The following is a 91,913-nucleotide window of genomic DNA, read 5'->3' as shown; positions in this document are numbered from 1 at the left end:
GTGACGATGGTGACCGCGGCCGGCGGGGTCGAGCGGTACACCCCCGCCTCGCCCGGCGTCCCCGGCGGGCGGGGGGGGGGCGGCGCGCGCCGCTCGCCCGCCCCCCCCCCCGCGGCTGTGCTCAGTAGAGGGTCAGTTGCAGGACCTGGCGCCGGATGCGTACGCCAGGCCGAACCCGGCCGCCGACGAGTCCATGAAGACCACCTCGCGTCCCGTGCCCGCGGTCGCGAACATCTGAGCGCCCGGGCTGCACGACGCCGGACCGATGTACCGGCCCTGGAACGTGTACTGCTTGAGCTTCGGGTTGAGCGAGTTGTCCGGGTAGCCGCCGTTCTCCATCCAGGCGCTCACCGGCGCCTCCTCGGTCACGGTGAGGGTGGTGTCGGACAACGCGACGGTGTCGGCGCGGACCGCCTGCGGCGAGTTCTCCTCGAAGAGCAGGTGGCTGGTGCGCGTCGCGAAGTCGAAGAGCCGCACCGAGTTGTGGTACGCCCCCTTGCTCAACTCGCCGTCGACGATGTGGCCGTAGTCGCGGTCGGTCATCCAGGCGACGCCGGTGCCGGACAACACCGGATAGCTCATCCGCTCGGCGCCGACATCACCGCCGGCGTAGGCCGTCTTCCCGGTCGCGAGGTCGTGCACCTCGACGTCCAGCGACCAGTACACGCCGTTGGCGTCGGGCTGACGGAAGATCTCGTACCGGACGTAGGAGATCTTGCTGCCCTTGATGCTCGGCGCCGTCGCGTTGCCGAACCAGTCCGGATGGGTGAGGGTGTGCACGGCCGGCGAGCCGATCCGCAGGTAGCGCACCACGTCGAGGTATTGCAGCTCCGGATCGTATTGGCTCCACGTGACGAGGTCGCGGTCGAAACCGAGGCCGTCGATGCGGTACGGGGAGCTGTAGAGCTCCTTGACCGGGCCGCCACCGATCGGGGCCGACAGGATGCGGTTGGTCTCCCAGGTCGGCGAGTCGGGGTCGATCGCGAGTGACGACCACACGACCCGCTTGCCGTCGGTGCGCGCGAAGCGGTGGATGGCCCCGTCCGCCGGGGAGATCCGGTACGGCGTGCCCTTGCCGTTGAGGCGGCCCACCCAGATCGACGTCGGTTCGGCGCGGTTCGCGTCCGACCGCGGCACGGTGAACCATTCGCCGGCCACGCTGGCCTGCATGTCGGCGTACATGCCGGTGTTGAGCTTGTCGATCAGGATCTTGGTGCCCTTGCCGTACAGCTGAGACTTCCACTTCGCGGTGATGCCGCGCGAGTCGAACGCGGTCTGCACCACCTTGAGGTCCTTCCGGCCCAGGTGGAACGACTTGGCGGAGGCGAGCACGGCGTCACGCGCGTCGACGAAGTCGGACATGGGCGTCAGGTAATCGGTGAGAGCCCGGTAGACGATCTTGTCGGCCACCGTCTTGTCGAGCGCCTGACGGATGTCCCACAACGCGCCCGAGACGATCGTCGAGTTGAGGTGCACGCCGCCGTAGTCCATCGACGCGATGTCGATGAGGTGCTGGAAGTCCGCCGTCGTGGCGCCGTCGTTCAGGTCACGCAGGGCGCAGTCGGCGGGCGCCAGGGTCCGGCAGAGGTCGCCGCCGAGCAGCCCGGCCTGCGGGTCGGACATCGGGGTGCCCGACACGTCGACGTCGATGGCGTTGCCGAAGTAGTCGGCGAGCGCCTCGTTGAGCGCGCCCGGCTGTCCGGCGTAGACGAGGTTCGCGGTGTTCTCCACCACGCCGTGCGTCATCTCGTGGCCGACGACGTCCGGGTCCGCGGCCAGCGACAGGTACTCGTCGTCGCCGCTGCCGTACACCATGCGGGTGCCGTCCCAGTACGCGTTGACGAACGGGTAGCCGCCGTAGGTGATCCCGACGATCGAGTCGATCGCCATGCCCTTGTCGTCCAGGCTGTTGCGCCCGAGCTTCGTCTGATACCACTCGAACACCTGCGCGGCGTCCCAGGCGGCATCCACGGCGCCGGCGGCGGTCAGGTCGGCGCCGATCGTCGTGGACGGCGACGCGAACGGCGTCATGCCCTCCGGGAACCCGCCGTCCATCAGGTTGTAGTAGTCCCAGCCCCGGCCGTCCCAGGTCGTGACCGGCACCGTCGCGCCGCTGGGCTGACGGTGGGTGATGTCCATCATCAGGTACGTGCCGCCCGCGTCGAGCAGCGGCAGCGGCACGGTCGCGCCGTGCAGGGTGGTGCCCTGGCCGACGACCGACGCCGACCCGTCACCCGCCTGGCGCGGTTCCGTCGCGGGCTGCGGCGCGGCGGCCTTGCCGTCGGCGGCCAGCGCGGCGGCCTGCTGACCGGAGGCGAACGACTTGATCCGGCTGACGCTGAGCAGCGGCACCGCGTTCGTCGCGCCCACGTACACGTCGGTGAGCACGGGCTGACCAGACACGGTGTCCTTGCCCTTGACGAGCACGCGCCGCGCGAGGACCCCGGTGCCGGTCGGCATGACCACCAGCCCTTGGTCGGCGCCGGCCAGGTCGGTGGCGGTCGTGCCGGGACGCGGGGCGGAGGGCACGACCGCGGCGCCCGGGTGCAGGCTCCTGCGTACCTCCTCGACGGCCCGGGAGACAGCGACCGCGGCGGGGATCGGGGTGACCGTCGTGTCGACGTCCAGGTTGGTGAAGTAGGTGCCCGACGTTCCGGTCACCGTGCGCTTGGCGGCGGACTTCTCGGTACGCACCACGTACTGCGCACCGAACACGGGCAGGCCCTTGTAGCGCTGGTTCAGCCGTACCGTCTCCCGCTCTCCGTCGGTCTCGACGCTCGCGGTGGTGAGCGTGCCGGCCGGATCGCCGATCCGGTAACGGTCCTTGTGCCCGGCGAGGTGGGCTTTGGCGGCCTTGTCCGGCGCGACGGTCGCGTCGACCGGGTCGGCCACGTCGTCCACGAGCGCTGGGGTGTCCGTCTCCGGCGCCACGGTGACGGGGACGGACTCGTCCGGCGCCGGCGCCGGCGGCGGGGTCGCCGCGTTCGCCGGCTGGGCGGTGGTTCCGAGGAGTGCCGCCACTGTCAGGGCGGCGATTGCGGGTAGTGCCGTGGGTCTGCGCAACTGGTGCTCCTGCGAGGTTGTGAACAGGCTCCGGTTCGCCCACCTCACCGCGGGGCCGGAGGCCGCCACAAGGACGATCCTGTGCACTTGCGCAAGTGCGCAGACCGTCCACGACCGACGGACAGCTTCTTACGTGGCCGTAATCCCCGATTCACCCGAGCCGTCGGTGATCCGAGCAGGATGGGATCGAGGGGTGCAACTACGTATGAATGCGACGGACATACCGTGGTCGGCGACTGGTCTTGATCCGTCCGCCGGCCGGGTGCTGGAGCACCTGATGGCGGTGCGATCGGCGGACCGCGACGAGGTGGCGTCCGCGGCCGGTTTGTCGGCCGTGGAGGCGGAGCGTGCGCTGCGGCTCCTCACCGACTCGGCGCTGGCGTCCCGGATCGATGGCGCGACACCTCGATGGGCGGCCGCGCCGCCACGGCCGTCGGTCGGCGCCCTGCTGGCCCGGCAGCGGGCCGAACTGGCCCGGGTCGAGGAGCTCGTGGAACGCCTCTTCGAGACGCACGAGGCAGTGTCCGGGCCACGAGTCACCGGCATGGTGGAGGTGCTGGAGAACGAGGACGAGGTGCCCGCACGCTACCGCCAGCTGCTGACCGAAAGTTCGGCCGAGGTGTTGCATCTGGCGAAGCCGCCGTACGTGACGAGCGCGTCGTCCGAGCCGGTGGGCGTGGCGCCCGGTGTCCGGATGCGATCGGTGTACGAGACGGACGGCCTCACCGACGCGGTGTCCCTGATGACCGCCCTGCGCGGAACGGGGCAGGGCGGCCGGCTGCGGCTGACCTCGCAGATCCCGGTGAAGCTGGTGATCTTCGACCGGGCGGCCGCGCTGCTGCCGATCTGGGCGGACCGGCCGTCGTCAGGCTCGCTGGTGGTGCACTCGCCGGCCCTGGTCACAGCGCTGGTGGCGCTGTTCGAGAGCGTCTGGGACCGCGCCGAGCCGGTGCTGCTGACGAGACGCCACGACCTGCCGGACGCCGACGACGCCCTGCCTGCTTCGGGGCGCGACCTGCGGACACGGGAGATCCTGCGGATGATGGCGGCCGGCATGAAGGACCAGACGATCGCCCGGATCCTCGACATCAGCCGCCGCACCGTCCAGCAGCACATCAGCGACGCCGGAACCGTCCTCGGCGCCCGGACCCGTTTCCAGATCGCCGTGCTGGCGGCCAAACGAGGGTGGCTGAGCGACCAGCACGACGGCGCGGCGAGTGGCATCATCGGCGGATGATCGACGCGGAGACCCTGCGGGCGACGCTGCCGGGCGGGTGGCGGGTGCTGGCGACCACCTTCCCGATGTGGTTGTCCGGGCGGCGGATCAACCCCATCTTCTCGTACGGGTTGCTGCCCGGCCCGGATCTGCGGCTCAGTGACGAGGTCACCTATCAGACCCGGGCGGGCCGGCAGCGGCGGATCTCGGGTGTCGACCGATTCGACCCGGCGACCGGCTGGCTCACCTGGCGGGGCCGCGGCGCCCTGGGCCTGCTGACCAGCCGCTGGCGGGTGGAACACCTCAGCGACGACCGGGAACTGATCGTGCTCACCTTCGACCGGTCCCTGGTGACCCCGGCCGGCGTGGATGTGATCGGCCGGGGCCCGGATCCGCGTCCCGAGGCCCGCGACCGGCTGCCACCACTGTCCGCCGACGGACTTCAGTGGCTGCCATGGTCCACAATGCCCGGATGACGCCGCCCCCGCGAGTGCCCGGACTGCCCCTGCTCGGCAACGCCCTGCCGATGATGGGCGACGTCCAGCAGTTCTTCGTCGACACCTATCACCGGCTCGGTCCGGTCTACCGGGTCAAGGCGCTCAACCAGGCGTTCGTCATCATGGCCGGGGAACGCGCCAACCGCTTCCTGCTGGAGCGCGGCGAGGAGGTGTTCTCCAGCGAGGTCAGCTTCGGCGGGCTGAACCACGAGTTCGGCATGCGTGTGCACGTGCTGCGCGGGCGACCGCACCGGCATCTGCGCAAGGTTCTCGCCACCGGGCTGTCCCGGGACCTGCTGGCCGCTCGCTGGGACGAGGTGACGCGGGAGACCGAGCAGACCTTCGACAGCTGGCTGGGGCAGCGGGCGCTGCCGGTGGTCGACGCCTGCCAGCGGCTGGCCGCCGCGCAACTGTCCGTCGCGTTCACCGGCGCCAGTTCGGCGGCCCGGTTCGCGACGTTGCGGTCGGCGTTCGAGCTGGTTCTCGACGTCACCATCGCGGGGAAGTGGCCGGCGGCGGCTCTGCGCCTGCCCGCGTACCGGCGGGCGCGGGCCGAGATCCTCGCCTTCGCCCGGGACGCGCTCGCCGACCGGGCCGCCCACCCGACCGGTGGGCCGCGTGACCTGCTCGACCAGGCCCTCGACGCGGTGGACGAGAACGGCGAGGCGTATCCGCTCGACGTCCGGGCGGGGATGGCCTTGCAGGGCTACTTCGCGGGCGTCAACACCGTCGCCTACCTGTACAGCTTCATGGTGCGGGCGCTCCTCGACAATCCCGGTGTGCTCGACCGGGTCACCGCCGAGGCGGGCGCCGAGCCGATCACGTGGGAACGGTTGCGTGGCCTTCCGGCGTCACGCGGGCTGGTTTTGGAGACACTGCGCGTCTATCCGCCGGCGCCGGGCTCCGCCCGTACGGTGACGAAAGCCTTTGACTTTGAAGGATTTCACATCGCCGAGGGGGAGCGGGTGCTGGTGGCGACGTGCGTGCCCCACCACCTCGATGAGCATTTCCCCGATCCGCGCCGGTTCGACATCGACCGTGACTTCACGGCGGGCCGCGGGGGGTCGGTCTACGCGCCGTTCTCGGTCGGCGGCCACACGTGTCTGGGAGCGGGGATGACCGAGGTGCTGGCGGTCGCGACGGCGGCGATGCTGGTGCGGCGCCTGACCATCACGCCCACGCATCCGGGCCGCCCACTGCGCATCACGGCCACCCCCGGCCCCAACCCGGGCCGCCGGTTCGCGGTGTCGGTCGCGGCGGCCGGTTCCTCGCCTAGTTGATCTTGCGAGTTCGGCGACATTACGATGCGGCGTGAAGTTCTACACCACGGTGATCCTGGATCCGGTCAGTCCCGAACTGGTCGTTGCGGCGCTGACGGCGGCGCTCGCCCCGTTCGACTACAACGACTATGCCCGCGAGCCGTTCGACGTGGATGCGGCGTGGGACTGGTGGCAGCTGCCTCAGCAGAACCTGCTGCCGCTGCGACCCGGACACGCGGTCGAGGCGAACGTTCTGCGTGTCGGGGACGGGGTCGTGGCTGCCGCTCCCAAGCGGATGATCGATTTCGGGGCGATGCGTCAGTCGGCCCGGGATCATGCGGCAGGCACCTGGGATGCGTGGGCCGACGTCGTCCACGCCCATCCCGGCGCCTTGTCGCGTGCGCGTTTCGACGAGATGCACGACGATCCCGAATCGGCCCAACGCGCCTGGCTCCGGCAACCGGCCGTGCAGGAGTTCGCGCAGGCCGCGGCGACGCAGGAGCACCCCTACTTCACCTTTTCGCTCCTGACCGCGGACCCCGTGGTGGTCTTCGCCGGCGATCGCGACCATTTCCTGGCCCGCGCGGCCGCCGGAGCCATCGCGACGCACGCCTATCTGACATCGGACGGGCAGTGGTTCAGCGAGCACACCGATGACCGGGGATGGGACACGCACATCCTGGAAATGGACGCCTACCTCGACTCGGCGCCGGACGATGCCGTGATCGCCCGGGTCCGGTGCCACATCTGAGCTCGCCAAGCCCTCGGGGGGTTGCAGTCGATGCTCCTTTTGTTCCGGGTGGGCACATCAAGGAACATCGAACTGCCTATGCTCGAAGCACTCTGTACTCCAGGGCGGAGGAAAGCATGGCTGGTGGCCGCGACGACATGCCGTGGTGGGTGCAGCTCCTCATGATCATCGGGGTGCTGCTGGCCGTGCTGATCGTCGTGGCTCTGCTAACCGGCCAGGGCCTCGACACGCAGGCGCTGTCTCCCTGACCGGCGCCGCGCCGCCAGGTCCGCGGCCGCGCCCGGCCACCGCGGAAACTCGAAACCGAATCCGGCGTCGGTGAGCCGCGCCGGAACGACCCGGCGGCTCTTCAGCAGCAGCTCGGTGTCGGACCTGAGGACGAACGCGCCGACCTCGGCCATGTGCCGGGTGGCCGGCAGACCGAACGGCATCCACCAGGCCGAACGCAGGTCCCGCAGGAACTCCCGCTGCGGCAGCGGGTTCGGCGCGGCCAGGTTGACCGGGCCGGCGAGGTCGTCCCGCTCGATCAGGAAACGGACCGCGCGGACGAAGTCGAGGTCGTGGATCCACGACACGTACTGCCGCCCGCCCGCCACCGGCCCGCCGAGACCGAGACGCGTCAGCCAGCTCAGGACGTCGAAGACCCCGCCACGATCCGGGCTCATCACCATGGCCGCGCGCAGCGCGACCTTGCGGGTGTGCGGCGTCACTGCCTGCTGCTGTACGGCCTCCCAGTTCTCCGCGATCCGCACACTGAAGCCCCAGTAGCCGGGCACTCCCGGCTCGCTGCCGCCGATCACGCCCTGGTGCTCGTCGTTGGGCGCGTCGAACCGGTGCGCGTAGATCGTCGCGGTGCTCATCTGCAACCACACCCCGGGCGGCCTGGTCGCGGCGGCGATGGCGGCGCCGACGACCCGTGCCGAGTCGACGCGGGAGCTCATCATCGCGTCGAGGTTCTCCCGGGTGTACCGGCAGCTCACGCTGCGCCCGGCCAGGTTGATCACGACGTCGCTGCCGTCGATCTCGGCGGCCCAGTCGCCGAGGGTGACGCCGTCCCAGTAGACCTGCCGCGGGCCTTTCGGCGCGCGGGTCAGCACCACGACCTCGTGGCCGTCCGCGGTCAACGCCCGATCCAGGATCCTGCCGACCTGACCGGTTCCTCCTGGAATGACAACCTTCATGGTCCCTCCCCGTACGCTTTGAGCGGTCGCTCAAATCAGCGTACGGCATGTTGAGCGACTGCTCAAACGGATCAGCCGGCCATCGAGTGCAGCCGCCAGCCGTGCGAACCGGCGCGCTTCGCCTCGTACATCGCGGCGTCCGCCTGGCGCAGCAGCTCGGCCGTGCCGTGCTCGCCGGGCCGGCTCACCGCGATGCCGACGCTCGCCCGGACCCGCAGCATGTGCCCGGCCAGTGGCTCCGGCTCGGCGAGCCGGTCGATGATCCGCTCGGCCACGGTGATCGCGTCCCGGGGGTCGTTGATCTCGGTGAGCAGCACCGCGAACTCGTCGCCGCCGAGCCGGGCCACCAGGTCACTGCCGAGTACGCAGGCACGCAGCGTGCGGGCGGTGAACTCCAGCAGCTCGTCGCCGGCGGCGTGGCCCAGCTGGTCGTTGACCTGCTTGAAGCCGTCCAGGTCGAGGTAGAGCACCGCGCCCAGCGCCGAGTAGCTCTCCCCGGAACACCACGAGGTCAGGCCGGTACGCAGCGCTGCCAGGTTGGCCAGACCGGTCAGCGCGTCGTGCGTCGCCTCGTACGCCAGCTTCTCCTGGTAGGTCTTGCGGGCCGTGATGTCGCGATGGTTGAAGACCAGCCCGCGGACCGCCGGGTTGTCGAGCAGGTTGCGGGCGGAGATCTCGTGCCAGCGCCAGGACCCGTCGGCGTGCCGCAGCCGCGCCTCGGCGACCTGCTCCCGGCGGCCGGCGAGCAGCTCCTTGAACATCGTCTCGGTGATCTCGGCGTCGTCCGGGTGAACCAGTTCCGCCCGGCCGGCGATGTGCTGCTCGACGGTCACCCCCATCACCCGTTCGACGGCCGAGCTCACGAAGACCGGCGTGCCCTCGGCGTCGGTGATGACCGTGACGTCGTGCGAATCCTGGAGCACCGCCCGGAAGCGTTCCTCGTTGGTGCTGCGGTCCAGTTCGGCCTCGGCCCGCGCCTGCGCCTCCCGGCCGATCAGCACCATCGCCGTCAGCACCGCCGCCGCCCCGACCAGGCCGGCCAGCTGAGCCGACCGGTTGTCCAGGTACGACGGGGCCAGTCCGGCCCACACCGCCGCCTGCCCGGCCGCGATCGCGACCATCACCAGGGCGACCACGGAACGCCAGCGCCGGGCGAAGTCGTCGCAGACCAGCCAGCCGACGATCACGAAGTCGAACGTCATCACCGGCCCCCAGCCGGTCAGGTACAGCACCGCGGCGGTGAGGGCGAGTTGCAGCGCGATGGCCGGCAGGCCGGGGCGCGCGTTCGCCAGTGCGGTCACCACCACGGTTCCGATGATCAGGAACGCGTTGAAGTGCCAGATGTTCCCGGGCACGGCGAGCCCGAACGCGTGCAGCGCGGTCAGCGATGCGACGCCGAGCGATGCCTCGAGGAGGCGCAACCGGCGGAGCGACAGGGGCATACGGCCTTCTTCGGCGTCGTTTCCCTGCCCGTGAGCCGGGTTTCGGTTGCGTTACGGGAGTCACGCCCAGATGAACTGATGAGTAACTTAGGCCGTACTCCACCCTGATCGCGTCAACGGACTCCCGACCGTCGCGGAGGTGGCATGTCCACGTTGCTCACCGGCCTTGGGCTCGGCCGACTGCTCCATCGTGCCGCGCACGCCCCGAACCCCCGCCGCCGATGGCTGATCCGCGGCGCAGCCGGCGCCACCGTGCTGGTCGCCCTCGGCGCGGCGGCCTACGCCCTGCCGATCCCGTTCCTCGACCGGCTGGTCGCCGACCAGGTCGTCGAACGGGTCAGCGCCCAGGTCTCCTGCGCGCAGGTCACCGTCGGCGGCGACCGCCTGCTGGCCCAGGCCCTGTCCGGCACCCTCTCCGAGGTGCAGCTCACCGTGCCGGACGCCACCCTGTCCGGGGTGCAGCACGCGTCCTTCACCGCCACCCTGCACGACGTGAGCCAGCCGGCCGCCGACCAGACCCACGTCGGCGCGATGAACGCCGCGATCACGATCGGCTTCGCGAACATGCCGACCGTCGAGGGAACCACCGCGCCCACCTACCGGCGCGCCGACGACGGCGGCCTCACGGTCGAGACCGTCGTGCCGGCCGAGGCGTCGGAGAACGTCAAGGCGAAGCTGTTCCTCAAGATGCGCATCGCCGGCGACAGTGCCGAAGCGGTGCCACAGCAGCTGGAGATCTTCGGCAAGAAGGTCGCCGCGGCCAAGGCCTCATCGCTGACCGGTGGCGTCCGCAAGCAGGACCTGCCCGAACTGCCGGCCGGCGTGACCTACCGATCGATCAGCCCGCGCACCGACGGCCTGCACGTGGCCCTGGCCGGCGTCGCCACCCAGGCGCTGAACACACTGCCCACCCAGGTCGGCGACCAGACGGTCACCTACTCGGCCGCCGACGGGCTGCTCGGCATCTCCACCGCGATCAAGGTCGAGCCGATCATCGACGTGCCCCTCACCATCCGTGCCGAACCCCGGCTCGACGGCGACTCGCTCACCCTGGTCCCGCGCCTGGTGCACATCCTGGGCAAGGACCGGGAGACCGACGACTTCCTCTCCAAGATCGTGCTCTCCCAGATCGACGAGAAGGACCTCACCCGCAAACTGCCGGAACTGCCGTCCGGCGTGCGATACCAGAAGGTCGCGGTGGACCCGCAGGGCGTACACGTCACGGTCGGCGGGACCACCATCCAGTCGTTCTCCGTCCTGAAACAGCCGGAGGGCGGACAGCCGACCACGTTCGGCGCCGAGGGCGGCTTCCTGACCGCGTCGACCAAGGGTTCAAAACAGGACACCAAGATTCAGCTGTACGCCCAACCGAAGATCACCGGCAACACTCTGGACATCTCGCCGCGGGAGATCGAGATGTTCGGCACCCGGTTCCCGGCGGCCACCGTGCTGTCCCAGGTGAAGTCGGCGCCGACCACCTACCCGCTGCAGGAGCTCCCGGCCAACCTCGACTACCAGAGCGTCGAGGTGACCCCGACCGGCCTGCTGATCAAACTGGAGGGCAAGGACGTGACCCTCGCGAAGGGCGCCCTCGGCGGCGGCTCGTGCTAGCGAAGAGGCCGCGTTGATACTCTCAAGATCATGAGTTCTGTGGTCAATCACATCACCGTCGACTGTGTCGGTGACCCGTACGACCTGGCGCAGTTCTGGAGCGCGGTCACCGGAAACCCGCTGGCCGACGACGACTTCCCGGGCGATCCGGAGGCCTCGGTGATCCCACCCTCCGGCGCCCGGATGCTCTTCGTCCGGGTGCCCGACCACAAGACGATGAAGAACCGGGTGCACCTCGACCTGAAACCCACCGACCGCACCCGGGACGAGGAGGTCACCCGCCTACTCGCCCTCGGCGCCACCCTGGTCGCCGACCACCGCCGCCCCGACGGCACGGGCTGGGCCACCTTGGCCGACCCCGAGGGCAACGAGTTCTGCGTAGAACGCTCCGACGCCGAACGCACCCCAGCTCCCTGACTCGAAAGTAGACCTATTTCCTCCCGATCAGGGCCGCTTCGCGCAGCGGAGCGACCAACTCCCGAACCAACCCGCGAGCCGTAGCCCACGCCGGTCTCCCGCCCACATTGACCGGCCCGAGCGACGGCCGGCGTTCCACCGACGCCCGCCTACGCTGCGCCAAAAGGCGTACCCGGCTGGCCCCCACCGCTGTCTCACGCGTCCCAAGACGGCGGTGACCCTGCTGGCTGATTGGGGAACCCGTCTACCTGCGGAAACGTGGCGGGGGCCGTCGCCAGGCAGCCCAGCGATGCGGGAGCAACCCTAAAATGCCGCGCAGGTGGCCCGAGCGGTGCGTGAGGAACCCTGAAACGCCGAGGAAGCAGCCGTGCGGTGCCGCTGGCGGTCCGTTCAGGCCGGGAAGCAGCGATGTTGTGCCGCTGGCCGGTCAACGAGAGCTGGAGGCAGTCATGCCGTGCCGCTCGCGGGTTTCAGAAAAGACCGATCACGGGCCACGCCGCCAGGGCAGCGGAATTGGACCTCGATGATGACCCAGCGGTTGGCGCCGGCTGTCGGGTGGCAGGTCGACGGCAGTCGCCGCCACGTTCCGCTGGTAGACGGGTTCCTCAATTGGCCATCAGAGTCAGCGGTGGGAGCCAGCCGGGCCAAGATCGGTACGACGAAGCCGCCTGGGATCGGGCACACCCCTCCGGGCGGGTGGGCCGCAGACCGTGAGCCGTCGCTCACGGCGGTTTTGCGGGTGGTATTGCCGCGCTGAGCGACGGCTGGTGGCGGATCAGCCCGGCGGGCGCGTTTCGGTCTTGCGGAGTTCGGGCGTCGCGGGGGAGCCACGGGACGGTCGATCTGCGGTTGGGGCGGGGTGGCCGTACCGGAGCGGGGTCTGGAATTGAGCGGGAGCGGGCCGCCTGCCGTTCACCGGGGGTTCCCTCTTGATCGCTACGGTGAGCCGCCGGGCCCGACGGAGGGGAACTGTTGAGCGTGCGCAAGTGGCAGTGGCTGGGTGTCGCCGGCAGCACGCTGGTCGCCGTGGGCGGGCTCTACGTCGGAGTGGGGCCGTCCGGTGACGCGGTGCAGCTTCCGCCGGAGGCGGTGGCGGCGATCCTGTGGCCGATCGCGGTGTCCTACCTGGGTATGACCCTGCTGGTACTGGCCTGGTGGATGATCGGACGGCTCCGGGCCGAGCCCGCCGTCATGATCCGCACCGGGGTGATGTGGGCGGTTCCGTTCGCGCTGAGTGGGCCGATCTTCAGCCGGGACGTCTACAGCTACCTGGCGCAGGGCGCGATGACGATGGCCGGCCTCGACCCGTATCGGTGGGGACCGCAGGCGCTCGGCGGCGAACTGGCCGCCCACGTGCCGGCGATCTGGCAGGACACCCCGGCGCCGTACGGGCCGGTCTTCCTCCGCCTGGCCGGCGCTGTCACGACGGTCACCCAGCACGAACTGTGGCCCGGACTGATCGGCATGCGCCTGCTCGCGGTCGGCGGGGTCGCCGTGCTCGCGGTGACCGTTCCGCGGATCGCCCGGGAATGCGGCGTCGACCCGTCCACCGCGCTGTGGCTGGGCGTGCTGAACCCGCTGGTCCTGCTGCACCTGGTGGTGGACGCGCACAACGACGCCGTGATGGTCGCGCTGATGTGTGCCGGGCTGCTGCTGGCGCTGCGTCACCGTCCGGTGCTCGGCGTCGTGCTGATCACCCTGGCCGGGCTGGTCAAGGGCCCGGCCCTGCTCGGCTTGGCGTTTCTGGCCGTGCTCTGGGCGGGCCGGCTTCCGGGCCGGTTCCGGTTGCTTCGCGCCGGCGGCGCGACGATCTTCATTTCCGGCGGTACGGCGGTGGCCGTCACCACGATCGCAGGGACCGGCTTCGGCTGGGTGCCGGCGTTGCGTGCGCCGACGCGGGCCCGCACCTGGATGTCGCTGACCACCCAGCTCGGTGGGGTGTTCGGCGGGCAGGAGGCGCTGTGGCTGGCCGGGCTGCTGCTGGCCGGGGTGATCACGCTGGTCCTGCTGCACCGGGTCGGCACCGGATCGGACATGGTCGCCGCCTGCGGGGTGGCGCTGGTGGCGTTCGTGGTGCTCAGTCCGGTCGTGCACGTCTGGTATCTGCTGTGGGGGTTCGTGCTGCTGGCGGCGGCCGGGTCGGATCGGGTCCGGCGGGCGGTCGCGTATGCCTCGCCGGTCCTGGTGGTGCTGGCCCCACCGAACGATGCGCCGACCGGGGCCCCGATGATCCTCGGCGGGGTTCTCGGGGCGGCGGCCGGACTGCTGGTATACAACGTCGTGCGGACCGTTCGCCGGCGGACCGCTCTGGTACTGGACACGGCTTGACCGGAGAAGGAAGGGCGCACGTGTCGGGAGCGTCGATCTTCCACGAGCACCGGGCCCTCCTCGTCTCCGTCGCCTATCGGGTTCTCGGCCGCTGGAGCGACGCCGAGGACGTGGTCCAGGACGCGTGGCTGCGGTGGAGCGCCCTCGACGCCGGGCACGTGGAGAACCCGGAGGGCTACCTGGTCCGGGTGACCACCCGTCTGGCGATCGACCGGCTGCGCAGCGCCGCGTCACGGCGCGAGACCTACGTCGGCCCGTGGCTGCCCGAACCCGTGCTGACCTCAGCGGATGTCGCCGACGAGGTCGAGCGCTCGGAGTCGGTGTCGCTGGCTTTGTTGCTGATCCTCGAATCGCTGTCCGCCGTGGAGCGGGCGGTCTTCGTGCTGCACGAGGCGTTCGGCTACTCCCACACCGAGATCGCCACCATGGTCGAGCGCAGTCCGGAGTCGGTACGCCAGACCGCGGTGCGTGCCCGCGAGCACGTGAACCGCGGGCGGCGACGCTACGACACCGATCAGGCGACCCGGCGCAGGGTCACCGAGTCGTTCATGTCGGCGAGCGCCGGTGGCGACCTCGTCTCGCTGATGGAGGTGCTGGCCCCGGACGTCCGGCTGGTGTGCGACGGCGGTGGCCTGGCGCCGGCGCCGCGTCGGGCGATCGAGGGCAGCGACCTGGTGGCGCGGGCGCTGGTCACCTTCGGCGGTCGTATGCCGCCCGAGCCGCGCGTGGTGCTGACCGGCATCAACGGCGGTCCCGGCGTCGTCATCTACTCCGCAGACACGCCGGTGGCGGTGATCGTGCTGCATCTGGTCGACGGACGCGCGCAGGAGATCCATCTGATCAGCAACCCGGAGAAACTCACGGCCGTCGGCGGCCTGTGACGCCTGACACAGCACCTCACGGCTCGGGGTGGCTGTGTCGTCCGTGCGGCATGACCGACATCAAGCAGGTAGTTGTCATCGGCGCCGGATACGCCGGCATGCTCGCCGCCCTCGGCACGGCGAAGCGGACCCGGGAGCGAGTGCGGGTGACGCTCGTCAACCCGGGGGAGACGTTCACCGAGCGGCTGCGGATGCACCAGATCGCCACCGGCCAGCAGCTCGCCGAGCACCGCATCGCGGATCTGGTCGCCGGCACCGGCATCCGGTTCGTGCCGGGCCGGGTGACCGGCATCGACACCGCCGGGCACACCGTCGCGGTGTCGACCGCCGCCGACGGTCCGCAAGTCCTCCGCTACGACACGCTGGTCTACGCGATCGGCAGCACCACCGACACCGGGACCGTCCCCGGGGCGGCCGAACACGCCTTCACCCTCAACGCCCCGCGGAGCGCACAGGACATGGCTGAGCACCTCGCGCGCCCGGACACCCGCCACTTCCTGGTCTGCGGCGCGGGCCTGACCGGGATAGAGGCCGCGGCTGAGATCGCCGAGTCCCACCCGAACGTCCGGGTCACCCTGCTGAGCCGGGGCGAACCGGCCGCGATGATGGGGGCCGGCGCCCGCGCATATCTGATCGCGACCTTGAGCCGGCTCGGCGTGACCGTGCGGGCAGGCACCGGCGTGACCCGGGTCCTGGCGCACGGGGTCGAATTGGAGGGTGGCGAGTTCATCGCCGCGGACGGCTGCCTGTGGACCACGGGTGTCCACGTCGCCCCGCTCGCCGCCGAGGCCGGAATCACCACTGATGAGCGCGGGCGTATCCGGACCGATGCGATGTTGCGGTCGGTTTCGCACCCGGAGATCTACGCGATCGGTGACGCGGCCGCCATCACCCAGGCCTACGGCGTCCTGCACGGCACCTGCCAGAGCAGCATCCCGGCGGCGGCACACGCTGCCGAGAACATCAGCCGTCAGCTGCGGGGCGAGCAGCTCAGGCCGTTCCGTTTCGGCTACCTCCACCAGCCGGTCAGCCTCGGGCGCAAGGACGCGGTGATCCAGTTCACCAACGGTGACGACACTCCGCGCCGCTGGTATCTGACCGGCCGAGCCGCCGTGTTCTACAAGGAGACGGTCAGCAGCAGCCCGATCAAGACGTACGGGCTGTCCAAGCGCCTGGCGGTTTCGTCGCGGATTCTCGCCACCACCGGCGGCAGGCGTAACAGGCCGGCCGGCTGACGGCCGGCCCCTCACCCCGCCGGTGGCACGCGCGAGGGAATCACCTGATCGTGCCGGTGGAGCTGGTGCGGCAGTTGGTGAGTTCCAGCCGGTACCAGCTGTGCACCCCGGTGATGCGTTCTCCCCAGTCACCCATTGTTGTTCGGGTCCGGATGATCGCCCCGTTCATGATGTCCTTGACCCGCCAGTCGCACAGGTTGAACGCCGGGGTGGTGATGCCGACCCAGATCACCCCGTCCTCAGCGGGTACCGCAGCGGTTTCGCAGCCGCTCCACGGCACCACACAGGAGGCCATGGCCGCCTGCGCGGGCTGGGCGGTGACGGCGACGGTCCCGGCCGTGACCAGCAGGACAGCCGCCGCGCGCTGGAGTTTCCTCATCGCAACCTCACTTCGCTCGGTGTCGTGATGAGCCACGACCTGGAGGCAGGGTTGCGTGCCGATCTGTAATGGATCTGTAGGAAATCTGTAGAAGATCCCGCCGCGCCGGACGGGAATCAGACGACGTAGATCTTGCGCAGCGTCTTCCGTACGGTCCAGACCGTGCGGTCGCCCGCATTCAGCCGTACGGCCACGCCGGGTTTGAGGTTGATCTCCGAACCGTCGGTGAAGGCGACCGTGCCGTCGCCGGCCAGCACGATGAACACCTCGTCGACCTCGGTGTCGGTCACCGTGCCCGTGGTCAGCTGCCAGATGCCGACCTCGGCGCCGGGTCCCTCGCTCAGGACCCGCGAGGAGACCTCGGGGCGGCCGGCCACCACGTCCTCCGGCGCGAGCTCAGCCGGGCCGAGTTCGAGCTTCAGCGTGTCCTCGGTGAGGATCCGGCTGTCCGCGATGTTTCCCATCGGTGTTCTTCTCCCGTTGCCGCTGGTCGGTGGCCGTTGCCGGAGCCCACCCGACCGACTTTTCGGCAGCGTAGTACAGCGATCATCGGTGGCTGCTCCGCCTCGCCCGGATGACGCCGACGGTGCAGGAGGTCGCGTCCATCGAGCCGGACGTTCTGACCGGCAAAACCGGTTCCCAAACGGGGGTGAACGGGTAATACTGCCGCGCAACAGTCGTACTGATTCACGGGGAGCCCGTATGTCCGCTCACGCAGTGGTGTTTCGCGGTGAAGACCGACCTGCCCAGGACGCTCAGCCGAGGCCGGAGACCGACCGCAGCACCGAAGCCATGCAGCGGCTGCGCAACCCGTTCGACCTCGACCTCCGAAGCCCGGACGGCGCCCGCGCCTGACCACGTACGCGGGGCGTCCTGGATCTCGTCTGTCCGGGCCGGATCGGCTCCTGGCCGACGCGGCGGAGAGCTTGGCCCGTCACCGCCCGGGAGGCCCGATGGGCCCGCCGGGCGGTGGTGCTCCCCAGGTCAGGAGATCAGACTGATGTCGAAGCCGACGAAGGTGGTGCCGGTGGCGCGGTAGGTGGCGACGCTGCTGCTCTTCGGAGCGAACCGGACGAAGCCGTGCCCCTGACCGGAGGTGCCCAGCACCGCCGAGCCGTACGGCGTGACCGCCAGCGCGTCGGCCGGCACGCCGATCTGGGACAGCAGCGGCGTGGTCCGGGTCTGGTTGATCGGGTACTGGCCGCTGTCCCAGTCGGTGGTGTGCCACGTGCCGTCGTCGGCGCTGAGCCACTGCACCTTGAACGAGAACACGTACCCGCCGTTGTTGACCACCGAGATCTTCGAGACGGCCTGAATCGCGGCGTTGGCCGCGACCGCGGGCAGGATGCTGAACATCAGCATGGCCGCGGCGGCCAGGACGCCCATACGCTTGCTCAGTTTGTGGTGTTTCATGAGAACCCCCGTGCAGCTGTACGACGAATGGGTGGCAGCGTGGCTTTCTCCGGCGCCCGGAGTCGCGATTCATCGAGATCGGTAACGGGCGTCGCCGGTCGTTCACCGTGGCCGCATCGGCGCTCTGGCCAGGGCCTTCACGGTGATCTCCGGTGGCAGGAAGCCGAGCCGCGAGTCACGCTAACAAAGGTTCGATGACCCCGGCCGTGGAATGCCGGTCCGGGCATGCCGGCACCATCGATCGGACTGTTGTCGTGGTGTGGCATCGTCCCCGTCGTGCCCCCTGCTCCGGAGCGCCCCGCGCCGTCGATGAAGGGCGGGCGGCAACCCAACTGCAACCTCGTTGGGTCGTCCTGCCACCCCGGGTAGGAGACGATCGAGTTGTCCGGACACCTGGCGAACGGAGGTGGCGATGACGGCCGGCACCGCGGTCCGCGACCTCGTCACGCTCGTCACCGAGCTGGAGGGCACCCCCGACATCGAGGAGTTCGCCGCCATCCGGCAGCAGGCCGCCGAGCTGCGCGCGCTCGCCGTCGCGGCCGGTGACGAGGAGTCGGTCCACCGCTGCGACATGGTCATCGCGGACGCCCTGATGCGCGAGGGACACCTGGGACCGAGCGGGCACAGCGCCCGGCAGACCCTGGAATGGGCCGAGAAGCACGACCTGCCCTATCTCCAGGCGCGCGCCCACCGGATGCTGTCCAACTTCTACCGCCTGCTCGGCGACTTCTCCGAAGCCCTGGCCCACGGCGTGCAGGGCGTGTCGTTCCTGCCGGCCGACGCGTCGCCGCCGGTCCGCGCCCGGCATCTGCTTCAGCTCGGCTGCGCCCTGGACGACAACGGCTCGTTCGACGAGAGCGATGTGCGTTACCGCGAGGTCCTGCGGATCTCGGCCGAGGTGGGCGACGACGGACTCGCCCTTCGGGCACTCAACAACATGGCCTACAACGCGTACGAACGAGATGACGAGCCGGCTGCGCGCGCTCTGGCCGTACGCATGCGGGAACTTTCCGGTCGTGGCCGCGGCCTTGCCGCGAAGGAGATCGACACCATCGCCCGGGTCGAGATGATGGCCGGGCGTTTCGTCGCCCTTGAGGCGACGCTTTCCGGTGTGCTGGCCGGCACGGTTGTCGACGTCGACGGCGATGGTACGGCGGAGTGCCTGCTCACGCTGGCTGAGGCACGTCGGCTCAGCGGCCGCCCGGAGGCAGCCCAGACGGCGCTCGACCGGGCGGTGGAACTGTGCGACGCCCGCGATCTGGCCCGGGCGAGGGTGCAGGTGCGCCGCGAGCAGGCGGCCCTGTACGCCGCCACCGACCGTTACCGGGACGCCTACGAGGAGCTGCTGCGCTACCAGGAGAGCCTGGCCAGCCTGCAGAACACGCAGCGGGAGGCCCGCGCCCGCGCGATGCAGGCGCTCTTCGAGGCCGACGAGGCCCGGCGGGCCACCGAGGAGTTCCGCGAACTGGCCCACCGTGACGCCCTGACCGGGCTGTACAACCGCCGCCACGTCGACGAGCAGCTGGCCGAGCTGCTCAGCCGTGGGGGAGTGCTGTCGGTGGCGATCGTCGACCTGGACCACTTCAAACAGATCAACGACACGCTGTCGCACGCCACCGGCGACGCCGTGCTCCAGCAGGTCGGCTACCTGTTGCAGGACGTCGTGGCCGGCGCCGGGGTCGCGGCCCGGCTCGGTGGCGAGGAGTTCCTGCTGATCCTGCCCGGCTTCGACCTCGCGGAGGCCGCCCGCTTCAGCGACGGCGTCCGTTGCCTGATCCGGGACTTCGAGTGGGCCGCGGTCACCGGAACGCTGCCGGTGACCGCGAGCATCGGCGTGGCCACCGCCCCACCCGGCCTGACGGTGGCGGCCCCGCTGCTCGCGGCCGCCGACCGTCAGCTGTACGTCGCCAAGCACACCGGCCGGGACCGGGTGGCGGCCTAGGTCACCGGAACGCGAACACCGGCGGCAGGACCAGCACGACGATCCACATCCAACCGGCGTAGACCGGCAGGTACGTGGTCTGCCAGCGCTCGATCGTCGCGAAGGGCTGCCGGCGGCGGACGAAACGCAGCAGCAGCCAGGCGGTCCAGACGAGATTGACCAGCAGCACGATATTCGCGCCGAGCGCCGTCATGTTGTTCGGTGTGCTGCCGTACCGGTCGACGCGGCCGGTCATCGTGTACAGCACCAGCGCGTCCATCACCACGGCGCTGGCCACCAGCACCAGCTGCATGACGTCGAACTTGCCGGCCGGGGCCAGCGGATCACGGGCCGACATCGAGTACAGCAACAGCCCGAGCACCAGGACCAGCAGCATGTCGAACAGCACCAGGTTGCCCCGGTCGACGTCGATGCGGCGGCCGTTCCAGCCGATCGTGACCAGGAACGCCAGCAGCCCGACGGTGAACAACGGCGTGAACAGCCGGGTCAGCACCGGCGCGATGTTCTCGATGACACCCTGTTTGGCTTCGACGAGCCAGCCGGCCACCACGACGGCGGCGACCAGCCCGCAGGGCAGCAGCCACTCGTTGACGAAGTTGCCGAGGTCGATGCCGATGGCGTCGAACGCGCCGATCGCGAACGCCGTCAGCACTCCACCGCCGAGTCCGATCAGGGTGAGGTAGACGAACCACTCTCCGCTGAACCGGATGAAATCCATCCGTCGCCGGGCTGATCGGAAACCATCCGACACGTACGCGAGACCGACGACGAACCACAGTGCCACCGGGAGATGGCTCGCGATGACCCCCATCGACTGGGAATCGGTGTCGACGGGATACAGGTTCGCAGCGGCCGCACCGACCACGAACAGCGCGGCCACGACGGCGCACACCAGTCGTCCGGCACGCCGCCGCCACAGCAGGAAGCCGGCCAGCCACGGAAGCGCGAACAGCGAGTAGTTGAGACTGTAGAAGCCGTCCTCGTCGAAGCCGATGCTGTGCCTGAACAGCTCGGGCACCTTGATCGAGATCGCGGCTCCGAACGCGCAGACCAGCATGACGATCAGGTCGGTGCGGGAACGGCTCCTCGGCCCGGTGTCGCCGGTGAGGACCAGTTGTTTCCACAGCCGTTCGGAGTGCTCCCGGGCGAACTCCCGTGACAGCTCGTCGAGCCCGCCCATCCGTTTCACGGCGACCAGAAACGCCTCGTCGTCGTGCAGGCCCAGGGCGGTGAGCTGGTCGACCGAACCGCGCAGGTGATCCTCGAGTTCGTCGGCGTCACTGTCGCTCAGCTCGGGCCGCCGGCGCACGTAGCTGCGCCACTGCGCGAACTGTGCCTCCAACTCGTCCGGATCGTTCGTCACGGTCATGCGGTGCCTTCCCGGGGGATGATCAGCGGGTTGAAGTCGCCGACGCTGGGCCAGATCTGTTTGAGCGCCTCGACGACGGTCGCCCACTGGCGACGCTGTTCGGCGAGTTCGGCGCGGCCCTGCTCGGTGAGCCGGTAGTACTTGCGACGGCGTTCGCCGGCCGCGACCCGCCAGTCCGATTCGACGTGGCCGAGCCGTTCGAGGCGGTGCAGCAGGGGATAGAGGAAACCCTCGGTCCAGTCGAGCTCGCCACCGGACATCTCGTTGATGCGCTGCAGGATGGCGTAGCCATAGCTGTCCCCATCGGCCAGAATGCCGAGCACGATCGGCGTGGCCGACGCGGCGACCAGGTCTTTGGTTACCCGCATTGCCGTGCTCCTCCCTCCATACCTAGAAGTGAAATGCATAGTAGATCTAGGTATAGACGGAGGCAACAACCGGCCCTGCCGCCGGCCGTCGCTCAGCCCGGTAAACCCGCCGGTATTCCCGTGGCCAGCGACGGCTGGCGGGCTCAGCCGTCGCTGAGCCCGGTAAACCCGCCGGTATTCCAGTGGTCAGCGACGGCTGGCGGTCTTGGCCCGCCAGCCGTCGCACGAGACTGGGGACTGCTCAGCCGAGGGGTTCGATGCGGATGTTGCGGTAGCGGACGTTGGCGCCGGCGTCGCCGTGATCCTGCAGGCGGATCGGGCCCGAGGTGGCGCTCTCGGCCGCGCCGCCGCCGGTGGGGCCGTCGATGGCCACGTTGTTGTGGACGGTGACGCCGTTCCAGACGACGGTCACCCGGGCGTTCTCGGTCTTCACGCCGGAGCTGTTGAAACGGGCCGCCCGGAACGTGATGTCGTAGGTCTGCCAGGTCTCCGGCGCCCGCGCGGCGTTGCTGTCCGGCGCCTTCTTCAGATAGATGCCGCCGGCCTCGTCACTGGCGAGCGTGGTGTCGCCGTACGAGTCGAGGACCTGGAGCTCGTAGCGGTCCTGGAGATAGATGCCGCTGTTGCCGCGCTGCTGGCCGGTCACGTCCGGCGGCAGGGTGGGCTCCCACCATTCGACGTGCAGTTTGAAGTCGTTGTAGGTCTGCCTGGTCCGGATGTCACCGCCGAGCACCTCCATCGAACCGCCGGACAGAGGCCACGTCGCCGCGCTGCCGTCGGTCTTCTGCCACGAGTTCAGGTCGTCGCCGTCGAACAGCACGACCGTGCCGGATCCGGGGAGGGTCCATTGCTGGTTGGCGCCTCCGGCGTACTCCCAGATGTGGATCTGTGTGCCGTCGGCGGAGCTGCCGGTGGCAGCGTCCAGGACCTTGCCGGACTGCGGATTGAGGATGGAGCCGTTGGTCTGCGGCTGCCAGATCTGGGCCGCGGAGTTGTTGCAGGTCCACAGTTGCACCTTGGTGCCGTTGGTGGTGCCACTGTTGTCGACGTCCAGGCATTTGCCGAGGGCGCGGAAGGTCGAGCCGACCCGGCTCCAGCTCTGGGCGCTGCTGTTGTTGCAGGTCCAGAGCTGGATTTTGGTGCCGTCGGCGGTTCCGGCGTTGTTCACGTCCAGGCACTTGCCGGCGATGCCGGTGATCGGCCCGGTGCCGCCGCTGATGGTGATGGCGTCCAGATTGACGTGGCCGTCGTCGCCGGTGTCGTAGCGGTACGCGATGGTGTTCGCGCCGGCGTTGAGCGGGATGTTCTCGGACTTGCTGGCCCAGTTGGTCCAGGCGCCGGTGTCGGTGAGGCTGGTCTGCCCGACCTTGGCGCCGTTGGCGTAGACGCTGATCTTCTTGGTGCCGGTGAACGGGTTGGGGCCGTTGGCGTAGCGCAGGGCCACGTCGTAGGTGCCGGCCGCGGCGACGTCGACGGTGAACGTGGTGGTCGCGCCCACACTGCCGTAACCGGCGACGAAACCGGATCCGGTGTATCCGGCGTGCTCGGTGGCCACGCCGGCGCTGCCGGACAGTCCGGCGTGCTCCGCCTGATAGGTGTTGACTGTCGGAGCCGGGCCGCTGGTCAGGGAGTTGAGGGTGTACCAGGCTTCGGTGCTCCAGAGCGATTCACCGGTGTCGGCGGTGAACGGGCGCGGCGATCGTACGTACACCACATGCCCGGCTTTGAGGCCGTTGATGTTGAGCGTGACCTTCTTGCGGTCGGTGGAGAGGGCGGCTGAGGTGACGGTCAGCGTCTGCTCATCGATCTTGGGGCCGCCGTAGGAGCCGGTCGGCTGGTAGCGCCACTGCTTGACGGTGTACCGGGCGGCCAGCGCGTTGGCGGTCTCGGTGGAGAGCGGTTTGGTGTATTCGAGCTCGAAGCCGCCGTTCTTCGCGCGCATGGCCAGGATGTCGAACGTGCTCTTGCCGTTGGGGCTGAGCTTCTGCAGGCCGTACGTCAGCTTGCCGGTCTGTCCCCAGTTGCCGCCGGCGCCGAGCCCGCCCGCATAGATCGCGCCGTCGGGTCCGATGTTGAGTTCGGAGACGCCTGCTTCCAGGCCCTGGGTCAGCCGGAACAGGGCGCCCTGGTACTCGCCGTTGATCTTCTCCAGGTACGCGCGCTGGATGCCGCCGTAGGTGACGTCGCCGATCAGCAGCTGTCCGGCGAAGACGCCCTCGTTGACCAGCACCGGTGTGCTGGGGGAGTTGGCGATCTCGTTCTGCGGCATCCACAGCACCGGCGCGGTGACCGGTTTGGCGTCGAACGGGCCGGGCGGCGTCATGTAGTGGTTGAAGAAACGGTCCTGTTTGATGTGCAGCAGTTTCGAGGAGGGCAGCCAGCCGCCCTGGTTGTCGGTGACGAACAGGCCGTTCTCCGGTCCCCAGCCGATGCCGTGCGGGGTGCGCAGGCCGCCGGCGACGTAGGAGACCGCGCCGGTGTCCTTGTTGACCTTGATGGTGGTGCCGCGGTTGGCGGCGGGCTGCGGACTCGTGGTGTTGCCGCCGTAGTTGATCGACACCGACAGGTTGAGATAGAAGTTCGGCGCCTGGTAGAGCAGGCCGAACGCGAATTCGTGGAAGTTCCCGCCGTACGGCCAGGTCGCGACGGTCTGGTACTGGTCGGTGACGCCGTCGCCGGTGGTGTCGACGAGCCGGGTGAGCTTCGTCTTCTCCGACACGTAGATCACGCCGTCGACGATCTTGAGGCCCATCGGCTCCTTGAGTCCGCCGGCCACCTTCTTCGTCGTCACGTTGCCGGGGCTGGTGTTGCCCGTCGCGTTGCCGAGAATGTAGACCTCACCCGCCGACGAGGTGCCCGAGTCGTCCGAGCCGCCCCAGGTCAGCACGGCGAGGCGCCCGTCCGGGAACCAGTCCATGCCGGTGACCTTGGGCTGGAAGGTGCCGGGCCGCAGGCTGGTCAGGTCGTAGCTCGGGTGCACCCCGGTCAGCGGCAGACCGTCGCCGGGGGAGTCGCCGGCGCTCTCGCACTCCTTGCGTCCGGGGGCGGTCACCCGTACGACGCCGGAGTCGGTGCTCAGCGCCGAATTCGGCACCAGCGTGAAGGCGGACGCGCCGGGGGCCCGCCACTCCAGGGTGAGCTGCTGCCCGCCGCCACGTTCGAAGTAGTCGATGCGCAGCGGGTGGATGCCGGCGGCCAGGGTGATCGCGCCCTCCTTGGCGGTCGCGCCGTGCAGGCCGTCGTGGTTGATCACCAGGGTGTCGGCGACGCTCAGACGGGAGCCGTCGTCGCTGGTCAGCCGGAACGTGTAGGCGCCCGCGGCCGGGACGGTCACGTTGCCGAGCACCTGCGCGACGAAGTTGTCCTCGATGCCGAAGTCGCCGCCGGTCCAGTTGACGGTCGGCATCAGCTTGTCGATGTTCGGTGTCTGGGCGGGTTTCAGCGTGCAGATCTTGTCCAGCGCGGTCTGCACGTCGAAGACCCGCAGGGTCACGCCCGGTTCCTGCGGGGGCGGCGCGGCCTGGGCGGCCGAGGTGATGCCGGTGAGACCCAAGGTCAAGATCAAGGACATGGTTATTCGGTACGGCCAGAGCATCCGTTCTCCTCCGGGTGGCAGGTGGATCGGCGAACGCGAATGTGTGAAGGGCGTCACAGTAAAGCGTCTTTCGCGTTTTGGTCCAGATCTTCGAGGAGTGTGGACGGAACTTTCATCGAAGCGTGCGAAAGTAGGGAAGGTTGAAACGAATTCATGATTTTCGTACTTGACAACGCGTCGATTTGTATCGACTGTGGACTGCTCAAGATTCGGGGGAACCGTGTACCAGCTGGCTGCTGTCATCGCCGAGGCGGGGCTCCTGCGAGACCGCGTCGGCCACGGTCCGGTCGCCGTGCTCCGCTGCGGCCTGGCGATGATGCCGCTGAGTGAGAAGTTGTTCGAGGACCTGGCCGGTCCTTCGGATGACGGGCCGTCCGCCTTCGCCGAGCAGACGAACCCGGAGCTCAGCCGGGCGCTCGCCGGCTGGTCGGTCGCGGGCCCGGTCGCCTTCGTACAGGCCGACTTCTTCGGCGGCGACGGACACCAGGCCGCCACGGTATGGCGCGACGGTGTCCTGGCCTGGGGCCCGGTGTTCGACGACGAGTTCGACGGGCCGCGGGAGCAGTGGCCGATCAACGCCGCGCTGGCACAACTCGGGGTACGGCCGAGCGGGCGCACCTATTCGTGGAACCCGGACCAGCCCGTGGACCTGTTCGACGAGGTCGGGCTCGGCCTCGAACGCGACGTGCCCCGCTGGCTGGCCTACGCCCGCGCCGGGCGGACGCCGGCCTACTTCGAGGACGCCGCGCGCGAGCGGGAACTGGCCCGGATCCGTCCCGCCCTGGACGGCCAGGCGATCATGACATTGCTGGACATTCCACCCGGCCCTCCGGTCGGCGCGGCAACCCGCCGCTTGCGGCAGCTACATCTCGACCGGGGCCCGCTGTCCCGCGAACAGGCCGAAGCCGAACTACGCACATGGGCCCACGAGCAGAACATCCGCTGAAGCCGGTCAGACCTGAGACGTTTGCGTCTCAGAAGGGCGGCGGGTCGTCAGGCGTACCGGTCCACAGTTGTTCGGTCGGCCGCGGTTCGTGCCGCTGCAGGAGGGTCACCGCCTCGCTGATCCTTCCGAGTTCGATGAGATGTGCCGCCGTGGTGCTTCTCAGGTCATGCGATTCGAGAATCTCGAGGGCCTCTTCGTGGCGACCGTCGCCGGACAGAAGTTCGGCGATGGCTCTCGCCGCGTACCACGTGTCGCCTTCGGGATGCCCTTCTGCGAGCTTGATGGCCTCCGCGCGGCGCCCGCACGCGACCATCAGCGGCAGCCGCAAACAGAAGAACTCCCATTCCTCTGCGCCATGACGCTCCTTCCGCGCGTCGAGGTAGGCCAGGGCGTCCTCGGGGCGCCCCAGGGCCGTGTAGTGCTCACAAAGCGTGTGGACGATGCAGTCGTCCGAACTGTAGGTGTCGGCCAGCGATCGCAGAATCTCCAGTGCCTCGTCACCTCGACCGTGACGGGTCAGAAGCTCCGCGAGCCGCACCTCGCCGCTGCCGTTTCGGCTCGTCGACCGCTGATACACGGCGATCGCGCCGTCCACGTCACCGCGCTCCCCCAGCAGGTCCGCGAGACGCTCGGCGGCGTGCCCGTGATACTCGTCGGCCGCGTACTCCCGTAGTTCCTCTATCCGGTCGTGCCGGGCCAGCAGGTCGGCGAGCTGGTCGCGGTTGTTGACCGAGGTGCTGCTCCGTGTGCGCAGAACCGCGATCGCCTCGTCGATGCGGCCCTGACGTTCCCGGATCTCGGCCAGCCGACCGACCAGCAACGGATCCGGCGCAGCGCATCGGCACGACGGACTGTCACAGCGACGCTCGATCACCTCGAGGCGGGCGGTGAGCAGCGCGGCGACGTCTTCGTCACGGCCCAGACCCGCGGAGACGGCAATCAGGGCGCCGGCCAGAAACCAGTCCTGCACATGTGGCGCCAGCAGGGCGAACGCCTCCGCGCTGCGGCCGTTCCGGGCGAGCATGCGCGCGACGCGGTCCAGTGCCAGCCGATCGCCGCCCTCTGCATACGGGCGGGCCAGAGCGATCGCCTCGTCGACCCGGCCCCAGCCCTCCAGCAGCTCCGCCGTGGTTGCGGCGGCCTCCCACCAGCCGGTCGCGAGGTACGGGGCGAGCACCTCCAGCGCCTCGGCCCGCCGCTCCTGACCGGCGAGCAGCCACGCCCACTCCCGCGCGCAGAACCACTCCCCGCGGCCGGCCTGCAGCCGCACCTCCTCGACGTACCCGAGCTCGATGATCCGGGAGACCAGCTCTGGCGGGATACATCCGGTCCGTGTCCGGGCACGGAAGTCGAGATCCTCGGCGTTCACCGGAGAACCCTAGCCCGTTGCCGGTCCGGCCGGTGATCTGCCGCAGGACCTCCTGGGTAGGGGCGGGCGGCGCGAGTTCGGCCGCGGCCGCACCCGGAAGCTTTGGCGAGCAACGGTCAAGATCGGGCGCGGGCTAACCTCGGATCCGTGATCGGAGCCGAGGTCATCGCCCATCTCAACGCCCTTGTCGGCTTCTGCGCTCAGCGTGATGTCGGCGAACTGACCCGCGACGCCGTCGACGAGGCGGCCGGCGGTGGCCTGGACGTCGCCATCCTCTTCGGCGGCAGCATCCTGGCCGGCGGTGACCTGTTCGCGAAGGCCATCGCCGACCGCGTCGCCGACCGGTTCATGATCGTCGGCGGTCAGGGGCACTCCACCGACGTGCTGCGCGCCGCGATGCGTGACCGGATGGGCTGGGACGACGTCGCCGACCTGACCGAGGCGGCCCTCTTCGACCGCTATCTCACCGAGCGGTACGGCGTCCGCGCCGACCTGCTCGAACACGAGTCCACGAACTGCGGCGACAACGTCCGTAACGCGCTTGCCCTGCTCGCCGCCGAGCGCGTCGCCCACCGTCGAATTCTGCTGATCCAGGACGCCTCGATGCAGCGGCGCATGGACGCCGGGTTCCGGCTGCTCGCCCCGGATGCCCGGATCGTGAACTTCGCCGCCCACCGGACGCCCGTCGAACTGATCGACGGTGAACCGGGTTTCTCCGCGCCGCCGGCCGGCATGTGGCCGGTGGACCGATACGTCTCGCTGCTGATGGGCGAGATTCCCCGGCTCACCGACGACAATGACGGCTACGGGCCGGCCGGCCGCGGCTTCATCGCCTACGTCGCCGTGCCCGCCGGGGTCAAGCGAGCCTACGAGTCACTGCGAAGCGCCGGAGCCGGGGCGCCGCGCCCAGCCGACCAGCGGTGGGCTGGTGCCGCCGGGCGACCAGCGGTGGGCTGACGCCGCCCGGCCGATCAGCGATGGGCCGGTGACGCCGGACGGCCAAGGTTGCGCGCGGTCTGACGGTGGCTGGAGGCGGCCTTGAGGTGCCGGGCCGATCGTTTCGGGCATGAACGCGAGCCACATCGAAGCCGCCCACACCGACCCGTCGCTGGTCCGGGCGATCCTGGACGGCGTGCTCATGCTGGGGCGGACCGCGGTGATCACGGTGGCCGGCATCGGCACGCTGATCGGTGTCGCCATGGTCATCGCGCTGATGCTGACAGCGGCCGTGGACATCCCGGGATACGACGCCGCGGCCGACTACTGACGGCCGGGCGGCGCTGTCCAGCGTTGTCCATTCCGAACCGGATCGATCCCGTTTGCGACCAGGATTCGGGACAGCCGGATGGCCCCGAAGGGTCACCGCTTCCAACAACGACAAAGCAGATCCCCATTGGGTACGGGTGGAAGTCCCGTCCCCACGAAGCGCGTCGTGATCGCCCATCCGGATCCGCAGATCAGCCTCCAGATGTCGGTTGCCCAGATCGCCTGGGTCGCTCACGGAGGCGACACCGAGCCGAGGTCGGAATGTCGTATTCGCGGGTTATCTGTCACCAGTCAGTCTTGTAGATCTTGCACATTTCTCCACCCTGACAGCGATCTTGCAGGGTTCTTCACGTCTGGGGGTGATTTGTCGTGCAAGGTCTACTGAGCTGGGGGGACCTTGCAGCTTTCTTCCCGTTGGGGTGTGGAAAGGGCTGCAAGATCGGCGCGAGGCTGAAAGTTCGTGCAAGATCGCGAACGGCGAACGGCGAACGGCGAACGGCGAACGGCGGGCGATTGGGTGTTTCCTGGACGCGGGAGACACCTGACGTGGATCCGCGACGTCAACTGATGTCGAAGTCCAGTTCGGCTACCGGGTTGGTGAACTCGGTGACCCGCAGGGACACCTGCATCCGCCAGGTGCCGGGCGCCGGGATCGTCACCTGTGCGGTGTAGAAGCCCGGTGACACCTGGGTCAGCGGGACGGCGCCGAGGGAGGCACGGTCGGAGCTCAGGCGTACGACAGGTGGCGCGACGCCCTCGGCCGGCTCGCCGGTCGCGGAGATCATCCGCAGGGTGATGGTGTTGGCGCCCCGGGTCAGGGGAGCGAGGCCGGCCTGTACCTGGATGTCGCCCAGGGTGGTGATGCGCGGGCCGCGGTCGGCTTCGGTCGCCGCCGCTGTCGATGCGGGACTTGCCTCGGGGCTGGTGTCGACGAGTGATCCGGTGACGAGCAGGGCGGCCAGCAGCAGTGCTCCCTCGATCGTGACGGCGCGGACGACCGGCCGGGTACGTTCCGGGCGTCGGGGCGCCTGCTGGATCCGGGGGAGTAGTGACCATCTGTTCCATGCCGCGATGGCGACGGCGACGAGGGCGATGGTGATCTTGGCGAGGAGCAGGCGTCCGTAGTCGGTGTTCACCAGGGCGCTCCACGATCCGAGAATCCGCCAGCCGAGCAGCGTGCCGGTGGCGACCAGGGCGGTGAGCACGATGGCGGCCGCGGTGGAGAATCTGGCGAGCGTTTCGGCCGCGGCGGCCCGGCCGGCGAGTCCTGGCAGGGTCAGCGCCAGGCCGGCCAGCCCGCCGAGCCAGACGCTGCCGGCGAGCAGATGCAGCACGTCGGCCGCGATGGCGAGGGCTTCCGGGTTCGCTGATCGGGTGTGCCCCGTCAGCGCGGGCGCCGCGGCAGCGATCAACGCGGCCACCACCGCGGCGATGCGTCGCCGTCCGGGCGGCTCGACCGGCAACGGCCGGTCAGCCATCGTTGCGGCGGCAGCCTTTTGCGGTCCGAGCCGGGCGCCCAGCGCCAGCCGATCAGCGGGTTTTGTGGCGGCGGGCTGTCGCTGCCCGAGCGCCCGGTCAGCCACCGTTGTGGCGGCGGCGGGCTGTTGCCGTCCGTGCAGGGCGTCCGGCGTCGACTTGTCAGCCAGCCTTTTGGCGGCAGGCTGTTGCCGTCCGTGCAGGGCGTTCGGCGTCGACTTGTCAGCCAGCCGTCCGAGTAGGGCGACCGCTGCCGCCAACCCGCCGGCGACTGTTGCGGCGACGATGTAGTCCGTCGGTGGCAGTGAGGACCAGGTGGTGGCCCGGGTCAGTAGGGTCGGCCCGCCGCCGAGCAGGTAGACCGCCATGATCGGCAGCGCGGCGATCCAGGCGCCGGCGGCGACGGCCGCGCTGACCCGCACCGCGACGAGAAGGCGGCTGGAGCCGCCGGACAGGAAGAAGGTGGCGAACACGACGAGCCCGGCGGCGAGGAGCAGGCCGGCGTAGCCGAGCCAGCGGAGCAGGGTCAATGCCCAGGGAACGTCCGGAACGGTGGTCGGCTCAGCGGCCGGGAGGGTGACGGCCGGACCGGTCGGGGCGCCGATCGAGAAGGAGAGCGCGCCACTGATGGGATGCCCGTCGTCGGAGACGACCCGCCAGGTCAGCACGGTCGTCCCGGTGCCCAGCGACCCGGCCGGGTCGACCGTTAGTTCGGCGCCGGTCACCGTCGTGCGAGCCTCGACGAGGTCGCCTCGGGCGTCGAAGATCTGCACCCCATCGGGTACGCCGCGGACGGTCTCGTCGAAGGTCAGCAGGATCCGGGTCGGCGCGGTGGCCAGCACCGCGCCCTGAGCCGGATCGCTGCGGACCAGGTCGGCGTGCGCACTGACCGGTTGGGCCGTGCCGAGCAGCAGGGCCACGAGCAGCAGTACGGTGGCGCCCAGTCGCCTGATCATGCCCGGCGGTGCTGCTGGAAGAGCGACACCGCGGCGAGCGCCGACCCGACCAGACCGGCCAGCAGAGCGGCGAGCGTGACGCCGTTGCTGGACGCCGGTGGTGCGGGTGCCGGCTGAGCTTCGGTGGCCACGTGGTGGAGCGTGCCCGCGGAGACGGCGAATCCCGGGGCGGGCCGTTCCAGCTCGTGGATGGTCTGCCCGTCCTGGGGGACCTCGATCCAGGCCGATTCGCCTGTCTCGCAGGTCTGGATGGTGGGGAACAGCAGGTCGGTCCCGGCGGTCTCGGGCAGCTGGACCGAGAGTTCGAGGACGTCGCGGTAGCCGTCCGGGAGCGGGGTGTCGGTGCGGTAGGTGACGGCGGTGACCCGTTCGGTGATCTGGTTGCCGTGCGAGTCCGTCACCGGCGGGTCGACCTTCTCGGTCCTCTTCGAGACCTGCCACAGCGGGTTGCGGGTGGGGGTGACGGAGGTGATCTGGGCCGGGATCTGGATGGTGATCCCGGTGGTCGGCGAATCCCCGCAGCCGTGCGCGACGCTGAACTGGAGGACGGCGTGGGCGCCGGCCACGGTCGTGGAGGACGTGACGGTGACGTGGGCGCCGGCCGGGGAGGCGAGCCCGACGGCGGTGACGGCCAGCGTGGCCGCGCCGATCCGGGCGATACGCCGCGGCCAGCGGCTCTTCCTACCGGGTTCGTCGTCATCGCGCCGCATGCCGCACATTGGAGCAACCTGCTGAACTCATGTCAAGGATGTGAACTGAAGGCGCACTCATTGCGGCATGCGTAATGGAAAGGTAGCCTCGGTTCACATAAGTGAACTGAGATCCTCAATGTGAGCGATAGGAGTTGGCCTACATGCCGAACATCACCGTCGAACTACTCGCCGGCCGGACCCTCGAGCAGCGCAAGGCGTTCGCCCGGGCGGTGGCCGACCAGGCCGTCGAGATCCTCGGCGCCCGCCGGCAGGACGTCCGCATGGTGTTCACCGAGATCACCGCGGATGACGTGGCCAACGGCGGCGTGCTGGCCAGCGAGGACGAGAGCCGGGCAGGTGTGGTGGCGGCGCTCAAGAAGGGCTAGTGGGAGAAAGCGCGATGGGGGCAAGCCGCCGACCGGCGGCTTGCCCCCATCGATGTCAGCGGACCAGGCGGTTGTCGCGCATCGCGGACAGCCGGGCCTTCACGCTCAGCAGCGTCTCGATGATCAGGTCCTCGCGGCCCTGGCTGAGTCGGCTGATCGGGACCGCGACGCTGATCGCGTCGATCGACCGGTGGGAGAACGGCAGTGCGACCCCGAAGCACCGCACGCCCAGGCAGGACTCCTCGCTCTCCTCCGCATACCCGAACTGGGCGGCCTTGTCGATTATCGCCAGCAGGGCGTCCCGGTCGGTGATCGTCTGCGAGGTGAACGCCTTGATCTCGTGCGGGACCAGGCTGCCGCGGTCACTCTCGGGCAGCTCGGCGAGCATCGCCCGGCCCAGTGCGGTGCTGTACGCGGGCAGCCGCCGGCCGACCGCTGAATACATCCGCAGCGGGTGCTTGGACTCGCGTTTCGCGGTGTAGATGATCTCGGCGCCTTCGAGCCGGCCGAGGTGCACGGTCTCCTCGGTGGCGGCGGCGATCTCGTCCATCACGGCCCGTGCACGGGACAGCACCGGGTCGCCGTCGAGATAGGCGGAGCTCACTGTCAGGGTGTGCACGCCGAGGCGGTAGATGCTGCCGGTCTGGTCGGTGTCGAGCCATCCGCGGGCGCACATGGTGCGCAACAGCGCGTGCAGGCTGCTTTTTGGGATGCCGAGGCGTTTGGCCAGCTGAAGCTGGGTGCCGGGGCCGTTGGCGGCTATGTCGTCGAGGACGTCGAGGACCCTGGCGGCAGACTTGACCTGCGACGTGGCGGAAGTGCCGCTGCTTGCCTTCTCCGGGTCCACCGAGACCTCCTGATCGGTTGTGGCACGTTTCATTGAGGTGCACAACCTTACACCACGGTTCACATAGGTGGACAAAATTCAGCCCCTTGACCTGTGATCGGCGCCATAGGTATGGTCGATCTCAGTTCACATAGCTGAACACGGTTCACGAACGAGGAGCGAGTTTTGATCGAGGTCAGGTATTCGGCATCGCCTCACGGCGTGGAGACGGCGACGAACGCAGATCTCCGGAAGGACTTCCTCGCCCAGGACCTGTTCCGCACCGGCGAGGTCCGCGGGGTCTACACCCACGACGACCGTCTGGTCGTCGGCGGAGCGGTGCCCGGCTCCGGCCGGCTCGAACTGCCGGCCTGGGAGGTGCTCGGCGCGCCGACCCACCTGGCCCGCCGTGAGCTCGGCATCGTCAACGTCGGCCGGCCCGGCCACGTGCTCGTCGACAACGAGAAGTTCGAGCTCCGCCACCTCGACGGCTTGTTCGTCGGCCGCGGCAGCGAAGTCGTGTTCGAAGGGCCCGACGCCGCGTTCTACTTCGTCTCCGCTCCGGCGCACGCGACGTACCCGGCGGTGCTGCTCAGCCACACGGCGGTCGAGCCGGTCAAGCTCGGCTCGCCGGAGGGCGCCAACGAACGCAGCCTGTACCGCTACGCCTGGGGCCAGGAGCTGCAGACCGCCGTCCTCCAGTTCGGCGTCACCGTGATCGCCGACGGCTCGGTGTGGAACACCTGCCCGCCGCACCTGCACGACCGGCGCACCGAGGTCTACCTCTACGTCGACCTCGACGAGAAGGACCGGGTCTTCCACTTCATGGGCCGCCCCGGCGCCGCCCGCCACCTGGTGATCGGCAACCGCGAGGCGGTCATCTCACCGCCGTGGTCGATCCACTCCGGCGTCGGCACCGGCTCCTACGCCTTCATCTGGGCCATGGGCGGCGAGAACAACGAGTACACCGACCTGAGCCCGGTGGCCCTGGAGGACCTGTGACCCGCTCGCCGTTCGACCTGAGCGGCCGCCGCGCCGTGGTGACCGGCGCCGGCCGCGGCCTGGGCCGGGCCATCGCCGTCGGTCTCGCCGAGGCCGGCGCCGACCTGATCCTGCTCGGCCGGGCCGCGAGCCAGAAGTCGACCCGCGACCAGGTGGCCGCCCTCGGCCGGGACGTCGAGATCGTCGACCTCGACGTCGCCGACCATGACGCCATCGCGCGGGCCGCCGACCACGTCAATCGCAATCACCAGGTGGACATCCTGGTCAACAACGCCGGGATCATCGACCGCCAGGACTCGGTCGAGGTGACCCGCAAGTCGTGGGACCGCGTGGTCGACGTCAACCTGAACGGGCTGTTCTTCCTGTGCCAGGAGTTCGGCCGCCCGATGACCCGGCGCGGGCACGGCAAGATCGTCAGCGTCGCCAGCCTGCTCTCCTTCCAGGGCGGCATCCGCGTCGCGTCGTACGCCGCCAGCAAGCACGGCGTCGCCGGCGTCACCAAGGCGCTGGCCAACGAGTGGGGCCCGCTCGGGGTGCAGGTCAACGCCATCGCCCCCGGTTACATCGCCACCGACAACACGACCGCACTGCGCGAGGACCCGGACCGGGCCCGCGCCATCCTCGAGCGCATCCCGGCCGGCCGCTGGGGAGACGCCACGGACATCGCCGGTGCGGCCGTCTTCCTGAGTTCCGCCGCAGCCGACTACGTCAACGGCCACGTCCTGGTCGTCGACGGCGGCTGGATGGCCCGCTGACCTTCCTCTCCGTTCCTTCCGTTCCCTCCGTTCCCGAGAAGAGAAATCATGAGAATCACCCCTCGTCCCGCCGCGATAGTCAGCCTCAGCCTGCTTGCCGCCGTCCTCACCGGCTGCAGCGAGGAATCCGGTGGGGGAACCGCCGCCGCCGGTTCGGAGGCCTGCCAGCCGTCCGAGGTCCGCCTGGTCGGCCAGGTCCGCAACGAGTCCAACCCGTACGAGGCCTCCTGGCTGACCGGCGGCGACACGTTCGCCCAGTCGGTCGGGCTCAAGCAGGAACGCCTCACCTACGACGGCGACTCCACCAAGCAGCAGGAGCAGATCAGCCAGATCCTCGCCGGCAACACCAAGTGCCTGGTGATGAACGTGCTCCCGAACGGCGACTCGGACACTGCGCCGATCGTCAAGGGCGCCGACCAGGCCGGGGCCTTCCTGGTCACCCAGTGGAACAAGCCGGCCGACCTGAAACCGGCCGACCACAAGACCTGGCTGAGCCACATCACCTACAACGGCGTCGAGTCGGGTCAGCAGATCGGCGACGCGCTGTCCACGGCGATCGGCGGGTCCGGCGGCATCATCGCGCTGCAGGGCGTGCTGGACACCGCGGCCGCCAAGGACCGGTTCGCCGGCCTCGAAGCGTCGCTGGCCAAGAACACCGGCGTGAAGCTGCTCGACCAGCAGGCCGCCAACTTCTCCCGGGCCGAGGCGCTCACCGTCACCAAGACGCTGCTCACCAAGCACGGCGACAACGTCAAGGGCATCTGGGCGGCCAACGACGACATGGCGCTGGGCGCGCTGGAGGCTCTCCAGCAGGCGGGCAAGGCCGGCAAGGTCGCGGTCGTCGGCATCGACGCCGTCCCGGACGCGGTCAGCGCCGTCCAGAAGGGCGACATGACCGCCACCGTCTCCAGCGACGGCACCTGGCAGGGCGGCATCGGCCTGGCGATCGGCTACTGCGTCGCCACCGGCAAGCTGAAGGTCGCCGACATCGCCCCGGCCAACCGGGCGTTCTTCGCCGAGCAGTTCCTCATCACCAAGGACAACGCCGCCGAGTTCGCGACGCCCAAGGCCGACCCGGCCGACTTCGAGTGCGGCAACGTCTTCAACCGCGTGGCCGGCCCCCTGACATGACCGTCGCCACCGAGGTCGCCGTAGCGCCTCGCCGTACTCCTCGGCGAGGCGCGTCGCTCCGGGACGCCGGCCCACCGCTCGCGCTGATCGTCATCTTCCTGATCTTCGCGGCTCTGAGCCCGCAGTTCCGCAGCGCCGACAACGTCCGGAACATCGTCGACGCGGCAGCGGTGCTCGCCGTCGTCACCTGCGGCATCACGTTCGTGCTGATGATGGGGTCGATCGACCTGTCCGCGGCCGGGGTGATGGGCGCCTCGGCCCTGACCGTGTCACTGCTGGTCGCCAACAACCGCAACGACAACGACTTCGGGCTGCTGGGCATCCTGATCGCCGTCCTGCTGGGCTGCGCGTTCGGCTGCCTGAGCGGCCTGGCCCTGGTCCTGCTGAAGGTGCCGTCGTTCATGGCCACGCTCGGGGTGTCGGCGATCGGGCTCGGCGTCGCGACGCTGATGTTCGCCGGCGTCCAGCCCAACATCACCGACGCCATGCTGGAGAGCTGGGCGATCGAACGATTCCTGGGCTTCTCCTATCTCACCTGGATCGCGGTCGCGTGCATCCTGATCGGATGGCTGATCCAGCGTTACACCCGCCTCGGCCGGTACGCCTACGCGATCGGCGGCGCCGAGGAGGTCCTCACCCTCTCCGGGGTGCGCGTCAAGCCGTACAAGATCGGGGTCTTCGCTCTGGCCGGCGCCTTCTACGGGCTGGGCGGGGTGATGGTGACCAGCCAGCTCGGCGCCGGTCTCGTGCAGGCCGGTGACGGGTACGACTTCTCGGCGATCACCGCCGCCGTGGTCGGCGGAACCCTGCTCACCGGCGGCCGCGGCGGTGTCCTGCACTCCGCCGTCGGTGTCCTGCTGGTCATGGTGCTCACCAACGGTCTGGTGCAGGTCGGTGTCAGTCCCTACTGGCAGGGCGGTGTCGAGGGCCTGATCGTCGTGGCCGCGGTGGCTGCCGCGGTCATCCCGCTGCGACGAAGGAACCAGGTGGTCAAATGAGTGTCCCGGCACTGGAGGTCCGTGGCCTCGTCAAGCACTACCCGGGGGTCAAGGCGCTCGACGGCGTCGACCTGGTGGTCCGTCAGCACGAGGTCCTGGGTCTGGCTGGCGAGAACGGCGCGGGCAAGTCCACGCTGCTCAAGGCGCTGGTCGGGCTGGTCACGCCGGATGCGGGGGAGATCTACGTGCGTGGGGAGGCGGTCCGGCTGCGCAGTGTCGTGGACGCCGCCGATCACGGGATCGGGATGGTCTTCCAGGAGCAGTCGCTGGTGCCCAACCTGACCGCGGCCGAGAACATCGTGCTGGGCAGCGAGGGACCGGCGGTCCGGCGCGGCATCTACCGCTGGGACGCGATGCGCCGGCTGGCCCAGGAGCAACTCGACAAGATCGGCTCGCACATCGATCCGCTGGCCCGTACCGACTCGTTGTCCTTCGCCGACCGGCAGATGGTCGAGATCGCGAAGGTGCTGCGCATCGAGGAACGCAGCCAGCACCCGCCGGTGATCATCCTGGACGAGCCGACGTCGGTCCTGGAGTCCAAGGAGATCGAGACGCTGTTCGCGCAGATCCGCCGGCTGCGCGAGTTCGCGTCGGTCGTCTTCGTCTCGCACCGCCTCGACGAGGTGCTCGACGTCTGCGACCGGGTGGCCGTGCTGCGCGGTGGCCAGTCGGTCGGCGAGGTCGCCACCGCCGGCGCGGTCCCGGGCGAGCTGCACCGGATGATGATCGGCTCGACCGGCTCCGACGACCACTACCACGAGAACGCCGCGGTTGCGGTCGCCTCGGAGCAGCCCCGGCTGTCGATCCGTGGCCTGTCCGGCAGCACGTTCCGCGACATCGACCTGGACGTGGCGGCCGGCGAGATCGTGGCGATCGTCGGTGTGCACGGCTCCGGCCGTGAGGACGTCTGCCGTGCGCTGTTCGGCGCCGAACCGACGACCGCCGGCGAGATCCGGATGGACGGTAAGAAGGTCGACCTGTCCAGCACCCGGGCCGCCTGCGCCGCCGGCATCGGCTACGTCCCGGCCGAACGCAAGATCGAGGGCATGGTCGGCCCGATGTCGGTGGCCGACAACATGACCCTGAGCAAACAGCAGGCCCGCTGCACCGGGCCGTTCGTGGCGCCCCGCAAACAGGCCGGCCTGGTCGACGGATGGATCAAGAGACTCTCCATTCGTACGCCCACCCGCGACACCGCCATCGGGAGGTTGTCCGGCGGCAACCAGCAGAAGGTGGTGCTGGCCCGCTGGCTGGTCGGCGGCGACATCCGCCTGCTGCTGCTCGACCACCCCACCCGTGGCCTGGACATCGGCGCCCGCTCGGAGGTGTACCGGCTGATGCGGGAACTGGCCGGAACCGGAGTCGCCACCGTGCTGCTGGCCGACAGCCTGGAGGAGGCGATCGGCATGGCCGACCGGATCCTGGTGATGACCGACGGGCGGGTCGCGACCGAGGTGGCCTGCCCCAACGGCGGCAAACCGAGCCCTCTGGACCTGGTGAAGGTGATGGTGTGAGCACCCCCGTGGCCACCCGGCCGGCCACCGTCTCCCGGCGAGCCGGGCGGTTCACCGGCTTCATGCCCCTGATCGCCCTGGTCGCGTTGACGGCCGCACTGACCGCGGTCGACCCGGACTTCCTGACCCAGCGGAGCCTGACCGCCGCCCTGCGGACCGCGGCGCCACTGATCGTGCTCGCTGCGGGGGCGACTCTGGTCGTACTCTGCGGCGGGATTGATCTTTCGATTGCGGCCCTGGCCTCACTGTCGACGGTTCTGCTGGCCCTGTGGCTGCCGGATCTCGGCGGGCTGGCCACGCCGGCGGTCATCCTGATCGCGGCGGCGATCGGCGCGGCCCAGGGCACGGCACACGTCCTGCTGCGGATACCGTCGTTCATCGTCACCCTGGGCGGGATGAGCATCCTGTCGGCGATCGCCCTGGTCGTCTCCGGCGCCGGCACGGTACGGGTCGTCGACGACTCCACGGTCAGCTGGCTCGACCTCTACATCGGCGGTTTCCTGCCGACCTCGGCCGCGATGGCGATCGTGCTGGTTGCCCTGATCGCGGTGGTGCTCAAGGTGACCCCGTTGCAGAGCTGGGTGTCGGCCACCGGGTATTCGGAGTCGGCGGCCCGGCTCGCCGGCACCCCGGTCGACCTGGTCAAGATCGGCGCGTTCTGCCTGTCCGGCGCCTGCGCCGGTTTCGCCGCGGTCATGCTGGTCTCACGCCAGTTCAGCGGCGGCCCCACGATGGCCGACAACCTGCTGCTGCCGGCGGTCGCGGCGATCGTCGTCGGCGGCACCGCGATCACCGGAGGTCACGGCAGCGTGTGGCGCAGCCTCGCCGGGGCGCTCGTGGTGACGCTGTTGCGGGTGGGCCTGCCGATCGTCGGGGTGCCGTCCGCCTACGAACAGATCCTTTACGGCGCGATCATCGTCGTCGCCGTCGCACTGACCCTCGACGGGTCGAAGGTTTCGACAATCAAGTAGTTGCTCCGACCACGGAAGGCCATCATGCCCTACGAGAACTCCGCTCTCCTGCCCGCCGTCCGTTCGTTCCTGTCCTCGCCCAAGGGGCTGCTCATCGACGGTGACTGGGTGGACGCGAAGGACGGCCGGACCTTCGCCACCGTCAATCCGTCGACCGAGGAGACGCTCGTCCAGGTGGCGCACGCGTCGTCGATCGACGTGGACCGCGCCGTCGTGGCGGCTCGCACCGCGTTCGAGCACGGGTCGCCCTGGTCGCGGATGACCCCGCGGGACCGGTCCCACCTGCTGTGGCGCATCGGCGACCTGATCGACGCCCACGCCGACGAGTTCGCCCAGCTGGAGGCCCTGGACAACGGCAAGCGGGTGTCGGCCGCCCGGGACGGTGACGTCGCTATCTCGGCCGAGCTGTTCCGCTACTTCGCGGGCTGGGCGACCAAGATGGAAGGCACGTCCATCCCGATGTCGGTGCCCGGACGCGAGTTCCACGCGTACACCCGCCGGGAGCCGGTCGGTGTGGTGGCCGGCATCGTGCCGTGGAACTTCCCGCTGCTGATGGCCTGCTTCAAGATCGTCCCGGCGATCACCGCGGGAAACACCGTCATCCTCAAGCCGGCCGAGCAGACCCCGCTGACCGCGCTGCGCCTCGGCGAGCTGCTGCTCGAGGCCGGTCTGCCCGCCGGTGTGGTGAACATCCTGCCCGGCTTCGGCGACACCGGCGCCGCCCTCGTCGACCACCACGGCGTCGACAAGGTCGCGTTCACCGGCAGCACCGAGGTCGGCAAGAAGATCGCCGCGGCGGCGTCCGGCAACCTCAAGAAGGTGTCGCTGGAGCTCGGCGGCAAGGCTCCCAACATCATCTTCAACGACGCCGACCTGGACGCCGCCATCGCCGGCGCGGTGCTGGGCGGCTACTTCAACGAGGGCCAGTGCTGCGTCAACGGCTCCCGGCTGTACGTGCAGCGCGGTGTCTTCGACCAGGTCGTCGAGGGGGTGGCGGCGGCCGCGCGGGCGATCACCGTGGGCGACGGGTTCGACCCGGCCTCGCAGATGGGCCCGCTGGTCTCCCAGGAGCAGCACGAGAAGGTGCTCGGTTACATCCGCGGGGCGGTACGCGACGGCGCGGTGCTGAACGCGGGCAGCGCCGACGCCGTCGGTGACCGTGGCTTCTTCGTGCAGCCGACGCTGATCACCGGGGTGACCGAGCAGATGGCGGTGCAGACCGACGAGATCTTCGGCCCGGTGGTCACCGCGGTGCCGTTCGACACCGAGGACGAGGTGGTCGCGGCGGCCAACAACACGGTGTACGGCCTGGCCGCCGGCGTCTGGTCGCAGAACATCGGCACCGCGCACCGGGTCGGCGCCCGGCTGCGGGCCGGCACCGTGTGGCTCAACACCTGGCACGCCGACGACGTCACCCTGCCCCGGGGCGGCTTCAAGCAGTCCGGCTGGGGCCGGGAGCTCGGTTCGTTCGGCCTGGACGACTACACCGAGCTCAAGACCGTCATCGCCGAGCTGCGATGAGCGCCGTCGACGTTCTCGGCGGGCACCGGGTGGTGCCGGTCGTGGTCCTCAACGATCCCGGGTCGGCCGACGGCCTCGGTGACGCGCTGGTGGCCGGCGGCCTGCCGATCGCCGAGGTCACGTTCCGCACGCGAGAGGCGGCGACCGTCCTCCGCCGTCTGGCCGCGCGCGGTGACCTGGTGGTGGGCGCCGGCACGGTGATCACCGCCGCGCAGGTCGACCTGGCGTACGAATCGGGTGCGAAGTTCGTGGTCTCGCCCGGTCTGAGCGCCACCGTCGTGCGGCGCTGCCAGGCGCTCGGCCTGCCGGTGATCCCCGGGGCGGTCACCGCCTCGGAGATCATCGCGGCGCTGGACCTCGGCCTGGACACCGTCAAGTTCTTCCCCGCCGAGGCCAGCGGCGGGCTGCCCACCGTGAAGGCGCTGTCCGCGGCCTTCCCGCAGGTCCGTTTCGTGCCGACCGGGGGAGTCAGCGCCGGGAACGCGCCGGCCTACCTCGCCCACCCGGCTGTCGCCGCGGTCGGCGGGAGCTGGATGGTGGCGCCGGACCTGCTGGCCGCCGGCAAATGGGACGAGGTCACCGCGAGGTGCGCCGGGTTGGGAGTGACATCGTGATCGACTTACGTCCCGTGTCCGAGTGCGAGTTCGACATCGTCGCGCTGGGCGAGGTGATGCTGCGGCTCGACCCCGGTGAGGGCCGGGTCCGTACCGCCCGCCGGTTCGACGTGTGGGAGGGCGGCGGCGAATACAACGTCGCCCGCGGCATGCGCAAGGTGTTCGGGTTACGGGCGGCGGTGGTGACCGCGTTCGCCGACAACGAGATCGGCCGCCTGGCCGAGAACCTGATCATGCAGGGTGGCGTCGACACCTCGCTGATCCGCTGGGAGAAGTACGACGGCATCGGCCGTACGGTCCGCAACGGGCTCAACTTCACCGAGCGCGGCTTCGGGGTGCGTGGCGCGGTCGGGGTCTCCGACCGGGCCCACACGGCGATCGCCGGGCTGCGGCCGGGCACGATCGACTGGGACGACCTGTTCGGCCGGCGCGGGGTCCGCTGGCTGCACACCGGCGGGATCTTCGCGGCCCTGTCGGAGAACTCGGCCGCGGTGGCCGGGGAGGCGATGGCCGCCGCCCGCAGGCACGGCACGGTGGTCTCCTTCGACCTCAACTACCGGCCGAGCCTGTGGTCCGGGATCGGCGGCACCGAGGTGGCGCGGGCGGTCAACACCGGGCTGGCCAGGCACGTCGACGTGATGATCGGCAACGAGGAGGACTTCACCGCGGCGCTCGGGTTCGACGTGGCGCACGTCGACGAGCGGCTGTCGGCGCTGCCGATCGACAGCTTCGCCGAGATGGTCGGCACCGTGGCGGGCAAGATGCCGTGGCTGAAGGTGGTGGCCACGACGCTGCGGACGGTGCACACCGCGAGTGACAACGACTGGCAGGCGATCGCCTGGTCACCGGAGACGGGTGTGCTGTCGTCGGTGGCGCGTGACCATCTCGGCATCCTCGACCGGGTCGGCGGCGGTGACGGGTTCGCGTCCGGGCTGATCTACGGGCTGCTCGAGGGCGAGGCGTTGCAGTCCTGTCTGGAGCTCGGGGCCGCGCACGGCGCGCTGGCGATGACGACACCGGGGGACACCTCGATGGCGACCCGTGAGGAGGTGTGGGCGCTCGCCGGTGGCGGCAGCGCCCGCGTGCGCCGCTGATTGTCAGGCGGGTCTGGCGGAGCGATCCGCCAGACCCGCCTTTGTCTGCACTGCGTTCACATATGAAGATGATTGAGAAATCCAGTCCATGTATGTAGATGCAGTTCTTGACGTTGTAACGCGGACGACATAGTTTCAGGCCCTCCAGTGCCAGTGACCGTCCTCACTGTCACGCCAGCCGAATTCCGAGGGACCTCGCATGAAAGTGCCCCGAAGATCTTTCCGCTCCCTTTTCGCCATGTTCACCGCGCTGATCCTGGTCACCGGGTCGATGTCACCGGTCCAGGCCGCGGCAGCCGTCGACGACGGCCGGCTCAACGTCCTGCTCTTCTACAAGCCCAACTTCCACGCCTCGAACGTCCAGGCCCGCCAGGCCGTCCGTGACCTGGCCGCCCAGCTCGGCACCCAGTACAACCAGCCGGTCGAGATCCAGGAGACCGACGACCCGGCGGTCTTCAACACCGCCAACCTCGCCGCCCGTGACACGGTCGTCTTCGCGCAGACCGGGGGCGTGCTGTTCAACGCCGCTCAGCGGTCGGCTCTGGAGGCGTACATCCGTGGGGGTGGCGGTTTCATGGGTCTGCATTACACCGGCTGGTCGGTCGGTGAGAGCGAACACGACGTCAACCCGTTCTACGCCCGGCTCGTCGGGGCCGTCTCCGAAGGCCACCCGGAGGACCCCGGTGTCCGGCCGGGCACCGTGAACGTCCGGGACAACGGGCACCCGCTCACCCAGGGCGTGCCGACCACCATCTCGCGCAGCGACGAATGGTACGACTGGGTCGTCAACCCGGCGCCCAACGTGCGGACCCTGATCGCCGCCGACGAGGCGTCCTACGGCGGCGGCCGGCAGGGCACCCTGCACCCGGTCACCTGGTGCCAGAAGATCGACTCCGGCCGGTCCTGGTACACCTCGATGGGCCACGAGGGCACCGCCTACTCCGAGGCCTACATGCGTGCCCAGATGAAGAACGGCCTGGCGTACGCCGCCGGGCTGCTCGCCGCCGACTGCTCCCCGCCGGTCAAGGACCAGGCCGGCGCCTGGAGCGGCGTCACGCCGTGGCCGCTGGTGCCGATCAACATGTCACTGACCTCCGACGGCAAGGTGCAGTCGTTCGGCAGCGTCGGCGGCTGGGGCGACGACACCACCCCCTACGACTGGACCGGCAACTCCTCGGTCACTCAGGGCGGCCAGATGGAGGTCGACATCTGGGACCCGGCCACACCTCGCAACCTCGCGAACCTGCGCGCCGGCATCCTGCCCAACACCACCTACACCGACCTGTTCTGCGCCATGCAGGTGCAGAACCCGCACGACCACTCCACCATGACCATCGGCGGCGACGACGGACTCGGCGGCAACAGCCCCAACGACGCGGCCATCGGCGTCACCGGCCACACCACCAACAACGGGCTGCAGAACAAGGCCCCGATGAACTACCCCCGCTGGTACCCGACCGGCACCACCATGCCCAACGGCGACATCGTCGTACAGGGCGGCAGCCTCCGCGGCGGGCCCGGCGGACCCGGCGTGCTCACCCCGGAGATCTACACCCCGCAGTCCGGCTCCGGCTGGAAGACCCTCGACGGCGCGCGCAGCCCCGCCGCGTACGGTGACGGCGGCGCCGACCATGCCGGCGCCGACGAGAACCGCTGGTGGTACCCGCGGGCGTTCGTCGCCCCGGGCAGCGGAACCCTGTTCAACATCACCGGCACCCAGATGTACGAGCTCAACCCGGCCGGCAACAACGGCACCGGCCAGATCGTCCTGCGCGGCACGCTGCCCAGCGGCATCGCCAACCAGGGCACGAACGGCAACCCGGTCGGCGCCACCTCCACCGCCACCATGTACCGCCCCGGCAAGATCCTGCAGGTCGGCGGCGGCTGGTGGGGCAACGGCGGCGGCCCCGACGGCGCCCGCGCCGGCTTCACCGTCGACATCACCGGCGGCACCGCCACACCCGTCATCACCGCCACCAAGCCGATGAAGTACCAGCGCCACTGGGCCACCTCGACCGTCCTGCCCGACGGCGACGTGCTCGTCACCGGCGGCGGCCGGGAGAACAACGGCAACGGCGGATACGTCACCAACGCCGAGATCTGGGACCCGGACACCGGCAACTGGAGCGAGGTCGCCGTCCCGTACGAGCACGCCCGGCTCTACCACTCCGCGGCCCTGCTCCTGCCCGACGGCCGGGTGATGATGGGCGGCGGCGGCACCCCCGGCCCGCGCAGCTACACCGACGTCGAGTACTACTCGCCGTCCTACCTGTTCAACGGCGACCAGCTCGCCCCGCGCCCGGTCATCAACACCGCCCCCGCGAAGATCGGCTACAACGGCGGCTTCGCGATCACCGCCACCGGCACGGTCTCCCGGGTCACCCTGGTGCGCCACGGGTCGGTGACGCACGGCTTCAACAACGACCAGAACTTCCAGGACCTGACGTTCACCCAGTCCGGCGGCACGGTCACCGTCAACGCCCCGGCCAACGGCACGTACGCGCCGCCCGGCTCGTACATGCTGTTCGTCTGGGACGCCTCCGGCACCCCGTCCGTCGCGAAGATCGTCAAGATCGACCCGGCGGTCAAGATGACCCAGCTCAACCCACGGGTCGTCGACCAGTTCGAGTACCCGCGGGTGCCGTCCGAGTGGCGCACCTCGAACCCGCCGGCCACCGTCGACGTCGCCGCCGCCGGCAACAGCCGGATGTCGCCGTGGACGGTCACCAGCCAGGTCCAGCTGGTCCGGGGCACCGTCTCCGGCCAGGGCGGTCTGGGGCTCACCGGTTACCAGCTCAGCCTGGGCGCGGCCGGCAACATCCAGCGCACGCTCAGTTCCCTCACTCCCGGTACCACCTACCGGGTCTCGCTGCGCTACGCACGGGACAGCCGGGTGAGCGGAACCGCCGCGGCGACCGGCGCCCTGTCGGTCGCGAACCTGAACGCGACCCTCACCGCAGCCACCACGTCACCGTCGACGGCGAACTACGCCACGTACTCCGGCACCTTCACGGCCGCGTCGAGCACCGCGACGCTCAGCCTGCGAGGCACCGCCGTCGGCTTGATGGTCGACGACCTGGTCGTCGTGGGTGACGACGCTCCACCGCCGCCGCCCACCTCCCTGACCCGCTACGAGTTCGAGGAGGGCACCGGCACCTCGGCCGCCAACACCGGCACCGCCGGCGGGCCGGGCGCCGCGACCCTGACCGGCACCACCGGCTGGAACGCCAACGGCGTCGTCGGCAAGGCGATCAACCTGCCCGGCGGCAGCACCGCCAACGCCGTCGACCTGCCGGACAACCTGCTCCAGAACGCGGCGAACTTCTCCACCGGATTCTGGGTACGCCCGGACACCAAGGCCAACTGGACCGGCCTTCTCAACATCGGCGACGGACTCGGCTCCGCCGGGAGCTACTTCCAGATCCAGATGCAGACCCAGGCGAACGGCAGCACCGGGCTCGCCGCCACCTTCAAGGCCAAGACCGGCCCGGAGGAACGGGTCTACGCCACCCCGGCACGGGACGTCACCGCCGGCCAGTGGAACCACGTGGCCTTCACCCGTCAGGGTTCGGTCGGGACGCTCTACCTCAACGGCGAGGCGATCGCGACCCGCTCCGACCTGACGATCGGGATGGCCCAGATCGGCACGACGGCCGACAACTGGCTGGGCCGCAACGGTTACCCGGACGCGGCGTTCGACGGCCTGATGGACGACGTACGCCTGTACACCTCCACCCTGAGCGGGGCCGACGTGGCCGCGCTCTACAACGAGGGTGTCTCGGTCCGTTACCTGTTCGACGAGAACACCGGCACCTCGGCCGGAAACTCGGGGGCGAAGGCGTCCATCGGCGCGGCCACCCTCCAGGGGACCACGTCGTGGGCCGCCGGCCGGTCCGGCAGCGCGGCGTCGCTGCCCGGCGGTGCCGCCGACTCGGGCAACCAGGTCCGGCTGCCGGACAACATGGAGGCCGGTCTGGACGAACAGTTCACCGTGTCCTTCTGGGCCCGTCCGGACGCCCTGCCGAGCTGGGTCCCGCTGTTGCAGATCGGCAGCAGCACGGACACGTTCTTCCTGCTCCAGTCGGCCACCAACGGCGGGACCACAGGTTTCGGCGCCACCTTCAAAGCACCCGGGGTGGCGGCGCAGGAGCGCCTGCTGCTCGGCGCCGGCCGGGACCTGCCGCTCAACACGTGGACCCACGTGGTGTTCACCATGAACGGCTCCACCGGAAAGATCTACTTCAACGGCGTCCAACAGGCCGTCCGGACCGACTTCCCGATCAACCTCGGTGACGTCGGTGTCGGCGGCAACACCACCGCCAACCTCCTCGGCGGTACGAGCTGGGGCGACGCCCGGTTCGACGGCCTGATCGACGACCTCCGGCTGTACGGCACCGAGCTCAGCGCCGAGCAGGTGTCCCAACTGCACGCGGGTCGCCGGTAACGGACGAGTTGAGGTATGCGGGCCCCGGGACACGAGTTCCGGGGCCCGCGCTCGTTGCGGCCTCAGGGCTTGCGGGCGACCGCCCCGTACGCGTCGAGCCATTCGGGTTTGCCTTGCGGCCGCCACTCGGTGATCTGGACCAGGCCCGGGTCCAGCAGGTCCAGGCCGTGGAAGAGGCCGCCGATCTCGTCCGGTGATCGCAGGATGTACGGCACACCGCCGTTCTGGGCGAGGCGTTCGGCGCCCTCGACCACGGCCGGAGTGGTGTTCGTGCCGTCCCACAGCACGAGGTGGCTGCCGGGCGGGGTCGCGGCCATGGTCCGGTCCACGATGGAGGCGACCTCCCCGAGGTCCGGCTCGTAACCCAGGACGCCCATGAACATGACGGCGACGGGCCGGTCGAAGTCGAGCACCTCACGGGCGGCGGCGAGGATCTTCTCCGGGTCGTGGTAGTCGGCGTGCACGTGGACGGTTCGCCCGTCCTGGGTGGAGTCGGCCATCAGGGCGCGGGCGTGCACGAGCACGAGGGGGTCGTTGTCGACATACACCACGCGGGTCTCCGGGGCGACCGCCTGCGCCACCTGATGGGTGTTCTGCATGGTCGGCAGACCGGTGCCGATGTCCAGGAACTGCCGGATCCCGGCCTCGGCGGCCAGATGGTGGACGGCCCGGATGAGGAACTGCCGTGACTGCTTCGCCATCAGCACGATCTCCGGATACACCTGCTCGACCGCATCACCGGCGGCCCGGTCGGCGGCGAAGTTGTCCTTACCGCCCATCCAGTAGTTCCAGATACGTGCCGCGTGCGGCACATCGGTCTGAAGTTCGGGTTCGTCCGTGAACGCCATGCGGCATGTTGTACGGCAGACACGACGGAAGTACAAGCATCGATGCGGAGCGTTCCGGCGTGTCTCTCCGGCTCTGCCGGTCACTCGCCGGGGTGATGCCGTTCGCCGCGGAGGCCCGGTCTAATGTCGGGATGCGGATTATCGTCGCGGCTGACGGCTGCCCCGGCGCCGGTGACGAGCTGCGGGACCTGCGCAGCTGGCTCGTCGCCGACGACGATCTCCTGGGCCGGGTGCACCCGGTCGAGGCCCCGGTGGCGCCCGGGCATCTCGGCCCGGTCATCGAGGCCCTGAGTGTCGTGCTCACCTCGGTCTCCGGCCCACTCGCCACCCTGATCATCGGCTGGCTGCGCCATCGGCGCAACGAGATCACCCTGACGTTCACCCGTCCGGACGGGACCAGCATCACCCTCGAGGCGTCCCGGTACCGCAATCTGACGCCTGACGAACTGGCCAAGCTCACCGAGGAACTCGTGCAACGGTTCGAGGACCTGGAACGCGGACCGGAAGACGGGCCGGATGGCCGACCTCGTCGGGGCTGACGTTCAGGCCCTGGTGGTCGGCACCGCCACACACCGGCCCGGATCGTCGCTTCCGGACGTTCCCGCGGCCGCCCGCTCCGCGATCGCGGTCCGTGACGTGCTGGTCGAGCGTTGCGGCGTGCCCGCCGACAACGCCACCGTCCTGATCGACCCGGAGTCGGCCGCCGAATTCCAGCAGGCGATCCTCGACGCGGCCGGGCGGGCCACATCGACCCTGCTCATCTGGTACATCGGCCACGGCGTGCTCACCTCGGAGAAGGAGCTGTACCTGGCCACCCGGGCCACGGTCAGCGGTGAGGCGCCGAACCTGCCCCACCATGCGCTGCGGCTCGCCGACGTGGCCCACGACCTGCGTGAGTCGCCGGTCAACGTGATCCTCGTGCTCGACTGCTGCTTCGCCAACCGGGCGGCCCCGGTCACCCGGCGTGGCGTGCTGCTGGCTTCCGCCGACCGCAACGAGCACGCCCTGGTCGAGGCGGACGCCGAGTACACCGTGATGACCGGGGCCGTTCTCGGCCTGCTGCGCGACGGCGACCCCAGCTGCCCCCGCCGGCTGACCCTCCGGGTGGTCCACGAGCATCTGGCCCGCCGGATGAGCCGCCGCCGGCAGCCGGTCCCGCAGTTGCAGAGCCGCAACCAGCTCGGTGACCTGGTCCTCGCCGACAACCCCGCCTACCGGAGCGTCGAGGCGGACCCGGTGCCCGACCTGCCACACGGTTTCGACGACGACCGTTCGCCGTTCCTCGGCCTGGAGTCGTACACCGAACAGGACGCGGACGTCTTCTTCGGACGGGAGAAACTGGTCGACGCTCTCGTCGCCCGGATGGGCCGCGCGGCCGAGTCCGGTGGGCTGTGCGTCACCATCGGGCCGTCCGGCAGCGGCAAGTCGTCGGTCGTGCACGCGGGGCTGATCCCGGCGCTGCGCAAGGGCGCGCTGCCCGGCAGCTCGAACTGGGCGTACGCCTCGATGACGCCGGGCGCCGACCCGATCCGTGCCCTGTCCGCGGCGCTCGGGGGTGCCGGCGCCGAACAGCGGCAGGTGCTCGTGGTGGACCAGTTCGAGGAACTGTTCACCCAGGGCGCGACGGTCGAGACGCAACGGGCGTTCGTCGCCGCGCTCGACCGGGCCGCCACCGGCACCCCACCGGTCATGGTCATGATCTGCGTGCGGTCCGACTTCCACGGGCCGTGCACGCAGCTGCCGGTGCTCGAAGCAGCGCTGGCCCACGACCAGATCGTGGTCGGGCCGATGACGACCGCCGGGCTGCGGGCCGCCATCGAGCGGCCGGCCGAACTGCACAATCTGGCCCTGCAGGACGGGCTGCCCGGGCTGCTGCTGCGTGACGTGGGGGCGGACCCGCACGACGACGACGCGGTGGTGCACGACGCGGGAATCCTGCCGTACCTCTCGTACGCCATGCTTCAGACCTGGCGGGAACGCAGCAACCGGGTGCTCACCGCGGCCGGATATGCCGCCACCGGCGGCGTGGCCGGCGCCATCAGCCAGGCCGCCGACGACCTCTACGACCGGCTCGACCCGGCCGCGCAGCGGGCCGTGCACCTGCTGATGCTCCGGATGACCGACGGCCCGCCCGAGACCGCGACCCGGCGGCCGCTGCCGCTCGCGGACGCCCACAAGGCCGGGCGGGACCCGGCCGCGGCGAAGCGGGCACTCGACGCGCTCACCGAGGCCCGGCTGATCTCCGTCGACGACAAGCAGGTCCGGATCGTGCACGAGGCGCTGATCCGCTCCTGGAAACAGATGGGCGAGTGGCTGCGGGCCGACGGGACGGCGACCCGGCGGTCGATCGAGGAGGCGGCGGCCGCCTGGCGCGCCGGCAACCGCGATCCGTCGCTGCTGTTCCGCGGCCGCCGGCTCCAGGACGCCCGGACCTGGTCCGGCCTGCACGAGGACGACCTCGACGCGGACATGCACGACTTCCTGCGCGCCGGTGACCGGCAGGAGAGCCGGGCCGTCCGTACCCGCCGCGCCGCCTTCGTCGTTTTGGCGATCTTGACCTTGCTCGCGGTGACCGGAGCGGTGGTCGCCACCCAGCAGCGGGCCGAGGCGCTGCGGCAACGTGACGAGGCGGTGACCAACGAGATCGCCGCCCAGGCCGACCGGCTGCGCGGGCTCGACGTCTCCCTCGCCGCCCAGCTCGACCTGGTCGTGCACCACCGGCGACCGGACGAGGCGACCCGGTCGCGGCTGATCAACGCCGAGAACGCGGTGCTGGCGCAACCGCTGCGCGGCCATACCCGGACCATCTGGTCCACCGCCTTCCAGCCCGGCGGGCACCTGCTGGTCACCGGCAGCGCCGACCACACCGTCCGGCTCTGGGACACCACCGATCCGGACCGGCCGGTCCGGATCGGCGAGCCACTCACGCACAGCGACCAGGTTCGATCGGTGCGGTTCAACGCGGCCGGGACGGTCCTGGCCACGGCGACGATCAATGGCCGGGTACGGCTGTGGAACGTCACCGATCCGGCGGACGTCCGCCCGTACACGCCTGAACTGACCGTCTCGTCCCGGGCGATCTGGAGTGTCGGGTTCAGCCCGGACGGCCAGGTGCTGGCCGCGGGTGGAGCCGACCCGGCGCTGCGGCTGTGGAACGTCGCCGACCCGGCCAAGCCCGTCCGGGTCGGAACCGACCACGTCACCGGGAGCGCGATCGAGGCGATCGCCTTCCAACCGGGCGGCAGCCTGCTCGCCACCGGGGGACGGGACGGGCCGATCCAGCTCTGGGACATGTCCGACCCGCGACGGGCCGCCCGGATCGGCGCGCCACTGGCCGGGCACACCCAGGAGATCACCGCGCTGGCCTTCACCCCTAGTCGCCAGGTGCTGGCCAGCAGTTCCTTCGACGGCACCGTTCGACTGTGGAACGTGACCGACCCGTCCGCCGCCCAGCAGATCGAGACGCCGCTGGCCGGGCCGGTCAGCGGCTACGGCGGGATGGCGTTCGACAGCACCGGTAACCGGCTCGCCGCCGTCGGGCTGGACGGCCGGATCTCGCTGTGGAACACCATCCACACCGGGAGCCCGTACCCGCTGGTCTCGCCCGTTCCGGCCAGCCGTGGCGGCACCGGCTGGACGGCTGCGTTCAGCCCGGACGGCGCGCACCTGGTGACCGCCGGCGACGACGGCGTCGCGTATCTGTGGCGGTTCCCGCCCAGCATGCTGGCCAGCGCGAACGACGACTCGGACGGGGTGCTGCTCGCGGACCGCCGGCGGCTCCTGATGAGCGGCAACGATGCCCGGATCCGGACCTGGGACCTGTCCGGCCCGGGTGCTCCGCGCCGCGCGGAGACGATCACCACGGGCCAGACCGGAGTCCTGGTGATGGGGGTGAGCTCCGACGGCCGGCTGCTCGCCTCCGGCAGCACGTCCGGCGGAATCGAACTGACCGACATCAGCCGGCTCGACCACCCGGTTCGGCTCGGCGCCGTCACGAAGGCGCACGACACGCCGATGCGGACGGTGGCGTTCCATCCGGGTGGGAAGGTCCTGGTCACCTCGGGAGTCCGCGGGGACATCCGGCTCTGGGACGTCAGCGACCCGCGCCGTCCGCGCCCGATCGGATCCCCACTGGCGGAGGTCGTCACGAACGCCGCCTTCAGCCCGGACGGACGTCTGCTCGTCGCCGGCGACACCCGGCGAATGTGGGCGTGGGACGTCAGCGATCCGGCACGCCCGCGACCGAAGGAGACCGGCCCGAGCCGGATGACGTCCGGCTTCTACGCGGTCACGGTCAGCCCGGACTCGAAGCTGATCGCCGCGACCGGGTTCGACAAGTCGATCGAGCTGTGGGACGCGCGGACCCTGACGCCGCTCGGCCGGCCCCTGACCGGGCACAGCACCGTGCCGACGACCGCGACGTTCAGCCCGGACGGCCGGACCCTGGCCACCGCGGCCGAGGACCACACGATCCGGCTGTGGGACGTCAGCGACCCGGCGGCCGGGCGCCCGATCGGCGAGCCACTGACCGGGCACTCCCGCTACATCGACCGGCTGCTGTTCAGCCCGGACGGGACGTCGCTGGTGAGTGTCGCCGACGCGTACGCCCGGGTGTGGGATCTGGATCCCCGGTCCGGCGCCGACCGGATCTGCCGCAGCACCCGCGGCGTCCTGACCCCGGAACTCTGGCGCACCCTGTTCCCCGACGTCCCCTTCGACGACCCCTGCGCCTAGAACTCCCAGCGTTGCCGGTCGGCCCAGACCGCCAGCCGTCGCTGAGCGCGGTAAAACCGCCGGTATTCCAGCGCTCAGCGACGGCTCACGGTCTCAGCCGTCGCTGAGCGCGGTAAAGGCAGGCGTTTTCCAGTGTTGGGCGACGGCCGGCGGACCGTGCCCGCCGGAAGCTCTCCTGCTGTTGGCGGCCTTTGGCGCGATATGTGTGCCCGGCCCGGCATAATCGCGCGGGAGGTATGGGTGGCGGTCGATTTTCGGGTGCTCGGGGATGTCGCGGCGAGTGTGGACGGTGTGGCTGCCGGGGTCGGGCATGCTCGGCAGCGGGCGGTTCTTGCGGCTCTGCTGGTCGATGTGAACGAGCCGGTGCACGCCGACGCGCTCATCGACCGGGTGTGGGCCGGGCAACCGCCACGGCACGGGCGGACCGCCCTCGCGGGTTATCTGTCGAGGCTGCGGCAGGTGCTGGCCGGCGTGCCGATCCAGCGGGGTCCGGCCGGATACACGTTGCTGGCCGATCCGGACACGGTGGACCTGCACCGGTTCCGGCGGCTGGTCGCAGAGGCGCGGGCGGCCGCCGACGATGCCACCGCGGCGCGGCTTTTCGCGGCGGCGGCCCGCCTGTGGCGGGGTGAGCCGTTCGCGACGCTGGACACGCCCTGGTTCAACGATGTGCGCCGGGCACTCGAAGCCGACCGGCTCGCCGCTGAACTCGACCACAACGACGTCGCGCTGCGCCGTGGCGAACACACGCTGCTGCTCGGTGATCTCGCCCGCTGTTCGGTCCGGTATCCACTCGACGAGCGGGTCGCCGCGCAGGAGATGACCGCGTTGCACCGCAGTGGCCGGTCGGCCGCGGCGCTGGACCGGTACCGGCGGCTGCGGGCCCGGCTGGCCGACGAGCTGGGTATCGATCCGGGCGCCGGGCTGCGGGACCTGTATCAGGAGATCGTGGCCGGGGAGGTCCCGGCGCCGCCGTCGCCGCTGGTCCCGCGGCAGCTTCCGGCGGCGCCGCAGACGTTCACCGGGCGGGTCGCGGATCTGGCCCGGCTGGACGCCGCGCTGGACCGGGAACAGGCCACCGCCGTGGTGATCTCGTCGGTGACCGGCACCGCGGGCGTCGGCAAGACCGCCCTGGCGGTGCACTGGTCACACCAGGTGGCCGGTCGTTTCCCGGACGGTCAGCTGTACGTGAACCTGCGCGGCTACGACCCGGAGGCGCCGCCGCTGAGTCCCGCCGAGGCGTTGCTGGACCTGCTGGGAGCGCTGGCCGTCGAACCGGGACGCATCCCGCACGGTCTCCAGGCGCGCGGCGCCCTGTACCGCAGCCTGCTGGCCGGCCGCCGGATGCTGGTCGTGCTGGACAACGCCCGCGAGGTGGGCCAGGTGCGGCCGCTGCTGCCGGGTTCGCCGGGATGCGTGGTGGTGGTGACCAGCCGTCATCAGATGCCGGGGCTGATCGCCCTCAACAACGCCCAGCCCGTGGAACTCGGCCTGCTCACCGCGGACGAGGCGGCCGGGCTGCTCGCGCGGCGTATCGGCGGATCCCGGGTCGCCGCGGAGCCGGATGCGGTCCGGCGGCTCGTCGAGCGGTGCGCCCGCCTTCCGCTGGCGCTGGCGATCGTGGCCGGGCGTGCGGTGCTCAGTCCCGCGTCGTCGCTGGCCGAGCTCGCGGCGGAGCTGGACACCACCCTGTACGGGTTCGCCGGGGGCGACGCCGCGATCGACATCCGGGCCGTGTTCGACTGTTCGGTGCGTGCGCTGGACGCCCGGCCGGCGGCGTTGTTCCGGCTGCTCGGCGTGCACTGGGGCGCGGACGTCACGGCGCCGGCCGCGGCCAGCCTGGCCGGTGTCACGGTCGCCGAGGCGCAGGCGGCTCTGGCCGTGCTCACCGAGGCCAGCCTGATCCAGGAGCACCTGCCGGGACGCTGGCTGATGCATGATCTGCTCCGCGCGTACGCCAGAGAACTCGCCCAGGGTGACCCGGAGGCCGGCCGTGCCTGTGCCCGCCTCCTGGACCACTATGTGCAGTCGGCGCATCGCGCCGACCTGCTGGTCTACCCCTCCCGCGAACCGATCGAACCGCCGTCCGGCGCGGCCGGGGTGATCGCCGAGCGGTTCGCCGACCGTAATGCCGCCCTGGCCTGGTTCACCGCCGAGCACGATGCTCTGATCGGCGGTTTCGCGGTGGTGGGGGAGGGGGTCACCGACCCGGCGGTCTGGCAGCTGGCGTGGACCTTGTCGAACGTCCTCAACCTGCAGGGCCGGTGGAACGACCAGGAGCTCGCTCAGCGCAGCGCGGTCGCCGCGGCCCGCCGCCTCGGCGATCCGCTGCGGGAGGCGCACGCGTTGCGTGCGCTGGGCCGGGTGCGTGACGTGCTGGGCCGGGACGCCGAGGCGAGCGACGACCTGACTGCGGCTCTTGCGCTCTTCGACGCCGCCGGCGACCTGGCCGGTGCCGCTCAGACCAACGTCAACCTCGCCCGGATGTACGCGCGGCGCGGCGACCTCGAAACGATGCTGCTCCACGACGAGGCGTCGTTGCGGCTCTACCGGGAATCGGGCAGCCAGGCCGGCCAGGCCCGGGCGCTGAACAACATCGGCTGGGGGCTCGGCCAGGTCGGCCGGTACACCGAGGCGCTGGCGGCGTGCCGGGCGTCGTTGCGGCTCTGTCAGGAGATCGGCAACGTCCACGGCCAGGCCAACACGTCGCTGAACATGGCGCACATCAACGAGCAGCGCGGCGAGCGGGTGGCGGCGACCGAGGGCTACGCGGAGGCGGTGCGGTTGTTCCGGGAGGCGCATGACCGGCCGCAGGAGGCGAAGTGCCTGACTCTGCTCGGTGACTCGTGCAGCGCGGCCGGTGACCAGCGGCGGGCGTGCGAGGCCTGGCGGGAAGCGGTGGTCCTGCTGGACGAGCTGGGCCTGCCGGCCGGGGAGGTGCGCGCGAAACTGGCCCGGCACTCCGATGCCGGGCCAGCTCAGAGCGTCAGGGCGCGCAGATCGCGTTGACCTCGGTGATGCCGTGTGAGGGGGTGCCGCTCATGGCGCTGCCGATGCTGCTGCCGTTGCTCGACGGGAAGAGCTTCATCAGGAACACCGGGCCGGCGTCGAAGAACGGTCCGCCGCCGCCGACCGTGTGGACCGAGCCGCTGGTGCAGGAGGAGTTGGCCACGCTGCCCGAGGTCTGGAAGGTCTTGAGATTGGCGCCGGCGACCGGGTTGGCGCAGACGCCGTACGCGGTGAGCGTCCAGTTGCCGGCGAACCCGGTGGCGTCCTCGCGGGCGGTGACCAGTGACCGGGTCAGGCCGCTGTCGGCGCCGATGCGTTGCAGGCCGACCTCGTGGTTGCCGCTGAGGATCGTGGCGCCGGTGCCGAGCAGCTTCTTGCCGGTCGGGCAGTCGACGAACTTGGAGACGAACGTGCTGGAGGCCGCGGTGGACGTGGCCTGCACGATCTGGTGGCCGGCCGGTGTGGTCGCGCAGATCGCGTAACCCTCCAGCCACCAGTTCCCGGTGAATCCGATCTCGGCTTCGGCCTGTACGAAGTAGCTGCTCTGTGTCGAGCTGAGCGGTTCCAGCCGGATGAGGCGGACCTTGTTGGCGTCGTTGTCGAACGCCCACCCGCCACCACCGACGACCCGGGTCCCGCTGGGACAGACGGGGTTGACCTGTTTGAAGGCGGCGTTGTTGTTCGCCGAGGTGGCCACGACGCGGACGCGTCCCGGGATGGCTTCGGCGGGGGTGGCGACTACCTGCACACCCGCGGCGGCCAGGAGTCCGGCGACGAGGACGGCGAATCGGTTTGTTCTCATGCACGGCAAGTTAGGGATCGAAGTTTCGGTAATCCTTCGGCGGCTTTGACTTGTCGCAAGTCTTGTCGCAACATGGTGAGACAAGGTTTGCGACAAGGCGGGGAGGCTGCCATGCCGGGGAAGGTACGTCCGACACAACTCGAGATTGCGCGGCTCTGGCTGGCCGCGCGTGGCCTGACCGGCGTCACGCCGACACCGATGCTGGCCGCGCGCCTGACGGTCCGGCGGCGTGCGCGCCTGGGCGCCGCCATCCTGCCGGCCCTGTTCCTGATGGCCACCGCCCTGGTCTACGTGTCCGCCCTGCCGATCCGTCCCGCCGACGACGGGTTCGGCCCGCAACTGGTGGCGTTGACCGGGCTGGTCGCCGGGCTGGTGCTGGGCCTGGGGCTGCTGAACCGATGGGTGCGCCGGGTCGACCAGCAGGCCGGCGCGGACCTGCCACGACGGGCGGCCCACACCGTGCGGCCCGGCTGGCGGACCGTGCTCGGCGTCCCACGGGCCGCGTTCCTGGCGGTCACCTACGCGGGCGGTGCGGTGCTGACGGTCGCGGCGCTGACCGTGCGCGACGGCGCCGCGAGATATGCGGCGGTCATCCTGCTCATCGGGCTGTGCGGGGTCGCCGTCGGCACGGCCGTCCAGCTGCGCCACGTGTTCACCCACCCGGTGGTCGCCGACGACGAGGGCACACTGAAGGCCGACCTGCTCATGCGGGTCGAGGACGCGCGCGAGATGGCCGTGCCGACCGTGGTGTGGTCGCTGCCGGTCGTGTCGGTCTTCGACACCGGGCTCGATCCGTGGAACACCGGCTGGCTCGTCTTCATCGTCCTCAGCACTGTCGCGCTCGTCCTGATCACGGCCCGGGAGGGGCGCGCCGCCCTGGCCGCCCGGCGCGGCTCCAGCGCCCGGTGAGCCGCATGATCGTCATCGACTCGGCCTCGCCCGTCCCGCCGTTCGAGCAGCTGCGCGCCCAGCTCGCCGCACAGATCCAGGACCGCACGCTGGCCGTGGGCGCCCGGCTGCCGACCATCCGCCGGCTCGCCGGGGACCTCGGGCTGGCGGTCAACACGGTCGGCCGGGCGTACCGGGAGCTGGAGGAGGCCGGGCTGATCGAGACCCGCGGCGCGGCCGGCTCGTTCGTGTCGGCGGCCGGTGAGCAGGGGCGGGAACGGGCCCGTCGCGCCGCCGCCGAGTACGCCGCCGTCATCGCCAGCGTCGGCATCGACGCCACCGAGGCCGTCCGCATCGTCCAGGCGGCGCTCACCCAGGGCGTCCCCGATCCCACCTGACTCTCACTGGAAGCCACAGCCGGGATTCGGCGCGTCGTTGGCGAACGGTGAACCGGCCGGCTGGACATAGAGAACCTCGAGAACCAGGGGTGTGGTTCCGTGGTTGACGCCGATGTGGACGTAACCCGGGCCGCTCGACTCCTGAATGACGCCGCCGGGCTGGTACACGCCGTCGGATTTGCAGTCGGCGCCGTAATGGCTCAGCGTCCCTGCCTTGACCAGGCCGGACACCCGGCCGCTGTGCCAGTGCCAGCCGGTGGCCTGGCCGGGCGGGATGGTGATCTCCCGCAGGATCCAGTCGGTGCCGCCCGCCGTGACCTTCCTGATCACGGTGGCGGTCATGCCCGGTCCCGGTGGTGTCGCCAGGGCCGGCGAGCCGGTGGCCACCATCGTGGTGACGAGGAGACTGCCGGCGATCCTTCGCAGTTTCATTCTCATTTCCCTCTCTGCACGGACGATTCGACTGCGCTGCTCTGTCCAGCGGTGTCCAAACGATCACCACCGCGAGCGCCGGGACCCATAAGCTCCGGGTCCAACATGGACCTGCTTGGGGAGGCAGCTCTTGCTCAGAAATGGATCTCGTCGGCTGGCCGCCGTGATGGCGTCGGCCGTGGTCCTGGCACTCGGGATCGTGCCAGGACCGGCTCGTGCCGACGGCGCTGACGACATGGCCGGCCGGATCGCGGGGGCGAAGGCGGCGCCCGCGTCGGCCGAGCCCGCCTCGCCGGCCCGCCGCATCGACCGGGCCGCTCCGGCGGGCGGGCCGGCCCGCCACGTGGTCGGCTACCGGGCCGGCACCAGCGCGACGGCGATGGCCGGGCATCTGCGTGCCGCCGGCCTGAGCGGGCGGGCCAACGCCTCGCTGGCGAGCCTGGGCGCCCAGGCCGTCACCGTGCCGAAGGCCGACCTGGCCGGGGTGGCGGCCGCCCTCCGGGCCGATCCACGGGTCGCCTACGTCGAGGAGGACGCGGTGGTCACGGCCACCGCGGTGACGCCGAACGATCCGCTGTACGCGCAGCAGACCGAACTGCCGCAGATCACCGTGCCCGACGCGTGGAGCACCACCACCGGCTCGGCGGTCACGGTCGCGGTGGTCGACACTGGGGTGAGTCCGGTCGGCGACCTCGCCGGGGCGGTCGTGCCCGGCTACGACTTCGTCAACAACGACGCCGACCCGGCCGACGACGAGGGCCACGGCACGGCGGTGGCCTCGCTGATCGCCGGACGGGGCAACGACGGCGCCGGGATGGCCGGGGTCTGCTGGGCCTGCAAGGTTCTCGCGATCAAGACGCTCGACGCGACCGGCAGCGGACTGTCGAGCACCTCGGCCGCGGGCATCGTGTTCGCCGCCGACAAGGGCGCGAAGATCATCAACGTCTCGCTCGGCGGTTACACGGCGACCCAGGTGCAGAAGGACGCCGTGGCGTACGCCCAGAGCAAGGGCGCACTGGTCATCGCGTCGGCCGGCAACGACCTGGTGTCCGACAAGCTCTACCCGGCGGCCTTCGACGGGGTGCTCGCGGTCGGCGGCACCGACGAGGACAGCGAGCCGTACATCTTCTGCTGGCTGTGGTGTGAGGGCACCAACTACGGGCCGGACTGGGTCGACGTGGCGGCGCCCTGGTGCTCGATCGCGGCGAACCTCCCCGGCTACTCGACGCCCGAGACCGGCGACGAGTACGACGTGTTCTGCGGGACCTCCGGCTCGGCGCCGCTGGTCTCCGGGGTCGTCGCGCTGCTGAAGTCGAAGTACCCGGGCGCCAGTGCGGCGGCGCTCACCAGGGCGCTCACCTCGACCGCCAAGCCGACCCAGACCACGGGCTTCACCCAGTTCGGTGAGATCCGCGCCGGTGCGGCGATGGGGCAGGTCGACGTCACCGCGCCGCGGATCACCGGCGCCACGCCCGGACAGAACGCACGGTTCCGGGGCACGGTCACGGTCACGGCGACGGGGGTGACCGACTCCGGCTCCGGCGTCTCCTACGCGGCGCTGTACGCCAACGGCAAACTGGTCGGGAGGGACAGCACGGCGCCCTACGCGGTGAAGTACAACAGCGGCAAGGGCAACGGGGCGGTCGCCTTCCAGTGGCGGGTCGTCGACCGGGTCGGCAACACCGCGACGTTCAACCGGCAGTTGATCGCCGACAACAAGGCGCCGGCCGTGAAGATCACCAGCGGGCCGAAGAGCGGTGCCAAGGTCAAGGGCACGGTGACCGTGAAGGTGTCGGCGGGGGATGCCAGTGGTGTCGCCCGGGTCGAGCTGCTCATCAACGGCAAGGTGGTGGCGAAGGACGTCGCCGCGGCGTACGTCTTCAAGATCAAGGTTTCGAAGTTCCCGAAGACGATGAAGATCCAGATCCGGGCGGTCGACAGGGCCGGCAACACGGCGACCACGGCCACCCGTACCTGGAAACGCTGACACGGGCCGGCTCATCGGCGGGTCGAGGTCAGCCCGTCGGTGAGCCGGCCGTGCCCGGCGGTACGGGCCAGCACGATCCGGTCGATCTCGGTGTACGGCTGCTTCGTCCCGGGCAGCCCGTCCGCGAGAGTCCGCACGGTCAGGGTGGTCGGCTTCCCCGGCGCCGCGGGCACCGCGTCGATGGCCAGGAAGGCGTACCCGTCGTAGCGGACCTGCGACCAGTCGACCGACTCCGGCACCCGTGTCCCGCTCACCTGCCCGCCCTTGGCCGTGCTGGCCGGGGTGGCCGCCCAGACGTAGCTGTTGGCCACGGTCTCGGTGGTGTTCTCCGGGTTCGCCGGCCGGTAGCCGCGGTAGCGCTCACCCTCGGCCAGCGCCTGCGGGCCGGTGACCTTGACACCGTGGGGTGCGGGCGCAGCCGGACCGGGCGCGGGGCGGAACGGGTAGCGCGGCCGGCCCCCGGAACCGGCACAGATGTAGGTCACCCCGTCCACCGCCGGATGAATGGTGGAGCCGTCCGGTGCCGAGCGGGTCTTCCGGCCGTACCGGATGGGATCGGTCCTTTCGAATTGATGGTTGTGTCCCTGGATCGCCAGGTCGACCCGGTAGCGGGAGAAAAGCGGGTCGAGAATGTCGCGCACGCCGCCGTCGGAGGCATGGTTGTTCGACGTCGCGTACGCGCAATGGTGGAAGAACGCGACGATGAAGTCGATTCTGCTGCCGGACCGCCAGTCGGCCAGCGCCTTCTCGATCCACCGTGCCTGCGCGCCCTTGGAGTAGCCGGTGTTGGTCTGCAACTCGGCCGACAATTCGTTGGCGTCGATCGACAGGAAACCGATGTTGCCGTAGACGAACCGGTAGGCCGACGGGCAGTCGTGCGGCCCGTTCGACGGCATGTCGAGCCGGGCACGATGGCCACCGTAACCGTGCGAGCCGTGAATGGGCTCCATGTCGTGATTGCCGGTGGTGAACATCCACGGAATGTGCGCGGCCAGCGGTTCGATCTGATTCAGGAAGACATCCCAGACGTACGGGTTGAACATGTTCCGGCCCGGCGGCGCGGTCCTCGACATCGCGAGAGTGTTGTCGGCGGGCAGGCCGGAACCGGTCGGGTTGGCGTAACAGATGTCGCCCGCGAGCAGTGTGAACACCGGTCGCTGGGTGGCCATCAGGCCGACCTGGGTGACGGCCGGCCAGGGATCTGTGCCCCCGGCCCCGGCGATCGGGTCGGTGCTCCAGTAGGAGTTGTTGTCGAACACGCCGGCCGGCCAGGCGCCTTCGGCGCGCAGCACGGCGGCCGGCTGCTGGTGCCAGGAGTAACGCGGGTCGGTCGGCGCGTTGTGGGTGCCGACGTCGGCGAAGGCGGTGAACGTGAAGGGCTTGGGAACGCCGGTCGCGGGCGCGGCGGAGAAGTGCGCGTCGCCGCTGACGGTGCCGTCGGAGAGCCGGATCCGGTAGTGGTGGACAGCGCCCGGGTCGAGTTTGCCGAGCACGGCCTTGACGTAGAACTGGCTGCACACCGGGCCACCGGCGATCTTGTCGAGGCCGGTGAGGTGGTGGATGGCCGCGTCGTGGCGGGTGCCGTAGTCGCCGGGCTTGCTGCCGACCTCGACGACGGCACGCAGATCCTTCGGGAGCTTGCCGGTGCTGCTCACGAGCTGGGCGGTGACGGCCATCGTGTTGCCGGGCAGTCCGTCGGCGCCGGGCACGAACGACAGGTGCCGGCCGGCGACGACCACGCCGGCCTTGCCGGTCCGGCCGCCGCCGGCCGCGAACGCCGCCCCGGCCAGCCGGAACTGGCTCGCAGCGAGCCCGCCGGCCCCGGCCATCACCGCCTGCAACGCCGAGCGGCGGCTGATGCGGTGCCGGTTCAGCAGCTGCGTGTTCCGCTCGCTGTACTCGTCGATGGTGACAATGCCCATACCGCAGATATTGCAGCAAAACGGATGCCATCGGCGGCGACTCGCGTGGTGCCGGAGGCTGTCATCCGGCCGGGCGAACCTGCTCCCCGTGCGAGTCCGGCGACGGCTTCACGCAGTTCCGGAAAGGTAGCTTGTGCCCCGGCACGGCGTTCGGACCGTTGCCCTTCCTTCCTCCTGTGCGGGAGACTCTGTGCTGTTCGAGATCGCCGTCGACGGTGACGGCAACCACCTTGTGCTGCTGCGGGACTGGCTGATCGCGAAACCGGCGATCCGCCGCAACGCCACCGTCGGCCTCACCACAGCCGCCGCCGCACGGGGCACGATGGGCACCACCGCCGACCTGATCACACTCGTCGCCGACAAGGCCCTCGACGTCGGCAACCTGCTGGTCGCGGTCGCGGCGTTCATGCAGGCCCGCAAACAGGTGAAGAGCGTCCGGATCCGGCGCGGCGACGTCGAGGTCACCGTCACCGGAACCGACCGGACGGTGCTCGAAGAGGCGAAGAAGCTCCTCGAGGACGGCGCACCCTGATGCGCCTGCCCGACCCCGCCACCTCGATGGCCGTGCTCATCGGGTGCAGCCGCTTCGAGGGCATGGAGCCGCTGCCCGCGGTCATCCACAACATCAGCGACCTTCGTGACCTGCTGACCGACCCGCTCGTCTGGGGACTGCCCAGGGACCGGTGCGTGGTGATGGCCGAGCCGAGAAGCCCGGCCGACATCATCGACACCATCAACAAGGCCGCCCAGGCGGCCACCGACACGTTCCTCGTCTACTACGCCGGGCACGGGCTCCTCGACGACCGCGGGCGGCTGCACCTCGGCCTCGGCCAGACCGGAGATCAAAAGCCACACACCGCGCTTCCGTACGACTACGTGCGCGCCGCCGTTCAGCAGCACTCGAAGGCGGAGCTCAACATGGTCGTCCTCGACTGCTGCTACAGCGGCGGCGCGCTCAAGAACATGATGGGCGGCAGCATCGGCGCGGTGAGCGCGGTGGAGGGCGCCTACGTGCTCACGTCGTCGGCCGAGAACGAGCCGTCCATGGCGCCCCCCGAGGACAAGCACACCGCCTTCTCCGGCGAGCTGATCCGGCTGCTGCGCGACGGCCTGCCGGGCGCCGGGCCGTACCTCGGCTTCGACGAGGCCTTCCACCACCTGTGCCGGGAACTCGCCGCGAAGGACCTGCCGCAACCCCAGCAGGCAGTGCGCAACAGCCTTTCCGGGTACGCGTTCGCGCCGAACCGGGCGCATGCGGCGCCGCCCCCACCGCGGCAGTCCCGGCCGTCGCCTCCGCCGCAGTCCGGCCCACCGCAGTCCGGGCCGCCGCAGCGTGCCGACCCGGGTGGACGCCGACCCCGCCGGCCGCTGTCGCCTTCCACCCGGCGGACGGCCGTGGCCGGCACCCTGGCCCTGAGCCTGGCCGCCGGCGCCGCCGTCACGGTCGGCCTGATGAACAGCATGGCCAGCGACGCGGCCACCGAACGGACCGACGCGACCCGGCCACTGGTGTCCCCGACGGTGTCCGAGGTCCCGTCGCCCCCGGCCACCACCGGGACGTCACCGGCGCCGGCCGGCGGCGGGCCCCCGGCCGCGGTGGTCCCGGCCCCGCTCCAGCCGCTCACCAAGCAGACCGGCGGCACTTCGAGGCGCGAGCCGCAGTCGTCCGAGCCGGGTGCGAAGTCGCCCGCCACCACGTCGCCGACCACCACGGCCCCGGCCCCACTGGGCAGCCCGATGCTGGTCACCCCGCCCGACCAGATCGTCTACACCGTCCCCGACACGGTCAACTTCGGCTGGCAGGCGGTGGCCGGCGCATCGGTGTACACGCTGGAGACCGAGGCCGGCGACGGCGTGAGCTTCCAGCCGGTCGCCACCCACCGGGTGTCCGGCACCACCTTCAGCGAGGCCTGGCCGGGCTGGCAGAAGTTCCGCTGGCGGGTCACCGCGGAAGCCCCCGACGGGCGCCGCAGCGGCCCGAGCGAATGGCGCCACGCATTCAACAACGCCACCATGTGAACCCGCGGAAAGCCGACAATCCCCGGGTAGCGCGTCTAGGGCAAGATCAGTGGCATGGAGCGCAGACAGCGGCACACGTCGATGGCGCTGCTGGTCGTCACGGTCGGCACCCTCGCCCTGGTCGCGGCCAACGTACGGCTCATCGTGCCGGTCGGGGTGGGTGTGCTGCTCGCGTTCCTGTTCTGGCGCATCTCCTACGGCCTCAAGTTCGGCGCCTTCACCCTGGTGATCGCCCTATTGTGGCTGGCCGGGTGCGCCCCCGCCGAGTTCGGCTGGAGCATCCACTACCGAGTGACGGCCACGCTCGCCGCCGACAACGCCCAGTGGGACATCGTCGACGAGATCACCGTGCCGGCCGACCGGGTCGTCGAAGCAGTGTCGGACGACGGCGCCTGGTTCGGCGACCGGATCGACCCGGCGAACCGGGAGGAGTTCCGCCGCAAGCTCGAGGAGGACCTCCGGACCCTGGAGGGCATCCTCGCCAAGCAGGGCTGGACCTTCACCCGCATCCTGGACGGCGAGAAGGCCGTCTTCACCAGGCGCCGCAGCGCCGAGTCCGCCCAGACCGGGATGTTCCCGCTGGTGTCCCGGCAGTCGCTGGCGATCCCCGACATCGAGCTGTACCGGGCGAGACCGCTCAGCGCCTCCACCGGCCCCGGCTCCCCGGCCCCCTGGGCGCGACGGGTCGTCTTCACCCCGGCCGACGACTCCGAGATCATCATCGAGGCGGGCAGCAACGTCGTCGCGGCCACCGACCCACCGAGCGAGGCCAGGGAGATCCCGGCCGGCGAGCAGCGCCGGATCGTCGGCGGTCAGTCCGCGGTGGAGCTGAGCCTGCTGAGCCCGGTCTCCCGGCACGAGCCGGTCCGGAGCATCGCCCAGGTGTCCCTGGCCGAGTGGACGGGCTGGGTGCTCGCCTTCGTGTGGGCGCTCGTCCTGGCCATGGCCCAGGACGGCGTCAAGCAGGGCTTGGCGCGCCTCTTCGGCCGCGGGACCTCAGCGAACGGCCAGCCCGCCGCGTCGCCCGCCGGCCCTCAGCCGAGCCACCGGAAGCGACGCCGCACGTGACCGGAGGGCTGACCCGTCACCCGGCCCGGCACGGCCGTACGAAAACGCGCTGGGCGCCGTGAGCGTTTCCTCGCCTGTCCATTTCGGTTAGCCTGCTGGTGGCGTTGACACGACAGACGGGGAGAACTCCGTGTCGGATGTGCTGCCTGGCCGGGGCCAGCTCGACCGGTTGATCGAGTTGCTTCTCGTGGTGCCCGCGATGTCCGACTCGCGGGAGCGTGACGCCCACGTCGAAGCTCTGGCGGCCGCCCTGCGCCGTCCCACCGACTTCCCCCGGGCCGCCGATGCCCGTGACGACCTGGCCTCGGTGCTGCGGTCGTGTGTGATCTACACCGGCGCGCTGCGGCTGCTCGTCCAGGACATCCGTCGCCACCATCCGAGCGAGGCCAGCGATCGGGCGGCCACCGCGGCGGACGAGATCGTCGGCGGCGGCACCGTGCTGCTGTCTGGGCCCGATCGTGAGGCGTTGCGGCGGGCGCTCGTCGACATCCCGGTCAAGGATCTGTTCGACGCGATCGGCGACCTGAGCGAGGTTCCCGAGCTCAGCTCGGTGCAGGTGTGGCGGGACATGGTGGCGGTCATCCGGATCGCCGAGCGCCTGCCCAGCCCGCCGCACGGGGTTCCGCCGCTGGTCGCCTTCGTCGACCGGCTGGCCCACGTGGTCGCTGAGGACCGTTCCGCGGCGCTGCACGCGTGGATCGACTCGGTCGCCGGTGGTCTCGGCGTCACGCCGGCCGCGGTCGCCGCGCTGCACCCGGACGGCGCGGTCGTGCCGGCGGTGCCCGCACCGGTGGCGCCGGCCCCGGAGACCGGGCGGATCTGGGGTGACGTGCCGGGCCGCAACCGGAACTTCACCGGGCGGGTCGAGCTGCTCGAACAGCTTCAGCGAGCGGTCCGGACCAGCTCCAAGGCGTCGGTGCTGCCGCAGACCCTGCAAGGCCTAGGCGGCGTCGGCAAGACCCAGCTGGTCATCGAGTACGTGTACCGCCACGCCGAGGAGTACAAGCTGATCTGGTGGGTCGCCGCCGAGCAGACCTCCACCATCCTGTCGTCGCTGGCGCGGCTCGCGTACCAGCTGGGTCTGCCGAACATCGACGACCGCCCGCAGACCGCCGCCACGGTCCTGAGCATGCTCGCCGACAGTGACTTCCCGTGGCTGATCGTCTACGACAACGCCGACGATCCGGACACCATCGACCAGTTCATGCCGTCCAAGGGCGGGCACGTCATCCTGACCACCCGTAACCAGCAGTTCGCGGCCATCGGCCCGTCGATCGTGGTCGACGTGTTCGACCGGGCCGAGAGCGTCGAGCTGTTGCGCAAGCGCAGCCGTGACCGCGAGGACCAGCCGTCGCGGATCAGCCCGGAGGAGGCGGATCTGCTGGCCGGCAAGCTCCACGACCTGCCGCTGGCGCTGGAGCAGGCGGTGGCGTGGCATCTGGCCACCGCCATGCCGATCAAGGAGTACATCGAGCTGCTCGACGGCCACATCGCCGAGCTGCTGGCCGAGGGCAAGCCGGCCAACTATCCGTGGTCGGTGGTCGGGTTCGTCAAGCTGGCCCTGGAGCGGTTGCGCGCGGAGTCACCGGCGACCGCCCAGATGTTCGAGCTGTTCGCCTACCTCGGTGGTGAGCCGGTGCCGGTCTCGCTGCTGCGGTACGGCAAGGACGCCGACATCCGGCAGCCGCTGCGGGAGACGCTGGGCAACTCGGTCCGTACCAACCGGCTGACCCGCGACCTGAACCGGCACGGGCTGGCCAAGCTCGACGCCGCCCAGCGGTTGCAGGTGCACCGGCTGGTGCAGGTGGTGCTGCGGGAGACGCTGCCGGCCGACGAGGCCGCCGCCGCCCTGCTCGACGTGCAGAACCTGCTGGCCCGGGCCAACCCCGGCGACCCCGACGAGCACCCCACCGAACACGCTCGCCAGCGGGAGGTGGGTCCGCACCTGGCCACCGCCGACATGGTCAATTCGAGGGTCGTCGAAGCCCGGCAGGCGGTGCTCGACCACGCCCGCCTGCTCTACCTCGACGGCGACTACGAGAACAGCCGGCTCATGGCCGAAGGCGCGGTGAAGGTCTGGGAGACGGAGGACTGGCACCCGCGGCTCGGCCCGTCCGGGGAGTTCACCCTGCTGGCCAAGGGGCAGGTCGCGAACGCCGCCCGGACCCTGGGTGACAGCGCCTACGCCGCCCGGGTGGCCCGGGAGGCGTACGACGGGATGCGGACCAGCCCACTGCTCGGCCCGGACCACGAGTTCACCCTGATCACCGGCAACCAGGTCGGCGCCGACCTGCGGATCGCCGGGAGCTACCCGAAGGCGCTGGAGTTCGAGCAGGAGTCCGTCGACCGGCACGTGGACCTGTTCGGGCCGACCGACACCTACACCCTGCGAGCCCGGACCAACCTCGCCGTGAACTACCGGATGATCGGTGACTTCACCCGGGCGCTGGCCATCGACGCCGAGACCGTGCGCCACTGGCAGGACGCCGGCGGCGCCGACTTCCGCGAGCTCGAAGCACGGATGAACGTGGCCCGCGACTACTACGGGATGGGCGCCTACAAGACCGGGCTGGCCGAGCTCGAACGCTGGTTGCAGCCGTTGCAGGACACCCTCGAACCGGGTCACCGGCTGGTGCTGCTGGCCGCGCGGACCCACGCGATCATGCTGCGCAAGGCCGGGCGGATCATCGAGGCGCTCGAGGTGATCCGGCAGAACCACCAGGCCACCGAGGACCGGTTCGGCGAGAAACACGAGTACACGGTGGCCGCCATGGTCAGCCGGGCCAACGCCCTGCGGCAGCTGGGCGAGCTGTCCGAGGCCGACGGGCTGCTGGACACGGCGATCACCCGGTACGCGACCGACTTCGGCGAGGAGCACCCGCTCACCCTGGTCGCCCGGGTCAACCGGGCGATGGTGTGGCGCGCCCAGGAACGCCACGACGAGGCGCGGGAGCGGGACGAGGCCGCCTACCGGTCGTTGACCGCGGTGCTGGGGGAGGACCATCCGTACACGTTGTGCGCGGCCACGGCGTACGCGACCGACCTGTCGCTGGCCGGACGGCACGACGAGGCGCTGCGCCTGTCCACCGGGATCATCCAGGCCAGCCAGCGGATCGCGGGTGGTGGGCATGAGGCTCGTGAGGGCGCCGCGCACCCGTACGTGCTGATGCGGGCCGTGAATCTGGCGCACGACCTGCGGGCGGTCGGTGACCGGATCGAGGCCGAGGCGCTGTTGCAGGAGTCGCTGTCCGGCTTGCGGCGGTCACTCGGCCCGACCCATCCCGAGGTGGTCGCCGCCGAGAACGGCCTGCGCAGCGAGGGCGACATCGAGCCGCCGCCGACCTGAGAGCCCGTGCGTTCAGGCGTTACGGGTCAACCACGCCTGCCGGGTACGCTCCAGCGCCTGCTCCGCCTCGCCGGCTGCGGCGGGCGTGACCGTCTCGGCCAGGAACCCGTCGACGACGGTTCGCAGCCGGGTCGCGAGCCGGCGGCCGTCCGCGGTGAGCGCGCCGGCGTGTTCGACGGTGTCCAGCGCCCGGTCGACCTGGAGCCGGGCCTTGGCGAACTCCCGTTCGGCGAGCGCACCGGAGGCGGCGTCGCCGCGCAGCGCCCGCCAGGTGTCGGCCACGCCGACGAACGCGTACACGCCCTGGAGCAGCCCGGCCAGCGGCCGCGGGTCGACCCGCCACGGCGCGAAGTAGCGTTGCTCGTCGTCCGGGTCGCTGAGCGTGGTCAGGTCGAGGACGGCGCTGAGTTTGGAGTGCTGGAACTCGTGCACGAGCGTGACCGCGAACTCGGTCGGCGAGGCGGGCCGGGTCAGGCCGAAGGCGCCGAAGGCGTGCCGGAGCGTGGCGCTGCGTGAGGACTGCCCGTCCTGGTCGATCAGCGGCACCAGGGTGCGCAGCCCGGCGGCCAGTTCGTCGGCGCGCTCCGGCGCCCGGGCGGCCAGCAGGGTCCAGGCCTCGTCGAGCAGGCGCTGCCAGCGGGCCACCTCACCGGCGGACAGTCGCGGGGCCGGCGGCGCGTGGTGCCCGTGCCGGTACGGGTCGAGGTCGTCCAGCCCGAGCCGGATCGTGCGTTCGCCGTACGCCGAGGTCAGGTATCGCACCGGCAGCATTCCCGCCGCCGGGCCGCCGTCGACGGTGATCCGGCCGTCCCGGGCGGCCGCCCGGGTGCTGTCGCCGCCGGGCACCGGCACCGCGCCGACGCCGGGCAGCGCGACCAGCCCGTCCCGGACCGGCACCTCGGCCTCGACGTCGATGCCGGTGGCCGCCCCGGCCACCACGAGCACCGCGCCGAGCTGGGTGAACTCGGCCCGGGCGAAGCTGTCGTGCCGGACCGCCCGGCAGGCGATCGACGCCCACGCGCCGACCAGGGGAGCGCTCAGCACGTCGGCGGCGCGGACCGCGTCCAGCGTGGCGGCCAGCCGGTCGCCGTCCGGCCCCGGCCAGTTGCTCAGCAGGTAGCCGATCATCATCAGGTGTTTGCTGCGCTGCGCGGTCAGCAGCGCTGTCACGCCGGACGCCCCGCCGCCCCCGGTGGCCAGCAGGTCGAACTGCTCCGGCGCGAGCTGGTGATAGGTGGTGGTCACGACGGCGCTCCGATAGGTCGTTGCAGGTCCGCGGTGACCCGCGTGTGGATGTGCCCGATCAGTTGCAACATGTCGGCGCAGTAGACACTCGGGTTGCGGAACCCGGCGCCGGCCCGGTAGCGGTGCACGTAGTGGCCGCCGCCGCAGATCTGCTGGACCGGGCAGGCCCGGCAGGCGGGGGCGAGCGCGTCGGTGCCCAGTTGACGGGCGGCGTACCCGGGATCGGTCAGCAGGTCGTCAAGCTCGTCGGTGCGGATGTCAAGGCCGGTGCGGGCGGCGCCGTCGTAGGCGCTCTTGAGTGAGTCGACCAGTTCGATCGCGCCGTCGGTCTCGATCACCGCGAGCGCGATCGGGCTCAGGCCGGCCTGCTCGGAGTGCCCGGCGCCGCCGAAGAGCATGTCGAGCAGGTCGTCGAAGAGCCGGACCCGTGGTGGCGCGGTGTCGCCGTACCAGGCGTCGAACGCGGCCACCAGCCAGTCACCGTGCCCGCGCTGGGCCGGGGGAGTGGTCCAGTTGGCGTGCGGCAGCAGGAAGTCGATCAGCGGCGGTTCGAATTCCCGCAGGTAGGCGTAGGTGGCGACCGGGTCGGTGTCGGGGGAGACGGTGCAGAGGACACCCGCGTACGCCGAAGGCGCCGCCTGCAACCGGCGCAGCCCCGCCGCGACCGCGGCCGACGTGCCCCGCCCGTTGTGGGTGACCCGGTGCCGGTCGTGGTCGGCGGGCACGCCGTCGAGGCTGATCCCGGCCCGGATCCCGTGCCGCGCCAGCGTCGCCACCATCGTGTCGCTCAGCTGTGTCCCGTTGCTCTGCACACCGATGTCGGCGCGGCAACCGTCCGGCAGGGCGGCGCGCAGCTGGGCGGCCATCTCGCCGAGCCGGCGTGGGCCGAGCAGCAGCGGCTCGCCGCCGTGCAGGATCACCCGCAGGCGGTCCAGGCCGTGGCGGCGCGCGTGCCGGCCGAGCGCGGCCAGCGTCGCCTGCCACACGTCGTCCGGCATCACCGCCGGGCGGTCGCGCCAGGAGCGGTCGGCAAGTTCGTAGACGTAACAGTAGTCGCAGGCCAGGTTGCAGCGCTGATGGACCTTGAGGACCACGTCGCGGACGGGGTGCGGGGCGGGGCCGGTGAGGTCGAGCTCGGCGTACGGCCAGGGGGCGGCGCGGCGCTGCGCGGCGTGGACGTCGGCGACCGACGGCCGGCTCATGACGAGGCGAACGAGCTGAACGCAGACAGCACACCGTTCGGGTCGTCGAGGCTGTCCAGCACCCGGCGCAGACTTCGGCTCAGCGCGGAGTCTCGGGCGGCGGCGATCTCGGCGGCCGGCATGGTGCGCACGTCGAGCAGAAGCGTCTCTCCGGATGCGCGGTCAGCGCCTTCCTCCGGCACGGCGTTCACTGTGGTCTCCCCTCTGTCGGTGCCCGACGCTCCGTGGGAAGGCGACGTGCGCCGTAGTATCTACCACTCCAGCATGATCCTGCGAAGCCGCATAGCGCGGTAAATCGGGCTAATGTCGGCACAGTTGACAAAACTTGACAACACTCCTGCCACCTCAGGTGGACGGCGTCTCGACAGGGCCTTCCAGTCGCAGGCCGGCGTCGATCCGGCCCAGGAACGGGTGCTGGTCGCCGAAGATCCGCTCGACCGCCGGCCTGATCGTGGCCCGCAGACGGTCCGCCTCGCCGCCGAGCCCGGTGGCCCTCAGGTCGATCACCAGGTTGGCGCCGGCGACGAGCGATTGCGGGTGTTCCGGCCCACGGTGCCGGGAGGAGATCTGGTACGCCTCCCGGGAGATCGGCGCCGCCGTGGTCGACCGCGAGGTCAGCGCATAATCGCTGGCCAGACCGACCATCGCGGCCACCCGGAAGGGATGCCAGGTGGGGAACGCCGCCCGCAGCTCCACCGCGGCCACCCCGTCGAGGTGCCGGGCCCGGCCGTAGTCGCCGCCGGCCCGCAGGATCGCGGCCAGGTTGAGCTGAGCGGCCAGACTGAGCGGATTGCGCGGGCCCAGCGTCCGGCGGTAGACGTCGAGCGCGGCCTCAGCGAGCGCACGGGCCTCGCCGACCGCCCCGCACTGCCGCAACGTCGCGGCCAGGCTGACCTGAGCCGCGAGGGTGTGCTCGTGCTGTTCGCCGTACTGCCTGACGCACGCGTCGACATGGTCGCGCAACTGGTCGGCGGCGGTGCCGGCGTCACCGAGCTCGCGCTGGGCCAGGGCCACCGTCCGTACGCAGAGCATCAGCCCGCGATCGGACGCCACCGCCTGATCGTCGCAGGTGGACAGCACCTCCAGAGCCTCGGCGTAACGCCCCAGCCCGTAGAGGTCCTCCCCGAGCGCATTCGTCGACAGCAGCGTGCGCCAGTCACCCGGCCCCCGCTGGTCCCGGTGCTGCTCGAGGGTCTGCCGGTCGTTGTGCTCGGCCGCGGCGAAGTCACCGAGCAGCCGGTGGCTGACCGCGAGGTGGTGCCGGCTCATCGCCGCCCGGCCGGACGCCTGACCCTCCCGGCTCACATGACCCTGATGGATCTCCTCGGCAAGCTCCAGGGCGAGCGTGTACTCCCCGGCGATGCGGAGATCAGCGCTGTGACCGTCGCTCATCTCCAGCGTGTAGAGGTGGCCGTCGCCGAAGATCGGGTCGCAGCGCAGCTGACTCAGCCCGGCGGCGGTCAGGTCCCGGGCCTGGTCGTACTCACCGAGGGCACGCAGCGCGTTCGCCCATTGCAGCGTGACCCCGAGGACCAGCGGGTTCAGCGAACCCATGAGCGTCTCCTCGCGCCACCTCGCGACAGCGGCCCGGGCCAGCTCCACCGCCACGCCGTTCTCGCCGCGCAGGTGGTGGTAGCGGATCAGGTGGTAGACCGCCTCCCGGGCCGGGCCGAACCGCGACTCGATCAGCTCGGCCGCGGCCACATGCACCGCGATCGCCGCGTGCGCCTCACCCGAGCGCACCTGGTCGGGCACATCGTCGGGGAAGCCCGGGTCGGCCGCGGCCAGCAGCGCGTGCACGTCGTCGCGGGCCCGCTGGGCGGCGGTGAGATCCAGACACTGCCACAGGGCGGCCCGGATCGCCGGGTCGACCTCGATGCTGCCGGTGTCGTTGTGCAGCCGGGCCAGCCCGCGCCCGGTCACCTCCAGCAACGCCTGCAGGCGCCGCACCTCCTGCTGCAGCGCCGCGGAGATCGGCGGCGGGCTCTCCCCGGCCAGGCCCCTCTTCAGCAGGGCGGGCGGCACCGGCACCGGGGCGAGCACCGCGAACAGCTCGAAGATCTCGGCGGCGAGCTCGTCGGCGGCCCGCAGCCGGGCCAGGGCGGCGTGGACCTCACCCTTCAACGTGCCCGGATAGCCGGTGGGCCGGCCGCCGGTCACCTCCTCGGCCAGCGCCAGCGGCAAGCGGCCGACCCGCGCCACGACCGCGTCCGGGTCGGCCAGACCGCGCCCGGCGACGAACTTGCGCGCCTCCTCGGCGGTGTACGCCGGCACGGTCAGCCCGTTGCTGGTGCCGTCCTGCGCCCAGCCCGGATCCCGGCTGGTCACGATGACATGGCCGCCGACCGGCGGAATCAGCCGCCGGATGTTCTCGTCGCCGGCACCGTCGAAGATCAGCAGAAAGTCGCCGGGCACGGCAGCGAGCCGGCCGCGCACCGCGTCGGCGGTCTCGGCGGCGCTCGGCCCCGGCCGCACCGCCAGTGGAGCGGCCAGGGCGGCCATCGCCGCCTGGGCCTCGGCGAGGGACCGCGCCGGAATCCAGGCGATCGTGGTGTACCGGCCGCCGCGCGACCTGGCGTAGCCCAGCGCGAGCTGCGACTTCCCGGAGCCGATCATCCCGTGCAGCACGAGCGGGACGCCCGGGTGCGTGGTGAGGATCGCGTCCATCTCGTCGAGCAGGCCGGAGCGCTCGATCCCGTCGGTGGCACGGGTGGGCAGGCCGATCGGCGCGGGCAGGCTCGGCGCGGCGGAGGGGGTGGGCAGGGTGCGCGGCAACGGGCGGTTGACCGCGAGGCTCGGACGGTCAGCGGGCGCCACCGGCGGGCGTCGCGGCTCCTCGGGCGGTGCCGGCGTCCCCGAGCGGGCGGCCGCCCACAGCCTGTTGAACGGGGCCTCCTCGTCGCGGAACGCCCGGGACTGCACCGACAGGTGGCACAACCCGGCGACGACGGCGCGGGTCTTGCCCCACGCGGGCACCGGCCGGCCGCGCAGCAGGGCGCTGACCGTCTCGTGCGACACCGCCTCGAACGCGCGGCTCGGGAGCACAAGGCGGATGACGTCGCTGATCTGGCGGCTGGGCGGTTGGCCGGCATCGTCGTACAGCTGGTGCAACGCCTGAACGAAGTCGCGCAACGCACCGGGCGCAAGACTCTCCGGGCCCGGCATCTCGATCGCCACGCAGCACGCTCCCCTGAGGTCGTGCCAACCTACGTCAAGTTGTGTCAAGTGACAGGATGGCATGCGCGGCCGAGGGCGAACAACGGGTTCGTGCCCGGGCCCGGTCACCGGTCGCACACCCCGCGCCGAAGCCGCCCGATCTCGGGGTCTTCGCCCGTGTCGCTCCAATCGACACATTCGCGTCGCTGAGATCAGTCGACCGGACACAAAGCACTGTCAAATGCTGTCGCAGTGCGGTCCGCAGCCCTACACAGTGGCTCTGACCTGGGCGATCGTTGACTCAACCAATCGATCGTTCCGGTCCACTCCGAGGAGCCACAGTGTCCCCTCTGTTCGATCCCGCCGTTCTCATCCCACTGTTGTCCGCCGCGGTCCTGCTGCTCGGGCTGAGCCGGGCGATCCTGCACATCCTGTTCGGCGTCGTGGGCCTCTTCTCCCGCAACCGCCTGCGCCGCGCCGACGCCCGCCGCCTGCTGGAGATCGTCACCAAGGCCCCGCAGGACCGTCCACCGCAGGACGGGGACGGTCCGGGCGGCGGGTCCACGGCCTGAGCGCTCGACGCAACACGATGGGAGCGGCGGGCCCCCGCGCGGGCATCAATTCGACGGCAACGCTGCCTCGACCGCCGCAACCAGCTCAGGGGCGTCCGGGGTGACCCGCGGGCCGAACCGGGCCAGGACCGTGCCGTCCGCGCCGACCAGGAACTTCTCGAAATTCCACCGGATGTCGCCGCTGTGCCCCTCAGCGTCGGACGCCTGGGTCAGCTCCTGGTAGAGCGGGTGCCGCCGGTCGCCGTTGACCTCGATCTTCTCGGTCATCGGGAACGTCACCCCATACGTCGTGCTGCAGAACTCCTCGATCTCCTCGGCGGTGCCCGGCTCCTGACCGCCGAACTGGTTGCACGGCACCCCGAGCACGCTGAACCCGCGGTCCGCATACCGCTCGTGCAGCTGCTCCAGCCCGGAGTACTGCGGCGTCAGCCCGCACCGGGAGGCCACGTTGACGACCAGCGTCGCCGAGCCCCGGAACTCGGCGAGGTCCAGCGGCTTGCCGTGCAGATCAGCGATCTGGACGTCATGGACGGTCACGTTTCCTCCAGTGATCCACGGATCTTCCCGCGCCAGCCTAAGCCGCGACCGCGGCCGCGGCCACACGCCCCGGGCCGTGTCCCGCCACCGGCGCCGCGGCGGGACACGGCCCGGGTTCACGGCCGGGAGACCCGCAGGACCGGCTTGATGGTGTCCCCGGCGACGACGTCGGTGACGGCCTGCTGGATGTCCTCGAACGCGTAGTGGCGCACCAGCCGGTCGATCGGCAGCCGCCCACTGGTGACCAGGTCGACCAGGACCGGGATGAGCGCCTGGGTCTCGCTGTCGCCGAGGGTGAGGCCGGTGACCGTACGCCCGCCGAGCATGTGGTTGACGTCGACCGGCACGGCGGTGCCGAAGGCGGGCGCGCCGACGATGACGGCGGTGCCGCGGGCGGCGAGAGCGCCGACGCCGGCCTGGAGGACACCGGCCGCGCCGGTGGTCTCGACGACGCCGTCCACGCCGTGGCCGTCGGTCAGTTCGGCGACGGCGTCGGCCAGGTCCCGGCCGGTGGTGTCAATGGTGTCGGTGGCGCCGAGTTCCCCGGCCAGTTTGAGCCGGCCCGGCACCCGGTCGACGACGATGATCCGGCCGGCCGGGCTGAGCCGGGCGGCCATCACCGCGGACAGGCCGACCGCGCCGGCGCCGGTGATCATCAGGGTGGCGCCGGGCCGCGGTTTCAGGACGTTCCAGATGGCCCCGGCGCCGGTCAGCACGCCGCAGCCGAGCGGGGCGAGCAGGTCCAGCGGCGCGTCCGGGGCGACCTTGACGACGCTGCGTTCGTCGGCGAGGGCGTGCCGGGCGAACGAGGACTGCCCGAAGAAGTGGCCGCCGACCGGCTGCCCGCCGCGGGTGAGCGTGGCGCTGCCGTCGGCGCGGCGACCACCGAGCAGGTTGGCCGGCAGCCACGTGGCGCAGTAGGCGGGATGACCGTCGCGGCAGTTTCCGCAGGCCCCGCACGAGGTGAAGGAGAGCAGCACCCGGTCGCCGGGGACGACCGAGGTGACGCCCGAGCCGACCGCCTCGACGATGCCGGCGCCCTCGTGGCCGAGGACACCGGGCAGCGGGAACGGCAGGGCGCCGGCGGCCACGCCGAGGTCGGTGTGGCAGAGGCCGGCCGCGACGATCCGGACCAGCACCTCGCCGGGGCGTGGGTCGTCGAGGTCGATGCGGGTGAGGGTGAACGGGGCGCCCGCGGATTCGACGATCGCCGCGGTGGTGGCGGTGGTCAACTCAGGCCTCCAGCGAGATGAGAACGGACTTGGTGCGGGTGTAGGGCTCCAGGCCTTCCGGGCCGTACTCGCGGCCGAAACCGGAGGCCTTGACCCCGCCGAAGGGCATGGCCGGGTCGAGCATCGCCCAGTCGTTGACCCAGACGATCCCGGCGTCCAGGCGGGCCGCGACCCGGTGGGCGCGGGCGACGTCGCGGGTCTGCACGCCGGCGGCCAGGCCGTACGGGGTGCCGTTGGCCAGCGCGATCGCCTCGTCCTCGGTGTCGAACGGCTGCACGGTCAGCACCGGGCCGAAGATCTCCTCCTGCACGACCGGGGAGCTGTCGGGCAGCCCGGCGATGACGGTCGGCTGGAGGTAGCAGCCGGGCCGGTCGAGCCGTTCGCCGCCGGTGACGATCCGGGCGCCCTCGGCGCGGGCCCGGCCGAGGTAGTCCTGCACCTTGGCCAGGTGCCGCTCACCGGCCATCGGGCCGATCACGGTGACCGGGTCGAACGGGTCTCCGAGCGGGACGCCGGGCACCGCCTGGGCCAGGATGCCGAGCAGGGTGTCGTGCAGTGGCCGGGCCACCAGCAGCCGGGGGCCGCCCATGCAGAACTGGCCGGTGTTGAAGACGAACGCCTTGATCACCGTGCCGACGGCCTTCTCCACGTCGGCGTCGTCGAACACGATGTTCGCCGCGTTGCCGCCCAGTTCCATGGTCACCGGTTTGAGGGCGGCCCCGGCGGTGGCGGCGGCGTGCCGTCCGACCGCGGTGGAGCCGGTGAACGCGACCTTGTCCACGCCGGGATGGCGCAGCAGCGGCTCCCCGGCGTCGGGTCCGCGGCCGGTGACGACGTTGACCACACCGGCCGGCACGCCGGCTTCGGTGAGCAGCCCGGCCATGAACAGGGCGGACAGCGGGGTGTCGTCGGCGGGTTTGTGCACGACGGTGTTGCCGGCGGCCAGCGCGGGGGCGAGTTTGGAGCTGCTGAGGATCAGCGGGAAGTTGAACGGTGTGATGGCCGCGACCACGCCGACGGGCTCGTGGCGGGTGTAGGCGTGGGCGGGCATCGCGACCGTGCGGTGCCCGCCACCGGCCGTCTGGATCAGGGCCGCGTAGTACTCGTAGACGTCGGCGGCGGTGAACACGTCGACCGGCCGGCAGAGGCTGACCGGTTTGCCGACGTCGAGGCTCTCCAGGGCGGTGAGTTCGTCGGCGTGCTCGCGGATCAGCGCGGCGACCCGGTTCAGGATCCGCCCGCGTTCCCGGACCGGGGTGTCGCGCCAGGCGGGGAAGGCCGCGCGGGCCGCGGCCACCGCGTCTTCGACGTCCTTCGCGCTGCCGGCGGCGACGGTGGTGGCGATCCTGCCGGTGGACGGGTCGAGCACGTCGAGGCGCCCGCCGTCGGCGGCGTCACGCCACCGGCCGTCGATGAAGAGCTGTCCGGGGGCCGGCTCGGGCCGGGTGATGGGGGTCATAGCCGTGAGACGGTAGGGACGTGTGGCCCGTTCGGGACCCGTGAGGTTACGGGGGTGTTACCTGTTCCTGCTCGGAAACACGTACCCGGGCGACCCAGGCGGCGACCTGCGCGCGGGCCGAGAACCCGAGTTTGGCCAGCAGGTTCTGCACGTGCCCGTCGACGGTTCGGGTGGACAGGACCAGGCGCTGGGCGATCGCCCGGTTGCTGAGGCCCTCGGCGATCAGGTCGGCGATCTCCCGTTCGCGGCGGGTCAGGCCGGGGTCGTCGGCGGCCGGTGGCGGCGTCGCGGCGGCGGGTTGTCGCAGCGCGTACCGGATGGCGTCCTCCAGGGTGGGCTGGACGCCCTGCTCGAAGGCGGCCCGGTAGGCGGCCGGGCGCAGCGCCCGGGTGGCGGCGGCCGCGCACCTGTCGTGGTGGACGCCCAGCGGCGGGCCGAACACGCCGACGTGGGTGCCGATGCCACGCCAGATCGAATACGCGGTGCCCAGGAGCTGGGCGGCCCGTTCCGGCCGGCCGGCCGAACCGGCGATCCAGGCCAGCGTCTCGATCATCAGCCCGGCGCCGACCGCGTCCCGGAACCCGGCTTGCAGGGTCAGCGCGGCCAGCACCAGGTCGTGGGCCTGCTCCGGGTCGCCGCGGCGCCAGGTGTCGAAGGCCAGGACCCAGCGGGCGTACGACTGGGACAGGTGCTCGCCGCGGGCCTGTCCGACGTCGGCGGCCCGGCGGGCGATCGCGGTGGCCTGCTCGTGTTCGCCGCAGTGGGACAGGGTGATCGCGAGCTGGAACTGGGCGTGCAGGACACCCGCGGTCTCGCCGGCGGTCTCCAGCGCGTCGACGGCCGCCCGGAACTCGGCGATGGCAGCCGGCATGTCGCCGCGGAACAGGTTCGCCGTCCCGGCCTGGCTGGCGGCGTGCGCGGCGGGAACCGGGTCGCCGGTGGCCGCGGCGACCCGCCGGCACTCGGCCAGCCGCGCCCGGGACGTCTCCTGATCGCCCTGCAGGAGCGGCACCCAGGCGCCGACCCAGAGCGCGTCGGCGCGGGCCCGGCCGTCCGGGGCGGGCAGTGCCAGGGCGCGTTCCAGCCACTCGCGGCCCTCGCTGATCAGACCGTCCGCCGACCAGTGCCAGCGCAGCGCCGCGGCCAGGGTAAGGGCCGCCTCGGCGCCGTCCGGGTCGGCGAGGAACTCCTCGAACGCGGCCCGCAGATTGCCATGCTCGGCGCGCACCCGGGCGAGGGTCTGCTCCTGGCCGGGGCCGCACCAGTCACGTTCCCCGCGGACGGCCAGATCCAGGTAATACGCTCGGTGGCGGCGGCGCAGGGTGTCCTGCTCGCCGAATTCCGTGAGCCGGCTCAGCCCGTACTCCCGAATCGTCTCCAGCATGCCGAAACGCGCCCCGCGGTGGGTGACCAGGGACTGTGTCGCGAGTTGGTCGACGAGATCGAGGATCTCGGCGCGGCCGAGGCCGTCGCCGGCGCAGACCGCCTCGGCGGCGTCCAGGTCGAAGCCGCCGGTGAAGACCGACAGCCGGGCCCACAACCGCTGCTCGGCGGGGGTGCACAGGCCGTAGCTCCAGTCGACGGTGGCGCGCAGCGTGCGCTGCCGGGGAGCAGCGACCCGGCTGCCGACGTTGAGCAGCGCGAACCGGTCCTCCAGGCGTTGCAGCAGCTGGTCGATCGAGAGGGTCCGCAGCCGGGTCGCGGCCAGCTCGATGGCGAGCGGAATGCCGTCGAGGCGGGCGCACAGCCGGGCCACGGCCTCGCTGTTGGCGTCGGTGACCGCGAAACCGGGCGCGACGGCGGCGGCCCGGTCGGTCAGCAGCGCCACCGACTCGACGCGGGTCAGCGGCGGTACCGGCAGGACGTGCTCGCCGTCGATGCCGAGGCTCTGCCGGCTGGTGGCCAGGATCCGGGTGCCCGGGGCGTGCCGCAGGACGGTGTCGGCGAGGGTCGCGCAGGCGTCCAGGACGTGCTCACAGTTGTCCAGGACGAGCAGCGCCTGCCGGTCGGTGAGGAATTCGGTCAGCCGGTCGAGGGCGGGCCGGGCCGACTGGTCGCGGATCGCCAGGGCGGCGGCGACGGCGGACGCGACCCGGCCGTCCTCGGTGAGCGCGGCGAGGTCGACGATCCACGTCCCGTCGGAGAAGGCGCGGCGGGCCTCGGCGGCCGCCTCGACGGCCAGCCGGGTCTTGCCGACGCCACCCGGCCCGGTCAGCGTGACCAGCCGCGACGCCGCCAGCCGCTCCCGGACCTGCCCGATCTCCCGCCGCCGCCCGACGAAGCTGGTCACTGCAGCGGAGAGGTTACCCACCGTTCGCACCATAGAAATGTGAACCTAGCGCCCGGCCCGGCACGGCGCGTCGTTCCCCCGGCCAGAAAAGCCGGAACGCATCATCCGTTGAGGTGACCGCCCGGGGCGCGGAAACACTGTTACCCACCTGTCCGTGTGATGGATTGGATCTTATTCAGCTGTTTCAATGGCTCGGCCGTGCTCGCCGACCGCTGTGGAGACCCGTGCAACCCGTGTGGATGAACGTCGCCGCGACCTGCACCGGAACCCGCGCGCTGGGCCCGGGACTGCGATCGGTCGTCTGGGTGCAGGGCTGCCCGTTCGACTGCGCCGGATGCATCGCGCCGGAGTGGATCCCGCAACGCCCGGCCCGCACCGTCGACGTGGACCGGCTGGCCACCGAACTGCTCACCGACCCCCTGGTCACCGGACTGACGCTGTCCGGCGGCGAACCGATGGCGCAGGCCCCGGCGCTCGGCGAACTGGTCCGGGAGATCCGCCGCCGGCGCGACGTCGACGTCGTCTGCTTCACCGGATTCCGGTTGGCCGAACTGCGGCGCCGCCCGGACACCGCCGCGCTGCTCGGCCTGATCGACGTGCTGATCGACGGGCGGTACGTGGCGGCCCGCAACGACTTCCGCGGCCTGCGCGGCAGCAGCAACCAGCAGGTCCACCACCTCACCGGCCGGCTGCGGGACGTCGGATACGACTTCGCCGGCCGGACCCGCAACGCCGAGATCCACCTCGACGGCAACGAGGCGCTGCTGGTCGGCGTGCCACCGGCGGGCGTCCTCGAGGCCTTCGACAGGCTGACAACCCGGAAAGAGGCGCGATGAGCGGCCGCAAACGGATCCTCGTGGACGAGGCCGAATACTTCGGCCTCGAACAGAAGGCCAAACAGCTGGGCGGTCTGCAACGCGCCGTCCCGGTGCTGATCAACCAACTTCGACAGCAGGTCAACAACGATCTGGTACGGGTCTCCGAAGCGCTCGAGACCCGGCAGGCCGCCGTCGAGGCCCAGGTCGGCACCCTGCACGAGCAGGCCCGCAACCTGGAGGCGCGAACCGAGCAGAAACTGCGCGAACACACCCGGCGGGCGGCCGCCGCCCTGGAACAGCTCGGCACCGACGTGCGCCGCGACACCGAGGCCCGGCTGGTCGCCCAGCAGGCGGCGTGGCGAGCCGAGATCGACGAGTCACGGCGGCAGGCCCGCCGGGAGATCCAGGACGTCGCGGACCGGGTCGGCGACCTGGAGACCACGGCCGCCCAGACCACCCGGGCCGCCACCGACTGGCTGGCCGACGCCCGCACCATGGTGTCGCTGATCGAGGACCTGCCGCACGAGCGGCACGCGCCGGGTGAGCTCGCCCGGATCACCCCGCGCCTGGACACGGCGGCCACCGACCTGGCGCAGGGGCACGCGGCGTCGGCGCTCGGGCTCGCCCAGGCCACCTACCACGACCTGAGCGATCTCCGGCTGACGGTGGAACTGGCCGAGCGGGAGAACCTGCTGGCCCGGACCGCCGCGACCGGCGCCCTCGCCTACCTCACGGCGCTGATCGGGCAGAACGAGATCGCCCCGGTCGAGGACGAGAACGGGGTGCCGATCCACGGGGTGACCCTGCACGTCGACCACTGGTCACGGGGCGAGCTCACCCGGCTGCGCGACGAGGTCGCGGCCCGCAGCCGGGAGGTCGCCGACCGGGTGCTGAGCACGGCCGACCTGCGTGCGGTGACCGCCACCGAGGTCCCCGGCCACGAGCAGCGGCTCGGTGAGATCGTCGAACGGGCCCGGCTGCGGCAGCTGCGCTCCCAGCTGCGGGTGAACCTCGCCGAGACGGTGGCCGGGGTGCTCGGCGACAGCACCGGCTACCAGGTGATCGACGGCACGTATGTCGGCGCCGACGAGCGGGAGCGGTTCCTGGCCAAGATGCAGCACCTCAACGGCAACGAGCTGGTGGTGGAGGTGGCCACGCCGTCGGAGGACTCGTCGGCGATGGTCGTGTCGGTGCACTCGTACGACGACGACACCACGGCCCGGCACGACCGCGACACCCGGGCCCAGGCGATCGTCGAGGGCCTGCGGCAGCACGGCCTGGCCAGCGGCGGCGCGCAGGAGGCCGGCGACGCCGATCCGCAATGGCGTGACCTGGAGGCGGTCCGCAAACGGGAGATCACACGTGAGTAGTGCCGCCGCGGTCGAACGGCTGCACGGGCTGCGGGTCGCCGGCGACCCGATGATCTTCCTGTACGGCCGGTGCGTGGACGACGTCTTCGTCGGCCACGACCTCACCGACCGTGGCATCCAGGAGACCCTGTGGGCGATCCTGCGCGACCAGGGGTTCACCGAGATCGTCTTCAGCTCGCTGCGCCAGCCGTTGTACCGGCTGGGCGGCGCTCCCGAAACCACCCAGGCCGGCGGCGGGATGCGGTTCTTCCGCGGGCCGATGGGCGACCGCGTGCTCACTTCCCGCCCCGAACCCGAGCCGGAGCGCCCGGCCGCCGGACTGTCCGATCACTTCGCGGTGATGACGATGAACCACCTCATGCGCCGGACCGGCCCGCGGACCGCGGTGGTGCTGACCCAGGCCGAGGAGCAGCTGCGCTACATCGCCGACCAGCGGTCGCTGGCCGGCACCGTCGCCGAATGGCTGGAGTACGGCACCGCCCCCGGCAACGTGTGCGTGCTGCTGTTCCGCCGGCACACCCTCGACGAGCTGCGCGACTTCGTCCGGGGCCTGCACGGCCTGCCGCGGCTGGAGACCTTCCTGGCCGGCCCGGACGCGGCCTACGCGGTGACCGAGCCGGACGAACACGAGACCGGCCGGATCATCCAACAGGCCCGGCTGCGGCGCGGCCTGACCGTCGGCGACTGGCCCGGACTGCCGGCCGCGGCGCGGGCGATGGCCCGGATGCCCGGTGTCCGCGCCCGCGACTGGCAGTACCGGCTCGGTGAGCTGGCCGCCGGGAAGGTCGCGCTGACCGGCGCCGAACTGGGCCGCCGCCGGTGGATCGACACCACCGGCGCCGACGGGCGCACCGCCTGGGAACGCCTGGACCGTCTGGTCGGCCTGGCCGGGGTGCGCGCGCACCTCGAAGGGCTGCGCTGGGCGATCGTGGCCGAGAACGAGCTGCGCACCGCCGGGCGGAGCGCCGCCACCGAGCCGGTGTCCCGGCACCTGGTGTTCCGGGGACCGCCCGGCACCGGCAAGACGACGGTGGCCCGGCTGGTCGGCGAGATGTACCGCGACCTCGGCGTGCTGCGCCGCGGCCACGTGGTCGAGGTGCAGGCCAAGGACCTGATCTCGCCGTACGTGGGGGACACCCCGCACCGCACCGACGACGTGATCACCTCCGCGCTCGACGGGGTGCTGTTCATCGACGAGGCGCACCAGCTCACCGGCCAGAACGAACGCCGGGGCGGCGAGGCCGTCGGGCGGCTGCTGACCCGGATGGAGAACGACCGGGACCGCCTGGTCGTGGTGGTCGCCGGATATCCCGGCCGGATCGAGGAGTTCCTGGACAGCGACCCGGGACTGCCACGCCGCTTCCCGCCCGGCAACATCATCGACTTCCCCGATCTGAGCCCGCCGGAGCTCGCCGAGGTGCTGTTCGCGGCGCTGCGCGACTTCGGGCTGACCTGGACCCCGGAGGCCGAGACCCAGCTGTTCGAGGTGGTCACCGGTCTCTACGAGACCCGGGACGAGACGTTCGGCAACGCCGGCCGGATGCGGCTGCTCGCCGACGAGCTGCGAACCTCCTGGGCGGTACGGGTACGGGGCGCGATCGACGAGCCGGTCACCGCCGAGGACCTGCCCGCCGTGTACGCGGGACACCTGCGCCGGGCCACGCCACCCCTGGCGGACCTGCTGTCCGAGCTGGACGCGCTGGTCGGACTGGACGAGGTCAAGACCGTGGTACGCCGGCTCGTCGACCGGATCCGGCTGCGCGGGCGCACCGGGGCCGAGCCGGTCGCCGCCCCCCACCTGCTGTTCGTCGGCCCACCCGGCACCGGCAAGACCACGGTCGCCAGGCTGGTCGGCCGGATCTTCCACGCGATGGGGCTGCTACGCCGCGGGCACGTCGTCGAGGTCACCCGCAACGACCTGGTCGCCGAATGGATCGGCCGCACCGGGCCACGAACCGAGAAGGCGGTCCGGGACGCCCTCGACGGGGTGCTGTTCATCGACGAGGCGTACGCGCTGACCAGATCCGACTCGTCGCGCGACTTCGGCCGCGAGGCCGTCGACACCCTCAACCGGGAGATGGAGCGGTGGCGTGGCCGGCTGACCGTGATCGCGGCCGGCTACCCGGACCTGATGGCCGAGTTCGTGCGCCGCAACCCCGGCCTGCGGTCACGTTTCGGCGAGCCGGTGCCGTTCCACTCCTACGACGTGCCCGCCCTGCTGGAGATCCTGCGCCGGCAGTCGGCGGCCGAGGGATACACGCTGAGCGCGGCCGCCGCGACGAAGGCGGGACAGTGGCTGGACACGGCGAAGACGAAACAGGGACCCGATTTCGGCAACGGCCGGACCGTACGGCTGCTGCTGGAACGCATGGAAGCGCGGATGGCGGCCCGGATCACCGGGGACGCCGCGCTGGTGTTCGAGGCCGGGGACGTGCCCGATGACCACGACTGACACCGCCTGCCCGGTGTGCGCCGAAACCGCCGGCGACCCGGCCGTCTGCCCTGCGTGCGGGTGGGAGCTGGAAGGGCCGTACCGCCTGGGCGCGGTGACGCCGTCGATGGCGGAGGACTTCGCACGGCGCCTCGCCGACGCGCGGCGGGGAATCGATCTGGCCGCCGTGGTCCGGGCCGCCCAGCGGCACGGGCGGGTCGAGACGGAGCTGCTCGGCCGGCTGTTGACGCTGGTCCGCGGCGGGCCCGTGCCGGAGCCGCAGTGGCGTGACGCGGTCACCGCCGCCGAGCAGCGGGCCGACCCGCCGTGGCCGGCGGCCGCCACCGTGGTGGTGGAGGCCGACCCGGACGGCATCGTCGTGCCGCGGTTCGCCGCGGACCTGGTCGAGAACGCCGAACCGGCGACCTGGCCGTGGACCGAACTGGTCAGCGGGCTTCCGGCCGGCGCCGAGGAACGGCGGTTCCGGCTGGCCGGGGGCGTCGCGGCAGCGCGGGTGACGCCGGACGTGGTGGCGGTCCGGGCGCTGGCCGACCGCCTGCCCGCCGGCGCCGTGGTGCTGGCCGACCTCACCGGCGGATGGGCGCTGCCGGGAAAGGTGCTGGACACGCTCGCCGGCCGGCGGGGTGAGGTCCGGCGCTGGGCGTCCGCGCGGGCCGGCGACCGGCAGACGCAGACCCTCCGGTTGCCCGGCGAGATCTCGGCGTTCGCCGGATCGTCCACCGGGGAACTGGTCGCCGGAGCGCGGGGCGGGACGCTGTGGTGGTGGCCCGACGGGTCGCCCGGCGCGGTCGGCGGCGACCGTGTGCTGGCGCTGGCCGTGCACTCGGGGCTGGTCGTCAGTGGGCACCGCAGCGGCGAGGTCCGGATCCGGGCCGTCGGATCCGGGGCGCCGGCCGACGTGCTGACGCGCCACAACGGCTGGGTGAACGGCGTCGGACTGGCCGGGCGGACGGTGTTCAGCGTCGGCGACGACGGGGCGGTGCGGGCCACTCCACTGGACTCCGGGCAGCCGGGGTTCCGGGCCGAGGTCGGGTTCAGCACGGCGTCGGCGCTCGCCGTGGACCAGGATGCGACGGTCCTGGCGGTCGGCGGCAGCGACTACCGGATCCGGATCTTCGACGGGCGTACCGGCCAGGAACGGGCCGCGATCCGCAACACCGCGCCGGTGACCCGGCTGGCGCTGGCCCCGGACGGCCGGCAGCTCGCGGCCGGCGGCGCGGACGGTTCGATCCTCCTGCACGACCTGACCGGCTCGGACGCCCCGCGGCCGGCGTACCGGATGGCCGGCGCGATCGGCGCGCTGCTGCTCGACGCAGCCGGGCTGGTCGCCGGGGACGTCGACGGCCTGCTCGTCAGCCAGGACCGGACCGGCGCCGCCACGGTGCTCGGGCGATACGGGGGCGCGGTCCGTGGGGTGGCCCGCATGCCGGACGGCCGGATCGCCGCGGCGGGCGCCGACGGCCTGATCCGCGTCTGGAGATCACGGCGACACGACAGAGAGGACCACTGATGACTGGACCGGGAGCACCTGACTCTCCGCCCCGGCTGACGAAGCTGTACGAGCAGTGGTTCCGGGTGAACGGGCCGGGTCGCCCAGCGTGGGTTCCGCTGGGGACGGCCAAGGACGAGGTGCGTGCCCTGCTCGCCTTCGTACGCGACGAGTTGCAGAAGGCCGGCTTCGAGCCGGTCGAGCCGGTGTATCAGCTGCTCACCAGTTCGGTGGCCGGTGTGATCAGCTCGATCCGGCCGTCGTGGAAGGCGTTCGATCTGGTCGCGAAGGAACAGGCCAAGGCCGACCAGGATGCGAAAGGCGGCTTTCTGGACATCCTCAGCAAGTCTCCGAAACCAGCGCGAAAAGTCCTGATGCCGGCGTCCGAGGAGCCGCAGGTGGCGCGCGAGGAACTCCATCGTGGCCTGCGCGGCGCGGTCGAGGCGCTTGACCAGCTGATCGAGGCGCTCCGGCCGAAGCCGGTGGCGCCGGTGCCGGTGCCCTGGTCCGAGGACGAGAAGTTGCTGGCGGAGTTCCAGCGGGTGTTCGAGCTGTCGTTCGACCAGGACTCCGGCGTCTTCGTCCGCGGGCGCCTGGGCGAGGTACGGACCCGGCTGGCCAACCAGCGCGGCATCCACGTGCTCGCCTACGACGACAAGCCGGACCTGTTCGACCTCAGCGAGAACCCGCTGGTCGCGCCGGGGACCACGCAGACCAAGGTGCCGGCGATCCTCGGCGACACCGGTCATTCGATGCGTGGGCAGGCGTTCGTGCCGGCCCGGCGTGTCGAGAGCACCGTTCAGGACGATCCGGTAGTCGCAGAAGGCGAGCGCGTCGATGACTGAAAGTCTGGACACCCTGGTGGTGGGGTTCGATCTGGGCGACGGCGAGACCGCCGTGGCCACGGTGCCGGCCCGGGGGAACAGCGTCCCCGGCATCGTCACGCTGACCGGCGCCCCGGGCAACGGCCAGCAGCACGTTACCGTGGTCGGCGAGCATCCGGAGCACGGTGTGCTCGTCGGCGCGTGGGCGCTCGCCCGGCCGTTCGAGATGCGGTCGCTGTACATCACCTTCAAACGGCCGCAGATCGACGACCCGGAGTTCCGTGTCCCGGCGCTGATGCTGGTGAACGCGGTACGGGCGGACATCACCGGCAACGGGAAGGTGGCGAGTGCCGGCCCGCGGCGCTGGGTCTTCGGAGCACCGTCCGGCTGGAGCCCCGAGCTGCGGGTCCGTTACGCCGCCCTGCTGCGGGAGGCCGGCCTGGACGAACCCGACGTGCTGGTGGACGTCGTGCCGGAGTCACGGGCCGCGATGCTCTACTCCCGTGAGGCCGGCGAACTGACCGACTGGAGCGGCCTCCAGCACGGCTCCGCGCTGATCATCGACGTCGGCTCGTCCACGACGGACTACACCATGGTGCGCGGCCACAAGATGCAGCCCGCCGACCACGGTTCGCCGCTCGGCGCGCGGCTCATCGAACGGACCATCCTCGACCGGCTGCTGGACAGCCCGGACGGGCGGGTCGTCGAGGACCTGCTCCAGGAGACCCGGCAGCTTCGCCCGGCGGTGGAGATGGCCTGCCGGCGGCTGAAGGAGGACTTCTTCCGCAGCGACCAGGCCCGGGCCCGGATGCCCGGGTTCGCCGTGTACAACACCGAGCGCATCCATCACCCCCGGGGATCGCAGCTGCTGACCCTGGAGCTGACCGCGGCCGAGATGGCCGAGGTGCTCGCCACCCCGCAGCGTGATCTCGGCGGGAAGTCCTGGCCGCAGGCGTTCCGGTCGGACCTGGAGGGCATCGCCGCCAGGGAGAAACGGCCGCCCGAGGTGATCGTCCTGACCGGTGGCGCCTCGCGGATGTGGTTCATCCAGCCGACCGTCCAGGAGATCTTCCCGGACAGCCGGATCGTCGTGGGCAAGGAACCGGAGGTCGCCATCGCCCGGGGCCTGGCGCTGGCCGGGCGGATCAGCATCCGGGCTTCCGGGTTCCGGGAAGACGTGCGGGCCCTCAACACCAGCGGTGACATCGAGCGGATCGTCACCGCCCGGCTGCCCGCCCTGGCCGAGCAGATCGGCGCGGCGGCCGCCGACGGGATGACCGAGCGGCACGTCATCCCCGCGTTCCGGCGCTGGCGCAACGGCGACATCGTCACCCTGTCGGGGCTGGCCGACCAGGTCGCCGACTCGCTGCGGCTGGAGCTGACCGCACCGGGCAACCCGAAGATCGACCAGATCGTGGTGGACTGGCAGAACAGCCTGATTCCGGAGATCGACGATCTGACCCGGCCGATCTGCAACCGCTGGCACCTCCCGCCCGAGGCGATGACCCTGCCGCTGCTCGACGTGTCAGCGGACCCCGGCGACCTGAACCTGCGACCCGACGTGGCCCAGGGGACCGCGTTGCTGCGGGCGCTCGCCACCACCATCACCAACGTGATCCTCGCGGTCGTCGGTGTGGCTCTGCTGGCCACCGGGCCGATCGGTCTCGTGGTCGGTCTGATGGCCGCCAGCGTGGGACTGCTCATCGGCAAGGAGGCGGCCCTGGAGAAGGCGACGACGTCCAACCTGCCGCTGAGAGTGCGGCAGCTGCGCAGTGAGGAGAAACTCGTCGAGCGGCTGCGGGCCGAGGCGCCGGCCAAGGAGCAGGAGCTGGCGACGATGCTGGCCACCCAGTTCCTGGCCGACGGCGGGCCGAAACTGGTGGCTGACATCTCCCGGGGCATCGGGGACCGGCTGGAGTCCCAGGCGGTCGAGGCGGAGTTGCTGATCAGCTGACGGCCGCGCGGCCTGGACCGGTCACCGGCCGGTCCAGGCGCGAACCGTGTGTTCCCGGCGGTGCCGCACGTCGCGGTCGTCGAGGACGCCGGCCAGCGCGGTGTCGATCTCGGCGAGCCGGGCCGCGGTCTCGGCCAGGAGAGTCTGCAAGCCGGTGAGCACGGACGTCTCGGTAGCACCGGGCTGGTGCAGCCGGAGGGCTTCGGTGATCCGCTGGTTCGCCTCGGTGTGCGCGGCCAGCGCGGCCAGCCGGTCGTCCTGCTCGGCCCGCAGCTCCGCGGACCGGGCCATGGCCTGTTGCAGCTCGGTACGGGCGGCCGCGGAGCGGGCTTCGGCTTCGGCGAGTTCGGTGACCGCTGCGGTACGGGCGTCCTCTGCCGCGGCGGCAGCGGACAGCGCTTCGCGTACCGGCTCGGCCAGTGCCGCGAGTTTCTCGTGACTGAGCCGGATGAGGTTGGTGGCCTCTAGCCGTACCCCATCCTCGATGTTGATCGTCTGGTTTTGCAGGGTGTCGGCGCGGGCGGTGAGCTCGGCACGCTGGGCGTCGAGTTCGGTCAGGGCGCGGGCGAGCATCTCCTGACGGCGCAGCCGGGCCACTTCGAGGCGCAGCCCGGCCAATTCGGCGAGTCGCGCGCCGACGTTCTTCTCGGTCTGTCGCAGCACGGTCAGGGTGGCGCGGGCGGCGCCCACCTGTTCGGTCAGGCCGGTGAGCTCGGCGAGCCGGTCGCGCAGGTAGCCGTCGACCGCCGGGCCGCTGTCGGCTGCCGCGAGCAGGGCGGGCGTGCGCTGCCGCAGATCGCCGGAGGCGGTGAGGGCGTCGTCGAGGGCGATCACGGTCTCGATCGCGGTCACGTCGTCGGGCTCGTCGGGCAGGGCCTCGGCGGCCAGGGTGAGCGCCAGCCGCAGGACCCGCATCGCGGCGGCCGGGCCGGTCTGCTCGACAGCGGTGATGATCTCGGCGCGGAGGGCATCGGTCACGTCGGCAACTCCGTGAGGTGAGGGGCGCCGCCGTCGGCCGGGAACCAGCCGAGCACGCCGGGACCGCGGAAGGCGGGCCACACTCGGACCCGGTAGGTCCCGGGCGGCACGTCGGGCAGGGTGAGCACGGTCGGCTCGGCGCCGGCGCTGTGTTCGACGGTGAACCGGCCCGGCGCGCCGGGCGGCACCTCGATCGGCGGGGTGGCCCGCCGGGTCCAGGACGGCGCCGGATCGCCCGGTTCGGCGATGGTCAGCCGCTGCGAGCACAACTCTCCGCGGTGCACCCGATGGACCGGCAGAGTGAGCAGATAGGGGTACCCCGAACGGGTGGATCCGTCCGTCTCGGCCAGCCGCAACGCGCCTTCGGTGGCGGCGACCGGGCTCGTGCCGGTGGCGGGTGACGGCCCGGCCGGGATGTGCGCGAGGGCGCCGATCCGGACCACCGGCAGCCGATCGGTGCCGGTCAGAGCCTTTTGGCAGCGTCGGATCGCGGCGTCGACAGGCGCCCAGGCGTCGAGGATCTCGCCGGCGGTGAGGCCGTGGTAGAGCGGCGTCTGCCGGTAGCGTGCCGTGGTGGCGGCGCGGGCCAGGACGAGTTCGGCCCGGCGGGCGCCGGCCGGGCCCGGGACGGTGGCGGCCAGGCGGGTGAGGACGTCGCCGTCGCCGGGCGGGATCTCGGTGACCGAGTCGGTCAGGACGCCGTCACGCAGCACCGACACGGTGACGCTGTGGCCGGACAGGTCGTGGACGACGGCGTCCCGCTCGCCGGCGCACGCCACCGACCGGGCCACGAAACGGGGATCGCCGGCGCCGGCCTCCAGCAGGATCCGCCGCCAGTGATCGGCCTGCCGGACCCCGTCGGCGCTGCCGTCGAGCCATCTGTCGGGGACGGCGACCACGCACCGCGTGGCCGGGGACCGGAACACCGTCGTCAGGTCGCCGCCGGAGACGGTCTCGGGTGGTGCGCCGGCCGCCGGGCGCACGGCGGACACCACGCCGGTGGCCTCGATCGAAAGCCCGACGATCACCACACTCTCCCGATCTTCGATGACCGTCCACATTATCGGCAGGCCGGAACGAAGACACTGTCGTAAATCAGCACACCTGACGGCCGTCATGGCCGGGTACCGTTCCGCGGCATGAGCGAGGTCGTACGGTTCGCCACCGCCGAAGGCGAGACACTGCTCGTGGAGGTCGACGACGACGCGTTCGGCATGGACCGGATCTCCCGGGACCGCGCCGGTGTCGTCGAGGCCGGTAAACGGCTGGAGGAGGCGCTGGCGGCGGTGCTGCCGGCGATGCGGTCGGTGACCACGCTGGTGCGCGACATGTCACCCGACGAGCACGAGATCGAGTTCGGCATCAAGCTCACCGCCGAGGCCAGCGCGATGGTCGCCAAGACCGCGGCCGAGGCCCACATCGTCGTCAAGCTGCGCTGGCAGCGCGATCCGGACCGCACGACACGCTGATGTCGGTCGCGCCCACCTGGCTGGTCCGGATCAGGCGCTCCCGGGACGGCGTGCCGGTCGGCGCCGGATTCCTGATCCCCGGTGGCCGCGTCCTGACCTGCGCGCACGTGGTGGCCGACCCGCCCGGTGAACAGCCGCCGGACGAGCCGGTCCTCGTCGAATTCCAGTGGGCCGGCGACGACCGTCCGATCCCGGCCACCGTGACGTCCGGCGGCTGGCATCCCGACCTCGACGACCGTGGGCGCGGTGACGTCGCCGTGCTCGACCTGGCCGAGCCGCCGCCGGACGCGGCGGTGGCGCCCCCGATGCGGGTCACCGACCGGCGGATCCTCGACCATCGGGTACGCGTCTACGGCTACCCCCGCGGCCACGAGAGCGGCGCCGTCCCGGCCGTGGCGGTGATCGAAGGGGCCGCCCACGACGAGTGGCTGGGCCTGCGATCCGCCGAGACCGTGGGCCATCAGCTCAGCCACGGCTACTCCGGCGCGCCCGTCTGGGACGACCA

General features: G+C 71.2%; 71 protein-coding genes and 1 pseudogene (1 of these 72 running past the window's edge). 45 read left to right on the top strand and 27 right to left on the bottom strand.

Going from position 1 to position 91,913, the window contains the following annotated elements; all coding sequences use genetic code 11:
* Positions 1 to 132: 132 nt before the first annotated feature.
* Entirely contained in the window at positions 133 to 3,063 is a 2,931-nt protein-coding gene (locus tag AB0E94_RS08890; RefSeq protein ID WP_360324150.1) for a M4 family metallopeptidase, read from the bottom strand.
* Between the two features lie 277 nt (positions 3,064 to 3,340).
* Here AB0E94_RS08890 and AB0E94_RS08885 point away from each other — a divergent pair, with 277 nt between their 5' ends.
* The 5 genes from AB0E94_RS08885 (at position 3,341) to AB0E94_RS08865 (ending at position 7,034) form a co-directional block, all read left to right on the top strand.
* Positions 3,341 to 4,300, top strand: a complete 960-nt coding sequence (locus AB0E94_RS08885; RefSeq protein WP_360324148.1) for a helix-turn-helix transcriptional regulator — start codon at positions 3,341 to 3,343, stop codon at positions 4,298 to 4,300.
* On the top strand, positions 4,297 to 4,755 hold the full coding sequence (locus AB0E94_RS08880; protein WP_360324146.1) for a hypothetical protein: 459 nt from the start codon (positions 4,297 to 4,299) through the stop codon (positions 4,753 to 4,755). Before AB0E94_RS08885 ends, AB0E94_RS08880 begins: the two co-directional genes overlap by 4 nt.
* On the top strand, positions 4,752 to 6,056 hold the full coding sequence (locus AB0E94_RS08875; protein WP_360324144.1) for a cytochrome P450: 1,305 nt from the start codon (positions 4,752 to 4,754) through the stop codon (positions 6,054 to 6,056). Before AB0E94_RS08880 ends, AB0E94_RS08875 begins: the two co-directional genes overlap by 4 nt.
* 31 nt (positions 6,057 to 6,087) lie before the next feature.
* Complete coding sequence (locus tag AB0E94_RS08870; protein ID WP_360324142.1) at positions 6,088 to 6,786, top strand: hypothetical protein; 699 nt, start codon at positions 6,088 to 6,090, stop codon at positions 6,784 to 6,786.
* A 116-nt stretch (positions 6,787 to 6,902) separates the two neighbouring features.
* Positions 6,903 to 7,034, top strand: coding sequence for a hypothetical protein (locus AB0E94_RS08865; RefSeq protein WP_360324140.1), 132 nt, complete (start codon positions 6,903 to 6,905; stop codon positions 7,032 to 7,034).
* On the opposite strand, the gene AB0E94_RS08860 is transcribed toward AB0E94_RS08865, so the two are convergent.
* Both AB0E94_RS08860 and AB0E94_RS08855 read right to left on the bottom strand, forming a co-directional pair.
* Positions 6,993 to 7,967, bottom strand: coding sequence for a TIGR01777 family oxidoreductase (locus AB0E94_RS08860; protein ID WP_360324138.1), 975 nt, complete (start codon positions 7,965 to 7,967; stop codon positions 6,993 to 6,995). The two genes, AB0E94_RS08865 and AB0E94_RS08860, sit on opposite strands and share 42 nt — an antisense overlap.
* A gap of 71 nt (positions 7,968 to 8,038) precedes the next feature.
* Positions 8,039 to 9,409, bottom strand: coding sequence for a diguanylate cyclase (locus AB0E94_RS08855; RefSeq protein ID WP_360324136.1), 1,371 nt, complete (start codon positions 9,407 to 9,409; stop codon positions 8,039 to 8,041).
* Between the two features lie 144 nt (positions 9,410 to 9,553).
* Here AB0E94_RS08855 and AB0E94_RS08850 point away from each other — a divergent pair, with 144 nt between their 5' ends.
* The 5 genes from AB0E94_RS08850 to AB0E94_RS08830 all read left to right on the top strand — a co-directional run bounded on the left by AB0E94_RS08850 (position 9,554) and on the right by AB0E94_RS08830 (position 15,881).
* Positions 9,554 to 11,020 carry an LmeA family phospholipid-binding protein gene (locus AB0E94_RS08850; RefSeq protein WP_360324134.1) on the top strand — a complete coding sequence of 489 codons (1,467 nt, stop codon included), beginning with the start codon at positions 9,554 to 9,556 and terminating at the stop codon, positions 11,018 to 11,020.
* 30 nt (positions 11,021 to 11,050) lie between these two features.
* Positions 11,051 to 11,437, top strand: coding sequence for a VOC family protein (locus AB0E94_RS08845; protein WP_360324132.1), 387 nt, complete (start codon positions 11,051 to 11,053; stop codon positions 11,435 to 11,437).
* A 978-nt stretch (positions 11,438 to 12,415) separates the two neighbouring features.
* Positions 12,416 to 13,765, top strand: coding sequence for a polyprenol phosphomannose-dependent alpha 1,6 mannosyltransferase MptB (gene mptB, locus AB0E94_RS08840; protein ID WP_360324162.1), 1,350 nt, complete (start codon positions 12,416 to 12,418; stop codon positions 13,763 to 13,765).
* Positions 13,766 to 13,785: 20 nt separating this feature from the next.
* Positions 13,786 to 14,646 carry an RNA polymerase sigma factor SigJ gene (sigJ, locus tag AB0E94_RS08835; protein WP_360324130.1) on the top strand — a complete coding sequence of 287 codons (861 nt, stop codon included), beginning with the start codon at positions 13,786 to 13,788 and terminating at the stop codon, positions 14,644 to 14,646.
* 50 nt (positions 14,647 to 14,696) lie between these two features.
* Positions 14,697 to 15,881, top strand: coding sequence for an FAD-dependent oxidoreductase (locus AB0E94_RS08830; RefSeq protein WP_360324128.1), 1,185 nt, complete (start codon positions 14,697 to 14,699; stop codon positions 15,879 to 15,881).
* Positions 15,882 to 15,921: 40 nt separating this feature from the next.
* Here the strand turns inward: AB0E94_RS08830 and AB0E94_RS08825 are convergent, their stop codons facing one another.
* Both AB0E94_RS08825 and AB0E94_RS08820 read right to left on the bottom strand, forming a co-directional pair.
* Positions 15,922 to 16,260 carry a hypothetical protein gene (locus AB0E94_RS08825; protein WP_360324126.1) on the bottom strand — a complete coding sequence of 113 codons (339 nt, stop codon included), beginning with the start codon at positions 16,258 to 16,260 and terminating at the stop codon, positions 15,922 to 15,924.
* 116 nt (positions 16,261 to 16,376) lie between these two features.
* On the bottom strand, positions 16,377 to 16,724 hold the full coding sequence (locus AB0E94_RS08820; protein WP_360324124.1) for a cupin domain-containing protein: 348 nt from the start codon (positions 16,722 to 16,724) through the stop codon (positions 16,377 to 16,379).
* Positions 16,725 to 16,962: 238 nt separating this feature from the next.
* Here AB0E94_RS08820 and AB0E94_RS08815 point away from each other — a divergent pair, with 238 nt between their 5' ends.
* Entirely contained in the window at positions 16,963 to 17,115 is a 153-nt protein-coding gene (locus AB0E94_RS08815; RefSeq protein ID WP_360324122.1) for a hypothetical protein, read from the top strand.
* 129 nt (positions 17,116 to 17,244) lie between these two features.
* Here AB0E94_RS08815 and AB0E94_RS08810 read toward each other — a convergent pair whose 3' ends face one another.
* Positions 17,245 to 17,673, bottom strand: a complete 429-nt coding sequence (locus AB0E94_RS08810) for a hypothetical protein (RefSeq protein ID WP_360324120.1) — start codon at positions 17,671 to 17,673, stop codon at positions 17,245 to 17,247.
* Between the two features lie 412 nt (positions 17,674 to 18,085).
* Between AB0E94_RS08810 and AB0E94_RS08805 the strand changes: the two genes are divergently transcribed.
* Positions 18,086 to 19,615 carry a GGDEF domain-containing protein gene (locus AB0E94_RS08805; protein WP_360324118.1) on the top strand — a complete coding sequence of 510 codons (1,530 nt, stop codon included), beginning with the start codon at positions 18,086 to 18,088 and terminating at the stop codon, positions 19,613 to 19,615.
* A 1-nt stretch (position 19,616) separates the two neighbouring features.
* Here AB0E94_RS08805 and AB0E94_RS08800 read toward each other — a convergent pair whose 3' ends face one another.
* The 3 genes from AB0E94_RS08800 to AB0E94_RS08790 all read right to left on the bottom strand — a co-directional run bounded on the left by AB0E94_RS08800 (position 19,617) and on the right by AB0E94_RS08790 (position 24,923).
* A complete protein-coding gene (locus AB0E94_RS08800) occupies positions 19,617 to 20,984 on the bottom strand; it encodes a permease prefix domain 1-containing protein (protein ID WP_360324116.1) in 1,368 nt (455 codons plus the stop codon).
* Positions 20,981 to 21,352: a helix-turn-helix transcriptional regulator gene (locus AB0E94_RS08795; RefSeq protein ID WP_360324114.1), complete on the bottom strand. Its 372-nt coding sequence runs from the start codon at positions 21,350 to 21,352 to the stop codon at positions 20,981 to 20,983. The genes AB0E94_RS08800 and AB0E94_RS08795 overlap by 4 nt, the downstream gene beginning before the upstream one ends.
* A 241-nt stretch (positions 21,353 to 21,593) precedes the next feature.
* A complete protein-coding gene (locus AB0E94_RS08790; protein WP_360324112.1) occupies positions 21,594 to 24,923 on the bottom strand; it encodes a family 16 glycoside hydrolase in 3,330 nt (1,109 codons plus the stop codon).
* Positions 24,924 to 25,698: 775 nt separating this feature from the next.
* On the opposite strand from AB0E94_RS08790, the pseudogene AB0E94_RS08785 reads away from it, so the two are divergent.
* A pseudogene (locus AB0E94_RS08785) lies at positions 25,699 to 25,893 on the top strand (CCA tRNA nucleotidyltransferase); the annotation flags it as partial.
* Between the two features lie 28 nt (positions 25,894 to 25,921).
* Here the strand turns inward: AB0E94_RS08785 and AB0E94_RS08780 are convergent.
* Positions 25,922 to 27,262: a hypothetical protein gene (locus tag AB0E94_RS08780; protein ID WP_360324110.1), complete on the bottom strand. Its 1,341-nt coding sequence runs from the start codon at positions 27,260 to 27,262 to the stop codon at positions 25,922 to 25,924.
* 147 nt (positions 27,263 to 27,409) lie between these two features.
* Between AB0E94_RS08780 and AB0E94_RS08775 the strand changes: the two genes are divergently transcribed.
* On the top strand, positions 27,410 to 28,219 hold the full coding sequence (locus AB0E94_RS08775; RefSeq protein ID WP_360324108.1) for an ElyC/SanA/YdcF family protein: 810 nt from the start codon (positions 27,410 to 27,412) through the stop codon (positions 28,217 to 28,219).
* Positions 28,220 to 28,328: 109 nt separating this feature from the next.
* Positions 28,329 to 28,529, top strand: a complete 201-nt coding sequence (locus tag AB0E94_RS08770; RefSeq protein ID WP_360324106.1) for a hypothetical protein — start codon at positions 28,329 to 28,331, stop codon at positions 28,527 to 28,529.
* A gap of 559 nt (positions 28,530 to 29,088) precedes the next feature.
* Here the strand turns inward: AB0E94_RS08770 and AB0E94_RS08765 are convergent.
* Positions 29,089 to 30,960, bottom strand: coding sequence for a copper resistance protein CopC (locus AB0E94_RS08765; RefSeq protein ID WP_360324104.1), 1,872 nt, complete (start codon positions 30,958 to 30,960; stop codon positions 29,089 to 29,091).
* A complete protein-coding gene (locus tag AB0E94_RS08760; RefSeq protein WP_360324102.1) occupies positions 30,957 to 31,670 on the bottom strand; it encodes a YcnI family protein in 714 nt (237 codons plus the stop codon). Before AB0E94_RS08760 ends, AB0E94_RS08765 begins: the two co-directional genes overlap by 4 nt.
* A 143-nt stretch (positions 31,671 to 31,813) precedes the next feature.
* On the opposite strand from AB0E94_RS08760, the gene AB0E94_RS08755 reads away from it, so the two are divergent.
* Positions 31,814 to 32,038, top strand: a complete 225-nt coding sequence (locus AB0E94_RS08755; RefSeq protein ID WP_317795950.1) for a tautomerase family protein — start codon at positions 31,814 to 31,816, stop codon at positions 32,036 to 32,038.
* Positions 32,039 to 32,093: 55 nt separating this feature from the next.
* Here AB0E94_RS08755 and AB0E94_RS08750 read toward each other — a convergent pair whose 3' ends face one another.
* Positions 32,094 to 32,918 (bottom strand): IclR family transcriptional regulator, encoded by an 825-nt coding sequence (locus AB0E94_RS08750; protein ID WP_360324100.1) that lies wholly within the window; start codon positions 32,916 to 32,918, stop codon positions 32,094 to 32,096.
* Between the two features lie 168 nt (positions 32,919 to 33,086).
* On the opposite strand from AB0E94_RS08750, the gene kduI reads away from it, so the two are divergent.
* The 10 genes from kduI to AB0E94_RS08700 all read left to right on the top strand — a co-directional run bounded on the left by kduI (position 33,087) and on the right by AB0E94_RS08700 (position 46,908).
* Positions 33,087 to 33,866 carry a 5-dehydro-4-deoxy-D-glucuronate isomerase gene (kduI, locus tag AB0E94_RS08745; RefSeq protein ID WP_360324098.1) on the top strand — a complete coding sequence of 260 codons (780 nt, stop codon included), beginning with the start codon at positions 33,087 to 33,089 and terminating at the stop codon, positions 33,864 to 33,866.
* Positions 33,863 to 34,621: a 2-dehydro-3-deoxy-D-gluconate 5-dehydrogenase KduD gene (gene kduD, locus AB0E94_RS08740; protein ID WP_360324096.1), complete on the top strand. Its 759-nt coding sequence runs from the start codon at positions 33,863 to 33,865 to the stop codon at positions 34,619 to 34,621. Before kduI ends, kduD begins: the two co-directional genes overlap by 4 nt.
* 48 nt (positions 34,622 to 34,669) lie before the next feature.
* Positions 34,670 to 35,752: a sugar ABC transporter substrate-binding protein gene (locus AB0E94_RS08735; RefSeq protein WP_360324094.1), complete on the top strand. Its 1,083-nt coding sequence runs from the start codon at positions 34,670 to 34,672 to the stop codon at positions 35,750 to 35,752.
* Complete coding sequence (locus AB0E94_RS08730; RefSeq protein WP_360324092.1) at positions 35,749 to 36,750, top strand: ABC transporter permease; 1,002 nt, start codon at positions 35,749 to 35,751, stop codon at positions 36,748 to 36,750. The genes AB0E94_RS08735 and AB0E94_RS08730 overlap by 4 nt, the downstream gene beginning before the upstream one ends.
* The gene (locus AB0E94_RS08725; RefSeq protein WP_360324090.1) at positions 36,747 to 38,264 is read left to right on the top strand and encodes a sugar ABC transporter ATP-binding protein; all 1,518 of its coding nucleotides are present in this window, start codon (positions 36,747 to 36,749) and stop codon (positions 38,262 to 38,264) included. Before AB0E94_RS08730 ends, AB0E94_RS08725 begins: the two co-directional genes overlap by 4 nt.
* Positions 38,261 to 39,235 carry an ABC transporter permease gene (locus AB0E94_RS08720; RefSeq protein ID WP_360324088.1) on the top strand — a complete coding sequence of 325 codons (975 nt, stop codon included), beginning with the start codon at positions 38,261 to 38,263 and terminating at the stop codon, positions 39,233 to 39,235. Before AB0E94_RS08725 ends, AB0E94_RS08720 begins: the two co-directional genes overlap by 4 nt.
* Positions 39,236 to 40,756, top strand: coding sequence for an aldehyde dehydrogenase family protein (locus AB0E94_RS08715; RefSeq protein ID WP_360324086.1), 1,521 nt, complete (start codon positions 39,236 to 39,238; stop codon positions 40,754 to 40,756).
* Positions 40,753 to 41,370: a bifunctional 4-hydroxy-2-oxoglutarate aldolase/2-dehydro-3-deoxy-phosphogluconate aldolase gene (gene eda / locus AB0E94_RS08710; RefSeq protein ID WP_360324084.1), complete on the top strand. Its 618-nt coding sequence runs from the start codon at positions 40,753 to 40,755 to the stop codon at positions 41,368 to 41,370. Before AB0E94_RS08715 ends, eda begins: the two co-directional genes overlap by 4 nt.
* A complete protein-coding gene (locus AB0E94_RS08705; protein WP_360324082.1) occupies positions 41,367 to 42,464 on the top strand; it encodes a sugar kinase in 1,098 nt (365 codons plus the stop codon). Before eda ends, AB0E94_RS08705 begins: the two co-directional genes overlap by 4 nt.
* A 238-nt stretch (positions 42,465 to 42,702) precedes the next feature.
* Positions 42,703 to 46,908 carry a LamG-like jellyroll fold domain-containing protein gene (locus tag AB0E94_RS08700; protein ID WP_360324080.1) on the top strand — a complete coding sequence of 1,402 codons (4,206 nt, stop codon included), beginning with the start codon at positions 42,703 to 42,705 and terminating at the stop codon, positions 46,906 to 46,908.
* Positions 46,909 to 46,970: 62 nt separating this feature from the next.
* Here the strand turns inward: AB0E94_RS08700 and AB0E94_RS08695 are convergent, their stop codons facing one another.
* Complete coding sequence (locus tag AB0E94_RS08695; RefSeq protein WP_360324078.1) at positions 46,971 to 47,756, bottom strand: SAM-dependent methyltransferase; 786 nt, start codon at positions 47,754 to 47,756, stop codon at positions 46,971 to 46,973.
* A 131-nt stretch (positions 47,757 to 47,887) separates the two neighbouring features.
* On the opposite strand from AB0E94_RS08695, the gene AB0E94_RS08690 reads away from it, so the two are divergent.
* The 3 genes from AB0E94_RS08690 to AB0E94_RS08680 all read left to right on the top strand — a co-directional run bounded on the left by AB0E94_RS08690 (position 47,888) and on the right by AB0E94_RS08680 (position 55,499).
* The gene (locus tag AB0E94_RS08690; protein ID WP_360324076.1) at positions 47,888 to 48,295 is read left to right on the top strand and encodes a hypothetical protein; all 408 of its coding nucleotides are present in this window, start codon (positions 47,888 to 47,890) and stop codon (positions 48,293 to 48,295) included.
* Positions 48,273 to 52,490: a caspase family protein gene (locus AB0E94_RS08685; protein WP_360324074.1), complete on the top strand. Its 4,218-nt coding sequence runs from the start codon at positions 48,273 to 48,275 to the stop codon at positions 52,488 to 52,490. Before AB0E94_RS08690 ends, AB0E94_RS08685 begins: the two co-directional genes overlap by 23 nt.
* Positions 52,491 to 52,730: 240 nt before the next feature.
* The gene (locus AB0E94_RS08680) at positions 52,731 to 55,499 is read left to right on the top strand and encodes a BTAD domain-containing putative transcriptional regulator (protein ID WP_360324072.1); all 2,769 of its coding nucleotides are present in this window, start codon (positions 52,731 to 52,733) and stop codon (positions 55,497 to 55,499) included.
* Here the strand turns inward: AB0E94_RS08680 and AB0E94_RS08675 are convergent.
* On the bottom strand, positions 55,477 to 56,301 hold the full coding sequence (locus tag AB0E94_RS08675; RefSeq protein ID WP_360324070.1) for a hypothetical protein: 825 nt from the start codon (positions 56,299 to 56,301) through the stop codon (positions 55,477 to 55,479). The two genes, AB0E94_RS08680 and AB0E94_RS08675, sit on opposite strands and share 23 nt — an antisense overlap.
* Before the next feature lie 111 nt (positions 56,302 to 56,412).
* Between AB0E94_RS08675 and AB0E94_RS08670 the strand changes: the two genes are divergently transcribed.
* Both AB0E94_RS08670 and AB0E94_RS08665 read left to right on the top strand, forming a co-directional pair.
* Positions 56,413 to 57,210, top strand: coding sequence for a hypothetical protein (locus AB0E94_RS08670; protein ID WP_360324068.1), 798 nt, complete (start codon positions 56,413 to 56,415; stop codon positions 57,208 to 57,210).
* A 5-nt stretch (positions 57,211 to 57,215) separates the two neighbouring features.
* The gene (locus tag AB0E94_RS08665; RefSeq protein ID WP_360324066.1) at positions 57,216 to 57,587 is read left to right on the top strand and encodes a GntR family transcriptional regulator; all 372 of its coding nucleotides are present in this window, start codon (positions 57,216 to 57,218) and stop codon (positions 57,585 to 57,587) included.
* Positions 57,588 to 57,590: 3 nt separating this feature from the next.
* On the opposite strand, the gene AB0E94_RS08660 is transcribed toward AB0E94_RS08665, so the two are convergent.
* Positions 57,591 to 58,019, bottom strand: coding sequence for a cupin domain-containing protein (locus tag AB0E94_RS08660; protein WP_360324064.1), 429 nt, complete (start codon positions 58,017 to 58,019; stop codon positions 57,591 to 57,593).
* 130 nt (positions 58,020 to 58,149) lie between these two features.
* On the opposite strand from AB0E94_RS08660, the gene AB0E94_RS08655 reads away from it, so the two are divergent.
* Positions 58,150 to 60,006 carry a S8 family serine peptidase gene (locus AB0E94_RS08655; protein WP_360324062.1) on the top strand — a complete coding sequence of 619 codons (1,857 nt, stop codon included), beginning with the start codon at positions 58,150 to 58,152 and terminating at the stop codon, positions 60,004 to 60,006.
* An 11-nt stretch (positions 60,007 to 60,017) separates the two neighbouring features.
* On the opposite strand, the gene AB0E94_RS08650 is transcribed toward AB0E94_RS08655, so the two are convergent.
* Positions 60,018 to 61,928, bottom strand: a complete 1,911-nt coding sequence (locus AB0E94_RS08650; RefSeq protein WP_360324060.1) for a metallophosphoesterase — start codon at positions 61,926 to 61,928, stop codon at positions 60,018 to 60,020.
* A 190-nt stretch (positions 61,929 to 62,118) separates the two neighbouring features.
* Here AB0E94_RS08650 and AB0E94_RS08645 point away from each other — a divergent pair, with 190 nt between their 5' ends.
* The 4 genes from AB0E94_RS08645 (at position 62,119) to fxsT (AB0E94_RS08630) (ending at position 68,361) form a co-directional block, all read left to right on the top strand.
* Positions 62,119 to 62,460: a hypothetical protein gene (locus AB0E94_RS08645; RefSeq protein ID WP_360324058.1), complete on the top strand. Its 342-nt coding sequence runs from the start codon at positions 62,119 to 62,121 to the stop codon at positions 62,458 to 62,460.
* Positions 62,460 to 63,947 carry a caspase family protein gene (locus tag AB0E94_RS08640; protein WP_360324056.1) on the top strand — a complete coding sequence of 496 codons (1,488 nt, stop codon included), beginning with the start codon at positions 62,460 to 62,462 and terminating at the stop codon, positions 63,945 to 63,947. The genes AB0E94_RS08645 and AB0E94_RS08640 overlap by 1 nt, the downstream gene beginning before the upstream one ends.
* 54 nt (positions 63,948 to 64,001) lie before the next feature.
* A complete protein-coding gene (locus AB0E94_RS08635; RefSeq protein WP_360324054.1) occupies positions 64,002 to 65,015 on the top strand; it encodes a hypothetical protein in 1,014 nt (337 codons plus the stop codon).
* A gap of 130 nt (positions 65,016 to 65,145) precedes the next feature.
* Positions 65,146 to 68,361, top strand: coding sequence for an FxSxx-COOH system tetratricopeptide repeat protein (gene fxsT / locus AB0E94_RS08630; RefSeq protein WP_360324052.1), 3,216 nt, complete (start codon positions 65,146 to 65,148; stop codon positions 68,359 to 68,361).
* 12 nt (positions 68,362 to 68,373) lie between these two features.
* On the opposite strand, the gene AB0E94_RS08625 is transcribed toward fxsT (AB0E94_RS08630), so the two are convergent.
* The 4 genes from AB0E94_RS08625 to fxsT (AB0E94_RS08610) all read right to left on the bottom strand — a co-directional run bounded on the left by AB0E94_RS08625 (position 68,374) and on the right by fxsT (AB0E94_RS08610) (position 73,985).
* Positions 68,374 to 69,606 carry an HEXXH motif domain-containing protein gene (locus AB0E94_RS08625; RefSeq protein WP_360324050.1) on the bottom strand — a complete coding sequence of 411 codons (1,233 nt, stop codon included), beginning with the start codon at positions 69,604 to 69,606 and terminating at the stop codon, positions 68,374 to 68,376.
* A complete protein-coding gene (locus AB0E94_RS08620) occupies positions 69,603 to 70,808 on the bottom strand; it encodes an FxsB family cyclophane-forming radical SAM/SPASM peptide maturase (RefSeq protein WP_360324048.1) in 1,206 nt (401 codons plus the stop codon). The genes AB0E94_RS08625 and AB0E94_RS08620 overlap by 4 nt, the downstream gene beginning before the upstream one ends.
* Positions 70,805 to 70,999 carry an FxSxx-COOH cyclophane-containing RiPP peptide gene (gene fxsA, locus AB0E94_RS08615; RefSeq protein WP_360324046.1) on the bottom strand — a complete coding sequence of 65 codons (195 nt, stop codon included), beginning with the start codon at positions 70,997 to 70,999 and terminating at the stop codon, positions 70,805 to 70,807. The genes AB0E94_RS08620 and fxsA overlap by 4 nt, the downstream gene beginning before the upstream one ends.
* Positions 71,000 to 71,153: 154 nt before the next feature.
* Positions 71,154 to 73,985: an FxSxx-COOH system tetratricopeptide repeat protein gene (fxsT, locus tag AB0E94_RS08610; RefSeq protein WP_360324044.1), complete on the bottom strand. Its 2,832-nt coding sequence runs from the start codon at positions 73,983 to 73,985 to the stop codon at positions 71,154 to 71,156.
* Positions 73,986 to 74,305: 320 nt separating this feature from the next.
* On the opposite strand from fxsT (AB0E94_RS08610), the gene AB0E94_RS08605 reads away from it, so the two are divergent.
* The gene (locus AB0E94_RS08605; RefSeq protein ID WP_360324042.1) at positions 74,306 to 74,536 is read left to right on the top strand and encodes a hypothetical protein; all 231 of its coding nucleotides are present in this window, start codon (positions 74,306 to 74,308) and stop codon (positions 74,534 to 74,536) included.
* Between the two features lie 45 nt (positions 74,537 to 74,581).
* Here AB0E94_RS08605 and AB0E94_RS08600 read toward each other — a convergent pair whose 3' ends face one another.
* The 4 genes from AB0E94_RS08600 to AB0E94_RS08585 form a co-directional block, all read right to left on the bottom strand.
* Complete coding sequence (locus AB0E94_RS08600) at positions 74,582 to 75,073, bottom strand: glutathione peroxidase (protein ID WP_360324040.1); 492 nt, start codon at positions 75,071 to 75,073, stop codon at positions 74,582 to 74,584.
* A 116-nt stretch (positions 75,074 to 75,189) separates the two neighbouring features.
* Positions 75,190 to 76,305, bottom strand: coding sequence for an NAD(P)-dependent alcohol dehydrogenase (locus AB0E94_RS08595; protein WP_360324038.1), 1,116 nt, complete (start codon positions 76,303 to 76,305; stop codon positions 75,190 to 75,192).
* 1 nt (position 76,306) lies between these two features.
* On the bottom strand, positions 76,307 to 77,764 hold the full coding sequence (locus tag AB0E94_RS08590; RefSeq protein WP_360324036.1) for an aldehyde dehydrogenase family protein: 1,458 nt from the start codon (positions 77,762 to 77,764) through the stop codon (positions 76,307 to 76,309).
* A 46-nt stretch (positions 77,765 to 77,810) separates the two neighbouring features.
* Positions 77,811 to 80,075, bottom strand: coding sequence for a LuxR C-terminal-related transcriptional regulator (locus AB0E94_RS08585; RefSeq protein WP_360324034.1), 2,265 nt, complete (start codon positions 80,073 to 80,075; stop codon positions 77,811 to 77,813).
* A gap of 218 nt (positions 80,076 to 80,293) precedes the next feature.
* Between AB0E94_RS08585 and AB0E94_RS08580 the strand changes: the two genes are divergently transcribed.
* From AB0E94_RS08580 to AB0E94_RS08555, 6 genes are read left to right on the top strand one after another with little or no spacing between them, the layout of a single operon-like run.
* Positions 80,294 to 80,890: a 4Fe-4S single cluster domain-containing protein gene (locus AB0E94_RS08580; protein ID WP_360324032.1), complete on the top strand. Its 597-nt coding sequence runs from the start codon at positions 80,294 to 80,296 to the stop codon at positions 80,888 to 80,890.
* Positions 80,887 to 82,242, top strand: a complete 1,356-nt coding sequence (locus AB0E94_RS08575) for a hypothetical protein (protein WP_360324030.1) — start codon at positions 80,887 to 80,889, stop codon at positions 82,240 to 82,242. The genes AB0E94_RS08580 and AB0E94_RS08575 overlap by 4 nt, the downstream gene beginning before the upstream one ends.
* Complete coding sequence (locus AB0E94_RS08570) at positions 82,235 to 84,694, top strand: AAA family ATPase (RefSeq protein ID WP_360324028.1); 2,460 nt, start codon at positions 82,235 to 82,237, stop codon at positions 84,692 to 84,694. The genes AB0E94_RS08575 and AB0E94_RS08570 overlap by 8 nt, the downstream gene beginning before the upstream one ends.
* Positions 84,681 to 86,204 carry a hypothetical protein gene (locus AB0E94_RS08565; protein ID WP_360324026.1) on the top strand — a complete coding sequence of 508 codons (1,524 nt, stop codon included), beginning with the start codon at positions 84,681 to 84,683 and terminating at the stop codon, positions 86,202 to 86,204. The genes AB0E94_RS08570 and AB0E94_RS08565 overlap by 14 nt, the downstream gene beginning before the upstream one ends.
* A complete protein-coding gene (locus AB0E94_RS08560) occupies positions 86,204 to 87,028 on the top strand; it encodes a hypothetical protein (RefSeq protein WP_360324024.1) in 825 nt (274 codons plus the stop codon). Before AB0E94_RS08565 ends, AB0E94_RS08560 begins: the two co-directional genes overlap by 1 nt.
* The gene (locus tag AB0E94_RS08555; protein ID WP_360324022.1) at positions 87,021 to 88,961 is read left to right on the top strand and encodes a hypothetical protein; all 1,941 of its coding nucleotides are present in this window, start codon (positions 87,021 to 87,023) and stop codon (positions 88,959 to 88,961) included. Before AB0E94_RS08560 ends, AB0E94_RS08555 begins: the two co-directional genes overlap by 8 nt.
* Before the next feature lie 21 nt (positions 88,962 to 88,982).
* Here the strand turns inward: AB0E94_RS08555 and AB0E94_RS08550 are convergent, their stop codons facing one another.
* Together AB0E94_RS08550 and AB0E94_RS08545 are read right to left on the bottom strand one after the other, a co-directional pair.
* The gene (locus AB0E94_RS08550; protein WP_360324020.1) at positions 88,983 to 89,939 is read right to left on the bottom strand and encodes a hypothetical protein; all 957 of its coding nucleotides are present in this window, start codon (positions 89,937 to 89,939) and stop codon (positions 88,983 to 88,985) included.
* Entirely contained in the window at positions 89,936 to 90,967 is a 1,032-nt protein-coding gene (locus tag AB0E94_RS08545) for a hypothetical protein (RefSeq protein WP_360324018.1), read from the bottom strand. The genes AB0E94_RS08550 and AB0E94_RS08545 overlap by 4 nt, the downstream gene beginning before the upstream one ends.
* A 111-nt stretch (positions 90,968 to 91,078) precedes the next feature.
* On the opposite strand from AB0E94_RS08545, the gene AB0E94_RS08540 reads away from it, so the two are divergent.
* Together AB0E94_RS08540 and AB0E94_RS08535 are read left to right on the top strand one after the other, a co-directional pair.
* Entirely contained in the window at positions 91,079 to 91,408 is a 330-nt protein-coding gene (locus tag AB0E94_RS08540; RefSeq protein WP_360324016.1) for a CU044_2847 family protein, read from the top strand.
* Positions 91,408 to 91,913 carry the start of a tetratricopeptide repeat protein gene (locus AB0E94_RS08535; protein ID WP_360324014.1) on the top strand. The gene runs 3,361 nt beyond the window's last position, so the window shows 506 of its 3,867 coding nt (coding positions 1-506); it begins with the start codon at positions 91,408 to 91,410; its stop codon lies beyond the right edge, outside the window. The genes AB0E94_RS08540 and AB0E94_RS08535 overlap by 1 nt, the downstream gene beginning before the upstream one ends.

The sequence above is a fragment of the Actinoplanes sp. NPDC026670 genome (genome assembly GCF_040638175.1).
Classification (GTDB): Bacteria; Actinomycetota; Actinomycetes; order Mycobacteriales; family Micromonosporaceae; genus Actinoplanes.
Note: the sequence above shows the minus strand (reverse complement) of the source record. Positions and strands in the feature narration are given on the sequence as shown.

Excerpts from the sequence above, each read along its gene's own strand:
- AB0E94_RS08640 (WP_360324056.1), top strand. The coding sequence starts at position 62,460 with ATGCGCCTGCCCGACCCCGCCACCTCGATGGCCGTGCTCATCGGGTGC.
- AB0E94_RS08690 (WP_360324076.1), top strand. The coding sequence starts at position 47,888 with ATGCGGATTATCGTCGCGGCTGACGGCTGCCCCGGCGCCGGTGACGAG.
- AB0E94_RS08665 (WP_360324066.1), top strand. The coding sequence starts at position 57,216 with ATGATCGTCATCGACTCGGCCTCGCCCGTCCCGCCGTTCGAGCAGCTG.
- AB0E94_RS08800 (WP_360324116.1), bottom strand. The coding sequence starts at position 20,984 with ATGACCGTGACGAACGATCCGGACGAGTTGGAGGCACAGTTCGCGCAG.
- AB0E94_RS08850 (WP_360324134.1), top strand. The coding sequence starts at position 9,554 with ATGTCCACGTTGCTCACCGGCCTTGGGCTCGGCCGACTGCTCCATCGT.
- AB0E94_RS08815 (WP_360324122.1), top strand. The coding sequence starts at position 16,963 with ATGTCCGCTCACGCAGTGGTGTTTCGCGGTGAAGACCGACCTGCCCAG.
- AB0E94_RS08860 (WP_360324138.1), bottom strand. The coding sequence starts at position 7,967 with ATGAAGGTTGTCATTCCAGGAGGAACCGGTCAGGTCGGCAGGATCCTG.
- AB0E94_RS08590 (WP_360324036.1), bottom strand. The coding sequence starts at position 77,764 with ATGACCCCCATCACCCGGCCCGAGCCGGCCCCCGGACAGCTCTTCATC.
- AB0E94_RS08685 (WP_360324074.1), top strand. The coding sequence starts at position 48,273 with ATGGCCGACCTCGTCGGGGCTGACGTTCAGGCCCTGGTGGTCGGCACC.
- AB0E94_RS08620 (WP_360324048.1), bottom strand. The coding sequence starts at position 70,808 with ATGAGCCGGCCGTCGGTCGCCGACGTCCACGCCGCGCAGCGCCGCGCC.
- AB0E94_RS08580 (WP_360324032.1), top strand. The coding sequence starts at position 80,294 with ATGAACGTCGCCGCGACCTGCACCGGAACCCGCGCGCTGGGCCCGGGA.
- AB0E94_RS08670 (WP_360324068.1), top strand. The coding sequence starts at position 56,413 with ATGCCGGGGAAGGTACGTCCGACACAACTCGAGATTGCGCGGCTCTGG.
- AB0E94_RS08750 (WP_360324100.1), bottom strand. The coding sequence starts at position 32,918 with ATGAAACGTGCCACAACCGATCAGGAGGTCTCGGTGGACCCGGAGAAG.
- AB0E94_RS08880 (WP_360324146.1), top strand. The coding sequence starts at position 4,297 with ATGATCGACGCGGAGACCCTGCGGGCGACGCTGCCGGGCGGGTGGCGG.
- AB0E94_RS08865 (WP_360324140.1), top strand. The coding sequence starts at position 6,903 with ATGGCTGGTGGCCGCGACGACATGCCGTGGTGGGTGCAGCTCCTCATG.
- AB0E94_RS08760 (WP_360324102.1), bottom strand. The coding sequence starts at position 31,670 with ATGCGGCGCGATGACGACGAACCCGGTAGGAAGAGCCGCTGGCCGCGG.
- AB0E94_RS08675 (WP_360324070.1), bottom strand. The coding sequence starts at position 56,301 with ATGAGAACAAACCGATTCGCCGTCCTCGTCGCCGGACTCCTGGCCGCC.
- AB0E94_RS08830 (WP_360324128.1), top strand. The coding sequence starts at position 14,697 with ATGACCGACATCAAGCAGGTAGTTGTCATCGGCGCCGGATACGCCGGC.
- AB0E94_RS08735 (WP_360324094.1), top strand. The coding sequence starts at position 34,670 with ATGAGAATCACCCCTCGTCCCGCCGCGATAGTCAGCCTCAGCCTGCTT.
- AB0E94_RS08575 (WP_360324030.1), top strand. The coding sequence starts at position 80,887 with ATGAGCGGCCGCAAACGGATCCTCGTGGACGAGGCCGAATACTTCGGC.
- AB0E94_RS08725 (WP_360324090.1), top strand. The coding sequence starts at position 36,747 with ATGAGTGTCCCGGCACTGGAGGTCCGTGGCCTCGTCAAGCACTACCCG.
- AB0E94_RS08660 (WP_360324064.1), bottom strand. The coding sequence starts at position 58,019 with ATGAAACTGCGAAGGATCGCCGGCAGTCTCCTCGTCACCACGATGGTG.
- AB0E94_RS08565 (WP_360324026.1), top strand. The coding sequence starts at position 84,681 with ATGACCACGACTGACACCGCCTGCCCGGTGTGCGCCGAAACCGCCGGC.
- AB0E94_RS08730 (WP_360324092.1), top strand. The coding sequence starts at position 35,749 with ATGACCGTCGCCACCGAGGTCGCCGTAGCGCCTCGCCGTACTCCTCGG.
- AB0E94_RS08885 (WP_360324148.1), top strand. The coding sequence starts at position 3,341 with ATGGCGGTGCGATCGGCGGACCGCGACGAGGTGGCGTCCGCGGCCGGT.
- AB0E94_RS08700 (WP_360324080.1), top strand. The coding sequence starts at position 42,703 with ATGTTCACCGCGCTGATCCTGGTCACCGGGTCGATGTCACCGGTCCAG.
- AB0E94_RS08540 (WP_360324016.1), top strand. The coding sequence starts at position 91,079 with ATGAGCGAGGTCGTACGGTTCGCCACCGCCGAAGGCGAGACACTGCTC.
- AB0E94_RS08825 (WP_360324126.1), bottom strand. The coding sequence starts at position 16,260 with ATGAGGAAACTCCAGCGCGCGGCGGCTGTCCTGCTGGTCACGGCCGGG.
- AB0E94_RS08805 (WP_360324118.1), top strand. The coding sequence starts at position 18,086 with ATGACGGCCGGCACCGCGGTCCGCGACCTCGTCACGCTCGTCACCGAG.
- AB0E94_RS08635 (WP_360324054.1), top strand. The coding sequence starts at position 64,002 with ATGGAGCGCAGACAGCGGCACACGTCGATGGCGCTGCTGGTCGTCACG.
- AB0E94_RS08855 (WP_360324136.1), bottom strand. The coding sequence starts at position 9,409 with ATGCCCCTGTCGCTCCGCCGGTTGCGCCTCCTCGAGGCATCGCTCGGC.
- eda (WP_360324084.1), top strand. The coding sequence starts at position 40,753 with ATGAGCGCCGTCGACGTTCTCGGCGGGCACCGGGTGGTGCCGGTCGTG.
- AB0E94_RS08695 (WP_360324078.1), bottom strand. The coding sequence starts at position 47,756 with ATGGCGTTCACGGACGAACCCGAACTTCAGACCGATGTGCCGCACGCG.
- AB0E94_RS08810 (WP_360324120.1), bottom strand. The coding sequence starts at position 17,673 with ATGAAACACCACAAACTGAGCAAGCGTATGGGCGTCCTGGCCGCCGCG.
- AB0E94_RS08560 (WP_360324024.1), top strand. The coding sequence starts at position 86,204 with ATGACTGGACCGGGAGCACCTGACTCTCCGCCCCGGCTGACGAAGCTG.
- AB0E94_RS08795 (WP_360324114.1), bottom strand. The coding sequence starts at position 21,352 with ATGCGGGTAACCAAAGACCTGGTCGCCGCGTCGGCCACGCCGATCGTG.
- AB0E94_RS08650 (WP_360324060.1), bottom strand. The coding sequence starts at position 61,928 with ATGGGCATTGTCACCATCGACGAGTACAGCGAGCGGAACACGCAGCTG.
- AB0E94_RS08770 (WP_360324106.1), top strand. The coding sequence starts at position 28,329 with ATGAACGCGAGCCACATCGAAGCCGCCCACACCGACCCGTCGCTGGTC.
- AB0E94_RS08875 (WP_360324144.1), top strand. The coding sequence starts at position 4,752 with ATGACGCCGCCCCCGCGAGTGCCCGGACTGCCCCTGCTCGGCAACGCC.
- AB0E94_RS08555 (WP_360324022.1), top strand. The coding sequence starts at position 87,021 with ATGACTGAAAGTCTGGACACCCTGGTGGTGGGGTTCGATCTGGGCGAC.
- AB0E94_RS08790 (WP_360324112.1), bottom strand. The coding sequence starts at position 24,923 with ATGTCCTTGATCTTGACCTTGGGTCTCACCGGCATCACCTCGGCCGCC.
- AB0E94_RS08755 (WP_317795950.1), top strand. The coding sequence starts at position 31,814 with ATGCCGAACATCACCGTCGAACTACTCGCCGGCCGGACCCTCGAGCAG.
- AB0E94_RS08765 (WP_360324104.1), bottom strand. The coding sequence starts at position 30,960 with ATGATCAGGCGACTGGGCGCCACCGTACTGCTGCTCGTGGCCCTGCTG.
- AB0E94_RS08820 (WP_360324124.1), bottom strand. The coding sequence starts at position 16,724 with ATGGGAAACATCGCGGACAGCCGGATCCTCACCGAGGACACGCTGAAG.
- AB0E94_RS08845 (WP_360324132.1), top strand. The coding sequence starts at position 11,051 with ATGAGTTCTGTGGTCAATCACATCACCGTCGACTGTGTCGGTGACCCG.